Annotated in this window: 111 protein-coding genes, 2 tRNA genes, 1 rRNA gene, 1 other RNA gene and 5 pseudogenes (1 of these 120 only partly in view); 49 read left to right on the top strand and 71 right to left on the bottom strand. The window is 32.9% G+C overall.

Features of this window, described 5'->3' with window-relative positions; genetic code table 11:
- Positions 1 to 793 precede the first annotated feature (793 nt).
- The 12 genes from rplL to AAGD26_RS07105 form a co-directional block, all read right to left on the bottom strand.
- Positions 794 to 1162: a 50S ribosomal protein L7/L12 gene (rplL, locus tag AAGD26_RS07160; RefSeq protein ID WP_341751674.1), complete on the bottom strand. Its 369-nt coding sequence runs from the start codon at positions 1160 to 1162 to the stop codon at positions 794 to 796.
- Between the two features lie 32 nt (positions 1163 to 1194).
- Positions 1195 to 1704 carry a 50S ribosomal protein L10 gene (rplJ, locus tag AAGD26_RS07155; RefSeq protein WP_341751673.1) on the bottom strand — a complete coding sequence of 170 codons (510 nt, stop codon included), beginning with the start codon at positions 1702 to 1704 and terminating at the stop codon, positions 1195 to 1197.
- 21 nt (positions 1705 to 1725) lie between these two features.
- Entirely contained in the window at positions 1726 to 2433 is a 708-nt protein-coding gene (gene rplA / locus AAGD26_RS07150) for a 50S ribosomal protein L1 (protein WP_341751672.1), read from the bottom strand.
- A 3-nt stretch (positions 2434 to 2436) separates the two neighbouring features.
- Entirely contained in the window at positions 2437 to 2871 is a 435-nt protein-coding gene (gene rplK, locus AAGD26_RS07145; protein ID WP_341751671.1) for a 50S ribosomal protein L11, read from the bottom strand.
- Positions 2872 to 3578: 707 nt separating this feature from the next.
- Positions 3579 to 4112, bottom strand: coding sequence for a transcription termination/antitermination protein NusG (gene nusG / locus AAGD26_RS07140; RefSeq protein ID WP_341748452.1), 534 nt, complete (start codon positions 4110 to 4112; stop codon positions 3579 to 3581).
- Between the two features lie 19 nt (positions 4113 to 4131).
- Entirely contained in the window at positions 4132 to 4332 is a 201-nt protein-coding gene (secE, locus tag AAGD26_RS07135) for a preprotein translocase subunit SecE (protein ID WP_341751670.1), read from the bottom strand.
- 21 nt (positions 4333 to 4353) lie between these two features.
- Positions 4354 to 4429 (bottom strand) — tRNA-Trp (locus AAGD26_RS07130).
- Positions 4430 to 4591: 162 nt separating this feature from the next.
- The gene (gene fusA / locus AAGD26_RS07125) at positions 4592 to 6667 is read right to left on the bottom strand and encodes an elongation factor G (RefSeq protein ID WP_375331905.1); all 2076 of its coding nucleotides are present in this window, start codon (positions 6665 to 6667) and stop codon (positions 4592 to 4594) included.
- 9 nt (positions 6668 to 6676) lie between these two features.
- Positions 6677 to 7165 (bottom strand): 30S ribosomal protein S7, encoded by a 489-nt coding sequence (gene rpsG / locus AAGD26_RS07120; RefSeq protein ID WP_341747240.1) that lies wholly within the window; start codon positions 7163 to 7165, stop codon positions 6677 to 6679.
- A gap of 19 nt (positions 7166 to 7184) precedes the next feature.
- Positions 7185 to 7568, bottom strand: a complete 384-nt coding sequence (gene rpsL, locus AAGD26_RS07115) for a 30S ribosomal protein S12 (RefSeq protein ID WP_341747241.1) — start codon at positions 7566 to 7568, stop codon at positions 7185 to 7187.
- A gap of 167 nt (positions 7569 to 7735) precedes the next feature.
- The gene (locus AAGD26_RS07110; protein ID WP_341751669.1) at positions 7736 to 8425 is read right to left on the bottom strand and encodes an RNA methyltransferase; all 690 of its coding nucleotides are present in this window, start codon (positions 8423 to 8425) and stop codon (positions 7736 to 7738) included.
- Positions 8426 to 8564: 139 nt separating this feature from the next.
- Positions 8565 to 8939 (bottom strand): helix-turn-helix transcriptional regulator, encoded by a 375-nt coding sequence (locus AAGD26_RS07105; RefSeq protein ID WP_341751668.1) that lies wholly within the window; start codon positions 8937 to 8939, stop codon positions 8565 to 8567.
- 529 nt (positions 8940 to 9468) lie between these two features.
- Between AAGD26_RS07105 and AAGD26_RS07100 the strand changes: the two genes are divergently transcribed.
- Positions 9469 to 10287 (top strand): YihY/virulence factor BrkB family protein, encoded by an 819-nt coding sequence (locus tag AAGD26_RS07100; protein ID WP_341747244.1) that lies wholly within the window; start codon positions 9469 to 9471, stop codon positions 10285 to 10287.
- A gap of 368 nt (positions 10288 to 10655) precedes the next feature.
- Here AAGD26_RS07100 and fabG read toward each other — a convergent pair whose 3' ends face one another.
- The 3 genes from fabG to AAGD26_RS07085 all read right to left on the bottom strand — a co-directional run bounded on the left by fabG (position 10656) and on the right by AAGD26_RS07085 (position 14800).
- Positions 10656 to 11381 (bottom strand): 3-oxoacyl-ACP reductase FabG, encoded by a 726-nt coding sequence (fabG, locus tag AAGD26_RS07095; RefSeq protein WP_341747245.1) that lies wholly within the window; start codon positions 11379 to 11381, stop codon positions 10656 to 10658.
- A gap of 2 nt (positions 11382 to 11383) precedes the next feature.
- The gene (gene recA / locus AAGD26_RS07090; RefSeq protein ID WP_341751667.1) at positions 11384 to 12424 is read right to left on the bottom strand and encodes a recombinase RecA; all 1041 of its coding nucleotides are present in this window, start codon (positions 12422 to 12424) and stop codon (positions 11384 to 11386) included.
- 168 nt (positions 12425 to 12592) lie between these two features.
- The gene (locus tag AAGD26_RS07085) at positions 12593 to 14800 is read right to left on the bottom strand and encodes a tetratricopeptide repeat protein (protein WP_341751666.1); all 2208 of its coding nucleotides are present in this window, start codon (positions 14798 to 14800) and stop codon (positions 12593 to 12595) included.
- Between the two features lie 148 nt (positions 14801 to 14948).
- On the opposite strand from AAGD26_RS07085, the gene AAGD26_RS07080 reads away from it, so the two are divergent.
- The gene (locus AAGD26_RS07080) at positions 14949 to 15785 is read left to right on the top strand and encodes a DUF2608 domain-containing protein (protein WP_341751665.1); all 837 of its coding nucleotides are present in this window, start codon (positions 14949 to 14951) and stop codon (positions 15783 to 15785) included.
- Between the two features lie 191 nt (positions 15786 to 15976).
- Here AAGD26_RS07080 and AAGD26_RS07075 read toward each other — a convergent pair whose 3' ends face one another.
- The 3 genes from AAGD26_RS07075 to AAGD26_RS07065 all read right to left on the bottom strand — a co-directional run bounded on the left by AAGD26_RS07075 (position 15977) and on the right by AAGD26_RS07065 (position 20979).
- Positions 15977 to 16993: a DUF2608 domain-containing protein gene (locus tag AAGD26_RS07075; protein WP_341751664.1), complete on the bottom strand. Its 1017-nt coding sequence runs from the start codon at positions 16991 to 16993 to the stop codon at positions 15977 to 15979.
- A gap of 133 nt (positions 16994 to 17126) precedes the next feature.
- A complete protein-coding gene (gyrB, locus tag AAGD26_RS07070) occupies positions 17127 to 19556 on the bottom strand; it encodes a DNA topoisomerase (ATP-hydrolyzing) subunit B (RefSeq protein WP_341751663.1) in 2430 nt (809 codons plus the stop codon).
- Between the two features lie 169 nt (positions 19557 to 19725).
- Positions 19726 to 20979, bottom strand: coding sequence for a hypothetical protein (locus tag AAGD26_RS07065; RefSeq protein WP_341751662.1), 1254 nt, complete (start codon positions 20977 to 20979; stop codon positions 19726 to 19728).
- 317 nt (positions 20980 to 21296) lie between these two features.
- Between AAGD26_RS07065 and AAGD26_RS07060 the strand changes: the two genes are divergently transcribed.
- The 3 genes from AAGD26_RS07060 to AAGD26_RS07050 all read left to right on the top strand — a co-directional run bounded on the left by AAGD26_RS07060 (position 21297) and on the right by AAGD26_RS07050 (position 24963).
- Positions 21297 to 22646 (top strand): TolC family protein, encoded by a 1350-nt coding sequence (locus tag AAGD26_RS07060; RefSeq protein WP_341751661.1) that lies wholly within the window; start codon positions 21297 to 21299, stop codon positions 22644 to 22646.
- Positions 22646 to 23176, top strand: a complete 531-nt coding sequence (locus AAGD26_RS07055; RefSeq protein ID WP_341751660.1) for a DUF2497 domain-containing protein — start codon at positions 22646 to 22648, stop codon at positions 23174 to 23176. Before AAGD26_RS07060 ends, AAGD26_RS07055 begins: the two co-directional genes overlap by 1 nt.
- A gap of 353 nt (positions 23177 to 23529) precedes the next feature.
- On the top strand, positions 23530 to 24963 hold the full coding sequence (locus tag AAGD26_RS07050) for an ankyrin repeat domain-containing protein (RefSeq protein WP_341751659.1): 1434 nt from the start codon (positions 23530 to 23532) through the stop codon (positions 24961 to 24963).
- A gap of 60 nt (positions 24964 to 25023) precedes the next feature.
- On the opposite strand, the gene rpiB is transcribed toward AAGD26_RS07050, so the two are convergent.
- A complete protein-coding gene (rpiB, locus tag AAGD26_RS07045; RefSeq protein ID WP_341747329.1) occupies positions 25024 to 25458 on the bottom strand; it encodes a ribose 5-phosphate isomerase B in 435 nt (144 codons plus the stop codon).
- A 90-nt stretch (positions 25459 to 25548) separates the two neighbouring features.
- Here rpiB and AAGD26_RS07040 point away from each other — a divergent pair, with 90 nt between their 5' ends.
- Positions 25549 to 26478 (top strand): LysM peptidoglycan-binding domain-containing M23 family metallopeptidase, encoded by a 930-nt coding sequence (locus tag AAGD26_RS07040; protein WP_341751658.1) that lies wholly within the window; start codon positions 25549 to 25551, stop codon positions 26476 to 26478.
- A gap of 100 nt (positions 26479 to 26578) precedes the next feature.
- Here the strand turns inward: AAGD26_RS07040 and AAGD26_RS07035 are convergent, their stop codons facing one another.
- Positions 26579 to 28276: an ABC transporter ATP-binding protein gene (locus AAGD26_RS07035; protein ID WP_341751657.1), complete on the bottom strand. Its 1698-nt coding sequence runs from the start codon at positions 28274 to 28276 to the stop codon at positions 26579 to 26581.
- A gap of 232 nt (positions 28277 to 28508) precedes the next feature.
- Between AAGD26_RS07035 and AAGD26_RS07030 the strand changes: the two genes are divergently transcribed.
- The 6 genes from AAGD26_RS07030 to AAGD26_RS07005 all read left to right on the top strand — a co-directional run bounded on the left by AAGD26_RS07030 (position 28509) and on the right by AAGD26_RS07005 (position 38672).
- Complete coding sequence (locus AAGD26_RS07030) at positions 28509 to 30908, top strand: AsmA family protein (protein ID WP_341751656.1); 2400 nt, start codon at positions 28509 to 28511, stop codon at positions 30906 to 30908.
- 169 nt (positions 30909 to 31077) lie between these two features.
- Complete coding sequence (locus AAGD26_RS07025) at positions 31078 to 33777, top strand: ankyrin repeat domain-containing protein (protein ID WP_341751655.1); 2700 nt, start codon at positions 31078 to 31080, stop codon at positions 33775 to 33777.
- A 139-nt stretch (positions 33778 to 33916) separates the two neighbouring features.
- Positions 33917 to 34465, top strand: a complete 549-nt coding sequence (gene pgsA, locus AAGD26_RS07020; RefSeq protein WP_341751654.1) for a CDP-diacylglycerol--glycerol-3-phosphate 3-phosphatidyltransferase — start codon at positions 33917 to 33919, stop codon at positions 34463 to 34465.
- Between the two features lie 682 nt (positions 34466 to 35147).
- Entirely contained in the window at positions 35148 to 36452 is a 1305-nt protein-coding gene (locus AAGD26_RS07015) for a hypothetical protein (protein WP_341751653.1), read from the top strand.
- On the top strand, positions 36445 to 37434 hold the full coding sequence (locus AAGD26_RS07010) for a hypothetical protein (protein ID WP_341751652.1): 990 nt from the start codon (positions 36445 to 36447) through the stop codon (positions 37432 to 37434). Before AAGD26_RS07015 ends, AAGD26_RS07010 begins: the two co-directional genes overlap by 8 nt.
- A gap of 35 nt (positions 37435 to 37469) precedes the next feature.
- A complete protein-coding gene (locus AAGD26_RS07005; RefSeq protein ID WP_341751651.1) occupies positions 37470 to 38672 on the top strand; it encodes a hypothetical protein in 1203 nt (400 codons plus the stop codon).
- Here the strand turns inward: AAGD26_RS07005 and AAGD26_RS07000 are convergent.
- Positions 38669 to 39082 carry a helix-turn-helix domain-containing protein gene (locus AAGD26_RS07000; RefSeq protein WP_341751650.1) on the bottom strand — a complete coding sequence of 138 codons (414 nt, stop codon included), beginning with the start codon at positions 39080 to 39082 and terminating at the stop codon, positions 38669 to 38671. The genes AAGD26_RS07005 and AAGD26_RS07000 overlap by 4 nt on opposite strands.
- A 217-nt stretch (positions 39083 to 39299) precedes the next feature.
- Between AAGD26_RS07000 and AAGD26_RS06995 the strand changes: the two genes are divergently transcribed.
- A tRNA-Ser gene (locus tag AAGD26_RS06995) sits at positions 39300 to 39389 on the top strand.
- 196 nt (positions 39390 to 39585) lie between these two features.
- On the opposite strand, the pseudogene AAGD26_RS06990 reads toward AAGD26_RS06995, so the two are convergent.
- The 5 genes and pseudogenes from AAGD26_RS06990 to AAGD26_RS06970 all read right to left on the bottom strand — a co-directional run.
- A pseudogene (locus AAGD26_RS06990) lies at positions 39586 to 39807 on the bottom strand (helix-turn-helix domain-containing protein); the annotation flags it as partial.
- A gap of 37 nt (positions 39808 to 39844) precedes the next feature.
- Positions 39845 to 40708 carry an IS256 family transposase gene (locus tag AAGD26_RS06985; protein WP_341751649.1) on the bottom strand — a complete coding sequence of 288 codons (864 nt, stop codon included), beginning with the start codon at positions 40706 to 40708 and terminating at the stop codon, positions 39845 to 39847.
- Between the two features lie 201 nt (positions 40709 to 40909).
- Complete coding sequence (locus AAGD26_RS06980) at positions 40910 to 41602, bottom strand: AraC family transcriptional regulator (RefSeq protein WP_341751648.1); 693 nt, start codon at positions 41600 to 41602, stop codon at positions 40910 to 40912.
- Between the two features lie 105 nt (positions 41603 to 41707).
- Positions 41708 to 42067, bottom strand: a complete 360-nt coding sequence (locus AAGD26_RS06975; RefSeq protein WP_341751647.1) for a transposase — start codon at positions 42065 to 42067, stop codon at positions 41708 to 41710.
- Positions 42068 to 42138: 71 nt separating this feature from the next.
- Positions 42139 to 42321: pseudogene (locus tag AAGD26_RS06970) on the bottom strand (IS5/IS1182 family transposase); the annotation flags it as partial.
- A gap of 89 nt (positions 42322 to 42410) precedes the next feature.
- Between AAGD26_RS06970 and AAGD26_RS07325 the strand changes: the two are divergent.
- From AAGD26_RS07325 to AAGD26_RS06955, 3 genes and pseudogenes are all read left to right on the top strand, one after another.
- Positions 42411 to 42662, top strand: coding sequence for a PH domain-containing protein (locus tag AAGD26_RS07325; protein ID WP_410520616.1), 252 nt, complete (start codon positions 42411 to 42413; stop codon positions 42660 to 42662).
- Between the two features lie 83 nt (positions 42663 to 42745).
- Positions 42746 to 43138: pseudogene (locus AAGD26_RS07320) on the top strand (DUF1016 N-terminal domain-containing protein); the annotation flags it as partial.
- Positions 43130 to 43801 (top strand): PDDEXK nuclease domain-containing protein, encoded by a 672-nt coding sequence (locus tag AAGD26_RS06955; RefSeq protein WP_341752343.1) that lies wholly within the window; start codon positions 43130 to 43132, stop codon positions 43799 to 43801. The pseudogene AAGD26_RS07320 and the gene AAGD26_RS06955, both read left to right, overlap by 9 nt.
- 20 nt (positions 43802 to 43821) lie before the next feature.
- Here AAGD26_RS06955 and AAGD26_RS06950 read toward each other — a convergent pair whose 3' ends face one another.
- The 5 genes and pseudogenes from AAGD26_RS06950 to AAGD26_RS06930 form a co-directional block, all read right to left on the bottom strand.
- Positions 43822 to 44064, bottom strand: coding sequence for a palindromic element RPE1 domain-containing protein (locus AAGD26_RS06950; RefSeq protein WP_341751645.1), 243 nt, complete (start codon positions 44062 to 44064; stop codon positions 43822 to 43824).
- Entirely contained in the window at positions 44057 to 44863 is an 807-nt protein-coding gene (locus AAGD26_RS06945; RefSeq protein ID WP_341751644.1) for a radical SAM protein, read from the bottom strand. Before AAGD26_RS06945 ends, AAGD26_RS06950 begins: the two co-directional genes overlap by 8 nt.
- Positions 44864 to 45040: 177 nt before the next feature.
- On the bottom strand, positions 45041 to 45877 hold the full coding sequence (gene mreC / locus AAGD26_RS06940) for a rod shape-determining protein MreC (RefSeq protein WP_341751643.1): 837 nt from the start codon (positions 45875 to 45877) through the stop codon (positions 45041 to 45043).
- A gap of 3 nt (positions 45878 to 45880) precedes the next feature.
- Entirely contained in the window at positions 45881 to 46921 is a 1041-nt protein-coding gene (locus AAGD26_RS06935; RefSeq protein ID WP_341751642.1) for a rod shape-determining protein, read from the bottom strand.
- Between the two features lie 34 nt (positions 46922 to 46955).
- Positions 46956 to 48045, bottom strand: a pseudogene (locus AAGD26_RS06930) (LptF/LptG family permease).
- 233 nt (positions 48046 to 48278) lie between these two features.
- Between AAGD26_RS06930 and pheS the strand changes: the two are divergent.
- Positions 48279 to 49328 (top strand): phenylalanine--tRNA ligase subunit alpha, encoded by a 1050-nt coding sequence (gene pheS, locus AAGD26_RS06925; protein ID WP_341751641.1) that lies wholly within the window; start codon positions 48279 to 48281, stop codon positions 49326 to 49328.
- Positions 49325 to 51706 (top strand): phenylalanine--tRNA ligase subunit beta, encoded by a 2382-nt coding sequence (gene pheT, locus AAGD26_RS06920; RefSeq protein WP_341751640.1) that lies wholly within the window; start codon positions 49325 to 49327, stop codon positions 51704 to 51706. Before pheS ends, pheT begins: the two co-directional genes overlap by 4 nt.
- 873 nt (positions 51707 to 52579) lie before the next feature.
- Here pheT and AAGD26_RS06915 read toward each other — a convergent pair.
- The 4 genes from AAGD26_RS06915 to AAGD26_RS06900 all read right to left on the bottom strand — a co-directional run bounded on the left by AAGD26_RS06915 (position 52580) and on the right by AAGD26_RS06900 (position 60801).
- Entirely contained in the window at positions 52580 to 57334 is a 4755-nt protein-coding gene (locus AAGD26_RS06915; RefSeq protein ID WP_341751639.1) for an autotransporter outer membrane beta-barrel domain-containing protein, read from the bottom strand.
- A 548-nt stretch (positions 57335 to 57882) separates the two neighbouring features.
- Positions 57883 to 59745: a hypothetical protein gene (locus tag AAGD26_RS06910; protein WP_341751638.1), complete on the bottom strand. Its 1863-nt coding sequence runs from the start codon at positions 59743 to 59745 to the stop codon at positions 57883 to 57885.
- A gap of 248 nt (positions 59746 to 59993) precedes the next feature.
- Positions 59994 to 60116, bottom strand: a complete 123-nt coding sequence (locus AAGD26_RS06905) for a hypothetical protein (protein WP_341751637.1) — start codon at positions 60114 to 60116, stop codon at positions 59994 to 59996.
- A complete protein-coding gene (locus AAGD26_RS06900; protein ID WP_341751636.1) occupies positions 60109 to 60801 on the bottom strand; it encodes a CvpA family protein in 693 nt (230 codons plus the stop codon). The genes AAGD26_RS06905 and AAGD26_RS06900 overlap by 8 nt, the downstream gene beginning before the upstream one ends.
- 181 nt (positions 60802 to 60982) lie before the next feature.
- Here AAGD26_RS06900 and AAGD26_RS06895 point away from each other — a divergent pair, with 181 nt between their 5' ends.
- The 4 genes from AAGD26_RS06895 to fabF all read left to right on the top strand — a co-directional run bounded on the left by AAGD26_RS06895 (position 60983) and on the right by fabF (position 64258).
- On the top strand, positions 60983 to 61555 hold the full coding sequence (locus AAGD26_RS06895) for a YqgE/AlgH family protein (protein WP_341751635.1): 573 nt from the start codon (positions 60983 to 60985) through the stop codon (positions 61553 to 61555).
- 62 nt (positions 61556 to 61617) lie between these two features.
- Entirely contained in the window at positions 61618 to 62520 is a 903-nt protein-coding gene (locus AAGD26_RS06890) for a TerC/Alx family metal homeostasis membrane protein (RefSeq protein WP_341751634.1), read from the top strand.
- Between the two features lie 211 nt (positions 62521 to 62731).
- Entirely contained in the window at positions 62732 to 62989 is a 258-nt protein-coding gene (gene acpP / locus AAGD26_RS06885; RefSeq protein ID WP_341747960.1) for an acyl carrier protein, read from the top strand.
- Between the two features lie 9 nt (positions 62990 to 62998).
- On the top strand, positions 62999 to 64258 hold the full coding sequence (gene fabF, locus AAGD26_RS06880) for a beta-ketoacyl-ACP synthase II (protein WP_341751633.1): 1260 nt from the start codon (positions 62999 to 63001) through the stop codon (positions 64256 to 64258).
- Between the two features lie 88 nt (positions 64259 to 64346).
- Here fabF and AAGD26_RS06875 read toward each other — a convergent pair whose 3' ends face one another.
- From AAGD26_RS06875 to rpmI, 4 genes are all read right to left on the bottom strand, one after another.
- Entirely contained in the window at positions 64347 to 64529 is a 183-nt protein-coding gene (locus AAGD26_RS06875) for a hypothetical protein (RefSeq protein ID WP_341751632.1), read from the bottom strand.
- A 24-nt stretch (positions 64530 to 64553) separates the two neighbouring features.
- Complete coding sequence (locus tag AAGD26_RS06870) at positions 64554 to 64736, bottom strand: hypothetical protein (protein ID WP_341751631.1); 183 nt, start codon at positions 64734 to 64736, stop codon at positions 64554 to 64556.
- Between the two features lie 269 nt (positions 64737 to 65005).
- A complete protein-coding gene (gene rplT / locus AAGD26_RS06865; RefSeq protein WP_341747957.1) occupies positions 65006 to 65362 on the bottom strand; it encodes a 50S ribosomal protein L20 in 357 nt (118 codons plus the stop codon).
- A gap of 27 nt (positions 65363 to 65389) precedes the next feature.
- Positions 65390 to 65593 carry a 50S ribosomal protein L35 gene (rpmI, locus tag AAGD26_RS06860; RefSeq protein ID WP_341747956.1) on the bottom strand — a complete coding sequence of 68 codons (204 nt, stop codon included), beginning with the start codon at positions 65591 to 65593 and terminating at the stop codon, positions 65390 to 65392.
- Positions 65594 to 66036: 443 nt separating this feature from the next.
- On the opposite strand from rpmI, the gene AAGD26_RS06855 reads away from it, so the two are divergent.
- The 5 genes from AAGD26_RS06855 (at position 66037) to AAGD26_RS06835 (ending at position 71350) form a co-directional block, all read left to right on the top strand.
- Positions 66037 to 67278 (top strand): MFS transporter, encoded by a 1242-nt coding sequence (locus AAGD26_RS06855; RefSeq protein ID WP_341752342.1) that lies wholly within the window; start codon positions 66037 to 66039, stop codon positions 67276 to 67278.
- A gap of 344 nt (positions 67279 to 67622) precedes the next feature.
- Positions 67623 to 68123: a Fe-S protein assembly co-chaperone HscB gene (gene hscB, locus AAGD26_RS06850; protein ID WP_341751630.1), complete on the top strand. Its 501-nt coding sequence runs from the start codon at positions 67623 to 67625 to the stop codon at positions 68121 to 68123.
- The gene (hscA, locus tag AAGD26_RS06845; protein ID WP_341751629.1) at positions 68114 to 69934 is read left to right on the top strand and encodes a Fe-S protein assembly chaperone HscA; all 1821 of its coding nucleotides are present in this window, start codon (positions 68114 to 68116) and stop codon (positions 69932 to 69934) included. Before hscB ends, hscA begins: the two co-directional genes overlap by 10 nt.
- Positions 69934 to 70266, top strand: a complete 333-nt coding sequence (locus AAGD26_RS06840; protein WP_341751628.1) for a ferredoxin family 2Fe-2S iron-sulfur cluster binding protein — start codon at positions 69934 to 69936, stop codon at positions 70264 to 70266. The genes hscA and AAGD26_RS06840 overlap by 1 nt, the downstream gene beginning before the upstream one ends.
- Positions 70267 to 70279: 13 nt before the next feature.
- Entirely contained in the window at positions 70280 to 71350 is a 1071-nt protein-coding gene (locus tag AAGD26_RS06835) for a hypothetical protein (protein ID WP_341751627.1), read from the top strand.
- A 56-nt stretch (positions 71351 to 71406) separates the two neighbouring features.
- On the opposite strand, the gene AAGD26_RS06830 is transcribed toward AAGD26_RS06835, so the two are convergent.
- On the bottom strand, positions 71407 to 71709 hold the full coding sequence (locus tag AAGD26_RS06830; RefSeq protein WP_341751626.1) for a hypothetical protein: 303 nt from the start codon (positions 71707 to 71709) through the stop codon (positions 71407 to 71409).
- Positions 71710 to 72222: 513 nt separating this feature from the next.
- On the opposite strand from AAGD26_RS06830, the gene AAGD26_RS06825 reads away from it, so the two are divergent.
- Both AAGD26_RS06825 and AAGD26_RS06820 read left to right on the top strand, forming a co-directional pair.
- On the top strand, positions 72223 to 72777 hold the full coding sequence (locus tag AAGD26_RS06825) for a hypothetical protein (RefSeq protein ID WP_341751625.1): 555 nt from the start codon (positions 72223 to 72225) through the stop codon (positions 72775 to 72777).
- A gap of 469 nt (positions 72778 to 73246) precedes the next feature.
- On the top strand, positions 73247 to 73543 hold the full coding sequence (locus AAGD26_RS06820; protein WP_341751624.1) for a hypothetical protein: 297 nt from the start codon (positions 73247 to 73249) through the stop codon (positions 73541 to 73543).
- A 5-nt stretch (positions 73544 to 73548) separates the two neighbouring features.
- On the opposite strand, the gene AAGD26_RS06815 is transcribed toward AAGD26_RS06820, so the two are convergent.
- Positions 73549 to 74613 carry a hypothetical protein gene (locus tag AAGD26_RS06815; RefSeq protein WP_341751623.1) on the bottom strand — a complete coding sequence of 355 codons (1065 nt, stop codon included), beginning with the start codon at positions 74611 to 74613 and terminating at the stop codon, positions 73549 to 73551.
- Between the two features lie 51 nt (positions 74614 to 74664).
- The gene (gene ffh / locus AAGD26_RS06810; RefSeq protein ID WP_341751622.1) at positions 74665 to 76017 is read right to left on the bottom strand and encodes a signal recognition particle protein; all 1353 of its coding nucleotides are present in this window, start codon (positions 76015 to 76017) and stop codon (positions 74665 to 74667) included.
- Positions 76018 to 76259: 242 nt separating this feature from the next.
- Between ffh and AAGD26_RS06805 the strand changes: the two genes are divergently transcribed.
- Entirely contained in the window at positions 76260 to 77066 is an 807-nt protein-coding gene (locus tag AAGD26_RS06805; protein ID WP_341751621.1) for a class I SAM-dependent methyltransferase, read from the top strand.
- 468 nt (positions 77067 to 77534) lie between these two features.
- On the opposite strand, the gene kdsA is transcribed toward AAGD26_RS06805, so the two are convergent.
- Genes kdsA through AAGD26_RS06790 form a run of 3 tightly spaced genes read right to left on the bottom strand, consistent with a single transcriptional unit; the run spans position 77535 to position 79428 of the window.
- Complete coding sequence (gene kdsA / locus AAGD26_RS06800; RefSeq protein WP_341751620.1) at positions 77535 to 78368, bottom strand: 3-deoxy-8-phosphooctulonate synthase; 834 nt, start codon at positions 78366 to 78368, stop codon at positions 77535 to 77537.
- Positions 78369 to 78385: 17 nt separating this feature from the next.
- Positions 78386 to 78691 carry a preprotein translocase subunit SecG gene (secG, locus tag AAGD26_RS06795; RefSeq protein WP_341751619.1) on the bottom strand — a complete coding sequence of 102 codons (306 nt, stop codon included), beginning with the start codon at positions 78689 to 78691 and terminating at the stop codon, positions 78386 to 78388.
- Positions 78688 to 79428 (bottom strand): triose-phosphate isomerase family protein, encoded by a 741-nt coding sequence (locus tag AAGD26_RS06790; RefSeq protein ID WP_341751618.1) that lies wholly within the window; start codon positions 79426 to 79428, stop codon positions 78688 to 78690. The genes secG and AAGD26_RS06790 overlap by 4 nt, the downstream gene beginning before the upstream one ends.
- A 76-nt stretch (positions 79429 to 79504) precedes the next feature.
- Between AAGD26_RS06790 and AAGD26_RS06785 the strand changes: the two genes are divergently transcribed.
- Together AAGD26_RS06785 and AAGD26_RS06780 are read left to right on the top strand one after the other, a co-directional pair.
- Positions 79505 to 81193 (top strand): peptidylprolyl isomerase, encoded by a 1689-nt coding sequence (locus tag AAGD26_RS06785; RefSeq protein WP_341751617.1) that lies wholly within the window; start codon positions 79505 to 79507, stop codon positions 81191 to 81193.
- Positions 81194 to 81316: 123 nt separating this feature from the next.
- Positions 81317 to 82162 (top strand): hypothetical protein, encoded by an 846-nt coding sequence (locus AAGD26_RS06780; protein WP_341751616.1) that lies wholly within the window; start codon positions 81317 to 81319, stop codon positions 82160 to 82162.
- Between the two features lie 56 nt (positions 82163 to 82218).
- On the opposite strand, the gene AAGD26_RS06775 is transcribed toward AAGD26_RS06780, so the two are convergent.
- Positions 82219 to 82662, bottom strand: coding sequence for a hypothetical protein (locus AAGD26_RS06775; RefSeq protein WP_341751615.1), 444 nt, complete (start codon positions 82660 to 82662; stop codon positions 82219 to 82221).
- Between the two features lie 456 nt (positions 82663 to 83118).
- On the opposite strand from AAGD26_RS06775, the gene AAGD26_RS06770 reads away from it, so the two are divergent.
- Complete coding sequence (locus AAGD26_RS06770; RefSeq protein WP_341751614.1) at positions 83119 to 83406, top strand: co-chaperone GroES; 288 nt, start codon at positions 83119 to 83121, stop codon at positions 83404 to 83406.
- A 217-nt stretch (positions 83407 to 83623) separates the two neighbouring features.
- Positions 83624 to 85279: a chaperonin GroEL gene (gene groL, locus AAGD26_RS06765; protein ID WP_341751613.1), complete on the top strand. Its 1656-nt coding sequence runs from the start codon at positions 83624 to 83626 to the stop codon at positions 85277 to 85279.
- 568 nt (positions 85280 to 85847) lie between these two features.
- On the opposite strand, the gene AAGD26_RS06760 is transcribed toward groL, so the two are convergent.
- The 4 genes from AAGD26_RS06760 to AAGD26_RS06745 form a co-directional block, all read right to left on the bottom strand.
- On the bottom strand, positions 85848 to 86267 hold the full coding sequence (locus tag AAGD26_RS06760) for a type II toxin-antitoxin system VapC family toxin (protein WP_341747932.1): 420 nt from the start codon (positions 86265 to 86267) through the stop codon (positions 85848 to 85850).
- Positions 86251 to 86493 (bottom strand): AbrB/MazE/SpoVT family DNA-binding domain-containing protein, encoded by a 243-nt coding sequence (locus AAGD26_RS06755; protein ID WP_341751612.1) that lies wholly within the window; start codon positions 86491 to 86493, stop codon positions 86251 to 86253. Before AAGD26_RS06755 ends, AAGD26_RS06760 begins: the two co-directional genes overlap by 17 nt.
- Positions 86494 to 86773: 280 nt before the next feature.
- A complete protein-coding gene (locus AAGD26_RS06750) occupies positions 86774 to 87379 on the bottom strand; it encodes a carbonic anhydrase (protein ID WP_341751611.1) in 606 nt (201 codons plus the stop codon).
- A 210-nt stretch (positions 87380 to 87589) separates the two neighbouring features.
- A complete protein-coding gene (locus AAGD26_RS06745; protein ID WP_341751610.1) occupies positions 87590 to 88177 on the bottom strand; it encodes a UbiX family flavin prenyltransferase in 588 nt (195 codons plus the stop codon).
- A 95-nt stretch (positions 88178 to 88272) separates the two neighbouring features.
- On the opposite strand from AAGD26_RS06745, the gene AAGD26_RS07315 reads away from it, so the two are divergent.
- Together AAGD26_RS07315 and gmk are read left to right on the top strand one after the other, a co-directional pair.
- Complete coding sequence (locus tag AAGD26_RS07315) at positions 88273 to 88467, top strand: DUF465 domain-containing protein (protein ID WP_410520615.1); 195 nt, start codon at positions 88273 to 88275, stop codon at positions 88465 to 88467.
- Positions 88445 to 89074 carry a guanylate kinase gene (gene gmk / locus AAGD26_RS06740; RefSeq protein WP_341751609.1) on the top strand — a complete coding sequence of 210 codons (630 nt, stop codon included), beginning with the start codon at positions 88445 to 88447 and terminating at the stop codon, positions 89072 to 89074. The genes AAGD26_RS07315 and gmk overlap by 23 nt, the downstream gene beginning before the upstream one ends.
- Positions 89075 to 89342: 268 nt before the next feature.
- On the opposite strand, the gene AAGD26_RS06735 is transcribed toward gmk, so the two are convergent.
- The gene (locus AAGD26_RS06735) at positions 89343 to 90008 is read right to left on the bottom strand and encodes a bifunctional (p)ppGpp synthetase/guanosine-3',5'-bis(diphosphate) 3'-pyrophosphohydrolase (protein ID WP_341751608.1); all 666 of its coding nucleotides are present in this window, start codon (positions 90006 to 90008) and stop codon (positions 89343 to 89345) included.
- 446 nt (positions 90009 to 90454) lie between these two features.
- Here AAGD26_RS06735 and xth point away from each other — a divergent pair, with 446 nt between their 5' ends.
- The 8 genes from xth (at position 90455) to lptB (ending at position 96277) form a co-directional block, all read left to right on the top strand.
- Positions 90455 to 91234 (top strand): exodeoxyribonuclease III, encoded by a 780-nt coding sequence (gene xth / locus AAGD26_RS06730; RefSeq protein ID WP_341751607.1) that lies wholly within the window; start codon positions 90455 to 90457, stop codon positions 91232 to 91234.
- Positions 91235 to 91295: 61 nt separating this feature from the next.
- Positions 91296 to 91601 (top strand): RNHCP domain-containing protein, encoded by a 306-nt coding sequence (locus tag AAGD26_RS06725; RefSeq protein ID WP_341751606.1) that lies wholly within the window; start codon positions 91296 to 91298, stop codon positions 91599 to 91601.
- A gap of 334 nt (positions 91602 to 91935) precedes the next feature.
- A complete protein-coding gene (locus tag AAGD26_RS06720; RefSeq protein ID WP_341751605.1) occupies positions 91936 to 92619 on the top strand; it encodes an outer membrane protein in 684 nt (227 codons plus the stop codon).
- Positions 92620 to 92769: 150 nt separating this feature from the next.
- Positions 92770 to 93378, top strand: coding sequence for an outer membrane protein (locus AAGD26_RS06715; protein ID WP_341751604.1), 609 nt, complete (start codon positions 92770 to 92772; stop codon positions 93376 to 93378).
- 66 nt (positions 93379 to 93444) lie between these two features.
- Positions 93445 to 94401 carry a KpsF/GutQ family sugar-phosphate isomerase gene (locus AAGD26_RS06710; protein WP_341751603.1) on the top strand — a complete coding sequence of 319 codons (957 nt, stop codon included), beginning with the start codon at positions 93445 to 93447 and terminating at the stop codon, positions 94399 to 94401.
- The gene (gene lptC / locus AAGD26_RS06705; protein ID WP_341751602.1) at positions 94401 to 95063 is read left to right on the top strand and encodes an LPS export ABC transporter periplasmic protein LptC; all 663 of its coding nucleotides are present in this window, start codon (positions 94401 to 94403) and stop codon (positions 95061 to 95063) included. The genes AAGD26_RS06710 and lptC overlap by 1 nt, the downstream gene beginning before the upstream one ends.
- An 82-nt stretch (positions 95064 to 95145) precedes the next feature.
- A complete protein-coding gene (locus tag AAGD26_RS06700; protein WP_341751601.1) occupies positions 95146 to 95517 on the top strand; it encodes an LptA/OstA family protein in 372 nt (123 codons plus the stop codon).
- Positions 95518 to 95539: 22 nt separating this feature from the next.
- Positions 95540 to 96277: an LPS export ABC transporter ATP-binding protein gene (gene lptB, locus AAGD26_RS06695; protein WP_375331938.1), complete on the top strand. Its 738-nt coding sequence runs from the start codon at positions 95540 to 95542 to the stop codon at positions 96275 to 96277.
- 126 nt (positions 96278 to 96403) lie between these two features.
- Here lptB and tyrS read toward each other — a convergent pair whose 3' ends face one another.
- The 7 genes from tyrS to AAGD26_RS06660 all read right to left on the bottom strand — a co-directional run bounded on the left by tyrS (position 96404) and on the right by AAGD26_RS06660 (position 102352).
- A complete protein-coding gene (tyrS, locus tag AAGD26_RS06690) occupies positions 96404 to 97639 on the bottom strand; it encodes a tyrosine--tRNA ligase (RefSeq protein WP_341751600.1) in 1236 nt (411 codons plus the stop codon).
- Positions 97640 to 97894: 255 nt separating this feature from the next.
- Entirely contained in the window at positions 97895 to 98800 is a 906-nt protein-coding gene (gene secF / locus AAGD26_RS06685) for a protein translocase subunit SecF (RefSeq protein WP_341751599.1), read from the bottom strand.
- 16 nt (positions 98801 to 98816) lie between these two features.
- A complete protein-coding gene (locus AAGD26_RS06680) occupies positions 98817 to 99053 on the bottom strand; it encodes a DUF2312 domain-containing protein (RefSeq protein ID WP_341751598.1) in 237 nt (78 codons plus the stop codon).
- A gap of 389 nt (positions 99054 to 99442) precedes the next feature.
- On the bottom strand, positions 99443 to 100693 hold the full coding sequence (locus AAGD26_RS06675) for an MFS transporter (RefSeq protein ID WP_341751597.1): 1251 nt from the start codon (positions 100691 to 100693) through the stop codon (positions 99443 to 99445).
- Positions 100694 to 100755: 62 nt separating this feature from the next.
- Positions 100756 to 101016 carry a Txe/YoeB family addiction module toxin gene (locus AAGD26_RS06670; protein WP_341751596.1) on the bottom strand — a complete coding sequence of 87 codons (261 nt, stop codon included), beginning with the start codon at positions 101014 to 101016 and terminating at the stop codon, positions 100756 to 100758.
- Positions 101016 to 101261, bottom strand: coding sequence for a type II toxin-antitoxin system prevent-host-death family antitoxin (locus AAGD26_RS06665; protein ID WP_341751595.1), 246 nt, complete (start codon positions 101259 to 101261; stop codon positions 101016 to 101018). Before AAGD26_RS06665 ends, AAGD26_RS06670 begins: the two co-directional genes overlap by 1 nt.
- A 203-nt stretch (positions 101262 to 101464) precedes the next feature.
- Positions 101465 to 102352 (bottom strand): DMT family transporter, encoded by an 888-nt coding sequence (locus AAGD26_RS06660; protein ID WP_341751594.1) that lies wholly within the window; start codon positions 102350 to 102352, stop codon positions 101465 to 101467.
- Positions 102353 to 102530: 178 nt separating this feature from the next.
- Between AAGD26_RS06660 and AAGD26_RS06655 the strand changes: the two genes are divergently transcribed.
- Positions 102531 to 103247 carry an OmpW family outer membrane protein gene (locus tag AAGD26_RS06655; RefSeq protein ID WP_341751593.1) on the top strand — a complete coding sequence of 239 codons (717 nt, stop codon included), beginning with the start codon at positions 102531 to 102533 and terminating at the stop codon, positions 103245 to 103247.
- Between the two features lie 121 nt (positions 103248 to 103368).
- A complete protein-coding gene (locus tag AAGD26_RS06650; RefSeq protein WP_341751592.1) occupies positions 103369 to 103935 on the top strand; it encodes a cell cycle transcriptional regulator TrcR in 567 nt (188 codons plus the stop codon).
- 145 nt (positions 103936 to 104080) lie between these two features.
- Here AAGD26_RS06650 and AAGD26_RS06645 read toward each other — a convergent pair whose 3' ends face one another.
- The 6 genes from AAGD26_RS06645 to AAGD26_RS06615 form a co-directional block, all read right to left on the bottom strand.
- Positions 104081 to 104404: a YbaB/EbfC family nucleoid-associated protein gene (locus tag AAGD26_RS06645; protein WP_341751591.1), complete on the bottom strand. Its 324-nt coding sequence runs from the start codon at positions 104402 to 104404 to the stop codon at positions 104081 to 104083.
- 12 nt (positions 104405 to 104416) lie between these two features.
- Positions 104417 to 105943 (bottom strand): DNA polymerase III subunit gamma/tau, encoded by a 1527-nt coding sequence (gene dnaX / locus AAGD26_RS06640; RefSeq protein WP_341752340.1) that lies wholly within the window; start codon positions 105941 to 105943, stop codon positions 104417 to 104419.
- Positions 105944 to 106002: 59 nt separating this feature from the next.
- An RNA gene (gene ffs / locus AAGD26_RS06635) (signal recognition particle sRNA small type) lies at positions 106003 to 106098 on the bottom strand.
- A 36-nt stretch (positions 106099 to 106134) separates the two neighbouring features.
- The gene (locus AAGD26_RS06630; protein WP_410520614.1) at positions 106135 to 106938 is read right to left on the bottom strand and encodes an outer-membrane lipoprotein carrier protein LolA; all 804 of its coding nucleotides are present in this window, start codon (positions 106936 to 106938) and stop codon (positions 106135 to 106137) included.
- Positions 106935 to 107819, bottom strand: coding sequence for a bifunctional 5,10-methylenetetrahydrofolate dehydrogenase/5,10-methenyltetrahydrofolate cyclohydrolase (locus AAGD26_RS06620; protein ID WP_341751590.1), 885 nt, complete (start codon positions 107817 to 107819; stop codon positions 106935 to 106937). The genes AAGD26_RS06630 and AAGD26_RS06620 overlap by 4 nt, the downstream gene beginning before the upstream one ends.
- Positions 107819 to 108820, bottom strand: a complete 1002-nt coding sequence (locus AAGD26_RS06615) for an NAD(P)/FAD-dependent oxidoreductase (protein WP_341751589.1) — start codon at positions 108818 to 108820, stop codon at positions 107819 to 107821. Before AAGD26_RS06615 ends, AAGD26_RS06620 begins: the two co-directional genes overlap by 1 nt.
- A gap of 108 nt (positions 108821 to 108928) precedes the next feature.
- Here AAGD26_RS06615 and AAGD26_RS06610 point away from each other — a divergent pair, with 108 nt between their 5' ends.
- From AAGD26_RS06610 to AAGD26_RS06600, 3 genes are all read left to right on the top strand, one after another.
- Positions 108929 to 109189, top strand: coding sequence for a monovalent cation/H+ antiporter complex subunit F (locus AAGD26_RS06610; protein ID WP_341748154.1), 261 nt, complete (start codon positions 108929 to 108931; stop codon positions 109187 to 109189).
- Positions 109189 to 110352: an FAD-dependent monooxygenase gene (locus AAGD26_RS06605; RefSeq protein WP_341751588.1), complete on the top strand. Its 1164-nt coding sequence runs from the start codon at positions 109189 to 109191 to the stop codon at positions 110350 to 110352. The genes AAGD26_RS06610 and AAGD26_RS06605 overlap by 1 nt, the downstream gene beginning before the upstream one ends.
- A 208-nt stretch (positions 110353 to 110560) precedes the next feature.
- Positions 110561 to 112065: ribosomal RNA gene (locus AAGD26_RS06600) — 16S ribosomal RNA — on the top strand.
- Positions 112066 to 112504: 439 nt separating this feature from the next.
- Here the strand turns inward: AAGD26_RS06600 and AAGD26_RS06595 are convergent.
- The 7 genes and pseudogenes from AAGD26_RS06595 to rpsF all read right to left on the bottom strand — a co-directional run.
- A complete protein-coding gene (locus tag AAGD26_RS06595) occupies positions 112505 to 112633 on the bottom strand; it encodes a hypothetical protein (RefSeq protein ID WP_341751587.1) in 129 nt (42 codons plus the stop codon).
- Between the two features lie 143 nt (positions 112634 to 112776).
- The gene (locus tag AAGD26_RS06590; RefSeq protein WP_341751586.1) at positions 112777 to 113709 is read right to left on the bottom strand and encodes an MFS transporter; all 933 of its coding nucleotides are present in this window, start codon (positions 113707 to 113709) and stop codon (positions 112777 to 112779) included.
- Between the two features lie 7 nt (positions 113710 to 113716).
- Positions 113717 to 113887, bottom strand: a complete 171-nt coding sequence (locus tag AAGD26_RS07310; RefSeq protein ID WP_410520613.1) for an MFS transporter — start codon at positions 113885 to 113887, stop codon at positions 113717 to 113719.
- Positions 113888 to 114050: 163 nt separating this feature from the next.
- A pseudogene (locus tag AAGD26_RS07305) lies at positions 114051 to 114167 on the bottom strand (ISAs1 family transposase); the annotation flags it as partial.
- 175 nt (positions 114168 to 114342) lie between these two features.
- Positions 114343 to 114897, bottom strand: a complete 555-nt coding sequence (rplI, locus tag AAGD26_RS06585; RefSeq protein WP_341751585.1) for a 50S ribosomal protein L9 — start codon at positions 114895 to 114897, stop codon at positions 114343 to 114345.
- 13 nt (positions 114898 to 114910) lie between these two features.
- Positions 114911 to 115195 carry a 30S ribosomal protein S18 gene (gene rpsR / locus AAGD26_RS06580; protein WP_341748426.1) on the bottom strand — a complete coding sequence of 95 codons (285 nt, stop codon included), beginning with the start codon at positions 115193 to 115195 and terminating at the stop codon, positions 114911 to 114913.
- 27 nt (positions 115196 to 115222) lie between these two features.
- On the bottom strand, positions 115223 to 115343 hold the final stretch of the coding sequence (gene rpsF / locus AAGD26_RS06575; RefSeq protein ID WP_341751584.1) for a 30S ribosomal protein S6. The gene runs 248 nt beyond the window's last position; only the last 121 of its 369 coding nucleotides appear in the window; its start codon lies off the right edge, out of view; it ends in the stop codon at positions 115223 to 115225.

Genomic DNA, 115343 nt, shown 5'->3' with positions numbered 1-115343 from the left:
GGTATATACTTAGGTAGAACTTCAAGAATTGGCGTTCCTGCGACCAAAGATCGAAGCTGCCTAGTTTTACTCATGTACGCTACGCTGCTCGACTTTGCTACTGCCTAGCTCTTCTTGAAGTTATACTATCGTCTACCAACTCTTCATTTACGAGCAGTATACTCGAATGTGACTCTAAATTGAATTTGAAAATGAGGGGCGAGTCAATGGAGCGTACATAAGGTACGTGAGTACACGAGTCCCTGATATTTTCAAAAAATAATTCGGAGTCACATTCGAGTATACATATATTTATTATTGTTTTGCTTTATAAAGAAAGGCTATCACAAAACTACTACATGGGTATAACTTAAGCAGCCTAAGTATACTCTTCTGCTTTAAAAAATTGTTTTTTAAAATATCAGGGACTCGTGTACTCACGTACCTTATGTACGCTCCATTGACTCGCCCCTCATTTTCAAATCCAATTCTCCAAATCATTCGAGTATATCATCGCTGTGACGGTTAATGTCATTCCTGCCTACACGGGAATGACATCTTTTTTGTTAAAATACTGCTTAACAATAACAACCCTGTGCTTAAGTTAATACCCATAAATGGGGATTCTCATACTTACAAATGTACGCTTAATCTTTTACCCCTTTGTCCCTCTTTAATCACTATACTCTATAATTAACTTAGAAAGTTATCCTAACAACCTTCACAGAGCCTAATTAATATGAACTTACACAAACAAGTTTTTAATACACCCCTAAAATAAACTCTAGGTTTTCCCGCCCGATGGTATACTCAATTACTTTAATTCAATTTTTGCTCCAGCTGCTTCTAATTTTGCTTTAAAACTTTCAGCATCTTCTTTATTTACACCGGATTTAATAGTTTTTGGGGCAGCATCTACTAACTCTTTAGCCTCTTTTAAGCCAAGACCAGTAAGTTCTCTAGTTACCTTAATTACTTCTATTTTTTTATCACCACTACTGACTAAAACAACTTCAAACGCTGTCTTTTCAGCTACTGCTTCTGATGCTACAGGACCCGCCACCTGTGCTACAGGAGATGCAGCTGTTACACCCCATTTTTCTTCTAGCATTTTTGCAAGCTCTGCTGCTTGAATTACTGTAAGTGTTGACAATTGATCTACGATTTTTACTAGGTCTGTCATAATTTTCTTCCTTTTAAAACTTTTTTATTAAATTATTCTTTATTTGCATAAGCTTGAAAAACTCTAGCAAGCTTGGCTGCAGGAGCTTGCACCACACCAGCAATTTTAGTTGCAGGAGCTTGTACCATACCAATAATTTTGCCTCTAAGCTCATTTAATGAAGGCAATTTTGCAAGTTGCTGTACAGAATTCGCATCTAATACTTGATTATTTACTAAACCACCAACTATTTTCAAACATTCATTAGTTTTAGCAAATTCTACGACAACTTTTGCAGCTTCAACAGGGTCTTCAGAATATGCAAAGGCTGTCGGACCAACAAGCAAATGTACAATATCACCAATACCAGCCTTATTTGCTGCTATTTTTGACAAAGTATTTTTAACTACTTTGAACCCCGCATTTTTTGCTTTAAGAGACCTACGCAGTAGAGTTACTTGACTAACAGTAAGTCCATGATAATGAGTAATTATCACGGAATTTGACCGTTTATACACCTCTTCAAGTTCTACGACAAATTCATGTTTCTCTGATCTTAACACCTTAACTCTCCTTGTCGTATTTTACGATATACTTGCTAAATCTATTTTTACTGATGGACTCATAGTAGAAGATAGATATATTGCTTTTAAATAATTTCCTTTAGCACCAGAAGGCTTTGCTTTAACTACAGCAGATATTAAAGTTGATGCATTATCTAGCAAATCTTGTTTGGAAAATGATAATTTACCAATTCCAGCATGAATAATACCTGCCTTTTCAACCCTATACTCTACTTGACCACTTTTGGCATTTTTAATTGCCGTTACGATATCGGTAGTTACAGTCCCAAGTTTTGGATTTGGCATTAAGCCCTTTGGACCTAAAATTCTTGCCACTGCACCTATTGCTGGCATCATATTTGGTGTTGCAATACAAACGTCAAAATTAATTTTTCCTGCTTTAATATCATCGATAATTTCTGTAGAACCAGCAATATCTGCTCCAGCCGCTTTAGCTTCTTCTATCTGCTCATCCTTACAAATCACTGCAACTCTACTAACTTTACCGGTACCAGCGGGTAGTGCCACAACACCACGCACCATTTGATCCGAGTGCTTAGGATCTACCCCTAATTTCATCACCATTTCCAAAGTAGAGTCAAATTTAGTATAAGACACAGACTTGAGTAGCTCTATTCCTTCTGCTAAAGTGCGGTTGCCAACTAGAGCTACTTTTTTTCTTGCTTCTCTAATCTTTTTGCCACCAACTAATTTTTTATCAACTAACATACATTAATCTCCTACCACTTCAAGACCCATAGATTCAGCAGTACCACGAATAATTTTAGCGGCAGCTATTAAATTATCAGTATTAAGATCTACCATTTTAATTTTTGCAATTTCAATGCAATCTGACATGGTAACCTTACCAACAAATGCTTCTTTTTTAGTAGCACTGGAACCTTTAGGAATTTTAGCAAATTGTTTTAAGTAATACGATGCTGGAGAAGTCTTAGTTACAAAAGTAAAACTATTATCTTCATAAGCAGTAATCACGACTGGGATAGGAGTCCCTGGTTCAATAGCTATCGTCGCAGCGTTAAACGCCTTACAAAACTCCATAATATTAAGTTTCTTCTGACCAAGTGCAGGACCAATAGGTGGGGATGGATTAGCCTTACCTGCTGGCACAGTTAACTTAATATAAGAGGTTATTTTTTTTGCCATTATAATCTTATCCTTACTTATTTAATTAATAGCTTTATTCAAGTGAGCCTTGTCAATACACTCTCGTTCCTAGCTAAAAGCATTGCCCGCATGAATCATTAGTATGTCATTCCCGCTTCGGTAAGGAATCCATAATATCTAATAGCCTTTGCAGGCTATTTTTTGGATTCCCGCTTTTAGCTAGGAATGATATCGTTTTTGACCTTGTAAGTACCATACTAACGTTACCGTTTTTGATCCACGCTAGCAAAGCATTCCCACGTAGGCAAGAATCTAAAAAAGCAGCCTAAAAGACTATTAGACCCCAGCTTACGTTAGGATTACATCACACGGTAATATTATATCGAATTCAGCTTAACCTCAGTTCGATAACAAATTAATACTAGGCTTAGTATCATCACTATTAGTGCTAATGTCACCCCGCGTAGGCAGAGGTCTAAAAAAGTCTAAACAACCTAGAAGGCTCTTTTTAGATACCAGCTTACGCTGGGATGACATAGAGTTTGCTTAAGTTGACACTCATGCACCTTTAGCTAGGATGCTAGAGACAATAAACTGCATACTCTTCTGCTCCTACGAATTGTTTTTTGAAAATATCATGGATTCGCATGCGTAACTATACTAGATGTACGCTACGCCTGCTCACCATTCATTTTCAAATCCAATTCGTAGGATCATTTGAACACACACCCTACCCTAAACAAACCCTAATTATTTTTCTTAACCTGCGTAAAATTTAGTTCTATAGGAGTTGCTTTACCAAAAATAGATATAGACACACGCAATCTATTTTTGTCATAATCAATTTCTTCTATAACCCCTGTAAAAGTCTCAAATGGACCGTCAGTAACAATTACTGCCTCACCAATTTCATATAATTTCGAAACCCTAGCATCTTTGGTTTCAGCTTCCAGTTTACTAAAAATATTTTGTATTTCTTTTTCGCTAAGGGCTTGTGGTGTACTTTTACCACCTAAAAAACCTGTAACCTTAGTTACACTTTTTACCAAATGCCAAGAATCATCTGTCATATTCATTTTAATCAGAATATAACCAGGCATAAATTTCTTTTCTGTCTTAACGTTTTTACCACGTTTAACTTCAGGTACTTCAATAACCGGAACAACGATATCCTCAAAAAACTCCGACATACCCTGTTTAGCAATTTGATCGAGAATCATTTGCTTTACACGCTTTTCTGAGCCTGATAATGTATGAATAACGTACCACTGCACCACAATTTTTCCCTAAACCTATTCTTTACTTCCCAATATTAAGTAAAACTTGCATTATGCTATGTATACCGTAGTCTAACACCAAACAAATTATACTAAAAATAAATACAGCCACCACTACTATAAGAGTTGAAGTTATCAACTCTTTCTTACCAAGCCAAACAATTTTATAAACTTCTTGCTTTACTTGCTCGTAAAATTTGTAGACTCTACTTTCCTTTAACATATTATACGAACTCATTATAGTTGGCAGGAGCGACAGGAATCGAACCCGCAACCTTCGGTTTTGGAGACCGACGCTCTACCAATTGAGCTACACTCCTATCATATTTTTATCAAAAAGTCAAGTGTTTTAATTTCAATAAAATTCTTACTTATTCGAATGATGCCATTAGCCAAGGCAATTTAAAAGTCACTTCTCATTTTTGATGTCATATATAATATCATATTATACATGATACACTAAGCTATCTTAATAATTTTTTTTATTTCTTAGCTTTAATAGTTTCGGCCACCTGTAATGGTACTTGCTCATAATGAGAAAAAACCATACTATATTGAGATCTACCTTGTGATAAAGATCTCAAAGTACTAACATACCCAAACATCTCGGCCAATGGCACATTTGCAGTTATAACTTGTGCATTACCTCTTGGATCCATACTTTGCATTTGCCCTCTACGACTGTTTAGATCACCAATAATATCCCCCATATACTCATTAGGAGTAATTACTTCAACTTTCATAATTGGTTCAAGTAATTTTGGATTACCTTTTGGCATACCTTCTCTAAAAGCAGCTTTTGCAGCAATCTCAAATGCAAGTACACTTGAATCTACATCGTGGAACGCTCCATCTATCAAGGTTGCTTTAAAATCAATCATTGGATAGCCGGCAACTACACCTGTATCTTTTATATTATTTAGACCCTTTTCAACACCAGGAATAAATTCTTTGGGTATAGATCCTCCAACAATTTTGCTTTCAAAAGCAAATCCTGTTCCAGCTTCTTGAGGTTCAAATATTATTTTAACCCGTGCAAATTGCCCAGCTCCACCAGATTGCTTTTTATGAGTATAATCAATTTCACAAGGCTTGGTAATTGTTTCTCGATAGGCTACTTGTGGTGCTCCAATGTTAGCCTCAACTTTAAACTCACGTTTCATACGATCAACCATAATCTCTAGATGCAGTTCACCCATACCTTTAATAACAGTTTGACCGCTTTCCTGATCAGTTGATACTCTAAAAGATGGATCTTCAGCAGCTAACCTAGACAATGCCATTCCCATTTTTTCTTGATCGGCAGTTGATTTTGGCTCTACAGCTAATTCAATAACCGGTTCAGGAAATTCCATTCTCTCCAAAATAACCTGCTTATCCGGATCACACAAAGTATCACCAGTAGTGGTATTTTTAAGACCAGCTAGAGCAACAATATCTCCTGCAAAAGCTTCTTTAATATCTTCTCTTTCATTAGCATGCATAAGAAGCATCCTACCTACTCGTTCTTTTTGGTCTTTTACCGTATTAATGACAGTAGCACCTGAACTAATCTTACCAGAGTAAATCCTGATAAATGTAAGAGATCCCACAAATGGATCGGTCATTACCTTAAAAGCTAAAGCAGAGAAAGGTTCAGATGCTGATATTTTAAAATCTTTTTCTTCTCCAAAATTAATATCTATTCCCTTGACTATTCCAATATCGATTGGTGAAGGTAAATAGTCAACAACCGCATCTAGCAAAGGTTGCACACCTTTATTTTTAAAGGCACTACCACATAACACAGGAAAAAAGACTCGGTCAATCGTTCCTTTCCTTATTACTACTTGAATTTCTTCCTCAGTAAATTCTTCACCTGATAAATATTTCTCCATCAAATGATCATCAGCCTCAGCAACCATTTCAATTAGCAAAGCACGATATTCTTCAGCCTTTTCTAACATATCAGCAGGGATTTCTTGGTACGAATATTCAGCTCCAAGAGATTCATCCTTCCAAATTATTGCCTGCATCTTGATTAAATCAATAACTCCTTTGAAATTCTCTTCAATACCAACTGGCAACTGAATTACTAGAGGTTTTGCACCAAGACGATCTTTAATCATTTCTACACATTTGTAGAAATTAGCACCCATTCTGTCCATTTTATTGACAAAGCACATTCTAGGTACTTTATATTTATCAGCTTGTCTCCAAACTATTTCTGACTGAGGTTCAACACCGGCCACACCATCAAATACCGCCACCGCTCCATCTAAAACACGTAAAGACCTTTCTACTTCTATAGTAAAATCTACGTGACCTGGAGTATCAATAATGTTAATCCTTATATTTTTCCAGTAACAGGTAGTAGCAGCAGAAGTAATGGTGATACCACGTTCCTGCTCTTGTGCCATCCAATCCATAGTGGCACCACCTTCATGAACTTCACCAATTTTATGTGATTTTCCTGTATAAAAGAGAATACGCTCGGTTGTAGTAGTTTTACCAGCGTCAATATGAGCACAAATACCTATATTACGAGTATTAGCAAGAGAAAATTCTGTAATCGCCATATGATTTAATTACCTTGGTTGCGATTTTTTGGGACTAAAATGAGCGAAAGCTTTGTTAGCTTCAGCCATTTTATGAGTGTCCTCTCTTTTTTTAATAGCAACCCCTCTATTATTTGATGCTTCAAATAATTCCTCCGCCAACTTATCAATCATCATTTTTTCAGAACGCTTATTTGCTGCATTGATAATCCAACGTGACGCAAGTGCATACCCTCTTCTTTCATCAACAGGGGAAGGGACCTGATAATTTGCACCTCCCACACGCACTGAGGTAACCTCAAGATATGGCTTTACATTATTCATAGCATTATTGAAAGTTTCATAAGGATCTACCCTATGTTTTTTTTCTATTTTACTAAAAGCAGAATATACTATCTTTTCGGCTAGAGCTTTTTTCCCTTCCTTCATGATATTATTAATAAACCTAGCAAGCAGAGGACTATTATATTTCATATCAGGCAAGATAACCCTTTTCTCTGCGGCATGACGACGTGACATCTTATCTCTCTATTTCAAATTATTTTTTTACAGCTTGCTTCGCTGATGTACCATAACGTGAGCGTCCTTGCTTACGATTTTTTACACCCTGAGTATCATAAGCACCACGTACTATATGGTACTTAACACCTGGAAGATCAGGAACCCTTCCGCCTCTTACCAACACCGTAGAGTGTTCTTGTAAATTATGCCCTTCACCAGGTATGTAAGCATTCACGTACTGCCCATTACTTAAGCGAACACGTGCCATTTTACGAAGAGCAGAATTAGGTTTCTTAGGAGTAACAGTTTTCACTATTACACAAACACCTTTCAAAAATGGATTAGATTCCAAAGCTGGGGATTTTGTCCTACGAATCTTCGACTGTCTTCCAAAACGTACTAACTGATTGTTTGTTGGCATTCAATACTCCAAATTTTTCCTTTTGATATTTATCTATCAACCCTTAAAGCTATAGGGAAAACTATATACTATACCACTTTCACTATTAAGCGGCAACAAGTGGAACTATAGCTATTTTTTTTATAAAAGCAACGAGTTTTTAACAACATTGACTAGATTAGTTACTTTTATGAACTTAAGGTTGTAATTATCCCCCTTAAAGTTTGTAGTTCTGTACTAGATAATTTATCTATACGAGTAAAAATATTCATAATATTTTGAGTCATGTGTAATTTTTTCTCAGGCACTTTAAAGAAATTCTTTTTGTTTAATTCAGTAAACAAATGTTCAAAGAAATATCCTAATTCTCCTTTTGATGCTACGTCCTGTTCATTATTAACATTTATTCTCAGCTGTTTATTACGAAATAGCTCATAACATATAATAATTACTGACTGTGCAATGTTAAGAGAACTAAAACCCCCTGTATTAATGTTAATAATTTTATGGGCATAAGTAATTTCTCTATTTCGCAAACCACAATTTTCACGACCAAACATGATAGCGACTTTAAGACCTGTAGGATAATCCTGACTTAAATTCTCTGATAGAACATAGTTTTTATTGATATTACGTGTTGCTGAACTTGTTGCATATAAATAATCAATATCCTCTATACTTGCTTCCAAACTATCATAAATCTTAGCATTATCTATGATATTTACTGCTGATACCGCCATACTACGTGCCTGTTCATTCGGCCAACCATCTCTAGGTGAAACGATTCTCAACTCTGAAACATCAAAATTTTTCATTGCTCTAGCAGTAGCACCAATATTCTCACCCATTTGAGGTGCTACTAAAATAATAATTGGCATAAACATCTTTGATTAATATGTAATTATTTTCTTTTAAATAGCTACTTAATTCCTATTAACTACTCGTATCCAATTACTATACTCTTTTATCTCTGTCAACTATTAGTTTCATAACGAACCAATGATTTTTTCATTTTACCTAATCTTCTTTAATCAAAGAACGTATCAATGCATTAACTGCTTGCTGATGTTCTGAGTTACGAATTTTCATAAAATTCCTTGATACTTCTATACACATACGCTGATGTTGAGTAAGCACAGGCTCGACATTGTCAGCATCTTCTAAACCTTGATAGAAATAATCGATATTTTTATCTAATGCTTTAGCAATAAGAACCAACCTACCTATTGATATTCTATTAATACCCTTCTCATATTTTTGTAACTGCTGATGTGTTACCTCTATTACCTCTGCAAGTTGTTGACGTGACAAGCCTTTGGCAAGCCTTAAAGAATAGATTTTCCTACCTATAAATTGATCAACTTTTTGTATGTAGTCATTTCTTCGTACCATAATTAACTCCTTGTATGCATGAACTATTAAATTTTAAGAATATAATAGATTATTAACAAATAAAAAGATTACTGTCATATATTATATAACCTAGAAAGCCAACAATTCACATAGGAATACCCACATGTAAACTGTCTACTATCAGTAAATATTGATTATATTTTTTGTTTATGTACAAGTAGTACTTAATATTTTTTAACTATTATATAATTATACTGATCTTATAGATACTTAGCAATCTTGTAAATTATAATTTCATTTTTATCGTATTTTTTTAACCTTTTTTTACTATTCTAGATAGAATAAGACTAAAAAATTAAAGTCATAGAATTAACTATGATTTTTAAAGAATTATTGCAGAATGTTAAAACTTCAGCTTTGTATTAAAATTAAAAATTTTAATACAAAACTGGCTAGAATAATTTAGGTTCTATTGAGGTTTAAAAAATATACTTAATATAAATAAGTGATAATGTTGAATTTTATATATATACTTGAATGATTATATAAAACAAAAGAAAGTTACTTGATGCAAAGAATTATAAAATGCCTATATCAGGCAGCCTTTAGAACAATTGAACACGATGGTGTTGAACATTCAGGGTATATGTCATTTATGGTACTCCTAACGATCTTTCCTTTTTTAGTTTTTTTGTTAGCACTAACAAGTTTTGTTGGAGCATCAGAACTTGGAAAGAATTTTATCACTATTCTTCTTGAAAGTATGCCAGAACTGGCTACTGACTCAATAAAAACTAGGATAAATGAACTTGGGAAAACTCCTCCTCAGAGCCTAATGACCTTAGCAATAATGGGAAGTATTTGGACTGCTTCATCTTTTGTTGAATGTTTAAGAACAATTTTAAATAGGGTATATGAGATAAAATCTCCTCCCACCTATATAAGGCGAAGATTACTTAGCATAGCACAGTTTTTAGTAATCAGTATATTCATTACCTTTGCCATGCTTATTCTTATTATAGTACCAATAATATTAACAAAACTACCAATAATTTTACAAATGATAGAAGAACATAAGCACACTTTAACCCTTTTTCGATATGTTATCATTTTCTGCTCATTATTTATTACCTCCTCATCACTATATTATATAATCCCTAATGCAAAATTAAATTTTACAGACGTAGTTCCTGGAGCTTTATTAACGGTAATTTTATGGGTGATAAGTGGATATTTATTATCTACCTATATAATATATTATAACCAATTAAGTATAATATATGGTTCACTTGGTAGTATAATAGTGACTTTAATATTTTTTTATATTATTAACATGATTTTTATATATGGTGCAGAATTTAATTACCTACTAAGAGAATATCCTTGAAAGCAGAAGAGTATACTCTTCCGCTTTCAAGAAAAGCTATCGCAAAACTTTGAGGTGTGCATGCACGAACAATAATTTACTACTATAACACTGAATTCGATGTAACAAGTTACATCGAATTCAGTGTTATATATAGAAACAATCAGGTTTGAAGCGGCTGCCCACCTGATTGTTAAAATGCACTTGCGTCAGCCGCTTCAAGAGTGCATTTTTCCTTATAACAAAGCAAGTATCGATATAAGAATTAATAATTCTTATATCGAACTGAGGTTGAGGTTACTATAGTCAACTGATGAGAAGTAGGTAGCATCGTCTTCGCTCGCCTATTACAATAGGCGTCGCTCCATTTAATAATTTCACTTCTTCAATTATATCATCAACATTCCACCATTAACATGGATAGTTTGACCGGTGATGTAGGAAGCTTTGTCGCTTGCTAGGAAAGCTACTACGTTTGCAACATCTTCGGCTTCTCCGAAAGTTCTAAGAGGAATTTTTTGCATTATAGCCTCTTTTTGAGCTTCGTTTAATTTATCGGTCATGTTTGATTTAATAAAACCAGGAGAAACTGCATTAATTGTGATACCCCTACTTGCTACCTCAATTGCTAGAGACTTTGTCATACCGATCAAACCAGCTTTGGAAGCACAATAATTTGCCTGTCCTGGATTGCCGGAAACTGCAACCACAGATGATATGTTAATTATTCTACCATAACGAGTTTTCATCATTTTCTTTATCGCTTCACGATTTAGAATAAAGCTAGCTTTTAAGTTTATATCTATAACTTGATCAAACATTTCATTGGACATTTTTATTGCCAGCATATCTTTAGTGATTCCGGCATTACAAACTAAAATGTCGATTTGCTCAAGACTAGACACCAAGTTAGTACATTCATCAATATTTGCTAGATTACATGGTACTATCGTATAATTATCTTTTAAGTTATTTGCAAGTTCTTGTAGTTTCTCTTGGTTACTACCACTAATTATCACATGACTACCAAGAGAGTGGAATAGCTTAGCAATGCTACCACCAATTGTCCCAGATGCTCCAGTAATTAGAGATTTTTTAGCAGTTAAATCTATCATTTCTATTCTTCCTCTTCTATAGTTATCGTTTTGCTATCAAAAGTAACACTAGTATTATGAGAAGATTTTTGACGAATTAGTTGTTCTATTTCAGAGCAGATAGCAGGGTGTTCTCTTAGGTAATGTTTAACATTTTCTCTACCTTGACCTATACGAGTGTCATTATATGAAAACCAAGACCCCGATTTTTCTATTATTTCAAATTTAACACCAAGATCAATTATCTCGCTTTCTCTAGAAATACCACTACCATACGTTATATCAAATTCTGCCGTTTTAAACGGTGGAGAGACTTTGTTTTTAACAACTTTAATCTTAGTTTGGCTTCCTACTATATCTTCTTTATCCTTGATTGTTGAAACTCTTCTAATATCTAGCCTTACTGAGGCATAAAATTTTAAAGCATTACCACCTGTGGTAGTTTCTGGACTACCAAACATGACACCTATTTTCATTCTAATTTGGTTAATAAAAATAATTATACAATTAGTTCTTGAAATTGATGCAGTGAGTTTTCTAAGTGCTTGGCTCATTAATCTAGCTTGTAACCCCATATGAGAGTCACCCATTTCCCCTTCAATCTCTGCTTTAGGCACAAGAGCAGCGACACTATCTATAACAACCATATCAATAGCTCCAGAACGTACTAGAGTATCAGTTATTTCAAGTGCCTGCTCTCCAGTATCTGGTTGAGAAATAATAAGCTCGTCAATATTTATGCCAAGTTTTCTGGCATATGCTGGGTCTAAAGCATGTTCTGCATCAATAAAAGCACAAGTACCACCTTTCTTCTGTGCTTCAGCAATCATATGTAGAGTTAAAGTGGTCTTTCCCGAACTTTCCGGTCCAAAAATTTCAATAATTCTTCCCTTGGGTAACCCACCTATACCGAGTGCCAAGTCAAGCCCTAGCGATCCTGTTGGTATTGCCTCAACATCTACAGCAGGACGTTGACCGAGTTTCATGACAGAACCTTTGCCGTAACTTTTTTCAATTTGGCTAACTGCAGCAAGCAATGCTCTTTCTTTGTCTATAACGTTCATTTCTAGAATCAGCTTAATAAAATCAAATTAAATTTATAAAGTAACATACGAGGAAAATCCAGTAAAATAATTACAAATATTAATATCATAGTGATTTAAAAATTACAACTAAAAATTAAAAATCTATTCTTTAACCTAAAGATGATCTGTCAACAGCAACCTTAATGTTTAATTGTTCTTGCTCCACAAATCCATGTTATATTGTTTGCAATATTCAAACATATCAACTGTATTAGGGTGATGTATGCCAAATTCTTTAACTTGCGGTTTACCAAAGAATTTATAATTATATAAATCACTTACTTGATCAATATTTTTACTTCTATCTCTATATAAATAATGGTATATAATAAATGCTTTTTTATAAGATTCTATAGCCTGCTTTAGCTTATTTTGGGTAAATAGAATATCCCCTTGTACTATATAACTAGATGCCAAGCTGAAATTATTAGAATAATTTGTTTGCTTCGAATTGCTATTTTCACTTGCTAAAAATATGGAAATAGCTTTTTTAATATATTCATAAGCTTGATCTACTTTATTTAAACCTAATATACTTCTCGCCATTTCTGTATAAATATTTGCAAATATTTCATTATCTTCATTCTTTATGGGCTTATGTATATAATATAACTGTTGAGCTTGAGCATAAGCTTCTTGATATCTACCAAGGGAATTCAATATCTTTGCTCTAGGTATGTAAACCCCAGTAAAGTATGGGTCATTAATATGCGATCCATTTTTTATAAACAGCTCAATAATTTTATCTACATATTCTAAAGCCTCATGATATTTTCCTTGCATATTAAATAATGTACTTTTTAAAGAATATATTATAGATACATCAGCTTCTTGTATTATTCTTTGTTTTACTAATTTTTCTATCTTTTTAAGAAATTCTTCAGCAAGTTTTATCTCTCCTAAAAACATATAAGATCCAGATATATGAGATATACAATTAAATTTGAGAGAATAAATAGATTCATCATCATCAAGTTTACCTAAAATCTTTAATGATTTAGTAAAATAAGAAATCGCTGTTTCAAAATTTCTTAATATTATTTTATTATACACTCCTATTGCTCCCAAATATCTAGCGTAATAAAATTTTTGATATTCAGACATTTGCCACAATTTAAATTTTTTGTTTTTATCTTTCCAATTAAACCAATTAACCATTTGTTGTGCTTTATTATTATAAACGTTTATATATAGAGACAATAATTCACTTCTTAAGGTAAGCATTGCATATATGTTAACATTATATTTCTCAGAATTTATAAGAATAATTTCTAGGTTTTCTAATACAGTTTGAGCACTCCTCCACAAATATCCTGAGTGAGTTCCTTTCGGCTTAGGTATCTTAGCAATAATATTTTCTAAATATATTTTATTATTATCACCATTTAGTTCCATTATTTTATTACTAACTATATCATGCATTTCAAAAATAGGGTTATCTTCGCTAGAACTAATATTACTGATTAGCATAAATTTAGATAATTGATATATATCATCATCTAAAGTATCTTTATGATCAGTAATAGTGCTAAGAAGCTGCTTCGAAAAGCTTTGGTTATTTAGCAAAGCTATTTTATTAAGTAACTTTACTGCACTAGGATTTAATTGTTGAATAGCCATGCTAATATTTGTTGCTATTTTATCAGTCGATTGATAAATTCTCTTTTTATATTCCTCTTTATCCAAACCTTTAACTCTGTTAAGTAATTGAGCTCCTTGCACTATCAACATTGGATAACCACTAAAAGATTGCGTTAAAAATTCGATACTATTATTATCCTTATTGTTCAATAAGTTATTAGCTAAAGCTATAATAGTAGGCTTATCAAATATGGGCATTGCTATAATATTAGGTAACTTTTCATTATCTTGCGAACAAAACACCACATTACCATTATGTTCCCATTCAACTAAATCTTGTACTTTTTTATTTTCATTAACTTTTAAATTATCAAACAATAATAACCATTTATTAGTAGAAGTTAAATATGACATTACTTCTTTTTTTGCTAAAGCAACTTCTTCAGATATATTAGTTTGTTTAACCTTATTAAGTTGTTTGGCTAATTTAACAAATTGTTCATCAAAATCAAGGTTACAATCAAAAAACCAAATTAGATCATAATTATTTTTTTTCTCATAACTATACATCCTAATCAGTTGAGTTTTACCTATACCACTAGTACCAACTATACTTGCTTGTCTATATTTACTTAAATATTCATCAAGGATTTTAAGTTGTTGCTCATGATTGACAAAATAACTAACTGGGGTGATTAAATTAGATACTTGTTCTTGAGCAAAAGTTCTAGTATTAATGATTAATAATATGATTGATAGTAGAAAATTTTTCATATAATGAAACTGTTAAAAAATAAATTATGCCCTAACGGTACGTATAAAACATATTATACGCATAACTATAAAGTATAAGCAAAAATAACTCAACTTAAGTGTGAATATTAATAATAATCATCATTAAAAATATGAATAGAGAATTTTTATGAGAAAAACTTTAATAATTCTAATTTTGCAATTTATCGTAATAGAAGCATTTGCAAGTATTGAAAGAATAAAACTACATTCTTTTGATAATTTAGTTGATCAAATTAAAAATGACCCAATAAAAGGTAAAGATACGCTAATTGTATTTGATATTGATGGAGTTATTCTTTGTCCTAAGGACAGCTATTTAAGCCATAATAATCGTGAAGTACGTCATAAATTTCTTGATGACATTGAAAAATCACAAGGTATAGCTCAGAGAAAAAATATATATGCACTTATAGCTGCTCAGATGGAATATAAGCTAATTGAACCAAGCTTAATGAAACACTTTTGGTTTCTAAAGTTCAATGGTTACGACGTTATTGCCTTAACATCAATGGGACCAAATAATCCATATTTTGATCAGGAACAAGATCGTGTTGATATGCTTAAAGATAAAGGATTATTGTTTGATAAAAGATATCACGGTCAAATAAAAATTGATAAACAAAAAAGACCCCAGCCAAAAGCCATTGAGGGAGTTATTTTTGCAAGAGGATATGAAAAGGGATTAGTTCTCAAGGCATACCTTGATCAACAACATACTGCCTATAGCAAGATAGTGGTGATAGACGATAAACCTCAAAATTTAGATTCTATTGAAAAACACCTAGAAAATCAGATTGGTAAAATAGTGCTAGTAGAATATAGCTATGATAAATTTGTAGAACAAAAATTTACAAACAATATTTCTACTTTGCAGCAAAATTTTCTTAAAACTCAATCTATTTGGTTAAGTGATAAACAAGCCTCAGTTTTATTACAAATGAGGAATAAAGCCAAAGTTGAATAATGTAAAGAAAAATTAGGTTAAATGTGAATTATAAAATTAGCCTTTGTGAACATTTCTAAGTAGGAGCAAAAAATCGGAAGATGTGATAGTGTAATTTTCGGACAAAAAATCACTATCAGAGAACATAGATATTGTACAAAATGCCTTGAGTAAGAGAGAGGTGGTTAACTAGAATTGAAATTTGATCCCTTTTAATCAGAATTTCGGATGGACCTCATCTTCAGTCGAGCTTGTGCCTCATCGTCACTCAGCCATATATGATCTTGGGATAATACTTGAAACTGTTTATCTGCTATATCCTGATTTAATACCTCATTTTTATCTTTGAGTTCAGTATAATGAATACCTAGATAATTAATTTGAGGATATTTATCTTTAAGTACATTTTGCACTGAAATTAGATTTTTCAAGTGGTCATCGACAAAAATGATATTTTTGTAATTTTTATTTAATTGCTCCAAGAAACCTAAAAGCACTTTCCCTTTATCTATTTTGTTCGTGAATATAACACGAGAGATACATTTAGGAAAGTCCTCCTTTAATAAATCACCATTATCTTTAAAATGATATCCAAGAGACTTTAAGCTTGATAAATGAAGTTGTGCTTCATTCTGAACGATACCATAGTTCCCACTGCTGTTGGCCGTAAACCCAACAATAGTCATTTTTTGAGCATCAAGTTCGTTAACAAAATTTGGCATGTCTAGAGAAAGCAATTCAACCTTAATAGAAGACAAAATCTGACTAGTTAAATACTCAGCCATCGGTACTTTACGCCCATTAAGTGCAATCTCTTTTCCTTGGAAATCTTTAAAGATGGCTTTGAGGTGTTTTGAGCGATAATTGTCTTTTTCGCCCGCATATCTCAACACGCTATCCCGTGGTACAAACAGCACATAATCGAGGTCAAATAAAATAAGAGTGTTTTCGCCATCAAATTGAGAAGCATATGTTTTAATCTCGTTAACCGAAGATGCTTGTACAATTTGAGCATTTGCTTCAAAAGCGAAAAAACCCATGAACACCATGAATACAATCTTAATATACTCAAATGATTTGGAGAATTGGAGCGTAAAACAAGGGGTGAGAGGACTAGGCGTAGTAAACCGTTGCTCGTATGCGAATTCTCCGCAAGTATTTGCAAAAGCCAATTCTTTAAAGCAGAAGAGTATACCCAATTTAATCTGGTTCAAGTAATTTTTCATCATTATACAACCTATCTTGATGATATCTATTTTTAGTCGCCATTTGGATGAATGGTATCCCAATACACTTCTACTTTTTGCTATAACAACTTAGTTAACGGTAGCGCCACTTAGTTAACGGTAGCACCTATGAGTTTTAAACATCTAGATTAATTACATTCAAGGCATTTGCTTGAATAAATTGTCTTCTAGGTTCAACAACATCTCCCATTAATGTTGAAAAAATTACTTCGGCACTATCTTGTTCATGTACTTTAACTTGTAGTAAAGTCCTTCTTTTAGGATCTAATGTTGTCTCTCCTAACTGCTCAGAATTCATTTCTCCAAGACCTTTAAAACGTTGAATAGCTATACCTTTCTTGCCGCTTTCTAATATATAATTTAGCAACATACTAGGCAGTGTAATAATATATTCTTGGTTTTTAATTAGTAACTTTGTTGGCTCAATAAATAAATCTACAAGAGGAGTAAATGATTTAGCAAGTTGAGTAAATTCAAAAGATTCAAGTTGTTCTGTTGATAAAACTTTACTTTCTTTTTGCCCACGAACAAAACGGAAAAATTCTATTTTATTTGTACTCACTACAAATTGCCAATCTGTTTTATCAGGTGATATATCTCCAAGATTTAAAATATTCAAAGCCTGATTTATTTCATTTGTTTTATCTTGATCAAATATTCGATTACCTAATAAACCTTTGATAGCTAAACATTCTGCAATTTGCCGGTTAAACTTTTTGCTAACTTGATCAAGTAATGCAACAAACCGGATAGTCTTTTTGATCGTATCCTCAAGATCATGACCACTGATCTCTCGTCCATTATACAACATAATTGTTGCATCACTAATAGTAGATTTGACTAAATAATCTTGCAGAGCTTGTTCATTTTTTAAGTAAAGCTCGTTATTACCTTTTTTTACTTTATATAAAGGCGGCTGAGCTATATATAGATATCCTTTATCAATTAATTGACGCATATGCCGGTAAAAGAAAGTAAGTAATAAGGTTCTGATGTGCGAACCATCAACATCAGCATCAGTCATAATAATTATTTTATGATATCTTAACTTATCCAAAGAAAAGTCTTCATTACCAATAGCAGTGCCAAGAGCTGTTATTAGAGTCCCTACTTGCTCAGAATTTAACATTTTATCAAATCTAGCTCTTTCAACGTTTAAGATTTTACCTCGCAGTGGCAAAATTGCTTGAAATTTCCTATCTCTACCCTGCTTTGCTGTACCACCGGCAGAGTCTCCTTCCACAATAAATAACTCTGAAAGAGCAGGGTCTTTCTCTTGACAATCGGCAAGTTTCCCAGGTAAGTTAGAAATTTCAAGAGCCGATTTCCGACGAGTTAATTCCCTTGCTCTTTTTGCTGCTTCTCTAGCAGTTGCAGCTTCAATAATTTTATTAATAATTATTTTTGCGTCACTAGGATGTTCTTCAAACCATTCTAAAATCTTAGTATATACGGCACCTTCTACGATAGGTCGAACCTCAGAACTAACTAATTTATCTTTAGTTTGTGAAGAAAACTTAGGGTCTGGTACTTTTACTGATAAAATACATGAGAGACCTTCTCTCGTATCATCACCAGTGAAATTTACTTTATTTTTTTTGTTAAGCTGAGTATTCTCGGTATAAGTGGTAATAACTCTAGTAAGAGCAGCTTTAAAGGCAATAAGGTGCGTACCGCCATCACGTTGTCTTATATTATTAGTAAAACACAAAATATTCTCATGATATGAATCATTCCAATTCATTGCCAATTCAAAAGTAATCCCTGTTGCCTGATTATTAGTATTAAGTGATATACATTTATGTAATGAAGTTTTAGCTTTATCTATATATTTGACATAAGCTTCTACACCACCAGTAAAACAAAACTCTACTTCTTGTTGTTCAGCAAAACGATGATCCTTTAATAATATCCTTACACCAGAATTCAAAAAGGCTAGTTCTCTAAGCCTATGCTCTACAGTAGCAAGATTAAATTCAATTGAGCTAAAAGTGGTAATAGATGGAAGGAAAGTAATCTCAGTGCCTTTTTTTTCTACGGACTCTCCTTTTAGTACAAGTGGCGTTTCAGCCGCCCCATCTCTAAATTTTATAAAATATTCCTTATTATCCCGCCAAATTCTAAGTTCTAACCATTCTGACAGAGCATTTACCACAGATACACCAACACCATGCAATCCACCAGATATTTTATAAGAATTTTGATCAAACTTACCACCAGCATGTAATTGGGTCATAATAACTTCAGCTGCTGATATACCTTCTTCTTCGTGAATATCAACAGGTATCCCACGTCCATTATCACGTACTGTTACAGATCCGTTAGCATTTAGGATTACTTTAATTAGGTCACAGTGACCAGCTAAAGCTTCATCTATGGCGTTATCAACGACTTCGTAAATCATATGATGTAATCCTGAACCATCGTCAGTATCACCAATATACATACCAGGCCTTTTCTTAACTGCCTCAAGACCTTTTAAAACTTTGATGGAGTCAGCTCCATATTCTACTTCTGCTATTGATTGCTGTTGATTAGTTGACATATTTATACATAAAATGAAAGATAAAGAATAACTATACACCAAAATTACAGCAAGTGTATAGTTTTCAAGTAGTTTACTAAAATTATAGTCCATTTAGGAGAAGTGGTTAGTAGGAGCGACGAGTGACGACGTCACCAAATTCTTATCAATTGACTATATATACTAAATATTACCTTTTTCGTACTACACCTTGGGTTTTACTACTATTATTTTCAAGGACTACTTTCATAGCATTTCCTATTTGTAGTAATTCAGGCAACGATTTTAACGGGGTGCTTAACGATGTAAGGTTTTTTAAAAAATAAGCTGGCAGAATATTTTTTGTCTTATCCTTAACTAAATTTATAAAAGATTTGGTGATTTTTTCCCTGTCAGGTATTAATTTGACTGTTTCTTGTATTTTTGATTCAATAATCAATATATTTTTGGCTGCTTTTTGGCAATATCCTAACTTCTCAAGAATGCTTTTATTGGGATCTAATGCAGCAATGAGGTTTTCTTTTATGTGAGATAATTCGGTTTCAATTAATTTTTTTAGATCTTTTCCTTGATTAGGTATATTTCCAAGGATTTTAGCCATACCTTTACGTAGAAGGTCAACACCTCCCATTATACCATCTTTAGTATGAGGGATTTCTTCAGATAAGTCAATAAGTTTTTTAAAAGATTTTTTTTCTTTTGGATCTTGTACAACCAATTTATTAACTTTCTTCAAAGAGTCAATATCTAACCCTAATTCTGCTACAGCTACAGGTGATACTCCTGCTATTTCTGCGATTTCAACAATCTGCGTAGCTTTGGAATATTTTTCTTTAAGGTTTGTACTTTTTTCTATTTCGGCTTGTTTTTCTCTAACTATTTCTAGTTTTTCTTGCCAATTCTCTACTGTCTTCGTTAAATTTTCAGTACTGAGAAAAGATTTTACTGATTCTAATAAGCCACTTCCCTTGAGTATTAAACCAACTACAGGCATTTGTACAGCTATTATACCAACTAATAAATTACCTAAATAATCAACTATATCTTTTGACGCTCCAGGATACAAGTTATCTAGTCTATTTTGAAATTCCAAAATACTTTCAAGAACTTTTATTATTAGCTCAATAAAAGCATCTTCAAAGAATAATATCTCTTCCTTTACCTGTTGCTGTTCATCAATGTACTTTTCTAATTCATCTAAGGAATTACCTACTGTTTCTCTGAATGATTCAGATATTTCTCGCTCCCTTTGTTGATCTTCTGAATCTAGAAATATGTTATATATATAGTCAACTCTTTTTTTAATAGCTCTTAAGTTCCTAGGAAACGTTTTGAGTGTTTTCATAGAATCAAACTTTAACTGTTCTATAGCACTAGCAATAGAAGCATTTGATAAGATAGTGGGTAAAGCGACTTTTGAAAGGAAAGAGTATATATTAGACATAATAGATAATTGAATTATATTAAAATTTTTAAATTATTACTCAAATAATACAAATAAAAACTACACTTTAAAACTGTTATATTGCTCTGACAGTTAGTTTTTGATATGTTATAGCTACTTACGCGAATTTGGGATAAGAATTAGTTAATTCTTATCCCAAATTGTGGCTACTTGATTTGATCTGATTAAATATTTTGTGGTTAGCTATACGTGCTAGCTTTATCACAACAAATCAAGTTTTAGATCAAGAATACCTTTAACTTCTTGCATAAGCTAGCAAAATTTTTTAACATAAACATATTTTTAGAAAACCAATTATGCATAAATTCATATACTTCGCCGCTATCATTTTATTAAACTATTCAGTTTATGCTATTAACTTGTCTGATGCTCTAACTAGTGCGTATAATAATAATGGTGAGTTACAAATCAATAGGCAGACTTTTTTAAATGAAATTGAACAGTTCTCTGCAGCTTTTTCAGGTTTTATGCCCAGTGCGTCTTATAATATTGATTCTGCTATTAATACGAATAAACCAAATAGTCAATATGCTCCTTCTAATAAAAAAGAGCTGAAATCACAACAGGGAGCTTTAGTAATAGAGCAGCCTCTATTCAGTGGTGGGAGTAGTGTTGCAAATTTGAAAGCCGCCCAATCAGCTTTTAGGGCATCACGTGCTAAATATTATGCAGAAGAACAAAAAATTCTTCTTAACCTAATAAAAACTTATCTCGATTGTTATGAAACAAAAGAAAAATATGAGATTTCTGAAACTAGTGTAAAAGCTAACAAACAGCAATTAGAAACCATTGAAGAAAAACTAGAATTAGGTGAGGCAACATCAATAGATTTAGCTAGTGCCAAGGCTGGTCTTGCAAAAGCTGAAACTGAGAAGTTAACCGCATATGCTAATTATCAAGCAACAAAAGCAAGCTTCATTCGAATGTTCGGTATAGAAGCAAATGATATTGATATGCCTCCTATACCTGATAATTTACCTACTTCATTAGAGGATTTAATGCAAAGAGCGATAAATGTTAATCCTAACATAGATAGTACAAGACATAGTGTTAAAAGTTATAAAGCTAGTGAACTGGCAGCAAAAGCTGAACTTTTACCTAAGGTAAGCTTTAAAGTTCAATCTGGTAAAACCCATTACACTCCAGAAAGTCCATATAATACCAACAATAGAAGTACTACATCTACATTATCAATTAATATACCTATTTATTCTAACGGGGGTAGCGAATATTCAAGAATTAGGAAAGCTAAAAATAGTACTAGGAGTGCAGCTATTCAACTTGATGATACAATAAAACAAATTCGAGCAAGTGCTATTGGTAGTTGGGAAGGATTTGAAGCAGCAAAGTCTAAAATTATTGCCACATCACAAGGTGTAGAAGCCGCTCAAATAGCTTATAATGGCACAATACAGGAAGAAATTGTTGGTTCTAAAACAATCTTAGACGTTTTAACTGCTGAAGAAAAATTACATAGTGCTAGGGTGTCAAAAGTTGATGCACACAGAGACTCTATTTTAGCAGCTTACCAAATGAAATCTTTAATTGGGGAATTGACAGCAAAAAGCTTAAATTTGAAAGTTAAATATTTTACTCCTGAAGATGAGTTTAAAGGACTTAAAAAGAAACTTATTATAGGTTTTTAATGAGTAAAGATCATAGAAAAAACCAAGACATGTCAGTTGAAGAGATATTGAAATCAATTAAAGGAGTGATTGATAGTCGTACTACAATCAATGCAGGAGGATTGGATAATAGGAGCGATGGAGCGACACCGCCTACATATAAAGATGACTCTACTGACTTCTCCTCAATTAACTATAGTAATAGCCAATCTAACGATGATGAAATACTAGAATTGACAAATATAGTAGAGGATGAAGAAAATAAGTTAGAAAATAATAGGCATAGTAAACTAGAAGAGGAACTATTGCAGACATCCTTGGTATCCGATAAATCTGCAGCAGAAGCTACTAAGATTTTTCAGCATTTCTCTAAAACAGCTCAGGAGATTAGTGCAAATGCTTCGAACCCTACGGTCAAAACATTAGAGGATATAATTATTGAAATGTTACGACCACAATTGAGTCAATGGTTAAATACAAACTTGCCTTTATTAGTAAAACAATTGGTAGAAAAAGAAATTCAAAAATTAATACCAAATGATAAAAAATGACTTAGTGGAGGATATCATTTGTGTTAGTCTTATTTTAACAACCTCAGTTTTAGATTAAAATTAAAAATTTTAATCCAAAATTGAGGTTAACAGGGTAATTTAAAAGTCTAGCTATAAGCTTTGATAAATAAGTTGTATATACTCCGGTAGAACTTCAAGGATTGGCGTTGTCGTGTCTAAAGATCGAAGCTGCTCCGTTACTCATGTACGCTACGCTGCTCGACTTTGCTACTGCCTAGCTCTTCTTGAAGTTATACTATCGTCTACCAACTCTTCATTTACGAGCAGTATACTGCTATGATTTTAAGAGTTGGGTAAATTTAACGTGAGAATAATTATAAATGTACTTTAACATGGAAAGTAAGAAGATTATCTTAGGTAACAAATTTTTTATAGTCCTAATAACTATCTTTTTGTTTATGGATAAGGCTGATGCTGCTCCACCACCTCTTCCCCCAGCATTGCCACAATTAGAAAGTGATAAAGTACATCAACAGAAAGAAGAGGCAGATTCTTTGCTGGAAAAAATACAGCAATTTATGCATTCTAAGAAAATTGATAATGAAGTATCAGGATCAAGCAAACCAGCATCCACACCGCAAGATACTAATAATGAAGAAGGTGAGACAGATTCTTTTATTGACTTAGGAAATAATAAATTACCAACCTTAGAAAATACAAAAGAATTGGATCAATTATATAAACATCCGTACCAAAAAATTGATTTAGATCCACCTAGTAAGAATGACAGTAATACCAACAAAGATTCTCCTACTCTTCCAGCAACTGAGGTTAAAGATGCTGTACCTATTAAGCCACTTGATTCATCTGCCCAGTCTGAACCTCAAATAGATATTCCGAGTAGTAATAAGTCTGAGCCACAAGCTATTACTCCTATCGTACCTTCTGTAACTATACCTGATAAAGAGAAAGATCCAGTAATATTACAACAGCCAAGTAATGCAGATAATAAAGAAGTTGTTGCTCCTAATCTAGATATATTGCCTTCTTCGCAAGAAAAAAAACCTACTGAACCACAAGTAACTGCTCCTATCGTACCGATAGTATCACCTAAGGAAAATACTGAATCTAAAATGACTAAGCCTCAAACTCCTATACCAGTATTTGTAAAAAAGGATAAGCAACTAGATGACTCTAATAAAACTGTCCTAGAGAAAGATAGTAATGTAACCAAAGAAGTGCAAGAAGTAAATAAGCATCAACCTAATCAATCTACAATTACAAGAGATAAAGCTAGCACCATCAAAGAAACATCTCCTAAAATAACTGAATTTGTACAAGATGAAGCACAAATGTTACTTTTACCAAATGATGATGTCGTATTGGGAGAGCTTACAGAAGAGGCAAGATTAGAGCAAATGGATATGTATTCATTTATTCAAATGTTTAAGAAAATTTATGATAGTGACAATAGAAAACAGCAAAGAAAGATGATAGATAATTTTATTGATAATTATGATAGTGATTTCCATACTACTATAGTAAGTGATGCAACGGATAGAGCATTTGAGGCAGTTAGAAAAAATAATTTATTTGTTCTTAGGGTTCTTTTGGATAATTATCCAATCATCCAAAGAAGGGGGAATGATAATTATACTCTTTTACATGAAGCTGCAGAAACTAATAATTACTATATAGCAAAATTGTTAATTATGCGTGGTATAAACATTAAGGCTACTAATTATCATTGTAGAACGGCATTGGACATCTCTGATGAACAAAATAATAATGTGGGCTGTTTGATAATGAAAGCAACAGCAAATTAGTTTGGAAATGCTCTAATATCACTTGTTATAATTCAGGTAAATAATGGATTCAAAAAAAAATTAGTTTATTTTTGCTAATCTAGCACTATGCCTTCCACCTTCAAATTTAGTCGTTAAAAATTTATCGATCATTTTACAAGCTAGTTCCTCATTAGGTATTTTAGCTCCTAACACTATTATATTAGCATCATTATGAGCCCTTGATCTTTCTGCCATAAATAAGTCAAAACATAAAGCTGCCCTTATTTCAGACGTACGATTTGCGGCAATTGACATACCTATGCCAGTTCCACAAATTAAAATTCCCAAAGGAGCTACATTTTCTAAAATCCCATCAACAACTTTTTTAGAGTAATCTGGATAATCCACTATTTCTTGATTGTAAGTACCACAATCAAGAATAGATATATTTTTATCGTGTAAATAACTGATAATTTTGCTCTTGAGTAGAAATCCAGAGTGATCACTGGCTATTATAAGATCGTAAGTTTTCATAATTACTTAATTCTGATAAAAAAATACTAGACTTGATTCTATATTAAAGTTAGTTTATTGCATAATAAAATTGTAAATTTTTTGTAAGTTATGAAGAGTAATATAGTTTTTGTCTATTTTATAGTCTTTTTGATTTCTGGATGTAGCACACAACCTCCAGCCCCTATTGAGTATAATCATGGAAAGGATTTTACCAAAAAGTCTACAACCATCAATTCACCAACTACAGCATATTCCGAGAATAAGAACATATTAGAAAGCGATGAAGATGAAATAATAAGTAGAGAAATTGATGAGAAAGAAAAAGATTTTGATGCTCCAACTGGTTTCTTAAAAGATCGTAATGCCATAGAAACTGAAAATCGAGACGATGTAATAATAGTCCCAAAAGTAAAGCTAGATGATAATAAGATAATCTACCGTGAGGTGCAACCAGGGGAAACGTTAGAATCGATAGCCAATGAGTATGGTCAAACGGCGGAACAATTAGCTGAGCTAAATAACATGTCTGAACCATATCATCTTAACAAATCTCAAATTATCATGATAAAAGTTAGTACTGAGCTATTAAATAAAAAAAACCAAGAAATATCCATAAGAAAAAGTGCTATAAGAGAAGCAGAAAATGCTGTACCAATTAATACCCCCAAATTTATCAAACCAATCGATGGTAAAATTACTATCAAATTTGGTGAGCAAACATCTAAGGGAAAAAGCAAAGGAATTAATATTGCTGCAGACGAAGGAACTGCTGTAGAATCTATTGCAACAGGTCAAGTAGTGTTTGCAGGTAATGATACAAAGTTTGGTAATTTATTAATAATAAAGTTAGATAATAGCGACCTTTATGTTGCTTATGCTCATTTGCAAGACCTACTTATTCAAAAAGGAGCAACAATTTCACAAGGCAAGATAATAGGACATGTAGGGAGTACTGGAGATGCTAAATATCCTCAGCTACATTTTGCTATTCGCGAGGGAAAGATAGCTGTTGATCCGCTGAAATATGTAAATTATTAAAGTTAGGTACAACTTTAAACTTCAATAGCATCAAGTTTTACTCTATATTTTCATGCTTTCTTATTTTTATCATCTAACGCAAATTAGGGATAAGAATTTGTCAATTCTTATCCCTAATTGGGGTATTTGGCAAAAATCCTCTATATTGTGCATCCCAAAGAGTTTTATATAGCCCTCCTTTAGCGATTAATATAGCATGAGTACCGTCTTCCACAATTTTGCCACGCTTGAATACTAAAATACGATCCATATGCAGCAATGTTGATAAACGGTGAGCAACGACTATAGTTGTAGCATTACTGGTCTCCAAAACTTCATCGATAGATTTTTGAATTAGAGCCTCGGTTGGTGAATCAAGTGCCGATGTTGCTTCATCTAAAATAAGGATTGGTGCATTTTTTAAAATAGCCCTAGCGATTGCAATTCGTTGCCGTTGTCCGCCACTTACTTTTACCCCTCGTTCACCAACTATTGAATGGTAACTATTGGGCATTCGTAGAATATCATCATGTATTCTAGCTTTTTTACATGCTTCTTCAATCTCTGGTAAAGTAGCATCATATTTAGCTAGCTGTAAATTTTCTAGAATAGAACGATGAAACATCGTAATATCTTGCGGGATTACTGAAATATTGCTTCTTAGCGACTCTTCCGTTACCTGTGAGATATCATATCCATCAACTAAAATAGCTCCGCTTTGCAAATTGAAATATCGGAGTAAACATTTGATCAAGGTAGTTTTTCCAGCCCCTGATGTACCAACTATTCCGATCCTTTCTCCAGCTTTGATATGCAATGTAAGATTGTCAAATATATTATCTCCACCACTACCATAGTTGAAGGTGACATCTTGATATTTAATATCCCCTTTGATAGGAGGAAGCAGCTTAGCATTTTCTGCATCAGTAACATCTGAGATAGTATTAATAAAGTTATATGAAGATTTGATGGCAGCAATTTTGGGGTTGATGGAAAATATTATATTGTCTAATAACTGATCAATCGCCCATTCAATGTTAAAAGTAACCGCTATAGTAACTGCAAATTCACCAGCGGTGATTTGTTCGGTTTGGTATAAATATGCCAGTACCCATATTTGGGCTGCTGCTAGTATAGTAAGTAATATGGAATCGGTCAGATCTACATAATAAGCATCATACACCCGAGTTTTTCGATCCCAACCTTTCCACTTATCAATTGCAGGTAGGAGCTTTAATTTCATCTCTGTCCAAACATTGCCAATAATTTTAATACCAAAAATGTTGGCAATAGAGTCGTTGATAATGCCTACTGCTTCTTGTCGTGCCTTAACATATTCTTCTTGCAGCTGCCCTTGTTTCTTTAATAAAACTGACATTATTGGTACATATACAACAAGAAAAGCAATTACAACCCCTGCTATTTTATAATTCATCATGAACAAAAATATTATGCCACTTACCATAGTTGTAAGCTGTACCAAAGAACGATTGAGAACAGTAATTATGGTTATAATACCATCTTGAAAATCAGTGATTTTACTGGCAATTTCTCCTGATAAATGGGAATCAAACCAATGTAAAGAATGTTTCATAGTCTTGCTGTAAGTGCTTTTGACGATTTCTGCAAGCATCGCTGGCTTGTATTTAATATCAAAGAGCCTAACGATAAAAAACGTACCGTGATTCATCATTTTATATAATGCAAACAACCAAAGAAGTAGAGTAACATCTATTTTTGGATCTTTGGCAATAGTATCAATAATTTCTTTAATTTGATAGTTAACGAATAAAGTAAATAGTGAAGCACCAATGGACATAAGCGTAAGGCTAGCTAGGTATATGCGGTATTTGTAAGCCAAGCAGTATAAATACGATTTTAGTTGGTAGTTTGAGCCCATAAAAATATTTCTTCTAGATTATGCAAAAATGCACTTTATTATAGCAGGTTACAATATCTCCACTAAGTACTATCTTTAATATTTTTTTTAATTAGTGGAAAAGTTATAACCTGCTATAATGAATTCTTTACATAATTAAAAGAGAATTGTAGTGCAAAAATTTCTAAAATATTCAGTAGCGTTACTCATTTTAATAATTGTTATACTGCTAATAACGCCTCTATTTATTTCCTTAGAATCATATAAAAGACTAGCTTCTGATAAAGTCAAAGAAATAACTGGTCGGGAGTTACAAATTAATGGAGATATCACCATCTCTTTGCTGCCCACTCCAACTATTACCATTAAGGATGTAACTCTTACTTCTCTACCTAATGCCCATTACCCTTCTTTACTGGAAGTTAAGGAAGTATCTGCTTCTCTTTCTATATTATCCTTACTTAAAGGAAAGATAGACATTTCAACGATTGAAATTAACAAACCAGTAATTAATTTAGAACGGATGCGTAATGGTGCGGCTTCTTGGGAATTTGCCAAAATACCAGGCAATGTTAGTAAAACTTCAACGGGTGAAATGAATGATAACAAGGCGCCGTTTTCTTTATATATCAACTTAATTAAAATCGTTGACGCTAAGTTAAATTATGTTGATTTTGCTGATAAGACTAAGGGTAATAATGCTATCCCAACAACAATAGATATTGATAGATTAGAAATCAAAGAGCTGCACGGTCCATCTGATTTAGCTTGTCAGTTTTATTCTTCCGGTAAGAATTATGATGTCAAAGGTAATATACAAGACAAGCAAGGTGTCATAGCTTTAACCGTAGATTTAAATGCCCTACAAGAAAAGGTTAATTTCTCAGGTGACTTTGCTTACGACAATATGACTTTTGCTGGACAGTTAAAATTGGAAGGAGCTGCTAAGAATCTGCAAAGTATTTTTCCTGATATACCTATCCTACATGATTTAGATCATAAACTAACTTTTAATATTAATAGTGATAAGAAATTATTAAAAATTAGTGACATTGATTTTACTGCAGGTAAGATATTAGCTAAGGGTAACGCTAATTTCCATTTTGCAGATAATAAGGTAGATTTAAGAGTTAAATTATTAGATAAGACATTTTCTCTAGCAACAAGCTTTGCCTATTTAGATCAAAATTTATCTCTAAATGACATTAATTTTACTGCAGATAAAGCTAATTTAACGGGCAATGTTGGGGTTAAGGATTGGGATAAAGAGCTAGTGGTTTCTTATAATGTAAAAATTAGTGAGATACCCACCATTGCCAGTTTATTTGGCAAGACTCTACCGACTAGTCTTGGAGATATGTGGCTAAAGGGTGAGACTATTAAACAACAAGAATTTTTTAAAACTAATATAAATAAATTTACTCTTGAGTTTAACAAGAAGCCTATAAACTTCAGTGGAGCAGTAACTATCAATTTAGCGTCTGCTAAACCAAAAATTTTATCAGATATAATGATAGCTTCCCTAAATTTAGATGATTTCACTGATGTGCCATCTAATAGCTTATCTACTAGTTCTGGGCAAAGTGTAAATAATTCTGTGCCTTGGTCTAAAGACATTATAGATTTATCATTTTTAAATAAGCTTGATGGAGACTTAACTTTAACTATACAAAAGATCATTAAAGGAAGCCTGATCTTTGATAATGTCAAAACTACTATGTTACTTGCAGGTGGTGTGCTGGATATTAAATCTTTAAATGGTAATTTATTTGGGGGAAGTTTAACCGCTACTGGACAAATTTCTTCACAAGTTAATCAACCTGTTAGTTTTAAAGCTAGTCTTAAAGATGCTAAGCTAAAAAATATAGTTTCACAGGGCAATAAAATTAAAGTTACGCAAGGGACGGTTAATCTAATAACAGATATCAAAACAAAAGGTCAAAGCCAATCTCAATATGTAGGTAACTTATTCGGTAAAGCAACATTAACAGCATCTGACGGTATAGTTAGTGGATTTGATCTGCAAAAACTATTAGATAGCCTTAGAAATATTAAAAATCTGGCAACTATTTTAAAAATGCTAGATGCTTCTTTGGCAAGTGGTGAAACAAAGTTCCAAAAACTAGTAGTAGATAGTGAAATAACAGAAGGTATAATTAACATAACAAACGGTAAGTTAGATGCTGCCTCGTCAGAGATAATAGTTACTGGAAATGTTAACCTGCCTAAATATACACTTGATATAGATAGTGTTATTAATGTAAATATAAATTCGATACCATCATTGAAAGTTCGCCTGTATGGCAATCTAAATAATCCACAGCATAAACTTGATACTAACGCATTAAAGGAATATCTTACGAAAAATTTAGTAAATAGTGTGGTTGATGGCGTTAAGAAAGGTACAAAGCCTGAAGATATATTAAAAAATATTATTGGAGGAAGAAAAAATAAGCCATCTGAAGGAGAAGGAGTGCAAAACGATCAACATGCAGAACCTTCTGCTAATAAAAATCCTGTCGACAAAGTAAAATCTACCATTGAGAAAGGGTTGAAAGGGTTATTTAAATAGTCATCCTGAACCGTCATATATGGACGCCAATAAAAACACAAGTAAAAAACAAAAAATGTAGCTATGGGTTAGTATACTCAAATAATTTTCTAAAAAAATATCTTTTGTTATTAGTGGCACTAAATTTTATGCTATATTATCCATGTGATTAATATTAAAGAGTTTTTTTATGGGAAGAGTTATAATAACAGAAGAAGAATTAGATTTTTGCAAATCAAATAAAGTTTTTCTAAATCAGGCTTTTATAGCCTCTGTTAGAGCTCAGGACGTTGCGACACTTGAATTATTATTTAAGTCAACTAACTTAAAGTCTTGTCTTGATATAAAACAAGAAGACTTATTTAGTGAGTTAATTGCATTAGTCATAGATGATAAAAATGCAGGTATATTAAAATTAATAGTTGATGAATTGAAATTGCAAGTTGAGTTAAAACAACAAAAAATTCCAGAAACTCAAGAGACTTTACTTGATATAGCTGCTTGGTATGGAGCCAAAGACATTGTTACTTTTCTCCTTACAGTAGGACTTGATCCTAATAATAAAGACAATAACGGACAAACTCCATTACATAAGGCAGTAATGGCTAATAGTGAATATATTATTTCTCTACTCATTAGTGGGGGGGCAGCAGTAAATATTCAAGATAGGACGGATGGCAATACTCCACTTCACTTAGCAGCTTTATTAAAGCTACCCAGAGTGGTAGCGCAATTAAAATTCCATGAAGCACAGGAACATATAAAGAATAAAAAAGGATGCAATTATTCTACTCTTCATAAATTAGTGGCAACAGGAAAGGTAAAACTTGATATAAAAGCACCACCATCACCTGAGATAGACAAAGATTTAGGATTTCATAAAGGAATAACAAATTTTTATAAAGCTGTTTTATCAGAGGAAAATAAAGAAAACTATTTTGTAAGTGCTATCAATGATATAAAAAGCTTCATTGACCCGTTACCACACCCTTCTGAAAAAATAGAATATATCAATAGGAGCTTAGAATTTTTAGTTAAATTATATCAGTACTATAAATATGAAGATAGTGCTGAATTGCAAAAATATATCATAGATAAAGCTGTAGCCCATGAGTTACCTACTATCTCAATAGTATTATACAATGTAATGTGTGTAGAGCATTTAAGAGCAGCAGATTACCATAATGCTATTAAATATGCTGAATATGCCCATAATTCTTTGCTTAATAGTTCCGAAAAATTACAAACTGAGACCTATAAGGGATCGTTATATGAAATCTTATTTAATCTAGGGTTAGCGTGGAAACATCTTGATACAACAAAGTCTTTAGACTATTTTGCCCAAGCAGAAAGAATAAAGCAAGGTGATCAGGAAGCGATAATAGAGCAATTAAAACATTATCTTATTCTTGCTGATGTTGACAATGCTTCAGAGCAAATAAAGAAAATTAAAGATGGTGATCTTAGAGATTTATATGAAATAATGCTTAATATTGTTAAATTTACTCCAGATGCCCTCAGTGTAGCATCATTAACAAATCATGCACAGAAGGTAACAAATTCAACACTTAAAGATTTATCTAATATAATGCGTGAATTTGCATCTAAACCAGATGCTTCCCTTTCGCAATTATTAAGTACGTTCTTCCAAAAGAATACACTTAAAGGTCTTGAATCTTATCTAGAGATTTATAAAGAAATATTGATAAAACTCTTTTTACAAAAGAAGGAATTTAATAAAGCCATTGAGTGTTGCGATGAAATCAATATTTGTATGGAGGAACATAATGTACCAACTCGGCTATTTAAAATATTGGAAATTTGTAAAAAAGCTGGGCTTTGGGATAAAGGGTTAAAATTTATTGAAGAGAAGTACCAACAATATCCTGAAATTTTACAACATCATGGTTTCCTTCCTCTTAAATATCTAGAATTTATATTTTATAAACAAAATAACTTGGAAGAAAAATCTGAAGCCTGCTTAAATTTTTTAAAAACTAATGCTAATTTAGGTGACAAGTCAGCTCTATTACTATCTTATGCTAATGAGTTTGCTTTTTACATAAATGTAGAAAAAGGAAATTTTGACAAAGCATTAGAGTATTTATATTCAGTTTCATTAAATAACAAAATAAACAAGTCAATATATTTATTAAACAAACTTAAACAATATCTTGAAAATGATCTTATAAATCTAGCCCCGCTCACTGAACTAGAAGAGGAAAAAGAAAAAAGTAACATTGTTTCAATCGATTTGATAGAAGATCATGCAAAGTTAGATGATTTTGATCAAAAGGCAATTCATGCTTTCTTTCAGAAAGAGAAACAAGATTTAGTTGCAAGATCAGTAGACACTACTATTAAAAAACAACCATCTATTATTTGGTGTATTGGTGAAGATACTTATGCTTCTAATCAACAGGATGTTTATCCTATAGAAGATAAACCAAATTTTTATGCGACGATCGATCGAAAGCTAGCGGGTAAATTGGATCATCAACTACTCAAGAAATTTGAGGATGCCCTAGCAAGAGGGTTAATTAGTCAAGAGTGTAAGGGTAAAGGGATAAAAATTATACCTAAAAAATTGATGGAAGTTAAAATTCCTGGAGACGATTATCGATTATATACAGGTGAGGTAAATGAAAATCCTCAAGGCGAATACTTAATTGTTTTTGACCATCTCGGTAATCATAAGGAGACAAAGAAGGCGGCAAGAGAAAGCAAATTAAAAATTATTTACGTAGATGGTAAAACATCTTATTTAGCTTCTCTTCCTAAAGAGTCTGAGTGTAGTACTAGTACACAAGAGTTAGATTTAGACTTGATTTTAGCAATGAGTTTACAAGAACATGAGGAGATGAAAGTATTAGGCGTTAATGATGATTGATACTAGCATTTAAGTTACGGCAACCTAGGTTAGTTCTTTTAAGTTATTCTATAAAAATTTGTTCCTATTTTCTTGGATTTAGGTCATAATCCGTCGTTGTCATTTCCTCAAGAAATCAAGAAGTAAAAATATATAATAAATGAATATTGATAAAAATATACCAAATTATCTGACGATAGCTCGTATTGTGGTTATTCCAATTATTGTAATAACCTTTTATCTAGATGACTCCAAACTCGCTCATAGAATTGCAGCGTTATTATTTATTATAGCTAGTATTACTGATTTTTTTGACGGTTATCTTGCTAGAAAATTTGATTTAGTATCAGGGTTTGGTAAAATGTTTGATCCAATAGCTGATAAATTATTAGTAGGTTGTGTAATTATAATGTTGGTAAAAAAAGGAGCAGCGGGAGAGATACCGTGCTTATTAATTTTAGCTCGTGAATTTTTAGTGGCTGGACTACGTGAATTTCTAGCTTTAATTCAAGTAAGTATTCCTGTGTCTAGATTAGCTAAGATTAAAACATTTACCCAAATGTTTGCTTTGTCAGCGTTAATTCTTGGTTCTAAAGGTTCAGGTATAATTTATATGGATTTAATAGGCCAAATAGCTTTATGGATTGCTGCACTTTTAACTGTAGTAACCGGATATTCATATTTGAAGGCCTGTAGTAAATATTTTTGAGCAAATTAGTCCCTAAGCCAAAATATCACTATTGATTTAAATTGTACCATCTAAGAGCAATTATTTATTATAATAAAAAATAAAATTATTGATATAATAGTAACTTAGTGTAGCATAAAAAGTATGATATATAATTAAATAATAGGTATTAATCCTAAATGTTTTAGATATACTCGATGAAAATCAAGAATTGGCGTCGTCATTATCCAATAGACTTGCTGCATAAATCAAAGAAGCTTTCGGGATTCTTAGGAGAAACGAAGCCGGCTACCTTCGCGTACACAGACGTACGTGAGGAGCGGAGGCGAGTTTCGACGACAAAATCACCAACTAGATTGACTTATGCAGTAAGTCTAATATCTGCGGTGCTCACGTACTATATGTACGCCTAGCACCTCGACTTGGTAATTCCTGCTACTATCATGATTTTGATTCTATCGTCTATCAATTCTTCATTTACGAGCAGTATACATTACGCAACTATTATAAGCAGCCAACTTACGTTTCAAACAAAAGAATAGCTGTGAATCTCTAACTATTAGTTTATTGGGTTATGAAGGAGCAAAATTCACCATATTTAGATAAATTAAAGCAAAATTTATTCCAGATATTTATCTTAATTTTTATAGTTTATAGTACAATCATAGCTTCATTGTATAAATATTATAATGCTAAAGTTGAAATGGAAAAAACACAAATTCTACAAAACCAGTATAATAAAATACTAGCAGTAAGTATGAATAAAATCTCTTCTCTAGCGTATCATTTATCTAGCAATATTCAGGAAAAAAATGTTACAATCAATAGTAATGGTAGTGAACTTGAGATATGTAATGAGGCAGAAAAATGTATAAACTATAATCTTTTTAATTTTGGAGCATTATTGAATCAGCATATTCCGGAATTCATTTATTACAAAATAGAACTCAATAAAAAATTTCTTTATTCAAATATCAAAACTCAAAATTATCAAATAGATAAAATATATCCTATCAACGCTTCTAACCAACTTAATATTAGTTTGGCAATTAATAGTACATATTGGCATAAAGTAAAAGCAGATATTAAAAGACCATTTTGGATATTAACTGCATTTATTACTGCTAATCTTCTATTGTTATATTTTCTCTTTAAAAGCTTATTTAAGAGTTTCAATAAATCGTATGCATTACATTATCAAGACAAACATGCTACAGAATTAGAACAGCTTAAGTTTAATTATCAGCAGGAATTAAAAAATTGCAAGACCTCTTTAATGAGAAAAATTTGGAATAATGATTTCAATAAACAAAAAGATTTAGAAATTAATTGTTTATTTGCTCAGGAAGCTAATCAAATATCCTTGCTTGATAAGAGTTCTAACAATCAAGAAGATATGATCAAGGATTATAGGTTAAAAAACTTTGGTGATAAAGTACCTTGCTCTATACTTCTGTATCAAGAAAATAAAATAGAAGAAATTAATGCCAGTAAATTAGTTGACTTATTTACTGATAGATTTAATCAGGAAGACGAAAATATATCGGTTGAAATTTCAAGCAAAGCAAAAGTATTATATTTTGCTTCTAATGCAGCGTTGTACCAAATCATTTATAGTGTTATTAACTATCTATTTTTTTTGTTAAAAAAACAATCTTCTACTACCAAACACAATATTAGATTAACTATTGATGATATAAAACAAAAAATAGAGCTACGTTTTGAATATGACGGTTATCCTATAATGACAGCAGAAGAACTGCTCAAAACATCAAATCATTTTTTCAAAACGCATGCTAACCCTTTTTTACTTAATTTAAGTCAAGTATTTAATATATTAAGAGCTGATGGATTCAACTATAAAATAAGTTATAACCAAAGCAATATTATAGAAATCTATCCAAATGATTCAAGCATAAGACAGGAAAATAAAAGTAACCAACAACCAATAAAAACAGAAAATAATGTGATTATACTAGCTTCTTTAACGAGGAAGAAAAATGAATAAATATTTATTACCACTTATGGTATTATTTATAGTCAATAATTCATTTGCCCATACACAAATATCTAATTTGATCACTCCAGTTAGCTATTTTATTAATCATGAGCAACAAATTAAAATGCTTGAGAAACATTTAGGTAAATATAGACAAGCAAGTATAGTTGGTACAAGTGGTATAGGTAAAACTCAGTTAATTAGGATGTATACTTATGAGAATAAAAATAATTATGATCTAATCTGGTTGTTTGATTGTAACCTAGACCTGAATGAACAATTTGTTAAATTAGCCCAACAACTCAATATGGTCAAACAAACTAATATATCTGAGGCATTAACTCTAGCCAAAAAAGAAGTAATGTCATATTTAACTTCTACTAGTAAATGGTTATTGGTGTTTGATAATTTAAAAGTTAATGAAAATAAAAAAGTGCAAAACTTTATTGATTGTGAACATAATGGTCAGGTCGTGTTTTGTTCTCAAAATAACGAAAGATTACCTAATGTTATATTAATGACCTTATTTGATAAACCTACTATCGTAACTTTGGCTAATACTTTATTGGATAATAAAGATAAAAATAGTATCGAATTTTTAACGCAATCTTTTAGTGGTTATCCAATACTTATAGTTCAAGGAATCCAATTACTAAATAAAATTAAAGGTCTAGATAAAGAAGAATATAAAAAGAAAATTTATCAATCAACTGATAAAATAGCAACAAATATTAGTATGGCTATAAAGGAATTAAAGCCTAGTGCGGTAAAGTTACTTAATAAAATAGCTTTGATAAATAACCAAAGTTTCTCAAAACAATTACTTGCTATAATTACTGATAACAAGAATACTCTCGATGATGATATATACCAATTATCTAAGTTTATGTTGATTAGCAATATTGATTCTAATCAGGATAATCCTATTTTTGAAATGAATGATGTAGTTAGCAACAAAATAATGGGGATAAAAACAATAAAATATGTTTAGAGGATATTATTCTAAAATTACCTAAACTCAAAGGAGTGCATTCTGCCCATGTATGGAGAGCTACTAAGACTATATCCGAAAATTTAGAGATTATTTTTCAAAATGCTGAAAAATATAATATTAACATATATTTAATGCTTAACTTAAGATTGCAATTATTTGCCTCATATATGAATGCCTGGAATCTATACAAATCAAAGCCAATGGTTAACTGGTTTGAGCAAAAAGAACACGACGAACAGTTTAAATTTTGGCAAATGTCTACTTATCAAAAATTCTGTTACGCTAGATATTTAGTAGGAGTAGGGCTTTACAATAGAATAACATCGATAAATTATCAAAAAACTATTTCTTATTTAACTAAAGCACTTAAAGTTTTAGATACCCTAGGTGATGATTATGATTATATTTATTCTAAATTTAACTGTAGCTTAAACATTGCTCTAACTCATGTATATTTAGGTAATATAAAAACTGCTGAAGAAATTATTAACGAAATGGAGAAGCTATTTAAACATAGGATAGATGGAGGAGATATATTTATATTATATCATGTAAAAGCTAGAATATTTTTTATTCAAGGTAAATATAATGAAGCTTTAGAATACGTCAATAAAGGCATCGAGGTATGGAAGACGTTAGATCCTAATGATCTAGGTTTTACTAGAGATTATTTACTTAGGGCAGCAATATTAAGCTCTATTGGCAAATATCAAGAAGCTTATGTTCAAACTCAACAAGTATATAATATGCATAAATCTGTAAACCAAGAGGCATTAGGTTATATTTATACACAAATGGCAAAAAGTGAATTAGGATTAAATAAAATAGATATTGCTTTAGATCATATTAATAAAGCTATAACAATATTTTTAGCAGATGAACGTAGAAATCCTAAGAATATAGATCATTTGGAAGATCCAGATTTAGCAGCAGGTTATGTAGTACAAGGTGATATTTTACTTGCTCAAGGTAACATTAAAGGAAGTATAGAATCTTATAAAAAAGCTTATGCTATATACCACTATTTCTATGGGGATAAAAGTAAAAATGTTGTTCAAGTAAGTGAGTTATATAACAAAGGAGCAAAAGCAGCTTGTAAAAACAAAGATTTATATAATTATAAATTCTTTGGTAAACCACAAATTAAGGAATTTGGAATAAATCACCCTAATACTATTGCCATGTTTGAATATTGTAAACAATATGACATGGATTTATGGGTAAAGCAAGATTAAGGTTTGTGATATTTATCAATCATCCAATCTATAAATGTATTATCAACAGACTGTTTTTTCAGTGCATATTCATATACTTCTTTTATTAGAACTGTAAGATTTGTAAATGAAAAGTTTAAGTTTCTTTCAATTAACATATTAATTGTTGCACTAGTGGCTTTACTAAAAATTTTCATTTGATCAATAGTTAGCACTTCATGGCTTATTTCGTTATCAACAACAAGAGCTTCTAGGCTAATATCTAAGGCTTTTGCAATTAATTGTAAATTATTAGCACTAGGGTTTTTTGAACTACCATACAAAATGCTATAAACAGTATTTCTACTTAATCCAGTTTTTTTCTCTATCTCTACAGCATTTATATTTTTTTGCACCATTAATGAGCTAAGTTTGGTTTGTAAATTTGCCATAGATAAGATTCTATATATAAAATTAATATTTCTAGATAATAAGGTATAACCATCAAAAAGTAAATAACTAAAATAATTAATTATAATTAATTATTTTAGATCATGGGAGTTTGTAACACTAATTTTTAATGATCTACTAAAAAATTTAAATTACCCTGACCCCTCTTATAAACATTTATACTTGAATTTTTTTAATCTATCTGATATGTATTACCTTGGATAGGTGTCCGAGTGGTTTAAGGATCTAGTCTTGAAAACTAGCGTGCGGGCAACCGTACCGTGGGTTCGAATCCCACCCTATCCGCCACTGTGGTACAAGTCATCGTTTTTTTAAAAATATCGAAAGGGAAACGTAGAGAGGTCTCAAGTTTTTTGCTCCTGACGTTTAAGGTTCTGAAATACGAAATTTATCATTTTGCGTTTTTGAGGGCTTTCAGAACCCTTAAAAGTTTCATAGGCTTCAGATGCTAGAGTTATCAGCGTTGTAGCGGTATAATTTTTGTTTTTTTAGGTCTTTCTATAGGACTCTCAGTAGCATCAATCAAGACTACTTCATAATTCATATCACTCTTCATTAGAGCTTTACGACATGGAAGAGCAAAGTTTGGGTGTTTAACTAGGGTGTCTTCTACCCATTTAACAGCTTTATATGCTGAACTTTCACTAATCCCATAGTTCTGACCTATATGGAAATAAGTACGGTATTCTCTAAGATATTCTAGGCTCTGTCCAAAAAAGTGTGTAAATTTGAAAAATAGGTCACTAAATTTTGTTCAGTCTATCCTCAAATTTAATCATCAAATGAGCCATAGCTTCATTCCAATTTGGAATGGGCATAGTCCATTTTTTGGTCATATAGTCAATCGTTAAATATAAACTTTTAAAAACAGCATTATCGCTAGGAAAAACACGCTTATTATTTGTTACTTTACGTAATTGACTATTAACAGATTCAACTGAATTAGTGGTATAAATTACCTTTCTAATTGCCTCTAGATATCCTAGAAAAATCATTAAATTATCCCAATTATTATACCACGATTTGGCAATTTGTGGATATTGTTTATTCCATTTTTCTTCAAAAGATACTAAAGCTAAATGGGCTTGTTCTTCTGTTGCTGCCGTATATATCGGCTTTAAATCGCTAGCCACCTGCTTCTTATCTTTATACGACACATATTTTAAACTATTTCTAATCTGATGTACAATACATAATTGATGCTCTGTTTTTGGATAAACTGCTTCTATCGCCTCAGACATACCAGTAAGATTATCACTACAAGCAATTAATATATCTCTCAGCCCTCTATTCTTCATCTCCGTAAAATTACCAAGCCAAAATTTTGCTCCTTCATTTTCACTGATCCATAACCCTAATATATCTTTTCTGCCAGATAACTCAATCCCTAATGCAACATATATCGCCTTGTTGATTATCCTTTTGTCTTGCCTAACTTTTACTACTAAACAATCAAAAAATACTATCGGATATATCTCTTCTAATGGTCGGCTTTGCCAAGCTTTTACATCATCCATTACATCATCGGTGATCTGACTGATTAAGCTCTCACTTATTGCAACACTGTATAACTCCTGTAACTGCATCTTAATATCAGATACACTCATGCCTTTAGCATATAATGATTGTTTTCAACCAGTCTTTAATTGATCATCCGTACTTAAAGAGCTTGATTTTTCTTAAAGCAAAGGTACATAAATTGAAACATTTTGTTCTTGGAAATTATCAGGAAACTTATCCATCACCATAAAAGCTGGATTTTTATCATCAATTTTAATTGCCGATTTATTAAGCCATGCACCATAAATCTAGTGATATGCTACCCCCATGTTATTAAGTTTGCCAATATAATTAAATTTAGCATAAGTGCCTTTAGCAATAATAATTTCATTGCAACCTAGAACACCTTCCAAATGGACGATTCCAGCTGAAAAGCGTACTTGATCTTCTACAACTTCTCCATCGTGCGGGTTATCGTGTCCAACGGCTATAAAAGTACCTGTAAAATCATCCCCAAGCACTGCTTCATCTAAATGCTCTTTCAGAGTTTTCCATGCGAGTGGTGCGGCCTCAAAGTATAATCCTTGTTTTGTAACAGCTTGGATTTTGAATGCATTAATCTCGATAATTTCAGGCTCTTCTAGAGACACAGATTCAAGCTCATTCACTATATTCATTTTATTTCTTGCTAAACTCGGACTATAGCCAAAATTTTCTTTAAAACTTCTTGTAAAAGCTGAATGATCTTCAAAGCCACTACTCAGTGCAATTTCAAGTATAGACTCTTCTTTGTTTTGTAATGATCTGAATGCCCGCTCCATTCTAAGGCGTCTTATAAAATTTCCAGCAGAAGATCCTGTTGCATCAAGGAATAACCTTTTAAAAGTTGAAACAGACACGCCAATATTTTTGGCAATCAATTCAAGACTGATAGGTTCATCAATATTTTGATAGATAAATTTTATTGCCTTGATAAAGTTATTATTGTTAAGATAAGCCATAATTAATACCTCATTTGTTTACAATTAAGTTGAATATACCCTATTGGAAAGAGGCTTGCTGTGCAGAATAGTCCAAATCTGTAATGATACCCAAAAACTGGACTGCTAAAATTGTAAAATGATTAGTACTTTATCGTCAAAACCATCAAAACGTTTCTGGCGTTTGGGTAATATTGCTGGTTCAAAGGTATTATGCCTATCCCTTGGTACTTTTATCTCCACAGCCCCATGTTCGGAGAGCATTTTCTTGCTAGTTACACCATTACGATCATTATCATTGTCTGCACGACTGTATTTATCATAGCCTAGATGATTATTCATTTCTGACTGCAGTGCCTTCTCTATTAAGCGTTTGGTCAATTCTTTTAATAAACCTCCTTCTTTTAGTATCGTACTGACATCTGTATCATTATCTATTAATAAATCTACTGCTTGCTTTATTGATTCATTAGTTTTTTTATTCATGTAATTTCCCTTTTTGTTATATTTTTATATATAACCTATTCCAAAATTTACACACTTTTTTGGACAGAGCCATATTCTAAGACCATCAGCAACTGTTCCTCCAAATTGAGCTTATTTTTACGCCCTCCTTTTGATTTCTTAAGACCATCAGCTTGCCTCAAAATATCCACCATCTTTGAGAATGTTCTCTTCCTTACTCCTGTTAATCGACGAAATTTTTCATCCTCTAACTCTTTAATATGTTCGAATTTCATTATTACTTCAAATCAGATATTTATAACACCATTCTACACCATTGCCTAATTTCGAAAGAAGTCTATTTTTTGTTTTTTATAGTGTACTAGTGTTTTGTTTTATTTGCTCTCTTCGTTTTTCTTATTTATTTGATGAATTTATAATTGACAAAGATAAAATATCTTATATCAATAGTTTTATAAATTATAAACAAAAGAACATTAAATACGAAGATATTAAAGAAATCACTTTAAAGCAAAATTTTATTCAAAGGTGTTTTGAACTTGGAATAATTTCAATGACTACTAATGCCAGTATAGAGGGTGCAGGGATTGATTTTTTCAACTTAAAATCCCCATGAAGTTTACGAGTTGATTCAAGCAAGAATAGCTGAGCATAAGAAATCATAATTAAAATAACCATATGCAATAATAGGAAAAACAAATGAACCAAATAATAACGAATGACCATAATTCTTTGATAGAGGATATAAAACTTCTGATCACTCAAGCCAAGAACCGAGTAGCAAGAGTAGCAAACTCTGAGATGACTATGGTATATTGGCACGTAGGTAAGAGAATTAAGGAAGAAATCTTAAAAGATCAAAGAGCATAGTATGGAAAGCAAGTTGTCCAATTTTTAGCACAACATTTATCTCTAGAGTATGGTAAAAGTTTTTCTCGTATATCACTTGTAAGAATGATCCAATTTTATGATCATTTTTCGAATATAGAGATTAGTTCGACACTGTCGAACCAATTGAGCTGGAGTCATATAATAGAGTTATTGCCATTGAAAGAACAAAACCAAAGAGAATTTTACGCATATATGTGTATACAAGGTAATTGGAGTGTACGGCAACTTCGCACTAGCATCCATAAGATGACTTATGAAAGAAGCGAATTATCCAAGAAATCTGAAAAACATAGTGGACAAATCTTGTCGTTATTAAAATCAAATAATGAGTTAGTTCCAGAGTTAGTGTTAAAAGACCCATACATATTAGAATTTTTAAATTTGCCGGATGCACCTTATGAAAGTGATCTAGAAAGTGCTATTTTGCAGCAAATTGAACAATTTATTTTAGAGCTTGGTACAGGATTCTCATTTGTTGCACGTCAAAGGCGAATGACCATAGATAATGAGCATTTTTACTTAGATTTACTTATGTATAACCGGAAACTCAAAAGGTTAGTAGCGATTGAACTCAAAACTGGCAAATTTAAGGCAGAATATAAAGGGCAAATGGAGCTTTATATAAATTGGCTTAAGAAGTATGAGACCTTTGAAGGAGAAAACCCGCCAATTGGCATTATTCTCTGCACTGAAAAATCACATGCTCAAATTGAGCTTTTGGATGTATCAGCAAGTGGCATACATGTAGCAGAATATTGGACTGAATTGCCACCTATTAAGGTCTTTGAGAAAAAAATTCAGGAAATAGTCCTACAAGCAAAAAATCGATATGACCAAAAAGCAGTAGAAATAAAAAAGCATTAGTAAATTATGAATGTTATTAATCAAGAGGAAGCGGATATCAACTTTATGCCCATAAACTCCGCATGTTTGAACCTAACTATTCTACTTAGTTGGTTATCAGCTGTTATATTCTTGGCTGCTACTTCTGCTGGTAATTTATTCGTGCTACCGGTACTCTGCTCCTCACGTACATCATCGTCCGCTGCGGGTTGAGATTCCGTGGCTTCTTTAAATTCTTCAGCATAAGCGAGTTTGTCAAAGATATCTAATATATAATCACTCAATACCCAAAATCTTATGAGTTTGTAAGGAAAGGCGATGACCATACTTAATGGTCAAATCAATAGCTAACCGTTCATTTTCTTTATTTAGCAACAGATTATTTTGATCCATAGGCTGAATAAATACTGGTATATTATACTTGCTTTGTCCTACTTCTGGTATGTTAGAGTATTTGGGTATATTTTTAGCCACCAAAAATTTTAGGGCATTAATATGAGATAGTAAGTCATCTCTCAATAGTGCATAACCATTTTTCCCAGCTTTTGGTGAGCAAACTATATGGACTTTATCTGGAAGATCACGATATAATGTGCCATTAGTTTCAATTTGCACTATATAATCCAAATCTAATAATTTGTAGCACAATAATTCTATAGGTTGACGAAAAGGCTCACCACCAGTTATAACCACTAATTTGATATTAGATATCTTGCATAATTCTACTTTTGCTGGTAATTTGTGCGTGCTACCGGGACTCTGCCCCTCACGTAGATCTAAATACGCTGGGGATTGAGATTCCATGACTCCTGCAAATTCCCTAGCAGAAGCGAATTCTGCAAGAGGTCTATTAATTGCCAGTTTTTCAACTTCTTCGATAATATTGTTAATAGTTAATATATTAAAATCTTCAAAGTCGGTATCGCAGAAATTACAAGCAAGATTGCATCCGCCAAGCCTAATAAAAATAGCAGGCATACCTACAAAAGACCCTTCTCCCTGAATAGTCTTAAAAATACTTTTGATTTCTAGATTAGTTCCATCATTAAATATTGCTGGTCTTTTAGGATTTTGTCCAAACATAATATACTCAGGTAGAACTTCAAGAATTAAGGTCGTTGTGTCTAAAGATTTCAGCTGCCTAGTTACTCATGTACGCCTAGCTGCTCGACTTTGCTACTGCATAGCTCTTCTTGAAATTGACCTCTTCGTCTATATCAACTCTTGAAATCATAGCAGTATAAAAGCCAATTATTAGATTCATTGAGGAAGCAATATACTGACAAACTCAGTTTTTGATAAGTCAACTACAGGCTTTACAAGAACCTTTTCTGCATTTGCTTTTTTTACGTAACCTACCGTTATGCCGTAAGGGTAAATATTACCATAACCAGATGTTATAACTTTTTCACCTTTTTGGACAAGATGAGTTTTTGGTAAATAGAGTATTTTGCTACCATTACCATAACCACTCATGATACCTTTCTCTTTTGAAGATACGGTAGTGATCGGAATTCGAGAGTTTACGTCATTAACTAAAATTATTTTAGAGTAATTGTTGCTTACTTGTATTACTCGCCCAACTAATCCTTCACTGTTGGTAACTATCTGATCAACTTCCACACCATGTCTTACTCCAGCTGACACTAAAGCAGTTTTACTGAAGGGGTTTAATGAAACACTTAGTAATTTAGCACTGACATAGTTATATTGTTCTTCTTCTACAACTGATAGTAGTTTTTTTAGTTCTTTATTCTCAGATTGGATCAAATATATATTACTCTGTAACTTTCTTAGTCTTGCCACTTCTAATTGTAGTTCGATATTTTCTCTTGCTAAGTCTCGTAAATAAATAAAATTTTGGGTTATTAAATTAATTTGCTTAAATATGTTTTCATGAATTAGCAATCCACCAAAAATAACATGTCCAACGACTTCAAGAGAAATGGAAGAAAATCTTTTTGGAGCAGCAAGAAATAAGTAAAGTGAGGCGATAACAAAAAATAAAACGAAAACACGTCTCAAAGTAACAAGTATAAATCTAGCAAACTCTACCATTTTACTAGAACGCTTTATTCTGTTTGCAAGTAATGCCATTGGTTAATCTTGTTTAAATAACACATGCTTAAATTTTTGAAAATCTTCTAGTACTTTTCCCGTACCAAGAGCTACGCATGATAGTGCTTGATCAGCAATAATTACCGGCAGTTTAGTTGCTTCTTTTAGGACATGATCTAAGTTTCGGAGTAATGCCCCACCACCAGTCATAACAATTCCTGTATCTACAATATCGGATGAAAGCTCTGGAGGAGTGCATTCCAACGCCACTTTTACTGCTTCTACAATTTGACTAATTGGTTCAATTAGACTGTCAGCAATTTGTCTTTCGTTTAGTAGCATTTCTTTAGGGATACCATGGATTAAATCTCGTCCTTTAATTTCCATTACTCTTGGTTCTAAACTATCATCTACGTAAGCAGCTCCAATCTGCTTTTTGATTTTTTCTGCTGTAGCTTCGCCGATTAGTAAATTATAATGCCTTCTAATATAAGAAATAATAGACTCATCCATTTTATCGCCACCTACACGTACTGATCTAGCATACACAATACCACCTAATGATAGGACGGCTACTTCTGTTGTCCCTCCACCTACATCAACAATCATTGAACCAGTTGCTTCTGTTACTGGTAAGCCGGCACCAATTGCTGCTGCCATAGGTTCTTCTATAAGGTATACATCTCTACCTCCTGCACTCTCTGCTGCTTCTTGAATAGCCCTACGCTCAACTGGTGTAGAACCTGAGGGTACACAAATTATAATCATTGGACCAGTAAATGATCTACGATTATGTACTGTTCTGATGAAATATTTTATCATTTCTTCAGCTCCCTTAAAGTCGGCTATAACACCATCTTTTAGTGGTCTTTTTGCTTCAATGTCTGTTGGGGTACGTCCTAACATATTTTTTGCTTCCTGACCAAATGCGTATGGCTTAAATGCTCCGTCCACTTTAATCAATGCAACTACAGAAGGTTCGTTAAGTACGATTCCTTTGCCTTTGACATACACTAAAGTATTAGCCGTACCAAGATCTATGGCCATATCACATACAAATTTCCTGAAAAAGTTTGTTAGCATTTTTATTTCTCCAAAATCAAATCATTTTAACGCATCAGGTTTCTTGAGAATGCATAATAACAAAATTACTGAAAAATAATATACATATATTTGGCAATAAAATAGCTAAGAAAGGGGGGGGGGGCATTATATGCGAGTATTTTAAACAAAATCTCTAATAGGAAATAAATAATAAAACCTAGAAATAAGCCAATTACTAAGATTTTTTCTTGAGAATTATCACGTTGCTTGAGACTAAAAAAGCAGGCTGCTAAAATCACTGTGGTAGCCATAATTATAGGCTTAAATAATTGTTTATAGAAATAAATTTGATAGTTAGTTATTGGTAAACCAAATTCTACTAAATGTTTAATTGTATCTGGTAAATCCCAAATAGCAATCATCTCAGGATTTATAAAACTATTTAGTAAGTTACTTATTGATAAATTTGTTGGAACGGTAAAACGCTCATATTGTTTGACATTATAGTTATCCGAAATTTTTACAGAAGTTAGTTTTAAATTATTATCAACTAAAATAGCATATTCCCCATCAATTCTTTTTAAGAAATTATTTTTGTCATCTAAAAATAATATAATAATCTTATTTAACTTATTGTTCACTACATCAATAGACCCAGCCTGAATAATTCTTTTATTGCCTTGATAATTCTCAAAAAATAGTAAACCAAATTTTGATATTATCAAATTATTAGATGTCTTTTTACTCAATTTTGCTTCTAAAGATTCATATTTTTGTAAACCAAATGTACCAATAGGGTTGCATATAGTTATTAGTATTATACCAAAAATCACCGTTGCAAAAACTGGAACAGCAATAACCCTCCAAATATGGATACCATTGCATAAAATAGTTATTAGTTCGTTATGTTTAGTTAGTCTTTTTAGAAAAAATAACATCGCAATGAAGCTAAGAAGAGAAGCTACTTCATTAACTAAATAAGGTATTTTATATAATACAAGTTTCCAAAAAAAATGTGTTGGGATATATACAGCTTTAAATTTTTGCAAAAGGTCAAAGATATTTGAAAGAATTAAAACCCCGATAAGCAGAAGCAATATACCGATGAAATAGCTACAATATAGCCTGAGTAGGTAAATTGAAAGAGTTTTAAAATTAATCATTTTAAAATAAAAATTGGTGACCGTAGTGGATGATTTTACAACCAAAAGTGAAATAAAAACTATTATAAAACACTATTACTAATATAATAACTATATCAGTAATAATACTCGATAATCAAGTTTTTTTCTAAGTCATTGTCAATAACATGTTATTGACATTTGCTTCTAATTAATCTAGAGATATAATAAAATATAGTCTAATATTTATGGCTCGATATTATTATTAACTTGTTATGAATCATCTAAACCAAATATTAAAATCTGCACAAAGCAGAATAGAATCAACTCAAGCTCTATCAGAGTTGCAACAAATTAGGGTGGAGTTTCTTGGGAAACAAAGCTTACTTAACCAAGAAATGAGAAAGCTTGGTAGTCTTGAGCAAAATGATCGTAAAAAGTTAGGCGAGGCAGTTAATCTGCTTAAAGAACAGATTAGTAATTTGCTAGAAGCAAAACAAGCAGCCTTGGAGGAAATTGAATTAAATAAACGATTTGCTGAAGAAAAGACAGATTTAACAATTCCAGCTCGGCAGTATAAGAAGGGGAGCATACACCCCATTACCCAAGCTACTGAAGAATTAATTCAAGTATTTACAAAATTTGGGCTAACCATTAAGGATGGTCCAACTATTGAGAACGATTGGTATAATTTCACTGCCCTAAATTTTTATGAAGATCACCCAGCAAGGCAGATGCACGATACTTTCTATCTAAAGGCAAAAGAGGCAGAACACCACCTATTGTTACGTACTCATACTTCACCCATACAAATCAGGACGATGCAAAATGGTAAACCACCTTTTAGATTTATTGCTCCTGGTAGAACTTATAGGTCTGATTCCGATATGACACATACAGCAATGTTCCATCAGATTGAAGGTCTAGTACTCGATGAAAATATTAATATGGGACATTTAAAATACCTTATCACGGATTTTATTAAAGATTTTTTTGAACAAACAAATATTGAAGTGCGTTTTAGACCAAGTTTCTTCCCTTTTACCGAGCCATCGGCAGAAGTGGATATTAAGATGCAGGGTAGCAATAAATGGCTTGAGGTGCTTGGTTGTGGTATGGTTCATCCAAATGTTCTTAAAAATGTTAATATAAATAGTGATCTCTATCAAGGGTTTGCCTTTGGTCTAGGTGTTGAGCGTTTTGCTATGTTAAAATATGGTATCAAGGATCTCAGGCAATTTTTTGAAGGAGATATAAGATGGTTAAAACACTATAACTTCTCTGCTTTTGACTTGCCAACTCTAGCTGGAGGATTAACAAGATGAAATTTACTTTATCATGGTTAAAAGAATTCTTAGATACTGAGAGTACTGTTGCAGATATTGCTGACTGTTTGACCATGCTTGGTCTAGAAGTGGAAGAAATAATAGATAGAAGGACGGAGCTAAAAGATTTTGAAGTAGCTCACATATTATCTACTAAACCCCATCCATCGGCGGATAAACTTAAGATATGTCAAGTCCAAACTAATGAGGAAATTTTACAAATAGTTTGTGGAGCAAGTAATGCTAGGGAAAATATTAAAGTAGTACTGGCAAAAATTGGTTGTGAAATTCCAAATGGTAAATTTAAAATTAAAGAATCAGTAATTCGCGGAGAAAAAAGTTGCGGAATGTTATGTTCTGAAGAAGAACTATTAGTGGGCACTAATTCTGATGGTATAATAGAACTGATGCCCGATGCTAAGATAGGAGAGTCACTTATACAATATTATGGGTATGGTGATCCAATCTTTGATATTAACGTTACCCCAAATCGTGGTGATGCTCTTGGCGTCTATGGTATAGCTAGAGACCTAGCTAGCAAGGGTATTGGTACGCTTAAAGAATTAGAAGTGCCATCAATTGCTGGAGAATTTGAATCTACATTAACCTTGCAGGTAGAGAATAAAGAAGCATGCCCATTATTCTGCTTTCGAGAAATAAGAAATTTACAAAACAAGACAAGCCCTGATTGGTTAAAGCAATTATTGCAAAATATTGGGCTAAAACCGGTTTCAGCCCTAGTGGACGTCACTAACTATATATCGTATAGTTTCGGGCAACCAATGCATGCCTATGATAGAAGTAAATTATCAGATAAGCTGCAAATTACACTACTTAAAGAAAAAACTAAATTTCTAGCTTTAAATGGCAAAGAATATGATTTAGATGAAGAATCTTTGGTAATTCAAGATGATAGGCAAGTACTTACTCTTGCTGGTATTATAGGTGGAGATAACAGTAGTTGTGAACTTGGAACGCAAAATATTTTGCTAGAAGCGGCGTATTTCTCTCCTAAATATATTACTAAAACCGGCAGGCGTCTGCAGGTTGATACTGATTCGCGTTATCGTTTTGAACGTAATATTGATCAAAAATTTACCTTAAAAGCCTTAAATATTGCAAGTAAAATGATTTTAGCTATTTGTGGAGGTGAAATTTCTGATATAGTGTATAATGAAGGGTTTGCTTTTGTGCAAAAATCCTTGGACTTCCCTATAAATTGCCTAGCTAAAATAACCGGTCTAAACTTAAGCAAAACAGAGATTTGTAACATTTTAAAAAATCTTGGCTTTATTATAGTAGATATAGGCGATACTCTCAAACTTACCATACCATCTTGGCGACATGACATCACAATTAAAGAAGATATTGTTGAAGAAATTGTTCGTATTTACGGCTATGACAAATTAGAGCAGATTAAATTACCAGAAATGCAGCTAACAAGGATTATACCTAAGGAGCAACGAAGAATTTCTGATATTAAAAGAATTTTAGCCAGTTATGGGTATGATGAGGTAGTAACAAATTCATTCATGGATAGTGAAATAGCAAAATTATTTGCTCCAATAAAAGAGGAGTTATTTTTGCTAAATCCTATTAATGTTGATAATAATTATATGCGACCTAGCCTCATTGCAAATTTACTTAAATTAGTTCAAAAAAACTTAGCAAGATCAATTAGAGAAATTGCCTTGATGGAAATAGGCCCAATCTTTAACTCTTGTAAATCTGATGGTGAGTTAGTTTTTGTTTCTGCAGTAAGATGTGGACAATATAATGAAAAAGATTGTCATTCTGCAGCTCGCCCAGTAGATGTTTTTGATATTAAATCTGACTTAGAAAATGTTTTAAATTATGCAGGTCTACCGATTGATAAGTGTCAATTTGCTCCTATTGATTTACCTTATTACCATCCGACAAAATCAAGCCTTATAAAACTTGGTAAAAATGTTATAGCCTATTTTGGACAAATTCATCCCTCTATATTAAAACATTTTGATATTGACTGTCAGATATTTGCCTTTGAAATAGATATTGCCAATATACCATTTGCTAAAGCAAAATTTGCTAAAAGAGACGAGTTTATTGTTTCTGACTTCCAGCCAACCTTTAGAGACTATGCTTTTGTAGTTGATCTAGAGCAGCCGGTTAGCAAGATAATTGCTTATATCAAGAATTCTAATAAAAAAATGATAAAGTCTGTTGATCTATTTGATATTTATTCGGGAGATAAACTACCTTCCGGTAAAAAATCAGTGGCAATTAAGGTGCAATTTCAAGCAGATGATCGGACGTTAAATGAAGCAGACCTAAATTTATTAAGTCAAGAAATTGTTACAATTGTTCATGAGAAATTTCAAGGTAAGTTAAGAGAATAAACTCCTACTTTCAGACTAAATATATATCCAAAGAATGCTAAAGTAACCTAAGCATCGATATGAGATATGGATTTAACATTCTCGATGTTCCATGAAGGCACAACTGTTGGAAGCTAAAAAAATCGTCTAAACGCCGTTAAGCACCGTGGCAATCTTCATGATAGTCAAGACCTTCTTCACAAGATTGCCATGTCGCCGCTTGCAGCGACTCCTCGCAATGACGGTTTAAGCCTTACAACAGCACTTCGCTAATAGACGATTTTTTAACTTCCAACAGTTGTGATACTCACTCCACCGATCCTGCTACCCAATCCTCCTGAATTACGCGAATTCGGGATAAGAATTTGTCAATTCTTATCCCAAATTCGGTGAAATTATCGAAACAATCAGATTTGAGACTGCTCTGCATCTGATTGTTAAATTAATATTTTGCTAAAAACATGATTTTAATCTTTTAAAATCATGTTTTTAGCTTTAGAAAGGTTTAAAATGCATTTGCAAAACCGCTTTAAGAATGCATTTTTCCTTATATTAAAGCCAATTCGGGATAAGAATTGACAAATTCTTATCCCGAATTGGGGTAAATTGACTATATCTTAGTTTTTTGCTTCTGCACTAAAATTTCTACTTTGTTTCTTTGTCATTCGTTTATCCTAAGTATAATTTTTTATTCTATCTTATTACGAAACAAAACTACATGCTTTTTTGTCTAAATTTTTTAGCCCATTATATAAGAAGAAAAAACAAATTCTGACGACAAACTTATCAGGAAGAATCAATTCGTAAGCACTCTTATTAAACAAAAAGGGCTTTCTTTTTTAAAAGAAAACCCTTTTGTTTGAAGTAATAGATAAGTAAACTTAAAAGATTAGTTTAGAAGTTTACACGAACTTTTAAAGTACCTTGGTGACCAACATATTTACTAGCTAAATATGCATCGTAACCAGCTCCATACTCCATATTACCAGCTTTAGCAGTAACGCCTAAACCAAGGTTAAATAATGTTTTTGCCTCTTTGTCAGATCTAGTAGCAAACGAACTAGTCATACCATCTAATTTAGCACTAACTTTCCCTAAATTACCAAATAACTTTTGAGAAACAAAAGCATGGGCTTCAGGCATCACTGTAATACCACTAGTATCTACAGAAACTGCAAATCTAGTACCAAGCACAGCTTCAACTTTATTGTTAGTCTTCTTAGCAACGACCTTATTTACGTTGTCTGTACCAGTTTCTTTATAACCTTCATCGCTAGATCCTGTATAACGAATTCCAGCCATCGGTATTAATGACATTGTGTCAGACATTTTAGCATTGTAACCAAATAATACTTGACCACCGTAAGACAGAGAATCATAACTAGCTTTAGCAATTTGCTGACCACTAGCATTACGAGAAGTAGGCACTTTTCTAGGATCGCTATTCTTAATTTTATTTGAACCAAGAGAAACCAAACCTTGTACAAAGAAATTTTTATCAAGTTGTTGTGATCCATAAATAGAGAGCATCACAGTATTAATGTTTGTTTTCTCTCCAATTTTATAATCTTTGTATTTCATATCAGTTCTAACAATACTAACAGCAGCACCGATCATTAGATTTTCGTTTGCTAAAGCATCGAAACCAAGGATTCCACCAGCAGATTTCGTTTTATAGCCAACAACACTACCTTCACCCTTCTGAACAGCTTGATTATAGTATGGCATAGCCCATGCACCCATTGATTCACCAGCTACATCATCAGAACCACTACCTACAGGTTTTTGTTGTTCATCAACTTGAGCAAGTCTTGCTCCCACTAAACTAGCAATCCCAGCATTAGTATGTTCGACAGCATCAGTCACTAATGAATTCTCAGCGTTTACAATTCTTTTTAGTGCTTCACCACGTACTTTTGGGTCTTGTGATAACGTACCAATATCAGTCATAGCAGCTAATGCCTCACGACCAAGCAAAGCAGCATTTTCCTGATCTTTATCATCACCACCAGCATCTTTCATATCAGCTGGAGCTATAGTTGCAGCATCATTTGAACGCAACAAGTAAACATCTTTATCATCTTTAGTAGAAACAGTCCACTTTACATATGCTTGATTTGTTGATTTTGCTACTGTTAGAGGACCAAATCGTGCATCATTACCTAGAATTAGATATTTACCATTGCTAATCAACTTGTACTCTTGATCCGCCGCTAATTGAGCTTCATCCTTCACGACTATAAGATTAACTGGTACACTAGCAGCCACCTCTATAGGAGTATTAACTTCTATAGAACCAAGTTTTCCATCTGCAGTTAAGGTAGTTGCAATAGAAGTCTTAGGACCCCATGTAGAATTTACGTCATTTTTGTTATCTTGGAATATTAACTTACCAGAGTTCAAATTCATATTGGCATTAACATGTGAAGTACCACTAATTATGTTGTTATCAGTAATTACGATATTTTCAGTACCGAAGTTAACTACTTCTGCATACATAGCAGCATTCTTCAAGCCTACTTTTTTATTGCCATTAAATGTTATAGCCTTAAAACGATCATTCTCTGTACCAAGCTTAGTACTAATAATAGCAGCATTATCTGTGAAGTTAATCTTATTATCTGCTCCCTTACTGGTCATAGCAGCTGTCAAAACAACCTTATCTTTAAACTCAGCTACAGAACCACCATCAACACTACCAACTTGTAGTCCACCAGCTACTTTTCCACCAGCTGTGTACTTCAATTTGTCATTAATAATAGCATTACTGACATAAGTATCACCAAAGTTTTCGGTATTTACTTCAAAAGTTGCAGCTTTTAAGTTGAGCCCGCTAGAACCTAAACCATAAACCTTATCAGAACCAGCCTTAAAGTTAACAGTACCTTGATTATCAGTTGTAGTTGTTACACCAGCAAAGAAGTCTGTAGTAGTAACATTTAAGGTATTATCTCCAGCAAATTGTAGATTAACCAAATGTTCCTTATCACCAATATGGTTAGGTTTACTAATAGTGTGATCAATAGCTGATAATATAACTGTAGGTCTAGCACCTTTAGAACTCGCACTATCAAGAGTACTATCAACACTTATCCCATCAAGTCTCATATTTGAAGCTAAAGTTAAGCTTGCAGCAGTTGCAAACTTAATATTGCTAAATTTTAGACCGTTATCAGCCACTAATTCAACATTACCACCATGCAATTCTAAGGTAGATATACCGTTAATAGCACCAGCATTAGCAGCTGCTGTAGTAGTGAATTTTACACCAGTACCAACACCAGCATCATTAACAAATTTCAGTGTTCCCTTACCAACAACTGCTTTAGTAGTATAATCACCATCTACAACTAATGTAGATCCGTCATCTGCTAATTCTATATTTTCGCTGAAAAAGCCTTGACCCGATGTAATTGCCTTAACACCAGCATTTACTTTGAGACTTTTAAATTTCCTGGTTGATGTTCCTATGTCGCCTTTTAGAGCAGCATCACCAGCAAAAACTAGATCACTTCCACCAGAAGCAGTTATACTATTAGCAGTAATATCATTACCTTTATGAAGAGTAAGAGTCTTATCGTTTGCTGTAAACTTGATTTCCTTTACTCCCTCGTCCTTAGAGGTTGTTGTATTATATAAGTCAACATTCTCACTAATTGCAAATGTAGCTTCCCCTGCATTTGTCAAAGCTCCAAAGGCATATTTAGCATTATTAACCTCCATCTTAACTGTTGAAGTTCCACCACCAAAATCAACTCCAGCAATATTAACCCATTCATTGCCAGGTACCAAGTTAAAGGCAGGTTTTTGTCCGTTCAGTAATAATTTCTTTAAAGCCTTAGAATCATTACCAGCAGGATCCGTACCAATAATGCCAGTAATATTTAAAGTACTCTCCTTTTTCATTTCAGTTGCATCAATAGTACCACCACTATTATTAGCAATCATTTTAGATGTAATGGTTACATCACCTGCGTTATTAGTTAATTTCAATGTTCCACTATCAGCATTATCAAAGATACTAGCAGCATTAATCGTAGCACCACCAACTTTTACTGTGCTATCCTTAGGGATGATAATATTACCAATTGTTGGAACACCAGCAGCACAAATGTCACCAATGTCACCAGTAATTTCAGCATCACCCTCAAACGTTAAATTTGAAGCAGCATTAACATGAACCTTAGCAGCAGTGTGATTAATATTACCGATCAGTTTATAATCCTTAGCAAATTTAAAATGTGTATTAGCCACAGTTCCTCGTAGTTCAGTGACAGTATGCTGTCCTGACAATTCTAGAAGACCAGGTTGTGTATTTTCAATTGCAACTAATTTGTTTATTACATCAGCTTTTAATACACCATCACCTGTAAAAATTATCGTTCCAACTTGAGCTGCACTATTGTTTACGTCAGCATGAAAGTTTCCTTCAAGTTTTTTACCAGCTGCCACAGTAATTGTACTATCAGGTATATTATGGAAATCTGTTGTACCAAGATTACTATGTTCGCTTAGAGTTACATCTGACTTTGCTGTTATCATGTTTGTCTTACCCTGAACTCCTACATCAACTTCACCTTGTAAATTGATAATCCCACCGCGTAATTCAAGCTCTTTAGTATATACTCCTCCTGCAATTGTTGCAGCACGAGCATTAGTAGCAGTAACTATGAATTTTTTAGCTCTATTCTCCTTATTTATACCAACTACGGCACGACCTGCAGCATTAGGAATAAGAGATCCAGCTACCACAGTAGTATTGAAATGAATTATACCATCTCCATCTTTATTATTACCACCAAGAGATCCATGCATAACTTTAAAGTCAGTAGCAGGAACACCAGCAGCAGCACTAGAAGTAAGTAACAATGTACCATTACCATTATCACCAAAGTTGATTGTACTACCATTTCTTTGTTGCAACTGTAATATAACACCAGCACCACCACCAGTTCGAGTAGAATCGAATTCAACAGTGCTACCATCAGAGATGTTAATTGTGTGGGCTGTGGCAACTTCCGAGTGAACAAATTTTGTATTAGCACCAGCATTGTTAATATTCAATGTTGCATTTACACCGTTAAGAACTTTAAAATTCGTAAATACGATGTCAGTATGAGCAGTAGGACTAATATTCAAGGTAGCACCAGCAACTGCAAAATCGACCTGACCTAAAGCAGTATAAGTGTTAGCAGCAGCAGCAAAAGCATGACCATCAGCGACAACTGCTGATGTACCGGTTAAGGTAAGAGTATGACCAGCACCGAATGTAAAACTTACCGCCTTATTATTAGCACCAGTATCAACGATAGAACCAACAGTGAGATCTGCATTGATCGTTACAGCAGCATCAGTCTTGTTATTAACATTAATTGCTTGAATCCTCCGAATCTGATTAACATTAACTACATGATTATCAGCACCAAATTGAATTGATTGACCATTAACCGGACCGGCAGCAGCAGCACCACCACCACTAAGCCACTTATTATCAACAGCAACAGCATTAACAGGGGCATCAGCATCGTTAGTAATCCTAGTAAGAGCACCAGCAAATGCCGTATTACTTCCACCGACTATAACTGAAGCAATAGAAGCAGTCGCTAGCAAGTTTTTCAAAAAACTGCTTTTTTTACTTTTATTATTCATAATTTTTTCCTATTTAAGTTAATTCATTTTCTAAATACAGTTTCTTAGAGCAATTAGTTTCAAAAGTTATTTATGCTCGATGTCATTCCCGTGCAGGTAGAGAAATCTAAAAAAACAGCCTAGCAGACTATATTAAACTTTTCTAGACCCATACTTTCGCAAGGGTAACCATCGGAATGCACAGGGATGATCCTACGCAATCATAATACCTTAAAAACCTTTTTAGAAATATCTAAACACGCAGCTACTATATATGTAAAAATAATTAATTACAAGCTACTTGACTATTTTTTTGATAAATTTCTATCAACTGTGTTATATTTGAAACAGCTATAGAAATTTGTTATACATGATAGTTTGACTTACTTGACTCCCAAACTTTCTTCCAAGCACCAAACAAACCGCTGTGCATTTGTGATAACATAAACAAACTGTTGCGGTGATTTATCAATCTTAAGGCATAGGCTAAAATGAATCCTTCTTTAAACCATATAATACTGAATTCGATGTAACAAGTTACATCGAATTCAGGTTAAATTACCCTAGTTTTAGATATCCGCGTTATCGTCAACTATTACAACACCTGTTAAAGATGATGTCTCTTCATTATTGTCTAAACGATCGTCTGATTCTGCTAAGTCAGCTAATGCTAATGCGTTATGACCCAAACGGCTTACTCCACCACACAACTTCTTGATAGCATATATAGCAACACCTCCACCAACACCTATAATAGTTACAATAGAAGATATCAGACCTGAGATTTCTCCTATTGACATTGTGCTACTAGCAGGATTATTAGGATTTGATTCCTTAGGAGTATGCTTTTCTGTAATAGAATCAACAACTACATCAGCAGCGATTGGTTCTGGTTTCTCAGTAAGATTTTTCTTAGGAGTAGTAGTTTTTCCAGCAGAGAAAGCAGTAGACTTTGTCGTAGTAGTACTAGACTTCACGTTAGTAGTAGGCTCTGTCGTACTAGTACTCACGGTAGTAGGAGTAGTAGACTCTGTCGTACTAGTACTCACGGTAGTAGGAGTAGTAGACTCTGTCGTACTAGTACTCACGGTAGTAGGAGTAGTAGACTCTGTCGTACTAGTACTCACGGTAGTAGGAGTAGTAGACTCTGTCGTACTAGTACTAGACTTCTCTGTAGTAGGAACAGTAGTCTCTTTCTTAGCAGTAGTTGAAGTGGAGGAAATAGTAGACTCTGTCGTAGTAGTACTAGATACATCCGTAGTAAGAACAGTAGTCTCTTGCTTAGGAAGAGTCTCATCAGTAGTATGAATATCACGCTTCTCTCGCTTGTTGTTGGTAGTATGGTCTTCCTCAGTACTAGACTCTTTCTCAGTAGTACTAGACTTTATTGTAGAGGTGGACTCTTTATTAACTTGTCTATTTTCTTTTAGTACCTTTAAGAGTTTTTTTAATATCTTACGTTTTATACCTCTGTCTACGTCCATTTCAATAATCTGAGTACCTACAAGTTTTGGTATAATATCATTTACCCCTTCATCACTCATATTGTTAGATGATATATCTAGTGCTTTAACCTTAGTGCTGCCTTTTTTAAGTGATTCTATAAAACCTATTGCTTTTTCATCGCCTATTCCATTATATGCTAGATTTAATCTAGTAACTTCAGTACCTGTAAGCATTGTTCCAAAGTCTATTCCTTTTATACTACCATGTAGTATACTTAATACTTTAACATTACTACCTCTAAGAATTTTTCCAATCTCTTGTGCTTTTTGACGAACAGTCGGAACCTCCCATAGACATAATTCAGTAATATTACTATTTTCGAGTTGTTCTTTGAGTATGTCTATGTCTAGATGATGGCTGAAAGTTAACTTTTGACCATTATTACCTAGTATAATATTACCATCAGTATTATGTAGTATAAGACCATCACCTACTGCACGTTTTCCCCTACTAAGAGATGAGTCATCACTATGTTTTGTCAGCTTTTTTGATTGGGCATGGTTTTTGCTAGTTGCAGGAGTAGCATCAAAAAGAATAGGCATCTTCCCAATGGCACTTGTTACTCCACTCAATAAGCCATTTGGAGTACCTGTCGAGATAGCTTTTTGAAAGGGAACGGTAGTAGGAGAGACGCTAGAAAGGGCGGTAAGCGCGGTAAGAATAGGCAATAAAGCTCCAATAGGAGTATGTGGTATAGCTCCATTAATAGGCTCTATAATATTAATAGGGTCTATACTATTCTGCTCTAGAAGATTAAGTGCATAATTAGGTAAGTCATCTATGTTTGGTGTATTCTTTTCTTGTATGTTATTCCCATTTTTACTAAATAAGAGTGCTTCAATATCTTGTTCTTCTAGAAACTTCCCCTGACTCTTCCGATGCTGATTAACCCAATTTCCATTACTATGCTTATTAATACGTCCCATATTTTTTCTCTCCAGTTTATTACAGATTATTAAAAATTTATTTACTATAGGATACTATTAGAATAATATCTGTTAACTAATGTCAAGCAAATAATAACAATGTCTTTAATATTTAGGAACTTTTTTGTAAAATAACTTAGTCTAGATAGCATTCATGTAATCTGAGTTCGATGTAAGACATCGGTTTAATAGCCCCGATGTCACCTCTAACAGAGATAATACTGATAATTTGTTACATCGAACTTAGGTTAAATTACCTTATATTTGACAACAAATTTTTGCTCTTGAATAAACTCATGATTAGCTATATCTTGAATATATCTACCAATAATATAACTCTTTTTATTATAGTTATTTAATAGCCTAGTCATGATTCTCTACTTTTTTTGATAATACTTCATCAAGTTCTTGCATAAGATCTTCAGGGAGTTGTTTTACTTTATTGGGAGATTCTTGAGATTGTGATTTTTCTAACACATTTGTAGTACCAATAATCTTTGATTTTTTAGGTAATTTAATGAACTCCAAACTATCTTGTGGTAGAGTTCTTATAAGATTTTTACTTAAATTATCTAGATACGATGTAGTCACAGATTCCTTAAGCCATTTTGGATATTTATCAATAGTGGTATTTTGCATAACGTCTTTTAGGGTTTCTGCTTGTAAGTAACTGTCAGAAAAGAAAATTGTTAGGACTAGGAAGATACCTAAACAAATAATCATACCTCTAAGCATGCCGGCGACTAAGCCTAGAGATCTGTCAATGACCCCACCACTTATAACAGAGATCATCAAAAGAAATTTACGGGTTACAAAAGAGCATATGATTAGAGAGATAATATAGGAAATAATCCCAGAGGTAACTACCAATGCAATGTGGTTATTAAAATATCGAGTAATAATGGAAATAGTATATGGAGATAGGTAATAGGCAAAAAGAATTGAGACTATAAAGCCAAGTAAGCTAATAGTAAGCTTTATTATTCCTCCATATGCCCCGAGCATCGATGAAGTAGTAATAATTGCCAATATTATTATATCAAACCAAGTAAACATTAGACTTTTTAAAAAATTACTTTAAGTTTAGAACAGAAGTTGATTATATTTACTATCATGTTCAAAATTTTTTAAACCTCTCAGATGAAGTTTCAAAAGAGGTCTATTGAATAGCAGTAATTTAACATTATATGTATCTAAAAGCTAGTATGTTAATAAATTTTAAAATACAATAAACATTATGAGTGTAAACGATAAGATTTTTGATAATTTATCTGGTAAGGTTCTGATCGCTACTCCTTACATGCTTGATGGTATATTTAATAAATCACTTATTTATATGCTGTCTCATACAGCAGAAGGAGCAATGGGTTTAATTTTCAATAATTTGGTGAATCATATAGAGGTAAAATCGTTTTTTAAAATATCTGATGATCAAGTAGATAGTAATATTATGATGCCTATATATCTAGGAGGACCAGTTGAGCATGAACGCGGATTCTTCCTACATTCTGATGATTATGATGAAAATCTACTATTGAAGTTTCAGAATCATTTAGCAGTTAGCTCTAATCCTAAAATCCCTCATGATATTGCTTCTGGTCATGGTCCTAAAAATAGTTTATTTATTATTGGATACACTGCTTGGAAGGCAGGGCAGCTTGAAACAGAGATTAAGGAGAATTTGTGGATAATAACAAAATGTGATAAAGAATTTATTTTTTCTGATCATCCAGAGAATAAGTGGCACAATGCTTTACACAATCTCGGTATCAAAGAATCCCACTTTACTTCACGAATGGCTAATGCTTAACATCAGATCATAAACTTGAGAATTAATTCTTCAAGTTGTTATAGTAGTTTATGGAGGGAATCTTGACTTGGGTTGTTTTTTGTACAGTGATTGCAGGTTTACTAATCTACGATCTTGGTTTTGCAAACCAAGAAAATAAAGTGATGAGCTTCCGCCAAACTATTTATTTTAGCCTTTTTTATTTAATTATAGCATGCCTCTTCGGTATTTTCATTTTTTTTGATATGGGAGGAGAAAAAGCCCGGGAATACTACACTTGCTTTTTTATAGAGAAAGCTATGTCATTGGATAATATTTTTATTATATTGATGGTTTTTCAGTTTTTCTCTATTCCTTTAATATATCAGCATCGGATATTATTCTTGGGAATTCTAGGTGTCATTGTTTTTAGAGCCATAATTATATATCTAGGTGTCATTGTTATCTCGAAATTCTCTTGGTTATTATATATTTTTGCAGCTATTCTTATAGTTACAGGCATCAAAACTTTTTATATAGCAAAAAAAAGTTTTAAAGTAGAGGAATCGTATATTTATAGAATTCTACAAAAATACTTTAATCTTACTCCTAAAATTTCCGGTTATAAATTTTTTGTTAAAACTAATAATAGGTTAAGTATTACGCCTCTTCTTGCATCATTAATAATTATAGAAATCATGGATATTGTCTTTGCCATTGATAGTATACCAGCAATATTTGCTATCACTAAGGATCCTTACATAATTTATACTTCTAATATTTTTGCCATATTAGGTTTACGTGCCTTATTCTTATGTTTAGCTAATATTGTTGAGCAATTCAGTTATATAAAATATTCGCTAGCATTAATATTAATATTTATTGGCATAAAAATATTCGCTGAACATTTTATTGAGATTCCATCTTACGCTGCATTGGCTATGACTATTACTCTTCTGTTGTTTGGTATTATTGCTTCTATTATCAGGAAAAGGAGTGTATACTAAACTGTAAACCATTAGTAATATTTTAATTTAAGAACTAAAGAAATTTTACACTGGCATAAAATATTTTTTTATGCTAGAAGTTTGGAATTATTGTATCGTCTTATTCAAAGCTTACTTATGTATAGATTATGTTTATTCCATACAAGTCAATCATGAGTGGCTAGAGTTTGAATATTTTGCTAAAATTAAATTAAGTTATGAGGTTCTAATTATGGATGCAAGTGTTGCTCAGAATATCATCGAACAAGATGTTATTGAAATCGTTGCTAATACATTAAAAGTAAAGAAAGATTCAATCACCCTTGAGTCTAGATTTGTTGAGGATCTTAAAGCCGATAGTTTAGATACAGTTGAATTAATGATGGCAATAGAAGCAAAGTATAAATGTGATATACCAGATGAAGATGCCAGTAAAATTTTAACTGTCTCTGATGTTGTACAGTACATAAATAAAAAAATAACTAATTAATAAATAATCATGTCGACTAGAAGAGTTGTTATAACCGGTATTGGGCTTATCACACCACTAGGAGTTGGTGTAAAGCCCTCTTGGGAAGGTATTATAAAGAGCCGCAGTGGCATCAAGTCAATCACAAAATTTGACACTTCTAACCTTGCCTGTAAAATAGCGGGTACAGTGGATCACTCAACAGATAATGGTTTTAACCCGGAAAAATTTATTGACCCTCGCAATGTCCATAAGATGGATTTATTTATCCAATATGGTATAGGAGCAGCTACTGAGGCAATCGAGGATAGCGGGTGGAAAGTAAAAGATGAATTATCGGGAGATAGAACCGGCTTAATACTTGGTTCAGGAATAGGTGGACTTGGGATGATCGAAGAAACATCCGTAAAGTTTCATAAAGAAAATAATGGCAAAGTTAGTCCATTTTTTATCCCCTCCTCATTAATTAATCTCTTTGCAGGTCATGTTTCCATTAAATACGGATTCACCGGACCAAACCAAGCTGTCGTTACAGCTTGTTCCACTGGCTCTCATGCTATAGGGGATGCTATGCGTATGATTCAATATGGCAATGTAGATGTTATGGTTGCTGGTGGGGCCGAAGCACCGGTTACTCCGGTCGGGGTGGCTGGATTCGTTGCTGCAAGAGCATTATCTACTAAATATAATTCTACGCCTGAACTTGCATCAAGACCATGGGATCAAGATCGTGATGGATTTGTAATGGGAGAAGGGGCAGGTGTTGTAGTACTTGAAGAATATGAGCATGCTTGTGCTAGAAACGCTAAGATTTATGCTGAAATTATTGGATATGGTTCTACTGGCGATGCTTATCATATGACCTCACCTCATCCCGATGGAAGAGGTGCTTATAGAGCTATGTTTTATGCTCTTAAAGATGCAAAAATTGATGCAAGTCTTATTGATTATATCAATGCCCACGGCACTTCTACCCCAGTTGGTGATGCTATAGAGTTAACGGCTGTTCAAAAATTATTTTTGGATGCTAACCCGAATGTTCTTATGTCGTCAACCAAATCATCTATTGGTCATTTGCTTGGAGCAGCTGGTAGCGTAGAATTAATATATTCAATTCTTGCTATGCGAGACCAAGTTGCTCCACCAACTCTAAATTTGCATAAACCGATAGCAGAAGCAAAAATAGATTTAGTTGCTTTAGAAGCTAGAAATACAAAAATTAGTTATGTACTTTCTAATTCATTCGGATTTGGAGGAACTAATGCAAGCTTAATTATTAAGAAAGTATAGAATTTACTTTTGGTTTGTATCATTTTCAAAAGTTGCAGTAGGAAGCTGGTATTTATGTTGGATAATTGTTGTAAGCTCTAAGGGGGATTCAGTAATTGGTAAATGTTTGTAACATAAAGTATGTTAATATATTTTCTAGTTGTTTTGTTCCACAACACATGCTAATACTTATAAAATTTTTAAAAGTTTCTTCTATTATCTTCTTAATCTTTTCTAGAGATTTTATACTAACAGTTTCTAAATTGTGAATTCTGTCAAATATTTTAACCATTATGATATCATATATCTTGTGCTGCTATAATAATTCCATGATTTCTGCCGAGCTAATCTTTCTGTCGCACTTACCCCTAGTTAGTTTTTCTATCTGATCAGCAATTAGATCACTAAAGATATAGGCAATCTTGCTTTTGGTCAGTTTAGTATCCTCAATGGTATCATGCAGTATAGCGGTTACAGTTAAATCGGTTCTAGATGGCAACCAAATAGTGGTTGAAATTAATTAAAATAACCTGCGAATTCAGTATTATATATAGAAACAATCAGGTTTGAAGCAGCTGCCCACCTGATTGTTAAAATATAACACTCCATTCAGTAGACTTCTTTCGAAACTCGCTTATGCACAAGGGTGTGAAGGAGACGCTCCACCTCGAACCGCAGCGTACTCGAATGTACGTGAGAATTTGAGTCTAATCCCAACGCCCAAATTACCAGCAAAAGTAGAATGATCCAAGAGGTTTAATAATAAGTCTATTGCAGATGAGTCTTTACCTGCACTACTATATCTGCAAAACCTTGTGGGTTGTTGACTGCCAATTCAGCTAGCACCTTGCGATCAATATCTATGGCAGCTTTTTTCAGTCCACCCATAAACTGCGAATATACTAAATCATGCTCACGTACTGCTGCATTAATTCTTTGTATCCAAAGCCCTCTAAAATCACGCTTACGATTTCTACGATCTCTATAAGCATATTGTAGAGCTTTTTCAACTTTTTCAATTGCTACCCTAAAGCAATTATTCGATCTCCCCCTATAACCTTTAGCAAGTTTGAGAATTTTTTTATGACGATTTTTTGAAACTTTTCCTGATTTTACTCGTGACATATCTCACCTATTTCCTTATTTAAATTATTAAATTCCATATGGAAGAAAGAATTTTTTCAAGTTCTTTGCATCTTGATCACAGAGAATTGTTGTTCCTCTAAGGTTACGAAGCTGAGATTTTGTACGACGTCGCATGAAGTGCTTTTTTCCAGCTTGAGTGGCACAGACTTTGCCAGTAGCAGTAAGCTTAAAGCGCTTTTTTACCGCTGATTTTGTTTTTAATTTAGGCATTATAATTCCTTTATTTGGTATTTTAAGATCAGTCTAGCAAAAACTAGGCATACCAAAGCCACGTTGCTAATAGACGTAAGTATAATGTTTTTAAGTATTATTGCAAGTCAATTTTGTAAATATTTTGGCTAGGATCGTTTATATATGTTATTTTTTTCTTACATTTTACAGGAGGTTCATACATGAGGTTAGCATATTAACTATATGAAATTATTAAAAAAGCTGTATTACTAAATAAATATTTTGCTAAAAACATGATTTTAATCTTTTAAAATCATGTTTTTAGCTTTAGAAAGGTTTAAAATGCATTCGCGTTAGCCACTTTAAGAATGCATTTTTCCTTATATTAAAGCCAATTCAGGATAAGAATTAACTAATTATTATCCCGAATTGGAGTGTAATGTCTAGATAATTGTTTGAAAAGATGGATATCACTCCTGAATATGCTAACTAATCATACACGCTCTTATTTTATTTGTTTCTTCTTGCTTGGAATAGTTGCAGGGGTAAATTTTTCTTTAGTATCATTTACTATTCATTACCAATTATCACAGGCGGGATATTCAACTGATATTATTGGTGCAATGTTTCTAACATCTATTCCATATTGCTTAAAACCAATATGGGCACCATTTATTGATAAATATTCTATACCTGTTATATGTCAAAAATTTGGTCAACGCCGTGGATGGACATTAGTTACCCAAGCATGTTTATTAGTCACTACTAGCGGGTTTTTAATTATAGACCCCCCTGTTAACATAATTATTACCGCAATTTTAATTTTTATTATTTCCTGTTGTGCAGCAACTCAAGATGTTGTTTTAGATGCATACCGTATAGAACGGACTATAAAAAAAGAAGATCTCTCAATTGCTACAACTTTTAGCTCAACTGGTTTTCGCATAGGAATACTTATTAATAGTACAGGGGCATTATATTTATCTTGCCTATTTAATTGGTACTTTGTATATCTATATATCTTTCTTATAACAATGGCTGCACCTATAATAACCTTATATATGCAAGAACCTGTTACAAAAAAAACTCAACACATCTCTACTGATTTAATTTCACCTGCACAATATTTTCAAGTTATTGGTGATAGCTTACTATTGTTAAAACGAAATCATCCAAACTGGATGTTCATTATACTGTTTGTCTTTCTATATAAAGCAAGCGACTCAATTCCTATGGCAATGAGTTCGCCAGTATTTATTGACTTGTCTTTTACCTCTCAAGAAATTGCTTCTATTTCAAAAGCATATGGATTCATGCTAATGATCTCTGGAGGAGTCATTAGCGGTATTTTAACTGCAAAAATAGGAATATCCCGAAGCATCCTAATATGTGGTAGTCTACAATTACTGTCACCCTTAATGTTTGTGTTTTTATCTATGGTAGGCCATGATATGCTTATATTTACTATAACAATTACTGTACAGAATTTTTGTTGCGGGCTTGGTAATACAGCGATTCTTATTTATTTTTCTAGTTTATGTAGTAGCGAATTGATAGCCACACAATACTCAATTATATCTTCTTTTGCCTCCTTCGTACGGATTATTTTATCCTTTTTATCTGGCATTTGTGCAAATTATATGGACTGGTCTCAACTTTTTTTATTGACTACGTTATTTAGCATGTTATTTGTACCAGCCTTTTTAAGGATACGTAAGATTTAATAGATTTGATACTTTACTATGCTATCTATATACGCGAATTCGGGATAAGAATTTGTCAATTCTTATCCCAAATTCGGTGGAATTATCGAAACAATCAGATTTGAGACGCCTCTGCATCTGATTGTTAAATTAATATTTTGCTAAAAACATGATTTTAATCTTTTAAAATCATGTTTTTAGCTTTAGAAAGGTTTAAAATGCATTCGTGCCAGCCGCTTCAAGAATGCATTTTTCTGATATTCTAGCCAGTTCTAGATTAAAATTAAAAATTTTAATCCAAAACTGAGGTTTCTAGTATATAATCACAGGGGCATGGTTTGATAATTGATCTACTAGAAGTGATTATGAGCAGTTATTTTGAGTTATTAGGTGTAGAAAGAAAATATAATATTGACTTAAATATATTGGATCGTCAATATTTTGCTATGCAATCAAAATATCATCCAGATAGAGTTAAAACTAACAATGCGAGGCAAGAAAATTTGGCTCTCTCTATTGATATAAATAAAGCTTATTCAATTCTTAAAGATGATTTAGCACGAGCTGAGTATCTTCTACTTTTAAACAATATAGTCTTGGATGAAATAACGGTTAGGCAAGGTATTTCAAAGGAACAATTAAATATTGTGTGGAGTGAATTAGAGCTTGTTGAAACTACTCAACAATTAACTAAGTTAGAGCATATGCTAAATAACAAAATCCTTGAAAAAGAAAAACTTATTGAATCTCTAACTACTGCATTTCAAGATCAAAATATGCAAAACGCTCTTGATATTACCATAAAATTTAAATACCTTAAAAATTTAATTAATAATATTCAACTAAAAATCAAGTCATGCAAATAATAGAAATTAGCGAAGCTGGCTCTTCTAACCAGCATGAACATGATAAGGATATAGCAGTTGGTATTGATTTTGGTACAACTAACTCATTGATTGCTTTATCAAATAAACAAATAATACAAATTATCATAGATGATCATGGCCAAGAACTTATACCATCAATTATAGCATTCCATGGCAAAGACTTTATTGTTGGCAATGATAATATAATTGATAATTTTCGTTCTATTAAAAGACTTTTCGGTAAAAAATTATCTGATATACGCAACAACCCTGTGTTTTTTAGTTTAGTGAAAGATTATATTGATTTAGATAGCGAAATTTTACGAATAAGGTTTGCTGGAAAATTACTGACGATTCCAGAAATTGCCGGACAAATCTTTTTGCACTTAAAGAAACAGGCTACTCAAAAATTGAATTCGGAAGTCAAAAAAGCTGTAATAACCGTGCCAGCACATTTTAACGATGCTGCTAGAGGAGAAGTAATGCTGGCAGCAAAAATTGCTGGCTTTGAAGTACTAAGGTTAATTGCAGAGCCAACAGCAGCAGCTTATGCATATGGTTTAAATAAAGAAAGTAGTGGATATTATTTAGTGTATGACCTAGGAGGCGGGACTTTTGATGTATCAATTCTCAATATGCAAACCGGTGTGCTTCAGGTTATTGCCACTGGCGGAGATAATATTTTAGGTGGTGATGATATTGATCACTTAGTGATGAAGTATTTTTGTAATAAATATAAGTTAGTAGAATCTAATGAATTAATAAAATTAGCAAAAAAAACTAAAGAAACACTTAGTGTACAAAATAAATGTAGTATTATATATGAAGAGAAGATATTAGAATTAAATATAGAGGATTTTGAACGATTAATATCACCATTAGTAGAACGTACAATAGCTATTACTAAAGATACGCTAGAGCATGCAGGGAATCCTAATATTTCAGGTATCATCCTTGTTGGTGGTTCAACTCGCATACCGTTAATTAGTAGAAGTTTAGCAAAAACGTTTAATACTGTTATTTTCTCGGATATTAACCCAGATAAGGCGGTAGTATGGGGAGCAGCCCTGCAGGCAGAGAATCTAACTTCAGCAAATGTTAATTCCTTATTAATTGATGTAGTTCCTTTGTCACTTGGTATCGAACTAAATGGTGGAATTACTGAAAAAATTATTCTGCGTAATAGTCCTATACCGATATCGGTTACTAAGGAGTTTACCAATTATGTAGATAACCAAACCTCTATGAAGTTGCATGTGGTACAGGGAGAAAGAGAAATGGTAGAAGATTGTCGGTCACTCGCAAGATTTGAACTAAAATTGCCACTAATGAAAGCAGGTGGAGTGAGGATAGAAGTAACATTTTCTATTGATGCAGATGGCATCTTGTCAGTATCAGCTCTAGAAAAAAATAGTAATATATCACATAACATTGAAATAAAACCAAGTTATGGTTTAAATGAAAGTGAAATTACCGAGATTTTAGAAAATGCTTATCAAAATGCGGCTAGTGATCATAATAAGAAATTGTTGCAGGAAACAATTATTGATACAAAATCTTTGATTTATAATATAGAAAATGCTATTAGGGAGATGCCAAATCTTCTTGCAAAGAATGAAATGGAAAAAATTGATATGGCAATTAAAACTTTAGAAGAAGCAATAAACTCAAATGATCGTGATTACATTATAGAATGTAGCAAGAATTTTGAGAATATAACAGAGCATTTTCTTTCTGAAAGATTAAATAATTCTACTCTGAGCTTACTGAAAGGTAAGCATATTGATAAAATAAGAGGTAATGATAATTAATGCCTAAAGTAATTTTTATTATAGATAAAGATGGTACGGAAAAAATAGTGGATGCCCCTCTCGGATTGTCTATTTTGGAAATTGCTCATCAAAATGACATTGATCTTGAAGGTGCATGTGAAGGTTCACTAGCATGTGCCACTTGCCATGTTATTGTAGATGAGGAATTTTATCACAAATTAAAAAATCCTTCTGAGGCAGAAGAAGATATGCTTGACTTAGCGTTTGGTCTTACCCATACTTCAAGACTTGGTTGTCAGATTATTGTTAGTGAAGAACTTGACGGTATAAGGGTTCGCTTGCCATCTGCTACCCGTAATATTAACTTATAATTGAGTATATAGAGTGATACGTAAAATTTTGTTTTTTATTTGTTTAATTTACACCATAATATGGTTTGGCATTGCTTATACTATCAAAAGCAATATAGTAAATACTATAAAGAATTCAGAGACAGATAATACTAAAATATCTTATAACCAAATCAAAGTTTCTGGCTTTCCTATTCGCTTTCAAATTCATTTAGTCGAGCCAAAAATGAAATTTATCGATCATGTTAATTCCAAAGAAATATCTACTGAGGAAATGACATTTTTGTTTGATTTTAGTTTTAAAAAAGCTAGATTGATTTTAGGAAAACAAGGAATAAAACAACAAGAGAATTTTGATGGTAAATTAGTAGAGTATAGTGTTCAGTCCAAGGAATATATTACAGCACTAGTTAAATTTAATAAACCTATATATAAATTATCCCATGGAGATAGTTTAAAATCTATCGTAAAATTTCTGCAAGTTAACAATAAATTATTATCCTTCATTCAGGAAGATAAGGAAATTTTTAATATTGCTGATTTAGTTTTCCTAATCAATAAGGCAAAATCTCAGGACGGTGAAAATATAGCTCTACAATTACGTTTGTTATACTCTGCGGGGGAAGATTTTTTTAATTTCAAAACAGCACAGCTTGATTTAGCCACACTGATCAATATTGCTACTAACCAGGGTAAAGATACAAATTCTATCAGAAATTTAAATATCGATCGTTTAGTTTTTTCTTGTGATGATAATGCCCAAGTAGATTTGGTAGGGTTTTTACAATTTTTTGATAGTAAGTTACCAAAAGGTAAATTATCTTTTGAATTGACTAATTACCATGATATCATCGATAAATTGATTCCTAACAATTTGTTATTACCTAAAAAAATGGTCAAAACTATCATTGAGAAAGCTGTTGATTCTTCTTTATCTGGAGTAGTTAAGACAGATGATAATGAATTAGCAACTTATGAAAAGGTGAAATTTGATATTGAGTTTTCTGATAATGGTATACATATAGGTTCAATTAATTTGCTTGAGTTTAAACTAGAGGATAGTAAAGTAGATGAGGCTATAGAAGAGAACAACACTGAAAGTTAACATGAGTTCAATATAACTTACCCCACCCCAGCATCGGGATAAGAATTAACTAACTCTTATCCTGAATTCATACTGCTAAAATTCGATTCTACTTCATGTAAATTATGGTAAGCTTTATCAACCAATTCTTTACTCATCAGTTTAATTTCAATCTGTGTTTCAATCGTATAACAACCATCAAGAGCAAATAACTCTTTTTTCTTATCTTGATCAATTTCAACCACTATTTGGTTGCCGTCTAATTTTAGGTTGATAAATTTATCTATCCGCCATTCTTCAGCAATTTTTTGAATATTATTTAAACCAGTTTTTGGCTTTGCTTTCTTATGCGTTGATACATATATATTACGTTCTTCCACCTTGCTAACTAGTTTTTCAACTCGGTTATTCCTATCAAACTGAACTTTTCGGGCTATAGAACCATTTTTTCTTAAAATATATCATTTATCGCAGAATTCTTGTAAACCTTACTCTCCTGCCTCTTCAAGCACTTCTCCTTCTCAAAGATAAGTTGCGGGTTAAGGGGTTTCGGCTCTCCTACAAATTCTGCAGAAGAGGATTCTGTAAGAAGTCTATTGTTGCGTGCAATTTAGAAGTACAACTTAGAAGTAGTTTTGTCATCAAAATAATGATAGTGTTGCGAACGGATTCTTTGTGGTAATTTTGTCGTCAAAATTTGCTTCCGTTTCTCATATATATCTGCGTACTGCTTGCGGTATTCAGCTACATTTTTCCTAAAAATTCCTCAAAAATTATTCAGTTTAATTGGCAACTGGAGATAGTAATTTATTGCATGTATCTTTGTACATTTAGTATAATCTTACTTTTAATTCATTCTTAAATTTTATTAGCAATATAAAAATAATAATTTTATGATTAAAAAGCTTTTATATACTTTTTTGATTCTTATAATTGCTTCTACTCTTTCTAGTTGCGGTCGGAATCTTGCGGCAAATACATATACTAGTGATTCAACATTAAATATTGTATTGGAAGGAAAGCTTCTTGCCAAAAGGGATGTCAAAATCACGGAGGATGAAAGACTTAGTGATAATGCAATTGGTGGCCTAACTGGTGCTGTCGCTGGTGGGGCGGTTGCTGCTAGCGGAACTAATAACGCAGCTATAATTGTTGGTGGTGCTATTGTTGGAGGTGTTACTGGTGCAATAATACAATCTGCTTTGGGAACATCAAAAGGTACAGAATATATCGTACAGGTTAATAGATCGAATTTGAAAGACGATTATTACGAAGGTAGCAGACTTTTAAGAAATGCTATAGCAGCTGTACGTGCGACAGGTATTATCACCATTGTGCAGGCTAAAGAAGATAAAACCAATCCTGTGATAAATGAGGGGCAAGATGTTCTAGTTATTCTTTCTGAGAAGAGATCTAGACTCATTCCAGCTACATATAAAAATTACTAAAAATACATAGTTAATGGTCAGAATTTTCTTTATAATTTTACTGTTTTTTTCTACATCGGCTTGTACTAAGACGACTTTTGTTAGATCTGCACCTGATTATTCGCAATCACTAACTAAGTCCAAAATTGCTTTACTTTTACCATCAATAGTTGAAGTAAATCAAATTGATGCTTTTAACAAAAAAACGAGAGTTTATAGTTATGAGGATCGCCTTGAAGAAAATATTGTAGATACATTCATAACCAAAATGTAGGACAAAGGGTATAATATTAAACTTTTCTCTAGAACAGAAATTGGTACTAATAAACTGTCAAAATACGTCGTTGACATTAAGGATAATTTTGATGAGACTCTAAATATACTCTATGCTAGTGGAGCTTGGAAAGAGGATGCGGCATATTCTATTGATGAAAAGATTCCTTCTGCAGTTGATCTTGGTGGAAAAGCCGGAGCTGATTTACTAGTTGTAATGAATTTCTATGCAGAGAGTAAAACATCTGGTGCAATAACTAAGGATTTTTGTACAGAGATTTTGAAGGGATGTATAACTGGTAGAATCAATTTAGACCCATCAGAATTTTCGCGAGTTAGATTAGCTATTCTTGATGTACCAACTGGTAGGGTACTATGGACACACTCGGTAGGACTGTCTAGTGATATGATTGACACCACTATTGCTAGTTTTTCTGATAATGACAAAGTGGATAAGAAAAATCTTTCTGTATTGTTTAATTCAGCACTTGCAGATCTCCCTGACGCGAAATAGGTCTATTATACCTTCTTATATTCATCCACAGATGGCTGGTTGAATGGGTCGATTTTTAGGTGATTTGCAATTAGTATAGTACTCAACATTACGTGAATAATTTGATCTACAATTACCTGTTCATCGATATATACAAAATTCTCTAGCTTCACTGGTCGTTTAACTTGATCTAATGCATTATATATATTATTAGCATGAGCAGTTAGAGCTATTTCAATATCTGAGCTTGCTTTGTTAGTAATAACTTGATAAAATTTATCATCCGGACCTTCTAAATAAAGCTGCAATTGACTGTGTTGATCAAATGTTCCTTTTGCTATTATAGGAGTTATACCAAAACCATTCTTACCAAGCGACTCAGCTATAATCTGTTGTTGCCATCTACATAGACCATCTAATTGATAACAATAATTAAACATAACTAACATATGTCTATTTAAAGAATATTGATTAAGGTAATACTCCGCTATCTCACAAATATTAAATCCATCAAAAATAATATCTGATATTTTTTTTGAAGCAGCTAGTACGACTTTATGTACATCAACTCCTGCAACTGCGGTTGGGAGCAAAGATGCATTAGAAATTACGCCAAATCTTCCACTACGAATGTTATCATGTTCTAGACAATTTGTACCAAAAGACTCTGCTAAATTACGTAATAAATTATTACTAAACGGTACTATTACATAAATATTTTGAGGGGGAACGTGTAAAACTTCTAAAACATACTTAGTTAATAAATAGGTTTCATTTGTGTTCCCAGACTTACTCAATGAGAAAAAGACTGCTTTACTTAAATCAACTAATGCCAGTTTTTCATCAATTTCCAACTGATCTAAACTATCAAGATATATTAGCCTTTTAGTAGCTACTGCCTTTATACTTAATAATGCTCTAACATTTAAAGAAGACGCACCAAAACCTATAACTACCACAATATCATATTTTAAAGCAAGCTGAGCTGCGAGATCCTTTATTGCATCTTGCTTAATCAGATCAAACCTTAAAAAATCATATTTATTGGCTTTAATCTGTAAAATAAGATCGTTATATACCTTGCTAAGCATTTAATCTCCAGTTACGCGAATTTGGGATAAGAATTAAGGTAATTCAGGTTATCATAATTTAAATAAGTTGCCTATACCACTACGCATTAGGCTTTTGGGATTCATATTGCTTGCCTTTTTCATGAAACCACTTATTTGTTTAAATTGTTTCAATAGACTATTCACTTTTTGGACTGATGTTCCAGAGCCTTCAGCGATACGTTTTCGACGTGAGGCATTTAGCAAATCTGGGTTTTTTCGTTCTTTTTTGGTCATAGATAAAATTATTGCTTCTTGGTGGTCTATTAATTTGCCACTTAATTTCGATTGATCGACTTTATCAATAATTTTATTAATACCAGGCAACATACTCATCATACTACTGAATCCACCTAGTTTCTTTATACTCCTCATTTGCATTAGATAATCTTCCAAATCAAATTTACCTTTTTTAAGTTTAGCAGCCGCTCTTTCTGCCTCTTGATGGTCTATTATGCTTGCTGCTTTTTCAACGAAGGAGATGATATCTCCCATATCTAATATTCTTGAAGCTATGCGTTCTGAGTCAAACAATTCTAGATTTGTCAATTTCTCGCCAGTGCTTAAGAACTTAATAGGTTTCTTGGTAACATGTTTAATGCTTAGAGCCGCCCCACCTTTGGCATCGCCATCAATACGGGATAAAATTACGCCGGTAATCCCTAATTTTTGATCAAAATTGCTAGCTATAAGTACCGAATCTTGCCCCGTCATTGCGTCAACTACCAAAATTATCTCTTTTGGGTCTATTAAATTTTTTATATTTGATGCTTCTTTCATCATCTCATCATCGATTTGCAACCTACCTGCTGTATCATAAATAACGACGTCATAGGCAGATAATTTCGACTCGTGTAAAGCTCTTTTCGCAATATCTATAGGAGTATGGTTGGGGACAATAGTTAAACAATCTACCCCTATAGATTTACCAAGGATAGTTAATTGTTCCTGTGCAGCTGGTCGATAAATATCAAGAGAGACTAAAAGTACCTTTTTATTTTGATTTTTTAGCCTAAGTGCTAATTTGGCACTTGCTGTAGTTTTTCCACTACCTTGCAGACCAACCATTAAAATATTTACCGGCGGTTCAGATTTAAGCTGTAAACTACTTTCATCTAGAGACGAGGATAATATATTAATTAACTCATTATGGACAATCTTTACTATCATCTGCCCTGGAGCTACTGATTTTATGACTTCCTGTCCCGTAGCTTTTAATGTTACTTCAGCAATAAAATCCTTAACTACCGGTAGTGCAACATCTGCTTCAAGAAGGGCAATCCTAATATCACGCATAGTATCGTTTATTTGGGACTCCGATAAAGTACCACTTCTTTTGATACGATCAAAAATTTTCGTTAGATTTTGAGTTAATGTTTGAAACATAAAATGTAATAAATTACTTGAATTCACCGCATTGTAGCATATTTACTAATAATCACTAAGCATATTAGCAAAAAAAATAGTAATTAATTTGTGAAATAAAATTTTCGGATTCTATTGAGAACTAGTGATATTGTTACAATCAAGAATTTATTATTTCAATTTTCTATATTATTTTCTCTTGCTATCAATAAACCAAATCAGCAATATATTTACTAAAAAATAGATATATAAAATTAAATCAAATGGTAAAAAAGAATAGCTATATTTTGGCAACTGGCGATGAAACGGATTATAGGCTCAGTATTTTGAATAAAATATATGGCAAATATACTAATATTCTATTGGATAGGCTAGCACTTCGTCCAAATATGAAAGTGGCAATTATTGGTTGTGGATCGGGGGAGTCTATTGATGTAATATATCAGAAAATTGGACGAGATGGCAAACTATTATGCCTAGATATAAGCCAAAAACAGATAGAGCTTACTAAAAGTAAGTTAAGTAGTAAAAACATCGATATTGTTGAATACCAAGTTGCAGATATACAAGATTATCAGGGTAATGAGCAATATGACCTCGTATATTGTAGGTTTGTACTCATACATCTAACACATCCTCAAAAAGCCTTAAATAATATGTTAAGTTTATTAAAGCCGGGTGGAACTATTGCATGTGAAGAGCATGATTATACAGCTATATTTAATTATCCATATGCTCGTTCAATAGAACAATATAAAGAATTATTACACAAAATTGAAAAAAGACTTAGTGTAGATTATTCTTATGGTATAAAGCTATTTAATACTTTGTGTACTCTTCAATTAACAGATGTAAAATTTGATTTTCATCAACCAGTTTTTAATGGGGCTGAAGAAAAATTATTATTAAAATTATCTCTTTTAGAAGAAAAAGAACATTTTATTAAGCATAAGTTGATCGATAATTTAGAAATAGAAAAGATGCTAAAAGAAATGGATCAGATTATTCAGGATAAGACGGTTATACAAAGTGCAGGTGGGGTGTTTCAATCTTGGGGGAGAAAACTCTAATGAGTAGTATAATTTACTCCCTCATAAATATATATACTCAGGTAGAACTTCAAGAATTGGCGTTGTCGTATCTAAAGATCTCCGCTCCCGACTTCCGCATTTTTTAATAAGGCATAAGCTTGGAAGGCTCATAGTGCTGGGGTTTTTAAAATTTAGGCACAACATTATTTTGTTATTTTAAATATATTAAAGCATAATTCTTTAATTTTAGGTATTTGCTTAAGTCAGGAGATTCGTTGGAGATATATTCACGCCTTAGTTTATCGGATGCCCAAAAAAAATATAACGACGTTATTAATGATTTTCCCGTGTAATTTTGACCATTTTGTGTCAGGGTGAAAATTCCTTAACTAAAGGTCCTTTTGCGGCATAATCTCAGGTTATTTCTGCCTAGAAGATAAGTAGTTGCTGTAGCTACTTATCTTCTAGGCAGAAGAGTATATCTAATCTTATTTGTTGTTATCTAGGTTATATCTTAAATATTGCTTTAGTTAGCTCATCATAGCTCTTTAACCTAACCAATATAGGTTCTAAATCATCCAGCTTGATCATACAAGGTCCGTCACTTGGGGCATTATTTGGGTCTTGGTGAACTTCCATAAAAACACCTGCTACTCCGACGCTAACAGCTGCCCTTGCTAATATTTCAACATATTTTCTTTCGCCACCACTACTGTTGCCTATGCCACTTGGTTGCTGAACTGAATGGGTTGCGTCAAAAATTACAGGGGTCTTAGTTTCTGCCATAATTGGCAAACTACGCATATCTGATACTAGTGTGTTGTAACCAAAACATGCACCCCGTTCGGTAAGCATGATATTCTTTGCACCAAACGCTTCAAGTTTAGCATACACATTCTTCATATCCCAAGGGGCAAGAAACTGACCTTTTTTAACATTAACAACCTTATTAGTCATAGCTGCAGCATGCAGCAAATCTGTTTGTCTACATAAGAAGGCAGGGATTTGGATTATATCAACAATTTCAGCAACTTTAGCACACTGATTCTCTGTATGAACGTCAGTAAGAATAGGGCAGTTAAAGGCTGTTTTTACTTTAGACAAAATTTCCAGCCCTTTCTCAAGACCGCTACCCCGGATACCATTTATTGAAGTTCTATTAGCTTTATCGAATGACGATTTATAGATAAAGGGTATGTTAAGTTTAGCAGTAAGGGTCACAAGCTTGTCAGCCATAAATAATGCATGATCTAAACTTTCTATTTGGCAAGGTCCAGCAATAAACACAAATGGTAAGGTATTACCAATTTTGATATTATGTAAATCAATTATCTTTTGCATAACTTGCTCCTTAAATTTTACTTGGCAATTGGCAAGCTAGACTCTTCTTGTTTATAGTCAACTTGCTCAATTTTCTTAATTATCCCAAGGTTTTTCTTAGAAGACAGATTGGCAAGAATAATAGCATTAATTATAAACAAGGTGGCAAGCACTACCGTGGTTTTAGTCAAGAAATTAGCTACAGTTCTGCCTGTTACAACACCCATATTACCACTACCACCGCTCATACCACTTAACCCATCATTGCCAGTCTTTTGCATCAGAATTACGATAATTAGCAGTATTGCTATTACAATATGAACAAAAAGTAATATATTCATCATTTTTCAAAAAACCTATAATTTAATATTTGAACTAAAATTTGATAATCAAGTGAAGATTTGCCAATCATAACCCCATCAATATTCTGTACACTTAATATTTTTTCTATATTACCTAAATTTACAGATCCACCATACACTAAGCTAACATTATTTGCAACTTGGCTTTGCTGAAGAAAACAATTGAGGACATCAAATATCTCTATTAATTCTTCTTGGTTAGGAATAATCCCTGTTCCTATAGTCCAAATCGGCTCATAGGCTATTATTACATCTATCCCCTCCCCTATTTTATCATTTGGCAGGGATTCCACTAATTGTTTTAATAAAAAATTTTTATAATTATTATTTTTTCGTGTAGCTAGGTCTTCTCCGATACAAATAATAGGGCTAATCTTGGCATTTAAGCAATTCTCTGCTTTCTGTCTGATTAATTTATTGGATTCTTGAAAAAAGCTTCTACGTTCACTATGACCAACAATAGCGTAATTAATACCACTTAGTTTCAGTAATAGGCTTGAATATTCTCCAGTATAACTTCCTTGTTCTTCGAATTGACTGACATTTTGTCCACAAAACTCTATAGATTTGAATTTATCAGATAAATAAGCAAGATAGGGAGTAGGAGGAGCTATAATAAATTTGTTGTTATGTTGCTGCTCTATCAGTCTAGCACAAAATTTAAATGCATCATCTAAACTTATATGCATTTTCCAGTTAGCAATAATAAGTTTTTTCATAAAAATCGCTTGCAGATATTAGTGTACAGAACTATTGTAGTATACTACAAAAACTTGAAGAAGAAATTTATAATTTATGTTAAAGAATATTAGAAACGCTGCTGATAGTTTTGTAATGCGTGTTTTACTTGGAATGATTGCCTTTGCATTTGTTGGATGGGGAATTAAAGATGTATTACAGACTACCAATAATTTTGATTTGATTACATTTTCTGATGCAAAAACTATTAGTGAAGAAGATTTTCTAAAAGCAAAAGCCGAACAAATTCGTGTTATTCAAAAACAAACTGGAACACATCTTAGTGAAGAAGATATAAAGCAGTTGAATATTGATAATTTTATTATTAAAAAACTTATCAATAATCGCATTATGAATTATTTAGTACACTATTATAATCTAGATATAACTGATGATACTGTGATTCAGTTTATTAAAGAATCCGCTAATTTTAAGAATGAGCAAGGTCTATTTGACATAGCACTCTTTAAAGGTTTTTTAAAAAACTCTTATATTAATGAGGAGGACTATGTATTTGATGTTAAAGAACATACCTTAAAGAATACTCTAATTAGTATTTTTATAGAATCATTTCAAACACCAAAAATAATGGTCAAAAATATCGTAGACTATATGGCTGAAACAAGAGAGGTCGACCTTGTACAAATTGACCTAAAAGCTCAACCTAAAGGTGCGTTTATGACTTATGCAACTCCGGTCGAGTTAGAAGAGCTATACAAGGAGAATCAAGAGTTATTTGAAATACCGGAAAAACGTAGCTTGTCTTATGTAAAAATATCAAGTGAAGTGTTAGGTAAGCAAATTCATAATAGCGATGAAGAATTATTGAAGTTTTATCAGGATAACCAAGAAGAATTTGCTAATAAAAAATTTAGCGAGGTACGAAAACAGGTTAATGAATTATTGCAACAACAAAAAATAGAAGAGCTGAAGCTACTGTTAGCAAAAAATCTAGAAGATGATGTGGCAGCTGGTTCAAGTTTAACAGAAATTGCTAAAAAATATGAATTACCAATACAGAATTTAGATTCTGTAAGTTATAAGGATTTAACTAATAATATACAAGAGGAATTTCAAGAGTTGGCTAAGCCTGCGAGTGGCGAGCAGACTAGGCGTAGTCAAACCGTTGTTCCTACGCGAAGTCCCATCGTGCCACAACGCCAACACTTAAAAGGCGAATGGTATGTTGATCTTGGCAAAAATGCTGACAGTATTTTTGATCTTGCAGAAGGAGAATTATCATATCCAATGGAACTAACTGATACAGGAGCTTTTATATTGGTTGAGATTAAATCTATTCAGCCAAGTAAACTACAAGAATTCTCGGCAGTCAAGGATCAAGTATACGAACTATGGTATAAACAATATATTAGAAAGATAAATTTAGGAAACATAGAGAGTCTTGCTAAAGAATATAAACCTAGTAAAAGTAAAAAACCTCTAGACATTACTACCAACCAAGCTGCAACTTTTTCTAGGTATGAAGTTCATAATAATCAGCAATTACCAACAGAATTACTATCAGCCATTTTTAATGCTAACATTGATTCCAATACTCCAGTTTTTCAGTCAAAAGATAAGGCGTATTTTGCTTATGTAAAATCAAAAAGAATTGATAAGACGAAAAGGCAAGAAATTCAGAAAAAAAATGAAGTAGATATTGCAGTAGCCATAAGAAACAATGTTATGGATGAGCTGATTAGCTATGCCATCAAGAAAAATAAAATGAAACAAAATAGTATGTGATTATGATATAAATATGACAATTTAGATAACTAATTTTAACTATATTGTTACTAAACCTTGCATATTAATATATATTAAGATTATATTATGTCATATTAATATAATCTTAATTATGTGTTTATTATGTCAAAAGATCGTACGCTATTAGTAAGGCTTTCTACCGCAAAACAATTACTTGAAAATAAAATTGATAAGACAGAACGAGCTATAAAGTTGTTTGATACTGATAGTAGTGTTTATGAGATATTGAAGACTGCTAATTTGGAGAAATGTTGTAATTTTATAAAAACTACGGAAGATAGATCATCAGCTAGTCAGGAATTAAAAGCTAGTTTAAAAGGTCTGCATAGTCAACAATCTGTCTTATCAAAGTATAATACAGTTAATTGCAAAAAGTTTGAAGAACGTAGTGACCAAATACACACAATAATTCAAGCTAGAAAGTTACTTAAATGTATTGACCAACATGATTTTAAGGAAGCACTGAAGATTGCCGGGTTGAGCGATATAATTAAGAAGGGTGCACCAGGAATAACTAGAATATGGATAACAGAAAATACTTTTTTTAAAAAATTGAATGAATATTTAGCAGTTAAACAGGAAGAATATAAGATAATACTAGAAGCACATCAAGCTGAATGTGGAGCAAGTACTCCCGCACTACCCCTATCAACTCTTCTTGAAGGATCAAGTAACTGTAATAATACGCATGTTGCTAATAACAACCATCTAGCAGCAGATTCTGCACCACCTAGTGTAAATCAACCTTTATACCCGCAACTATCTCTAGATATTACAACTACATCCAATATAATGAACTATACGCCGAAACCTCGTAAACCCCCACCTCCTCCAATACCCACTGCTCCACCCCCTCCATATATTGCAGTAGTGGCTGATATTTCAAGATCAGCAGAATCTGATGAGAATAACCAAGACCTTTTAGGTGCTGTATATCATCATGATTAAGCTCAGCTTTGTGGTTAATTGGCAACTCGTGTTAGTTAGCATATTACTCATTTGTATTAAATATTTAATGGTTCATTAGCAAATTTATAATGGTTTTTACAATAAGTAGCAGCCACGTATAAAAAATAATCATCCTCTATATTTACTTTTTTCAAGAGTACTTTTTTATAGAATCTTTCGTAAGTAGTAACGGTAATTAGACCGGCAGATGACAAAGTACCAAGTACAGACCAAAGTAGAGTGTTAATTGTTGTATGCCGTATATCTTCGTTAATGAGGATGGTGACAGGCTTATTATTGCAGCTCATTACTCGGCGGATTAACTTACCAAAAGTACTGTGGTCATAAGGTCCTTTAGATTCGATAATTTCTACTACTGTTAGTCCTTCTTGTTGGCTGGTAGTAGTGACATCATCTCTAAGTTTTATATCCTTAGAATGGTCATAAGCTGGATCAAGAAAGATGATTGCTTCAGAAGGTAAAGTTGTTGTGTATGTCATAGCAGTATCCCCTTTATGATTAAACTTAAAGTTATCAAGTTTTAACCACCAAAGAATCTTAATAGATTACTTTGGCGATCGGGGAGTTAGTAAACTGTATAGCATAACAGCTACGCTAGCCTTTAGGTTTAAGGTTTACACCTTAAACCCTGAACATAGCTAACATCTCCCCGATCATAACAATCGAGGATTACACCTTTATTCGGCAGATGTGTTCCGATGCTATAAGAGGTTACTACACCCCAAAATAACTTTGCAGTTACTTCATTTTTAATTTTAAACTATACTCCTATAAAGTCAATAATAGAAAAACTTATGCGAGGATAAAAAAGGTATTATACACAATTTGCTCACAGCAATTATTCTTAAAAATTTTTCTTTTTACCCCTTGAACTGTTACAAAATCAAGCATATATAGAATACACATTATTAAGTATTAAATCTATGGAGGTAAGAATGTCTTTTAGACCATTGCACGATAGAATTGCGGTAAAACCAATTCAACAAGAAGAAAAAACAAGTGGAGGAATTATTATTCCTGATACAGCAAAGGAAAAACCAATACAAGGTGAAGTAGTAGCTGTAGGTAAGGGAACAAAAAGTGAGAATGGTACTGTCCATCCATTAGAAATTAAAGTAGGAGATAAAGTACTTTATGGCAAATGGGCTGGCACTGAAGTAAAAGTTGATGGTTTAGATTTGGTCATTATGAAAGAAAGTGATGTCATGGGCATAATTGCATAACTATTGAAAGTTAGTAAATACAGCTTCTTTATACGTCTATTAGCGAGAAGCCCGTAAGACCCGACGAAGCAATCCAGTAACATCATTTATCTATAGATTGTTTCCTGGATTGCTTCGCTTACGCTCGCAATGACGTTGTGGTATAGGTATTTGTAAACTTTTAACAGTTGTGGACATACTTGGTTAATAATTTATTTATTGTAAGGAGAACATAAATATGGCAACAAAATTAATAAGACACGGCTCAAATGCACGTGAACAAATGCTAAGAGGTATTGATATTTTAGCTGATACCGTAAAAGTAACATTAGGTCCAAAAGGTAGAAATGTTGCAATTGAACAGTCATTCGGTTCACCAAGACTAACCAAAGATGGTGTAACAGTGGCAAAAGCTATTGAACTAAAAGATAAGGCTCAGAATTTGGGAGCTCAATTGGTAAAATCTGTGGCAAGTAAAACATCTGATGTTGCTGGTGATGGAACAACTACCGCAACTGTTCTAACTCAAGCAATAGCAAGAGAAGGTAACAAAGCAGTAGCAGCTGGTTTTAACCCTATGGATATAAAACGAGGTATAGATTTAGCTGTTAACCTAGTAGTTGAAGAAATTAAGAAAGCTAGTAAAAAAATCAGCAGCCAAGAGGAAATTGCTCAAGTTGGTACTATTTCATCAAATGGTGACAAAGAAATTGGCGAAAAAATTGCCGTAGCGATGGAAAAAGTTGGTAAAGAAGGCGTAATTACCGTTGAAGAAGCTAAGAATTTTAGTTTTGAAGTAGATGTAGTTGAAGGCATGATGTTTGATAGAGGCTATCTATCACCATATTTTGTTACTAATTCCGAAAAGATGGTAGCAGAATTGGAAAATCCGTTTATCTTACTATTTGAAAAGAAATTATCAAATTTACAACAAATGTTACCAGTACTTGAAGCAGTAGTGCAATCAGGACGTCCTTTACTAGTAATCGCTGAAGATGTAGAAGGAGAAGCACTTGCTACTTTGGTAGTAAATAAATTACGTGGTGGGTTAAAAGTTGCTGCAGTTAAAGCTCCTGGCTTTGGCGATAGAAAAAAATTCATGATGGAAGATATCTCTATTTTAACAGGCGGTCAGCTCATCAGTGAAGATCTTGGTATGAAACTTGAAAATGTTAATATCAAAATGCTAGGTACTGCTAAAAAAGTTACTATTTCCAAAGAAAATACTGTCATAATTGATGGTGCTGGTAGTAAGGCAGACATTGCAGCTCGTTGCTCACAAATTCGTAAACAAATCGATGAATCTAGTTCAGATTACGATAAAGAAAAATTGCAAGAGCGTTTAGCTAAGCTTGCTGGTGGTGTGGCTGTCTTAAAAGTTGGTGGTGCTACTGAGGTTGAAGTAAAAGAAAGAAAAGATCGTGTCGAGGATGCATTGCATGCTACTAGAGCAGCAGTGGAAGAAGGCGTTGTTGCTGGTGGTGGTGTTACTCTTTTCTATGCAGCAAGATCCTTAGAGTCGTTAAAAAGTACTAATGAAGATCAGCAAGCTGGTATTAACATCGTTAAGAAAGCTCTACAAGCTCCAGTAAGGCAAATTGCAGAGAACGCTGGTATGGACGGAGCTATTGTAGTTGGAAAACTTACTGATAGTAAAGAGAAAAACTTTGGCTTCAATGCTCAAGATATGACTTATGTTGATATGATTAAGGCTGGTATTATCGATCCAACTAAGGTCGTGCGTACTGCTTTACAAGATGCAGCATCGGTTGCTTCTTTGATTATTACTACTGAAGCATTTATTATCGATGAACCAGCTGATAAAGATGAGCCTGCTATGCCACGTGGTGGTATGGGCGGCGGTATGGGTGGCATGGGCGGTATGGACTTCTAACGCTCATTTCTTCATACTAATAACACTTTACCCCAACTCTAGATAAGAATTAGTTAATTCTTATCTAGAGTTCGCGTACTTTGATGTCATCCCTCTGCTTTTTTGTAGGTATGACTTTTTATTAACAGACCTCTTTCGAAACTCGCTTATGCTGAGGAATTTGAAGGAAACGCTTCATCTCAAACCGCAGCGTATACTGCTCGTAAATGAAGAGTTGGTAGACGATAGTATAACTTCAAGAAGAGCTAGGCAGTAGCAAAGTCGAGCAGCGTAGCGTACATTAGACTTGCTGCATAAATCAAAGAAGCTTTCGGGATTTTTAGGAGAAACGAAGCCGGCTACCTTCGCGTACACAGACGTACGTGAGGAGCGGAGGCGAGTTTCGACGACAAAATCACCAACTAGATTGACTTATGCAGTAAGTCTATTAGTAACTAGGCAGCTTCGATCTTTGCTCGCGACAACGCCAATTCTTGAAGTTCTACCTGAGTATACTATAATTCCGTTACGGATTCGAGTACCGCATCATTGTCCAAATCACCAGCAGAAGTAGAGTTTCGAAGGAGGTCTAATGTACTAAAGTAATTTTTACCGGAAGCTTATCAGATAACTTTAACCAAATTTTATCAGTAGTATAAATTTCCATATTATAATAACTACCAGTTGCTATGCATGCTCTGTCACCTAAAGATAAACCATAATCTTTTGTTAAACTTATTAACTTGCCTGCTTTGATACTTATACTTTCAGAAAATGGTATGATGTCTGGAACTATATCTGTTATAATTGTATCAATTTCATTTTCTTTTATATTAGATCTAGTTAAGACAGAAACTAATTCACTTAAATTAACTGATGATAAGGCACTACTTGCAATAACATCCTCTAATATTTTATAACCTGATTCTTGTTTTAATAAGGCAATGATTGCAGATGTATCTAATAAAAATTTCTTAGTCTTGATTAGAGATTTAGAACTTGTTTGCATCTTCGTTCCTCATCAGTTTTAGCTCTTTTTGTAAATCAATATCCTCGTATTTACTTAAAATATTTCTAGCTTTTTCTATATTAGCATGATAAGTCGAAACTATTAATTCAGAATCTTTATATTTAATGGACACTTCATCACCAGCTTTAAGATGCAGTTTTCTTCTAATTTTAGCGGGGATAGCAAGTCTCCCATTACTGTCTATATAACTTTTTAATGCTGTCATAATATATACCGATAATGTTAAGATTAATATAAAGATACAACTATATACATAGTAACTAAAATTATAAAAATGGTCAATTTAATAAATACTAGATAAATACTAATTCTAATAATCCTGCTTTTTAGTCTAATTTTTTAATTTTAGATTTCTAATAAGCGAGTTTGCCAAAGATATCTATTAATAAAATTTACTTTGCTATAAGCCGGATACATGACTGCATTCGATTTTTAGGTCGCGGGAATCTTAATTCTTGAAGTTCTACCTGAATATGCTAAAGAACCTAAGCAAGGGGTAGATATGTTTGTTGCTTATCAGAATAAGTAAAAATTTGCCCAGTTTTTATATCAAAAAACCATAAATGAATAGTTAGCTCTTTCTTGGTCACTAGTTTATTAATCCATGGAAACGTCATACAATTTTGATGTGATTGTTTAAGTGCTAATTTTGTATAATCATCAGCATTATAATGTCTAAAATTAGGTGTTTTTATCAGAGCAACCCAGTTGGTTATAAAATCATTCTGCACTCTATCGTCACTATTTAATAATTCTTGAATTCCTCCACATTGGCTATGTCCTAATACAATTAAGTGTTCAACTTTCAAAAAGCATATTCCAAACTCTAAGGCAGCACTTGTGCCATGATGAGATCCATCTTTTTCGTAAGGAGGAACAATATTTGCTACATTACGTACAACAAATAAATCCCCTGGATCACATTGTAGTATTAATGCCGGATCTACTCGTGCATCACAACAAGCAACCACCATAATCTTTGGTTGTTGACCATCACGGGATAGACTCTGCATAATAGATTTATTACCATAAGCATATTTTTTTCTAAATAGCTGATAGCCTTTTAGTATTTTTTCAAAACTTTGTTGCATATATACTGCTCGTAAATGAAGAGTTGGTAGACGATAGTATAACTTCAAGAAGAGCTAGGCAGTAGCAAAGTCGAGCAGCGGAGCGTACATTAGTACGTGAGCAGCGGAGATCTTTAGACACGACCACGCCAATTCTTGAAGTTCACCGAGTATATGACCCTCAAGACGTCACTACAATTATAGCAGATATTTTTCAAGCACTAATAGATTTTAAATTTTTGTAGGCATACCATCCCAACGTTTTATTAAATCAGTATTAATATCAAAAATATCAAGAACCCGTGAAATTGAATAATTTATCATGTCATCCAAGGTTTTAGGTAAACTATAAAAAGCAGGTACTGGAGGTGCAATTATCCCACCATAATTCGTTACTTTTAACATATTTTCTAAATGACCTAGATGTAAAGGAGTCTCTCTTATCATCAACACCAGTTTTCTTCGTTCTTTTAGTGTAACCCCTGCTGCTCTACTGATTAAATTATTCTCAATACTGCCAGCAATTGATGCAAGAGTTCTCATGCTACATGGAGCTATTATCATGCCAAATATCCTAAAAGCACCGCAAGAAACCCTAGCACCAATATCAGAAAGATTGTAACAGTAATCTGCTAGATCTTTTACTTGTTCTATGGAATAATTCGTCTCATGTAATATGGTAAGATGAGCAGATTTTGAAATAATTAGATGACTCTCAATATTTATCTGCCTCAGAATCTCAAGTAACCTTATACCATATATTGCTCCAGAAGCTCCAGAGATTGCCACAAGCAATTTTTTTTTATTATCGCTAGTCATAGCTATATTTTTTCCTTTCAAAGTGTATTTGCTTATATTAAAATGATGCTTGGTTTACAAAAAACCAAGCTTTTAACTGATTATGGAGTTTGCAGATGAGTCTCATGAGCCACATACAAAGTTTACAAAAAAAACATAATGATTTAGAAAGACTAATAAATACCGGATTTTTGCATTTGCAAGATAATACTAAAGTCAAGCAGTTAAAGAAACAAAAATTAATATTAAAAGATAAAATTCTATTGCTATATAAAGGTTTCACCAAGAATGCTACTATCTCTCAGAAGTAAAGGATTAGCTATTATTTTGTCTTCGCCCTCGGCTACTGGTAAATCTAGCTTAGCTAAAGCAGTTTTAAAAATCGACAGTAATCTTAGATTATCCATTTCTGCAACTACTAGAAGACCAAGAACAGATGAAGTTGATGGAGTAAGTTACTATTTCAAGACCAAAGAGGAATTTAATAAATTAATTGAGCAAGATGCATTTCTTGAATATGCAAATATTTACAATAATTATTATGGAACACCTAAAAAAGTTGTAGAAGACTTACTAAGTCAAGGGTTAGATGTTTTGTTTGATATAGATTGGCAAGGTACAAAGCTAATAAAAAAAACCTTGCCAAATGTAATTACAATTTTTATTTTGCCACCGAGTCTTAGTATTTTGCAACAACGAATTAAAAATAGAGGGCAAGATAGTAAAGAATCAATAAAGTTGCGTGTGAAATTAGCTACTAAAGAAGTGTATTATGCCAAACAATATGATTACGTGGTTATTAACGATGATTTTGATACTACTCTTGAAACAATATATTCTATAATCACTGCTGAGCGATCGAAAAGAATAAGACTTGATTTAGGCAAGTTTTATAATGATTGGCATGACCAACTCTGATGTTATCCCACAACTGTTGAAAGTTTACAAATACCTATACCACAGCGTCTATTAGCGAGCGTAAGCGAAGCAATCTAGGAAACAACTTATAGATAAATGATGTTACTGGATTGCTTCGTCGGTCTTACAGCCCTCCTTGCTAATAGACGTATAGAGAAGATGTATTTATTTACTAACTTTCGACAGTTATGGACGTTATTCCAAACAGTAGAGTTTACTATTACCCACAAATATTTATAGGGTTAGCCAACCGCCAACCTTGTATTAGTTAGACAAAATTTCTCTCTAACGGTTCTACATTATTTATTTCTTTTATAAATTGCTCTTGTATTATTTGCAAGTTATCTTGAAAATTATCCCAAAAATTTTTAATTTCTTGTTCGTAAGCAACCAGTTCAGACATAGTCCAATTAAATTGTTCAAAAAGTTTATATAAATTATTTAGTCCGATGTGCAGAACAATTATATTAAGTAATTCTGGAGAAAATAATTTTTTTATCCTTGCTTCTTGTGCTTCTTTATATTCACCATGATTAGCGATGCCAAACTCTGCTATATCATGCATTTGACTAGTCCGTACTTGTATTTCCATATTACGTCTAGATGTACCAATAGTAGTCACAATATGCAAGGAACTATAGCCGTTATCTTTGGGATTAACAATATAGTCTTTATATTTTTCATGGTTACTAGGATATATATCATTAATAATATCTAGTACTTTATAACAGTCTTCTAGCGTATCAACTATAATTCTAAAAGCAATGAGGTCAGTTAATTGATAAAAACCAATACCTTTTCTTACCAATTTCTTTACGATCGAATAAGGGTCTTTTAATCTGCAAGATATCTTCGCTACTATAGAATTCTCTTGCAATTTAGTACTAATAATATCAGTGATATTGTGTAAATTATCAATATCCTCGTATAACATAAAATGCACACTGTTACTTTAATTATTGATTTAGATTATTATATATACTTTACTATCAAGAATTCACAAGTATTTACGAAGGCAATTCTTCAAAAGCATCGAATATACCTGTAATATTAATAAAAACTATTACCCTGTCAAGATCAAATTATTAATTTATAAATAAGAAAGATTTTCCAAATGATATAATTTGTTAAACAATTTTTATATCGAATTGAGATTAATGTACTTAGTGTTTAGTTATTTTATGTTATTATACTCGGTGAACTTCAAGAATTGGCGTTGTCGTGTCTAAAGATCTCCGCTGCTCACGTACTAATGTACGCTCCGCTGCTCGACTTTGACACTCCTAGCTCTTCTTGAAGTTGACCTTCGTCTACCAACTCTTCATTTACGAGCAGTATATAACCTCAGCCGATGTAAAATACGCGAATTTGGGATAAGAAATGAAAATAGCTACTTGGAATATTAATTCTATAAGAATAAGACTACAACATTTAAGGGACTTTTTAACAGAAGTAGATCCAGACATTGTTTTGTTACAAGAAATCAAGTGTGAGACTGATAAGTTTCCTTTTGATGAACTATCAGATCTAGCATATAATTTCTATGTGTATGGTCAGAAATCCTATAATGGTGTAGCTATCTTATCAAAGTTTCCAGCTGATGAAGTGGTAAAAGACTTTCCGGGTATTAATTGTACTAATCAAGCACGGTTTATAGAAATATCTCTACAAACTCCTATAGGTTTTTGTAGTATCACTTCATTATATGCACCTAACGGTTCATTGGTAGGTAGTGATAAATTTAAAATGAAATTAGAATTTTATGATAATTTAATTAATTACTTCGAATCCAAAAGAACTCTTGATACTAAGGTGATAGTTGGAGGAGATTTTAATATTGCTCCTTTTGATATTGACGTATACTCAGCAAAAAAGTTACAAAATACTACTTGTTTTACTAATGAAGAAAAACAACGATTGAGAATTATTTTAAATTCTAGTTTTGAGGATTTATATAGATTATCAAATCCTACTAAGCAAGAATTTTCTTGGTGGGATTATAGAGCAGGTTGCTTTGAACAAAATAAAGGTATGCGTATTGATATGATACTTGCATCAAGCAATGTTGCAGATTATCTAAATGATTGCTACATGCATTATAATCTACGAACTAAAATTAAGCCTTCTGATCATATACCCGTTGTTGCTATCATTAGTTAACCTCAAATATCGTCTACCAACTCTTCATTTACGAGCAGTATATTGCCAAAAAAGTTAAAAAATGGTTACAAAAAAGTTTTATAGAAATAAAGAAGATTTTATTTGTGATATATGTAGTGAATCGGTACAAGGAAATGGCTATACTAACCATTGTTCAGCATGTTTCTACAGCAAACATGTGGATATTAACCCTGGGGATAGAGCCTCTAGATGTAACGGACTAATGCAGCCAGTTTCCTATAAACTCGACAGTAAAAAGGGCATAATTCTAACTCATAAATGCCTTAAATGTGGAGAATATAAAAACAACAAGCTTGCAAGCACAGATAGCGTAGAGAATTTGCTAAATGCTTTCAGTTATGCCTGAATATACCCCCATTAGGGATAAGAATTAGTTAATTCTTATCCTGAATTCGCGTAATATCAGGGCAATGGCATAAATTCTATCACCATTACGATGGCTCAAACATTTTCGGGTTAGCTACAGATTCAGTCTATTGTGTTTTTATTGCCACAAAGTATCTCTATAACACTATTGATTAATGCTCATAATAGTTTTTAGTTTGTCCTAAAGAAAATATTATGCTATATATACCGAACCTAGGTAGCCTAAGTGGAATTTGGAGAGATTTGTGTTTCACGGGCATTATTTGAGAATCTAATAAGGGAATTCTTGTCTATATAATTTAAGGAGAAATATTATGAAAAAGTTGTTTTTAATCGCTGCTACAAGTACGGCTCTTTTAACTTCTGCTACATCTTTTGCAGATGTAGGGCAGTTTTATCTTAAAGCTGAAGGTGGTGCGACTAAGTTGAATAATACGAAAATGGAATTTGAAAATAAAAAAGAGAGCTTGAAATTTAAATCTAAAACTAATGCGATTTTGGGTCTTGGTGCTGGTTATTATGCCATGGATAATGTTAGAGCAGAATTGACACTTGATTTTCTAGTCAATCCAGAATTTACTAATTCTAGGTCTAAAACTGCAACTGACGCAGGTCATAAAACGACAGCTAAAGGACAAGTAATGTCATTGTTGCTCAGTGGTTATGTAGATTTGTATGATGCAGGTTTTGCTAAATTCTTTGCTGGAGCAGGTATTGGTATGGCTCAAGTAAAAGAAAAGCTAACTGCGGAATACACTGAAAATAAAAAAGTAACTACAATCTCTGCAACTAGGAAACCCGCTAATAATTTTGCTTATCAGTTAACTGTTGGTGCTTCTGCTAATGTGGCTGATGGTGTGAATGTTGAGCTTGCCTATAGCTGGAGAGATTATGGCAAAACAAATTCTAAAAATAAAGATAAGAAGGATACTGACAAAATATCTACAACCGCTTACAGAGGTCACAATTTAATGGCTGGCTTAAGATTTGATATTTAATAGTAAATAATTTATAGATTTATTATTTTTGTTCTACAAAAGAAGAGGGTTTTTGGTAACCCTCTGCTTTTGTTATTTGTAGGGTTATCTTGAAAATAAGCTAGCGAATTAGTTTAATTTATAGTAAAATGTAAATTAAAAAATATAACTATGAAAAATTTACTCTTAGTAACGATTATAACTATTTCACTTTTATTCTCTGTTTCCTCTTTGGCTATTGACAATCAATTTTATTTAAAAGCAGAGGTTGGAGCGAATAAAATGGCTAATATTAAGTTAAATGATAAAAAACTAAAGCAAAATACCGCTATGTTTCTTGGCGGAGGTTTGGGTTATTATATTCTAGATAATGTTAGAGCTGATCTCATGCTTGCTTGGATTGCTAATCATCAATCTAAGCATTCTTTTGCCGGTATAGACTCAAAAATTAAGCCTCAAATTGCTACTTTAATGCTTAATGGTTATGTGGATATTGTTGATATAAGTATTTGTGAATTTTTTGTTGGTGCTGGTGCTGGAGTTGGTCAACTAAAAAACCAAATTACTAAGAATAATGGTGTATCAGTTTCTAGTGCTAAAAAAAATAACCTAGTCTACCAGCTTACTCTTGGAGCTGCTACAAAGTTAGCCCCAGGAGTAAAAGTTGAAGCAGCTTACAGTTGGAAAGATTTTGGTAGCACAAAAGAAATAAAAAATCATATTAAGTCATTAGCATATAAAGGTCATAATGTATCACTCGGCGTCAGGCTTGATGTGTAATATGCTCAACTAATATTCTGTCATTCCTCTAGCTACGACAACATAATTGAACAATTCGGACACTATATGAAAATACCATACCATTGTGATGTTGCCAAAAGGGTTATATTAAAAGAATCTGCTGCATTAGTTGAATTATCTAATAATATTCCTAGTGATTTTAACAATATAGTAGATTATATAATTAACTGTAAAGGTAGGGTTATTTTAACCGGTATAGGAAAGAGTGGTTATATAGCTCATAAAATAGCAGCAAGTTTTGCTTCTACCGGTACGGCTGCTTTTTATCTGCACCCAGCTGAGGCTAGCCACGGTGATCTTGGTATGGTAACTGACAATGATGTAGTATTTATGTTGTCTAATTCAGGAGAGACCAAAGAATTATTTGATATAATGAAATATTGTAAGAGATTTTCTATAAAAATAATTGCCATGACTATGAATGTCAACTCTACTATAGCAATCAATAGTGATTTCCTATTATTAATACCAAGAATCAATGAAGCATCTTATATTGCCGCTCCAACAACTTCTTCACTAATGATGTTATCTCTTGGAGATGCACTTACCACTTCTGTACATGAAGCACGAGGCTTTTCTGAAGATGATTTTCGGCTGTATCATCCTGGAGGAAAGATTGGAGCGAATCTTATAAAGGTAGAGAGCTTAATGCGGGTGAAAGATCAGTTGCCTTTAGTATATGCTGATACCTCATTTACCGATACTATATTGGTTATGAATCAAAAGAGTCTTGGATGTGCTATAGTGGTAAATAAAGATTTGAGTTTGGTTGGTATTATAACAGATGGAGACTTGCGTAGACATATTAATGATAAAATAGATATGAAGTATGCATGCGATGTAATGACTTCTAATCCAAAACAAATTTCTCCTTTAAAATTAGCGGGAGAGGCTTTAGGTATAATGAATAGTAAATCGATTACTAGCATACCAGTAACTGAAAATAATATGGTGATTGGTATTGTTCATATCCATGATTTACTTAGGGCAGGAATTAGTTGATGAATGTTCATGATAATGTTGGCAATATTATGGTTAAGATTCCCTTCATAGATAAAAGTAGTAGTGCTATCATTTCATCCTATAGACGTTCAATTAGTCTATCAAAGATCTTATCTTGTTTAGGAATAATATTAACCTTATGTTTAATTTATATAAATTTAAATCCTATCAGTAATAATTCAAAATCAACGGAGGATAATAGTAGCAATAGTGCTTTTAATCCAAATGATAAAGATTATGAAATAAAAATTTCAAATTCAATTTTTAAGGGGTTCAATAAAAACTTAAATCCTTACCAAATTCAGACTGTGCAAGCAGTTAGGACTTTAGGTAATCAATATAAACTGGAAGAAATTAATGCTACATATAAAATAAATGACAACAAAGACTTAGTGATCAGTGCAAAAAATGGTATATTGAATGAGAGTAGTCACATATTAAAATTAGAAAATGATGTACAGTTTTTTTTAGGAGAAAGCACATTAAAAGCACAAGAAGCCCAACTGAATCTACTAAATAAAGAAACATATAGTAACACAGGAGTGGTATTATCTTATAAAAATTGTAAAATTACTTCTAATAATTTTAGTGCTACACATGATAATGATATTATAAATTTCAAAGGTAATGTATCGACGGTTATTGATGTATCGGATTTTTAGCATGATTTGCTATGTATTGTTTTTTCTAATCATCAGTTCATCCGTAGCCTATGGGAAACATCCGTACTCAAAGCATTCGAGTATGGATAGATTATATATTCATTCTGACAATTTAGTAATTGATCAAACTAAGAATCAAGCTTGTTTTACAGGAGAGGTGATTTTGTGGTTTGATGATATGATGGTAAAAACAACTAATTTAGAAATTTTTTATAAAACAGTTGATAATAAAAAAACTATTGATTACATCTCCATACCGTCAAGATTGATTGCTAAAAAGAATAATGGTCAAGAGTTACTAACTGCTACTTCTGCAAAATATTTTGTAGAAAGAAAAGAACTAGTACTGCTTGGTGATGTAATAGTACAGAATAAGGATGGTATTATAAAAACTGACAAACTAGTATATTATACGGAACTCAATAATATAGATTATAGCAAATCAAAAAATTAGTTATGTAAGAAATTTTTAAAGTATGCCGCATTTAATAATAGAGAAATTACAAGTAAGTAGTATTTCAAAATCTTATAATAAGAGAGTGATCCTAAACGACGTATCTCTTCAATTAAAAACAGGAGAAATAGTTGGTCTTTTTGGTCCAAACGGTGCAGGTAAAACTACCTGTTTTAGTATTATTATAGGACTTACCAAACCAGATAGTGGAGCATTATTTTATAATGATCATGATATTACTCATTTACCAATTTATTTAAGAGCTAGGTTTGGCTTTAGCTATCTTCCTCAAGAACCATCAATTTTTCGTGGGCTATCTGTAGGAGATAATATTAGATTAATGCTAGAGATTTTAGAAAATGACCAAGAAATTATCGAACAAAAAACATTAGATTTGCTTAAAGAATTTTCTATTCTTCATCTAAAAGACATGCCAGCAATAGGATTATCCGGCGGAGAAAGACGTAGGCTAGAAATCGCAAGAACAATAGCACTAGATCCCAAATTTATTATGCTTGACGAACCACTTGCAGGCATTGATCCGTTAGCAATTGAGGATCTTAAAAATTTAATTGTTCACTTACGTAACCGCAATATCGGCATCCTAATTACCGATCACAATGTTAGAGATACTCTTAATATAGTTGACAGAGCCTATGTTATTTACGAAGGAAAAGTCCTATTAGAAGGAACTCCACAAGAAATAGCCACAAGCTATCAAGTAAAGGAAGTATATCTAGGGCAATCTTTTTGTTTGTAATAATAGACCTCTTGGTACTCGAATCCGTAACGGAATTAGAGTACGCTGCGGTTCGAGGTGAAGCGTCTCCTTCAAATCCCTCAGCATAAGCGAGTTTGCCAAAGAGATATATTTTTTCGTTCACTATTATGTCAACCTGATCAATACATGTTTTTTCTTACCTGCGGATATCTTAATAACCTGCTTGTCCTGCATAAAAGTTAAATCAACAACCATATTTTCATCTTGGATTAGTTGATTATTGATTTTTGCTCCAGCCCCTCTAATCAACCGACGTCCTTCGGATTTTGATTTAGCAAGACCTGCTTCATAAAGTAATTCATATGCTGGAATACCTAGAGCTAACCTCCCCTGTTCTAGATAAATAGTTGGTAAATTGCAATCAATTTCTCCTTGTTCAAAAAGCTTGGTAGCTGTTTCTAAAGCTGTCATAGCTGCCTCTTTACCATGACAAAGTTTAGTTAAATTAAAGGCTAATTGCTTTTTGGCACTATTAATATCAGATGCACTAAGTAAGATAAACTCTTGCATGGCATCTTCTCCTAACTCACTATATAATTCTGCGAACTTGACCACATCTTGATCTTCACAATTCCGCCAATATTGATAATAATCGTACGGGCTTAACATATCCTCATTTAGCCACACAGCTCCACCAACAGACTTGCCCATTTTGTTGCCAGAAGCAGTTGTTAGTAAGGGCGTAGTTATACCAAAGACTTCATTACCTGTTAGTTTCCTTGTAAAATCAACACCCATTACTATATTACCCCACTGGTCGCTACCACCTATTTGTAAAGAACAACCATATAGTTTATTTAAATGATAAAAATCGTAGGCTTGTAGTAACATATAATTAAATTCCAAGAAACTCATATGTTGCTCTCTCTCTAAACGTAATTTTACAGAGTCCATAGATAACATACGATTCACAGAAAAAAAACTACCAAAATTGCGAAGAAATTCTAAGTAATTTAACGATTCTAGCCAATTTGAATTATCAACTAATATTGCATCATTTTCCCCAGTACCAAATTTAATAAATTTTGATAATGATTTTTTTATACCTTCAGCATTTTTGGCAATTTCTTCTTTTGTTAAAGATTTCCTTGCCTCATCTTTACCGGTAGGATCGCCAATTTTACTAGTTGCCCCTCCTAGGAGTACTATTGGTTTATGACCATATTGTTGCAATAAACGCAGTATCATAATTTGCATCAGACTACCTACATGTAAAGATTGTGCTGTACAATCAAAACCAATATAAGCAGATATTTTACTGTTTTTCATTAGCTCTGTTAGTTTTTCTAAATCAGTACATTGATATAGAAAACCTTTACTATCAAAATTTTTAATAAACATTTTTTAAACTAATTTTTTTAATATTTATTATTAGACTTCCTGCATAAGTCAAAAATAGTTGAGGAATTTTTAGGAGAAACGAAGCCGAGCGCCACAGCGTGCACAGGCGTACGTGAGGAACACAGGCGAGTTTCGACGACAAAATTACCAACTAGATTGACTTATGCAGGAAGTCTATTATTTTGTAGCAGAATTGAAGACCTCTACTTCGATTCTGCTACTCAACTTTTATCCAAAAACTTGAAAATTGATTTATCAATTCTTCAAGTTTTTGAAGTAGGTCAATATAGGAGCAGATATAAAAATAGATGAATATGTACCAACTATTATACCAAAAAACACTAATACACTAAAACTATAAATAGCTTCCCCACCAAATATTACCAAAGCTAGGTTTGCGAGTAAGGTTGTAACAACTGTTAGAATAGTCCTAGACAGAGTTTCATTAATACTCAGATTAATAATTTGTGGCATTACTTTCTTATGTGATTTGCGTAAATTTTCTCTGATTCTATCATAGATAACTACTGAATCATTCACAGAATAACCTATTATGGTAAGAATAGCAGCTATGGAGCTTAAATTGAAGTCTAGCCTCATTACACTCATAAAACCTAAGCTTAGTATGGTGTCATGTAACAAAGCTACAAGTATACCAAGCCCAAAATACCACTCAAATCTAACCCAAGTGTAAACCATTATGGCAAGAAACGAAAGAATTAGTGCTGTTATTCCTGATTTTATCAGTTGAGTACCAACTTGTGGACCGACAAAATCTACTTTACGATACTCAAATTTATAAGGAAATTGGTTTTTTAAAGTTGATTTGATAAGCTCAATATTTTGCATTAAAGTATCTTCACTATTGCTGCCAACTCGTATTGACAAATCATGCTGATTACCAAAATTTTGCAATACTATTTCACCAATCTTAAGGTTATTAAGCACTTCACGCATTTTGGTTAAATCAGGGTCTTGATCAAGCCGCACTTCTATAACAATCCCACCAGCAAAATCAATACCAAAATTAAATTTGTAAATCCCTATCCAAATAATACTTACAAGAGATAAAATAATGGATATCGTATAACTTACTTTTTTAAATCTGATAAAGTCAAAGTTGATTTTATCAGGTAAAAGCCTTAATGGATATAATTGCATTATTGAATTCTTTAATTTATATACCGAGAGCTTGTCTATACAATTCTAAGATCGCATCTTGTTCAGCTAGCTTATTTCTATCAAGTTTTTTTAGTTTTAACACCGACTTCATGGCCTTGGTATCAAAGCCACTAGAGCTGGCTGCATCAAATATATCTTTTATTGCTTCAGATAATTCAGCTTTTTCTTGTTCAAGCCCTTCTATTTGATTTATATATTGTTCTAATTGTTCTTTAGCTATCACTTCTGTCATAAAATTAAAGTTTATTGTTTATCAAAAATTGTAATATGGCTAGTATATATTATTTTTATCAAGCCACTAAGTAGTTTATAGATAATTTTGCTATAAATACTAGAAAAATTTTTAGATTAGTTACCCCAATTAGGGATAAGAATTAGTTAATTCTTATCCCTAATTGGCTTTAATATAAGGAAAAATGCATTCTTAAAGCGGTTTTGCAAATGCATTTTAAACCTTTCTAAAGCTAAAAACATGATTTTAAAAGATTAAAATCATGTTTTTAGCAAAATATTAATTTAACAATCAGATGCAGAGCCGTCTCAAATCTGATTGTTTCGATAATTTTACCGAATTTGGGATAAGAATTGACTAATTCTTATCCCAAATTCGCGTATTAGTTGTTACCCTCTTGAACGATCCTTATAAAAACAAAGAGCTATTAGGCTTGAAATAGCACAAGCAATTACATAATAAATAGATGAAGTAATAGTACCAGTTTTTTGTACAAGATATTCTAGTATTAAAGGTGTTGTACCACCAAAAATACTGGTTGCTGTATTATAAGACAATGATAAAGCAGTATTTCTGATATTGGTTGGATAGAATTCAGCTTGCAGTGCAGGTTCAGGACCAATATAACAAGCAGCTAAAATTGATAATACAATTTGAGATATAATTATAAAATAAAATTCTCCAGTTTCAATTACATTCATCAAAAAAGGAATAACTAAAATAATTACCAGTAAATTAATCACAAAAATTTTCTTTCGACCAATTACATCAGATAAATAGCCAGAACATAAAGTAACAATAGCCATGATTATATAACAATAATTAGCTAAATTGCTAACTTGGTCATCGGTAAAACCACGATTTATCCTCAAAAATGACATTAGATAAGTAGCTTGTAGATAGAATATTACTGAACCTGTAGAATTGATGAAGATTGATATTAACATATCAATCCAATATACAGAGATAACTTTTTTCAGAGGAGATTTTAAAATCCCACCATTTTCTTTTATACTTTGAAAACTAGGGGTTTCACTGGTATATTTTTTTATATAAAGTCCAGCAAATAAAATAAAGATTCCTAATAAAAATGGTATTCTCCACCCCCAATCATTAAATTGTTGTCCTGATAAAAGGCTTTGTATAAGCTGCGAAATGAGTGATCCAAATAATATACCAATACAAATACTGGACATTGGTATACTGCCAGTAAAGCCACGATGTACCTTACCTGTATGTTCAATAGCAAATGCAATTGAGCCAGTAAGTACTCCGCCCATTGATAAACCTTGCAGCATCCGAAGTAGAATCATTAATATAGTTGCGGTAACACCTATATTGTCATAAGTTGGTAATATGCCAATTAGTGCCGTTGGCAGAGACATACAAAATATAGATGTACTTAAAGCAGTTTTTCTACCAAAACGATCTCCCAGTATCCCAAAAAATACCCCACCTATTGGTCTCATTAAATAACCGATAGCAAATACCAAAAAAGCATGCAATAAAGACGAGCTAGGACTTGATCCAGGAAAGAACTTTGCTCCTATTATAGGAGCAAAGTAACCAAATAGTGCGTAATCATACCACTCAAATGCATTTGCTACACCGCTTGCAAAAACCAACTTACGTTTATTCATATTTTTTATTATTTCATTGGTGTCAAGGGTTAGAATGCTTGTTAGCAACATAATATGATGGCTTACTCATAATGCCCACTCAAGCTGATTATTAGTACAGTCTTTTCATCTTCAAAGATTTCGTATATCAGTCTATGTTTGATATTAATTCTTAGAGAATAGCAACCTTTTAAGTTGCCTACGAGTTTCTCACTGCTGATAGGTCTTGGATTATTTTTTAATTCAGTCCATAGTTTTCTAGCCTTATTATCAAGCTTTTCTGACTTTAACTTTTGGAAATCTTTAAATGATTTTTTAGTAAATTTCAAATTGTACAATGACATTAATTCATATCATCTTCATTTAAGCACTCATCCAAAGGTTCTTGCCGAGCTTTCAGTATTTCCTTAACTAATCCAGGTATAGAATATAATTCTAATGTCGCTTGCAAAGATTCGTAGTCTTCTCTAGATAATAGTACTGCGTCATAATGCTTACCTTTTAAATATACTGGCTTATGTGTTTCGTTTGTTTCTTGTACAAGGCTAAATAAATTAGCCCTTGCTACCGATATTGTTTGTACGTTCATAATTTATCTCCCTTATAAGTATACTCGCTTTGAAGGATTGTTTTTTGAAAATATCAAGGACTCGTGTACGCTCTGTTTGTCCCTTATTTGTAAATCCAATTTTCCAAATCATTTGAGTATATACACATAACTAGTACATGATATTGTACATCAATATCATGTCAACAAAATGTTTGAAGAAAACAAGCATTGCTAGTACTTCTTCATGCAGTAGCTTTATCATTTTGTGTTATATTTCCTTTCTCAGAATATATTATAAACAATGTTGCAGGTATTATTATCAATGCTCCGTATAAAGTACTGTTTTCAGGGATTTCATTAAACACAAGATATCCAGCTGATGCTGAAATTATTAACTCTAAATATCTATAAGGGGCTGTAGCTGTGGCATCAACTAGAGAGAAAGCCTTTAATAAGAAAAATAAGATTAAACTACCCCCAGCTCCTAAGGTAAATAGCAAAATAAATTCTGAACTGGTAGGTGTTTGCCAATACATTATTGATGGTGGTATTGATACTAAAGATGTTACTAAAGCAGAATAAAATAGCATACTAATCATTGATTCTTTTACTACAAATTTCTTATTGATAATATCTAACATTGCAAAAATTATAGCAGCTAATACAAAAATTAATATCTGTGGATTAAAATCGCTAGCATGAGGTTTCAAGGTAATAACAATGCCAATAAAACCAAATAAAGTTGCTGCCCATCTTTGCCAAATAATATTCTCATTTAAGAAAAAAACTGCTAGAACTAGAGTAAATAAAGGTGTAGCAAGACTAATAACTGTAGCAGTAGTCACTGGGGCAATACTGAGACCATAAATCCAACACGTCATAGCAAAAAACAATAAAACCCCTCTTGCAATATGTATAAAAGGACGATTAGTTTTCAGAGTCTGTTTCCCATAATATAAAATAAAAGGGACAAGAATTAAAGCACTAAAGAAAAAGCGAAAACAAGTCACCTCAAAACTATGTAGCCTAAGTCCAAGATATTTTGCTGTTATGTCATTAGTTGTACTACTTATCAAGCTTAATATAAACCAACCAATACCAACAAAATAAGTGTTTAATTTATTATTCATTGTATAGACCTTAATTCGTTATTTTTTTATATTTTTTGTATTAGTGTTTTCTATATTTAGTGTTATAGTGTCACTAATGTTAAACAAATTTAAAAATCTTATTATCAATTTGATTTCCAAATAAGAAAGAATATATATAATACAGCAATATATTTAAAGCAAGAAAAGGTTTATAGTTATGATAAAAGTCACAAAAAAATTTGGAATATTGCTATTGGTAAGTTGTGTAAGTATCTCTAGCTTTGCTAATTCTGATTTAACTAATAATGACTATGATGCCGATTATTATGAAAATGAAGGTAATCTTGTGTTTAAAATAAGAGGGGGGGGGATAAAATCTAGTGCAAAGCAAAAAGGCTTTCCTAAGGCTACCGCCGCAAGCCCAGTATCGATTGGTAATTTTGTTGAAAATGGTTACGGTTTTGATGCTTCTACATCAATATTCTTTGCTAGTAATGTTGCTGCAGAGTTATCTTTAGGTTTTAATGTATTACGTCCTAAAAATAATAGTTTAAAGAATGTGGCTTATAATTATGGTGGTAATCCAGCAGATGTTGGTAAGAGAAAAGATCTTTATATGATACCCCTGACTGTTACGGGACAATATCATATAGCTCCCTTTGGTGCTATTAGACCTTATGTTGGCGTTGGTTATCATGGAGCTTATATGTTCAGTAAATCTAAAGGATGTACAGTCAAAAATGGTCACGGTGCTGTATTACAGATCGGGGTTGACTTATATGCTAAGGATGATACATTGATTAACTTAGATGTAAGGCAGTATTTTCTTAAGACCAAAGTTGATTATAAAAATAGTTTAGTAAAACAACCTATATCATCTAAAGTAAGGTTTAATCCGTTAATGATTGCAGTAGGTATTGGTTTTAGGTTTTAGGCTTGCCTGACCTAATTAAACGAGAAATTGAAATAGTCTAAGATGTCTATTGTTGACTTATTAGTTAGAAGAGACTATATCTTTTCTAGACATATCAATATTATATTATTAGTTTTTTACTATGAGTTCACAACAAAAATTACCTATACTGCCTAAAGCAACTGCTATTTGGTTGATTGATAATACTGCTTTAACGTTTAAGCAGATAGCTGATTTTTGTGGGGTTCATGAGCTTGAAATTAAAGGTATTGCTGATGGTGAAGTGTCTCAAGGTATTATGGGGTTAGATCCTATTGCTGGAGGACAATTAACTCAAGAAGAAATAATGCGTTGCACGAAAGATCCAAGTAGTAGTTTAAGACTTTTTGTGAGTAGTGCCTATGATTTGGTAAGTACAAAGAAAAAACAACAATCTAGATATACTCCTATTGCTAGACGTCAGGATAAACCAGACGCGATATATTGGTTACTTAAAAATTGTCCAAAAATTTTAGATAATCAAATTATAAAACTCGTTGGTACTACTAAGTCAACCATAGAAGCTATCCGTGATCGTAGTCACTGGAACATGAAAAACATTCGCCCACGTGATCCAGTTTTACTTGGAATTTGTAGTCAAGTAGAATTAGACAAGAGTATTGAGCAAGCACAGCTTTTATCTAAGCAAGAAAAAACTGTTAAAGAGTAAGTCGTCAGGGCAATTTAAAAGCCGCGATCGGTAGTTGCTATAGACATGCCTGCAAAGGCTATGAGATATTATAGATTCCCGCCTATGCGGGAATGACCTACTCATGATCCATGTAACAAATCCTCTATGCGGAAGTTGGGAGGATTTAAAATGGCATCTTTAGTCCAGGTGGCAAACCAATATTACCTAAAGCATCAGACATAGAGTTTTGTGAATCTTCATCGACCTTGCTTTTAGCATCGTTGAAAGCAGCAACAATTAAATCTTCCAATAATTCCTTCTCTGTTTCTTTAAGCAAAGAGGAATCAATAGAGACCTTTTGAACCTCTCCACGACCACTAACGGTAATATTTACTAACCCACCACCTGCTTTTCCAAAATATTCAGCATTTGCCATTTTTTCTTGCATTGCTTGCATTTTTTTTTGCATTGACTGAGCTTGTTTTAAAAATTGATTAAAATTTGTCATACTATGTACCTTTTAATTTTCTAACAAAATATCTGAAATTGTAACATTTGGAAAGTGTTGTGTTAAAATTTTCCAATCTTGACTTGATTTTACTTTATTTAGCAATTGTTCTTTAAGAGTGATTATTTTTAACTGTTTTGTAATGATAACATTCCAAGTTTTTCCTGACCAAGCAAATAATAAATTAGCAATTTGTTCTTTTATTTTTGTGTTGAGATCGCTTCCAGCAATTTCTATAGTTTGAAGAACAAAAGATTTTAACTCCACTTGGTTTAGTAATCTGTAATAAACTTCCATCTCATTATGCAAATGTAAAAACTCAAGAAAACCGGTAATTTGATAGTTCTTAGTTGATTGTTGTAATACCGGTTGTTCTAGTTGCTCCCCATCATTATATTCCACTAATTCTTCTAGCGATGGTAACATCTGGGAGTAAATAGATTTTATCACCAGCATTTCAGCTTCTATCAATTGATTATGTGAAGTTTTCATCTCTATAATTCCTTTACTATATATTTGCCAAATAATAGATAATTGAGGAAGAGTAATTTTTGTTAGAATATTTGTAACATTATCATTAAAAGATACATATATAGGATTTTGATAATTAGGTAATATCTTTATTTTACTAAGATAGGCAGTAAAATCAGCAACTAATGCTACAAAAGTTTCTAAATTTGCTGAAGACATATAGAGATTGTTTACTAAATCAATAGATTTAGCAGCATCTTTTTGAATAATATATTCAAAAAACTTAACTATACTAGCTGTATCCACCAAACCAAGTATTTGATAAACGATTTCAGGAGTGATCAAGTCTCCTGCTGCCAAGCTCGTTGCTTGGTCTAGTACTGAAACTGCATCTCTAGCTGAACCATCAGATCTAGATGCAATTATTCTAAGCGCCTCTATCTCAACGTTTAACTGTTCTTTTTTAGCGATGGACTGAAGCAATTGAAAAATCTCATCAAATGTTAGCCTCCTTAAATCATATCGCTGACATCTAGAAATTACGGTTAATGGAATTTTTTGTGGTTCAGTAGTAGCAAATATAAATATTACATGTGCTGGTGGTTCTTCAAGGATTTTAAGTAGAGCGTTGAATGCACCTTTAGATAGCATATGAACTTCATCAATTATGAAGATACTGTACCTAGCGATTAGCGGCTTATATTCACTACTTTCTATTATTTTACGGATATCATCAACACTTGTCTTGCTAGCAGCATCAATTTCAATTATATCGGGATGGTTATTTTTATTAAAACTGCTACAATTCTGACAACTCTCACAAGGTTTAATACTATCACCTTCAACTATCAGATTGGCACAATTAATAGTTTTAGCGATAATACGTGCTGAAGTAGTTTTGCCAACACCCCTAATACCAGTAAGAAGATAACCTTGAGATATACGATTTTTTAGAATAGTATAGCTTAAAATTTTTGTTAAAACTTCTTGTCCGTATAGCTCAGAGAAATTAGTAGGGCGATATTTTCTAGCAAAATTAATATATTGGTCAGTTGTTTTTGTCACTATGGTATATTCACAAAAATATGATCTACTCAAATGATTTCAAATCCAATTCTTGAAAACAGAAGAGTATGCTAGTAATGACCCACTAGAGACTATTTTGGCTGCTTCCTTTCGAACCTGACCACCTGAACAGCACCAATGCCCACTACTAGCACATGATAAAATAGTTCTTTTATCATCTAGAGGCAAGTTATTTAAGTAGCTAAATTGTATTTTTTTTCTATATCGTTTTTTGTCAGTCTACTTGGTGTTCCGAATATGTCTGGATTCTTAAGCTTAAATAAATCATCATCAAATTTTTGTACTTTTGCAATATGATTAAATATTATCGTAATAACATTTTCATCTTCAAGTATTTCTAGCTTTTTTATTTGTTTAGTTTTTTTATCAAAGGTAATCTGACTACGCCGCTCTGATAAAGTATGATAAATAGTAATTTTAAACATATTATCTTGATCTATTACTGACTCAATTTTGAAATATTTATCAAAATCTATACTATCTTCTAATAAAAAATTAAATACATTCTCCTCTGCCTTAATACGACTTACATGTTTCATATCATAATCATACACGGAAACATAATTAGTATTACCAATAACTACCAAAGGGAATGGTGGGTAATAATTACATCGAAACTTAGAAGGCTTATTTATTAATAACTTACCTTCAGCTTTATTCCCTGCTGAATCCTCTTGGCTAAAGTCCACAGCCATGGATTTTATTTCACGTAAATATATTTTAAGTTGATCAATAGCTTTGTTATCAAAAGGTCTATTCTCTAATATTAGAGCTCTAGCAGAATTCGCTTCTACTAGGGAATTTGTAGGAGGATCGGAACGCAGAATCGTAGCGTACTCTAGTGTACGTGAGGATTCGAGTCTAGTCCCAACGCCCAAATTACCAGTAGAAGTAGAGTTATGCAAGAACTCTACTTCAGCATAGGCTATGGTTAGAAACCAATAAATGGCAATAATACCTTTACAAAGCCAGCTCATCTTTTATACCTAATATGTGTTATATTTTGTTTTGCTGCTTTAAGTGTATTCTTTAGCAAATAAGCGACAGTCATTGGTCCAACACCACCTGGAACTGGGGTTATATATCTCACTTTATCAACAACATTGGTAAAATCAACGTCTCCTACCATCTTGTCGCTATTAGGAAGTTTACTAATACCAACGTCAATCACTATAGATTGAGGGTTAAAATATTCTTCTGTTAATGTCAAAGGGGATCCGGTAGCTGATATTACTATGTCAGCACGGGAAGTTATAGAACTTAAATTTTGAGTTCTTGAATGGCATATCGTCACAGTACAATCTTCTCTAAGTAATAAAGCTGATAATGGTTTACCTACAATATTAGAACGCCCTATAACTACAGCATTTTTTCCAGCTAAATTTTTCTCAACGTGTTTAAGTAATTCAATGCAACCAAGAGCCGTGCAAGGTATAAAGCCATTGCCTGAGTTACTATGTAGATAACCAACATTTATAGGATGGAAACCATCGACATCTTTGCTAGGATCGATGGCAGATAAGATTAAATTTTTATTGATATGTTCAGGTAGAGGAAGTTGTACGATAATTCCAGAAATATTTGAATCATTGTTGAGCATGCTGATTTCATGCAGCATATGGTCAATATCAATTTCACTGGGCAAATTTATTTGCAAAGCGTTCATACCAATTGCTCCTGCTGCTTTGATCTTATTTCTTACATATATACTACTAGCTGGGTTATCACCCACTAGTATAATAGCAAGAGTTGGTACTAACTTGTGTTGCTCCTTGATTAAATTAATCTCTGCCCTTAACTTAGATAATATTTGTTCTGCAACATATTTACCATTGATTATATTACTACGTTCATTCACTATTTATGCACTCCTTTGGTAGTTGAATATTCGAAGTGTAAGGCCTTACCCTCAAATACCCTGCCATAGGCGTGATGTAAGCTGCTAGCTGCTTCGGCAAAACCAGTAAGAATTAATTTTAATTTTGCCGGATAACTAGCAATATCGCCAATTGCATAAATGCCTGAAATATTTGTTTCAAAATATGAAGGTTCTACAATTATATGATTAGTTTTGAGATTTAATCCCCAATTTTTTATCGGACCAAGTTCTTGGCTAAGTCCAAAAAATGGCAATAATATATTTGCTGGTAAGGTGCGAATATTCCCTTCAAAATCCTTTACTCCGATTGCTTCTAGGATACCATCTTTTCCTACTAAATGGTCTAGTTGATAATTAATTACCAACTCAATTTTGCCATTATCTGCTAATTCTTTCAGTTGTCTTATAGTTTCAGGAGCTGCCCGAAATCTCTCACGCCTATGCACTAAATATATTTTTTTAGCAATTTCAGATAGTGATATTGCCCAGTCTACAGCCGAATCGCCTCCACCAGCTATTACAATTTCTTTGTTGGCAAAACTATTGCGGTTATTGATAAAATAAAATACTGATTTTCCCTCAAATGCTTCTATATTAGGTAATGGAGGTCTATTAGGTCCAAAAGAACCGCATCCAGCAGCTATAATAATAACTTTAGCAGTAATTATGGTGTCTTTAGAAGTGGTAATTTGGAATTGCCCCTCTTCTTTTTCCAACTGCACTACTTGCTGATTTAGATGATAGACCGGATTAAACGGTTGTGCTTGCAATGCCAATTGTGCTATCAACTCTTCTGCCATAATTTTAGGATATGCTGGTATGTCATATATAGGTTTCTCTGGGTAAAGTTGGCTACATTGCCCTCCTATTATCTCCTGCGAGTCAACAACATGGCAACGCATACCAAGCATCCCAGCTTGGAAAATAGCAAATAGACCAACTGGACCTGCACCAATTATTATAATATCAGTGTTGTGCATAAAATAAAATTTTTATAAATAAAAAAATAGTCAAACTCTTAACGATACCGGGATTTTATGTTAGAATGGATAAATAATCAACTAATCAGTTTAAATTAATTTTGTATCATGATAAATTTTTATTTAGTTATCAATATTTTGTTTATTGGTTTAATGATCTATTTATTACTTAAAAATGTAAATATTTTTGTCAAACTCTTAGTGCTAAATAGTTTAACTAGTATAATAACCTTATTCATTTGTTTTCTTGGGTCATTTAAAATGAATAATTGTTATTTAGATATTGCTATAATTTATTTTCTCTTAAGTTTTATAGCAAGTGGAGCATATTTAAAGTATTTTATCAATCAATCTAATAATGTGATGTGATGGAAAAACAAATAATAATATTGGGTTGTGGTTTCAGTGGTATGCTTACGGCATTATCGTTTGCGAAAGAGGATATTAAGACTACCATCCTTGAGTATCAATCGATAAATTCTGATAATTTTTGTACTGATATCAGAACGACCGCCTTAACCCCTGCTTCTATGCAGTTTCTAAGAGGCCTTAATGTATGGTTTGAGATTGAGAAGATAGCTAGCAAAATGTTGGACGTCTATGTTGTTGATAATAAAGCACCAGAGATGCTATGTATGTCAAATATTAAGGGAAATGATGCATTAGGTTATATAGTAAAAAATAGTGAATTTAAAAAAATATTACTAGCAAATGTTAGAAAAAACCCTTTGATTAAGGTAATTGATCAGTGTGATTATAAAAAAGTTGATAGTAAACCTGAACATTCAACCATATATCTAGATGACAATAAGACTATGAATAGTGACTTATTGATTGTTTGTGATGGACATAATTCTAAAGTTCGTCAATATTATTTTTTTAATAAAATAGAGAAAACCTATAACCAAATCGCCTTAACGTTTGATATTAAGCATGAGAAAGATCACGAAAATTGTGCTATTGAACATTTTATGCCATCTGGTCCTTTTGCCATTTTACCTCTCAGAGACCAAAAGGCCTCATCTATAATATGGACTACTAGGCAAGAGCAGGCTGCATTATTGATGAGCTTACCAAAGAAAGAATTTGAGTATTTAGTAAGTAAAAATTGTGGGAATTCTTTAGGGTCTATTGCTTTAGATAGTACTATTAGCTCTTTTCCTTTAAAGGCTCGTATAGCTAGTAAATATTTTTATAATAAAATAGCAGTTGTGGCAGATAGTGCCCATACAATTCATCCTCTAGCTGGTCAGGCTTTGAATCAAGGAATAAAGGATATTGAAACTTTAACTCAATTAGTGGCTAGTAGTGGTATAAGTACAGGAATGCTAGAACGATATCAAAAATTAAGACAAAATGATAATTTTCATATGTATATGATTACTGAAAGCTTAAATAGTATTTTCTCAAACCATTCAAAACCCTTGTGGTATCTAAGACGTTTGGGGCTTAAAGCTATTGATAATATACAGCCTATTAAGAATTTGTTAGTAGAGTATGCCATGGGTCAAAGGTTTAATCTAAAAAATTAGAAGGTTATGCAAAAAAAATCAAAATAGCAGTTGACAGCATAATAGATTTTGCATATGATTACCCCTACGAAAAGACGATTGCTCGTTTAACTCGCAAGCTGTTTTTAAAAGTAAATAATCAGATATAGGTAGTGACAGCAAAATGTACTTATCACTAAAAGTGATAAATTAAACCTGTCAATTTTTTGAATAAAAAGTAGACAGAATCAAACTTGAGAGTTTGATCCTGGCTCAGAACGAACGCTTTCGGTATGCTTAACACATGCAAGTTGAACGGGTTAATTTAGGGCTTGCTCTGAATTAGTTAGTAGCAAACGGGTGAGTAACACGTGGGAATCTGCCCATCAGTACGGAATAACACTTAGAAATAAATGCTAATACCGTATATTCTCTTCGGAGGAAAGATTTATCGCTGATGGATGAGCCCGTGTCAGATTAGGTAGTTGGTAGGGTAATGGCCTACCAAGCCAACGATCTGTAGCTGGTCTGAGAGGATGATCAGCCACACTGGGACTGAGACACGGCCCAGACTCCTACGGGAGGCAGCAGTGGGGAATATTGGACAATGGGCGAAAGCCTGATCCAGCAATACCGAGTGGGTGACGAAGGCCTTAGGGTTGTAAAGCCCTTTTCAGCAGGGAAGATAATGACGGTACCTGACCAAGAAAGCCCCGGCTAACTCCGTGCCAGCAGCCGCGGTAAGACGGAGGGGGCTAGCGTTGTTCGGAATTACTGGGCGTAAAGAGTGCGTAGGCGGTTTAGTAAGTTGGAAGTGAAAGCCCGAGGCTTAACCTCGGAACTGCTTTCAAAACTACTAATCTAGAGTGTAGTAGGGGATGATGGAATTCCTAGTGTAGAGGTGAAATTCTTAGATATTAGGAGGAACACCGGTGGCGAAGGCGGTCATCTAGGCTACAACTGACGCTGATGCACGAAAGCGTGGGGAGCAAACAGGATTAGATACCCTGGTAGTCCACGCCGTAAACGATGAGTGCTAGATATCGGGAGAATTTCTTTCGGTTTCGTAGCTAACGCATTAAGCACTCCGCCTGGGGAGTACGGTCGCAAGATTAAAACTCAAAGGAATTGACGGGGGCTCGCACAAGCGGTGGAGCATGCGGTTTAATTCGATGTTACGCGAAAAACCTTACCAACCCTTGACATGGTGGTCGCGGGAAGCAGAGATGCATCCCTTCAGTTCGGCTGGACCACACACAGGTGTTGCATGGCTGTCGTCAGCTCGTGTCGTGAGATGTTGGGTTAAGTCCCGCAACGAGCGCAACCCTCATTCTTATTTGCCAGCGGGTAATGCCGGGAACTATAAGGAAACTGCCGGTGATAAGCCGGAGGAAGGTGGGGACGATGTCAAGTCATCATGGCCCTTATGGGTTGGGCTACACGCGTGCTACAATGGTATCCACAGAGGGAAGCAAGACGGTGACGTGGAGCAAATCCCTAAAAGATATCTCAGTTCGGATTGCTCTCTGCAACTCGAGAGCATGAAGTTGGAATCGCTAGTAATCGCGGATCAGCATGCCGCGGTGAATACGTTCTCGGGCCTTGTACACACTGCCCGTCACGCCATGGGAGTTGGTTTTACCTGAAGGTGGTGAGCTAACGTAAGAGGGGCAGCCAACCACGGTAAAATTAGCGACTGGGGTGAAGTCGTAACAAGGTAGCCGTAGGGGAACCTGCGGCTGGATTACCTCCTTTAAAGACTTAACATAGCAAATATTACTTTTGTAATATTTGCCTAAGTTCGACTTTCGCTGTCACTACCTTTAACTGATTGTTTATGAAGCTTTTAAAAACAGCTCTTTCTTTAAGTATTTTTTTATATTCACCAAGCCTAGCAAAATAAATATTTCCCAATATATATACTTGATGAATTTTAAGAGTTGGTTAGTTAGGCGTACGGGTGACGAGCGAACGAAACGTAGTCAAACCATTATTCCTACGTGACTTATCTTCGAGATAGATAGGATCAAAATTGTGCCATAAAACGAGGTTAGTATGCGGTGTATGGGATAGAAAATTAAATTTTCTTTACTGACTACATTTTATCATTTTGCAAATTTTGTCATTTGGGGCATTGTTAGATCAAATAAATTGAATAAATGTTGCTGAAGAGACGTTAATTTTGATAATCTTGCTACTTTACAACCTTTGATAGTGTAATATAAAAAACATTTTTTCCCAACTCTCTTAATGCTTCCTCAATGGTCACATTATATTTACCATCCTTAGTTACTCCACAACCCTGTTTCAACTTATTTTTCATATAGTGCCATATTTTTAATGCCAACATACAGACAAATACATGTCCCTTTGTTCTATTAGACTTCTTTTAGGTTTGAAGCAGCTGCCCACCTGAAGTATCGATATAAGAATTATTAATTCTTATATCGAACTGGGGGTAATCTATTAATTATTCTTCACCATTTGCTCCTTATTAATGGCAATATAAAATACTAACATCATACTAATTGAAATGATCATTATGAATAATGGTAATTGTACCAATGTTCCGTCATGCATATGTCCTATTAACACTGTAAAACCTGCAGCAATTACATAATACATAAAACCAAAGAGTGAGGCAGCAGTGCCAGCAAATTGACCATAATTTTCCAAAGCCTGACCGAAACAGTTAGGAGTTACCATCGTACTACCAATATTAACCATACTCATCCATAATAAAGTTTGTAATACCGATACTGTTACATCATCTTTATTAATTAGACTAAAATAACTAGATAAAAAGAATAACATAGCTCCTAAGCACATAAGCTTAATGCCTGCAAAAATAATATAGTCAGAGGTTCTCTGCATTTGGTGCATCTTTTTAGATATAAGCCCACCTAAAATTAAGGGAATACACGGAAATAATGCTATCATACCAAATGATGAAGTGGTAATATTTAGTCCTGAGATAAAATAAAAAGGTGCTTCAGCAAAATAGCCAAATGAAATGCCATTTACTGCTCCAACTAAAAATACAAAACCGAGAAATCTTAGATCTCTGATCATTTTATTAAAACATTCTTTATATAATCCAATAGCTAAGCGTTTAACCATTAGATTTTGGTTAGTTTCTGGAAGTTTAGCTGATATTAACACCATAATGAATATTGCTATTACGATTAGTACAAGAAATACGGCTGACCAATGATAAAATTTTATTACAAAACTACCTATAACTGGACCTATAGCAGGAGCAAAGGCCATAGCAATAGTTATAGTTGAGAATACCCTACCACGATCTTTTGGTGGTATTGCCTCTCTAGCTATGGCTGTCCCTAATACTGAACCAACACTAGCACCAAAAGCTTGCATAAATCTTGCAGCCAGTAACATATTTATATTATCTGCTAAATAACAAATGCAGCGATAAGGCGTAAACTAAAAATCCCGCAAGTAGACAAGGCTTACGTCCGTAATAATCAGATAAGTTACCCCATATTAACACGCCAACAGCAAAACCAAACAAATAAATAGTAAGTGTGTATTCAGATAAGTTAGCACTAATTGCCAAATCCTTGGCTAAGTTAGGAAGTGAGGGAGTGAGGGAGTATAAATGGTTTCACTTAATATAGGTATTGCAATAATTAATATAATAATGTATAATGGTATAATGAGGGTGTTTTTAATTCTATCTGGCTTCATAACCACGGCGACCTGATGAACAATTAGTTAAATTTTATTAAGGCATTATTTGCAGGAGCATTGCCTTGACGTATGCTGCTCGCATCTTCATTAAATACCACATCGAGTACCCAATGCATAGATTCAATTCCCCAATGAGATCTTATGCTTTTTAACATCGCTTCAGCGGATACGGATACTGACGTAATTAACATTACGTTGTCATTGCGAGAAAAGACTATAGGTCAACGAAACAATCCAATATAATATAATCATTTTTATGGGTTGTTTCGTCGCCACTAAAGTGACTCCTCACTAATCGACGTCTTTAACTATGGATAAATGTTATAACTGCTCCACATCGTTAGGAGTAGAGGTTTCTTGTTGTTCAGAACTTTCAAGAAGGTCAATAGTATCTTGCTTATTGTTCCTTGAGTAATCTTGTGCTTCAGATTCTGACCTTGCAACAATTACCGTTATATTTGTACTAAGCTCAGCGTGCAACCTAACCTCTACCACGAATACACCTGTTGATTTTATCGGGTTCTCAAGAATTATACTTAAATGTGATATTAAGTGCAAAGAAGCCTTAGACAAACTTTCAGCAATTTCTTTATTATTCACTGAACCAAACAACCGACCATCATCAGCAGACTGCTTAATAAATATTAATTCCTTACCACTTATAACATTATTAATATCTTCTGCCTCAGATCTTATTTTTAGCTCTTTCATTTCAAGATCATGTTTTTGGGCTTCTATGAACTGTTTATTAGGTTCTGTTGCCCTAATTGCTAATTTTTTGGGGATAAGATAATTACGAGCAAACCCCTTTTTTACCTTAAGAATCTCTGCAATCTTTCCAAGTTTTCTTACAGGTTTAATCAAAATAACTTCCATCTTATTCCTCTGCTCAAATTTGAAATACAAAAGGCAACAACGCTAGGATTCTAGCAATTTTTATAGCATTCTTCAGTTTTCTTTGCTTTTTGGCACATACATTGGTAATCCTACTAGGCAACATTCTACCACCTTCTGATACAAATTTTATTAACAAATCAGGGTTCTTGTAATCAATTACTGGAGCATTTGGAATAGAAAGAGGACATCCCTTACGTTTTCTAAAAAACACTCTTTTATTACTTCTATCAACCATTCTAGTCATTGACTGAGAGTCAACAGCATCATTCTCAAACATTTTAATCTTTTCCAATTTTATTACTATTTAGTCTTTATTAATTGTTACATCAACTGTTTCTTCATGATCTGAACCTTTACTTCTTAGAATCGGCGAAGGTTCAGCACTTATTGAATCAACATTGATATTAACAAACCTAATAATATTT

The organism is Candidatus Tisiphia endosymbiont of Piscicola geometra (assembly GCF_964026415.1).
In the GTDB taxonomy this organism is placed as follows: domain Bacteria; phylum Pseudomonadota; class Alphaproteobacteria; order Rickettsiales; family Rickettsiaceae; genus Tisiphia.
The sequence above is the reverse complement of the archived record's forward strand: the minus strand, read 5'-3'. Positions and strand labels throughout refer to the sequence as shown.

Excerpts from the sequence above, each read along its gene's own strand:
- rplL (WP_341751674.1), bottom strand. The coding sequence starts at position 1,162 with ATGACAGACCTAGTAAAAATCGTAGATCAATTGTCAACACTTACAGTA.
- rplA (WP_341751672.1), bottom strand. The coding sequence starts at position 2,433 with ATGTTAGTTGATAAAAAATTAGTTGGTGGCAAAAAGATTAGAGAAGCA.
- rplK (WP_341751671.1), bottom strand. The coding sequence starts at position 2,871 with ATGGCAAAAAAAATAACCTCTTATATTAAGTTAACTGTGCCAGCAGGT.
- secE (WP_341751670.1), bottom strand. The coding sequence starts at position 4,332 with ATGTTAAAGGAAAGTAGAGTCTACAAATTTTACGAGCAAGTAAAGCAA.
- fusA (WP_375331905.1), bottom strand. The coding sequence starts at position 6,667 with ATGGCGATTACAGAATTTTCTCTTGCTAATACTCGTAATATAGGTATT.
- rpsG (WP_341747240.1), bottom strand. The coding sequence starts at position 7,165 with ATGTCACGTCGTCATGCCGCAGAGAAAAGGGTTATCTTGCCTGATATG.
- rpsL (WP_341747241.1), bottom strand. The coding sequence starts at position 7,568 with ATGCCAACAAACAATCAGTTAGTACGTTTTGGAAGACAGTCGAAGATT.
- AAGD26_RS07110 (WP_341751669.1), bottom strand. The coding sequence starts at position 8,425 with ATGCCAATTATTATTTTAGTAGCACCTCAAATGGGTGAGAATATTGGT.
- AAGD26_RS07105 (WP_341751668.1), bottom strand. The coding sequence starts at position 8,939 with ATGGTACGAAGAAATGACTACATACAAAAAGTTGATCAATTTATAGGT.
- AAGD26_RS07100 (WP_341747244.1), top strand. The coding sequence starts at position 9,469 with ATGCAAAGAATTATAAAATGCCTATATCAGGCAGCCTTTAGAACAATT.
- fabG (WP_341747245.1), bottom strand. The coding sequence starts at position 11,381 with ATGATAGATTTAACTGCTAAAAAATCTCTAATTACTGGAGCATCTGGG.
- recA (WP_341751667.1), bottom strand. The coding sequence starts at position 12,424 with ATGAACGTTATAGACAAAGAAAGAGCATTGCTTGCTGCAGTTAGCCAA.
- AAGD26_RS07085 (WP_341751666.1), bottom strand. The coding sequence starts at position 14,800 with ATGAAAAATTTTCTACTATCAATCATATTATTAATCATTAATACTAGA.
- AAGD26_RS07080 (WP_341751665.1), top strand. The coding sequence starts at position 14,949 with ATGAGAAAAACTTTAATAATTCTAATTTTGCAATTTATCGTAATAGAA.
- AAGD26_RS07075 (WP_341751664.1), bottom strand. The coding sequence starts at position 16,993 with ATGATGAAAAATTACTTGAACCAGATTAAATTGGGTATACTCTTCTGC.
- gyrB (WP_341751663.1), bottom strand. The coding sequence starts at position 19,556 with ATGTCAACTAATCAACAGCAATCAATAGCAGAAGTAGAATATGGAGCT.
- AAGD26_RS07065 (WP_341751662.1), bottom strand. The coding sequence starts at position 20,979 with ATGTCTAATATATACTCTTTCCTTTCAAAAGTCGCTTTACCCACTATC.
- AAGD26_RS07060 (WP_341751661.1), top strand. The coding sequence starts at position 21,297 with ATGCATAAATTCATATACTTCGCCGCTATCATTTTATTAAACTATTCA.
- AAGD26_RS07055 (WP_341751660.1), top strand. The coding sequence starts at position 22,646 with ATGAGTAAAGATCATAGAAAAAACCAAGACATGTCAGTTGAAGAGATA.
- AAGD26_RS07050 (WP_341751659.1), top strand. The coding sequence starts at position 23,530 with ATGGAAAGTAAGAAGATTATCTTAGGTAACAAATTTTTTATAGTCCTA.
- rpiB (WP_341747329.1), bottom strand. The coding sequence starts at position 25,458 with ATGAAAACTTACGATCTTATAATAGCCAGTGATCACTCTGGATTTCTA.
- AAGD26_RS07040 (WP_341751658.1), top strand. The coding sequence starts at position 25,549 with ATGAAGAGTAATATAGTTTTTGTCTATTTTATAGTCTTTTTGATTTCT.
- AAGD26_RS07035 (WP_341751657.1), bottom strand. The coding sequence starts at position 28,276 with ATGTCCATTGGTGCTTCACTATTTACTTTATTCGTTAACTATCAAATT.
- AAGD26_RS07025 (WP_341751655.1), top strand. The coding sequence starts at position 31,078 with ATGGGAAGAGTTATAATAACAGAAGAAGAATTAGATTTTTGCAAATCA.
- pgsA (WP_341751654.1), top strand. The coding sequence starts at position 33,917 with ATGAATATTGATAAAAATATACCAAATTATCTGACGATAGCTCGTATT.
- AAGD26_RS07015 (WP_341751653.1), top strand. The coding sequence starts at position 35,148 with ATGGAAAAAACACAAATTCTACAAAACCAGTATAATAAAATACTAGCA.
- AAGD26_RS07010 (WP_341751652.1), top strand. The coding sequence starts at position 36,445 with ATGAATAAATATTTATTACCACTTATGGTATTATTTATAGTCAATAAT.
- AAGD26_RS07000 (WP_341751650.1), bottom strand. The coding sequence starts at position 39,082 with ATGGCAAATTTACAAACCAAACTTAGCTCATTAATGGTGCAAAAAAAT.
- AAGD26_RS06985 (WP_341751649.1), bottom strand. The coding sequence starts at position 40,708 with ATGAGTGTATCTGATATTAAGATGCAGTTACAGGAGTTATACAGTGTT.
- AAGD26_RS06980 (WP_341751648.1), bottom strand. The coding sequence starts at position 41,602 with ATGGCTTATCTTAACAATAATAACTTTATCAAGGCAATAAAATTTATC.
- AAGD26_RS06975 (WP_341751647.1), bottom strand. The coding sequence starts at position 42,067 with ATGAATAAAAAAACTAATGAATCAATAAAGCAAGCAGTAGATTTATTA.
- AAGD26_RS06955 (WP_341752343.1), top strand. The coding sequence starts at position 43,130 with ATGTGTATACAAGGTAATTGGAGTGTACGGCAACTTCGCACTAGCATC.
- AAGD26_RS06945 (WP_341751644.1), bottom strand. The coding sequence starts at position 44,863 with ATGTTTGGACAAAATCCTAAAAGACCAGCAATATTTAATGATGGAACT.
- mreC (WP_341751643.1), bottom strand. The coding sequence starts at position 45,877 with ATGGCATTACTTGCAAACAGAATAAAGCGTTCTAGTAAAATGGTAGAG.
- AAGD26_RS06935 (WP_341751642.1), bottom strand. The coding sequence starts at position 46,921 with ATGCTAACAAACTTTTTCAGGAAATTTGTATGTGATATGGCCATAGAT.
- pheS (WP_341751641.1), top strand. The coding sequence starts at position 48,279 with ATGAATCATCTAAACCAAATATTAAAATCTGCACAAAGCAGAATAGAA.
- pheT (WP_341751640.1), top strand. The coding sequence starts at position 49,325 with ATGAAATTTACTTTATCATGGTTAAAAGAATTCTTAGATACTGAGAGT.
- AAGD26_RS06915 (WP_341751639.1), bottom strand. The coding sequence starts at position 57,334 with ATGAATAATAAAAGTAAAAAAAGCAGTTTTTTGAAAAACTTGCTAGCG.
- AAGD26_RS06910 (WP_341751638.1), bottom strand. The coding sequence starts at position 59,745 with ATGGGACGTATTAATAAGCATAGTAATGGAAATTGGGTTAATCAGCAT.
- AAGD26_RS06905 (WP_341751637.1), bottom strand. The coding sequence starts at position 60,116 with ATGACTAGGCTATTAAATAACTATAATAAAAAGAGTTATATTATTGGT.
- AAGD26_RS06900 (WP_341751636.1), bottom strand. The coding sequence starts at position 60,801 with ATGTTTACTTGGTTTGATATAATAATATTGGCAATTATTACTACTTCA.
- AAGD26_RS06895 (WP_341751635.1), top strand. The coding sequence starts at position 60,983 with ATGAGTGTAAACGATAAGATTTTTGATAATTTATCTGGTAAGGTTCTG.
- acpP (WP_341747960.1), top strand. The coding sequence starts at position 62,732 with ATGGATGCAAGTGTTGCTCAGAATATCATCGAACAAGATGTTATTGAA.
- fabF (WP_341751633.1), top strand. The coding sequence starts at position 62,999 with ATGTCGACTAGAAGAGTTGTTATAACCGGTATTGGGCTTATCACACCA.
- AAGD26_RS06875 (WP_341751632.1), bottom strand. The coding sequence starts at position 64,529 with ATGGTTAAAATATTTGACAGAATTCACAATTTAGAAACTGTTAGTATA.
- rplT (WP_341747957.1), bottom strand. The coding sequence starts at position 65,362 with ATGTCACGAGTAAAATCAGGAAAAGTTTCAAAAAATCGTCATAAAAAA.
- rpmI (WP_341747956.1), bottom strand. The coding sequence starts at position 65,593 with ATGCCTAAATTAAAAACAAAATCAGCGGTAAAAAAGCGCTTTAAGCTT.
- AAGD26_RS06855 (WP_341752342.1), top strand. The coding sequence starts at position 66,037 with ATGCTAACTAATCATACACGCTCTTATTTTATTTGTTTCTTCTTGCTT.
- hscB (WP_341751630.1), top strand. The coding sequence starts at position 67,623 with ATGAGCAGTTATTTTGAGTTATTAGGTGTAGAAAGAAAATATAATATT.
- hscA (WP_341751629.1), top strand. The coding sequence starts at position 68,114 with ATGCAAATAATAGAAATTAGCGAAGCTGGCTCTTCTAACCAGCATGAA.
- AAGD26_RS06840 (WP_341751628.1), top strand. The coding sequence starts at position 69,934 with ATGCCTAAAGTAATTTTTATTATAGATAAAGATGGTACGGAAAAAATA.
- AAGD26_RS06825 (WP_341751625.1), top strand. The coding sequence starts at position 72,223 with ATGATTAAAAAGCTTTTATATACTTTTTTGATTCTTATAATTGCTTCT.
- AAGD26_RS06820 (WP_341751624.1), top strand. The coding sequence starts at position 73,247 with ATGAATTTCTATGCAGAGAGTAAAACATCTGGTGCAATAACTAAGGAT.
- AAGD26_RS06815 (WP_341751623.1), bottom strand. The coding sequence starts at position 74,613 with ATGCTTAGCAAGGTATATAACGATCTTATTTTACAGATTAAAGCCAAT.
- ffh (WP_341751622.1), bottom strand. The coding sequence starts at position 76,017 with ATGTTTCAAACATTAACTCAAAATCTAACGAAAATTTTTGATCGTATC.
- AAGD26_RS06805 (WP_341751621.1), top strand. The coding sequence starts at position 76,260 with ATGGTAAAAAAGAATAGCTATATTTTGGCAACTGGCGATGAAACGGAT.
- kdsA (WP_341751620.1), bottom strand. The coding sequence starts at position 78,368 with ATGCAAAAGATAATTGATTTACATAATATCAAAATTGGTAATACCTTA.
- secG (WP_341751619.1), bottom strand. The coding sequence starts at position 78,691 with ATGATGAATATATTACTTTTTGTTCATATTGTAATAGCAATACTGCTA.
- AAGD26_RS06790 (WP_341751618.1), bottom strand. The coding sequence starts at position 79,428 with ATGAAAAAACTTATTATTGCTAACTGGAAAATGCATATAAGTTTAGAT.
- AAGD26_RS06785 (WP_341751617.1), top strand. The coding sequence starts at position 79,505 with ATGTTAAAGAATATTAGAAACGCTGCTGATAGTTTTGTAATGCGTGTT.
- AAGD26_RS06780 (WP_341751616.1), top strand. The coding sequence starts at position 81,317 with ATGTCAAAAGATCGTACGCTATTAGTAAGGCTTTCTACCGCAAAACAA.
- AAGD26_RS06775 (WP_341751615.1), bottom strand. The coding sequence starts at position 82,662 with ATGACATACACAACAACTTTACCTTCTGAAGCAATCATCTTTCTTGAT.
- AAGD26_RS06770 (WP_341751614.1), top strand. The coding sequence starts at position 83,119 with ATGTCTTTTAGACCATTGCACGATAGAATTGCGGTAAAACCAATTCAA.
- groL (WP_341751613.1), top strand. The coding sequence starts at position 83,624 with ATGGCAACAAAATTAATAAGACACGGCTCAAATGCACGTGAACAAATG.
- AAGD26_RS06760 (WP_341747932.1), bottom strand. The coding sequence starts at position 86,267 with ATGCAAACAAGTTCTAAATCTCTAATCAAGACTAAGAAATTTTTATTA.
- AAGD26_RS06755 (WP_341751612.1), bottom strand. The coding sequence starts at position 86,493 with ATGACAGCATTAAAAAGTTATATAGACAGTAATGGGAGACTTGCTATC.
- AAGD26_RS06750 (WP_341751611.1), bottom strand. The coding sequence starts at position 87,379 with ATGCAACAAAGTTTTGAAAAAATACTAAAAGGCTATCAGCTATTTAGA.
- AAGD26_RS06745 (WP_341751610.1), bottom strand. The coding sequence starts at position 88,177 with ATGACTAGCGATAATAAAAAAAAATTGCTTGTGGCAATCTCTGGAGCT.
- AAGD26_RS07315 (WP_410520615.1), top strand. The coding sequence starts at position 88,273 with ATGAGTCTCATGAGCCACATACAAAGTTTACAAAAAAAACATAATGAT.
- gmk (WP_341751609.1), top strand. The coding sequence starts at position 88,445 with ATGCTACTATCTCTCAGAAGTAAAGGATTAGCTATTATTTTGTCTTCG.
- AAGD26_RS06735 (WP_341751608.1), bottom strand. The coding sequence starts at position 90,008 with ATGTTATACGAGGATATTGATAATTTACACAATATCACTGATATTATT.
- xth (WP_341751607.1), top strand. The coding sequence starts at position 90,455 with ATGAAAATAGCTACTTGGAATATTAATTCTATAAGAATAAGACTACAA.
- AAGD26_RS06725 (WP_341751606.1), top strand. The coding sequence starts at position 91,296 with ATGGTTACAAAAAAGTTTTATAGAAATAAAGAAGATTTTATTTGTGAT.
- AAGD26_RS06720 (WP_341751605.1), top strand. The coding sequence starts at position 91,936 with ATGAAAAAGTTGTTTTTAATCGCTGCTACAAGTACGGCTCTTTTAACT.
- AAGD26_RS06715 (WP_341751604.1), top strand. The coding sequence starts at position 92,770 with ATGAAAAATTTACTCTTAGTAACGATTATAACTATTTCACTTTTATTC.
- AAGD26_RS06710 (WP_341751603.1), top strand. The coding sequence starts at position 93,445 with ATGAAAATACCATACCATTGTGATGTTGCCAAAAGGGTTATATTAAAA.
- lptC (WP_341751602.1), top strand. The coding sequence starts at position 94,401 with ATGAATGTTCATGATAATGTTGGCAATATTATGGTTAAGATTCCCTTC.
- AAGD26_RS06700 (WP_341751601.1), top strand. The coding sequence starts at position 95,146 with ATGGATAGATTATATATTCATTCTGACAATTTAGTAATTGATCAAACT.
- lptB (WP_375331938.1), top strand. The coding sequence starts at position 95,540 with ATGCCGCATTTAATAATAGAGAAATTACAAGTAAGTAGTATTTCAAAA.
- tyrS (WP_341751600.1), bottom strand. The coding sequence starts at position 97,639 with ATGTTTATTAAAAATTTTGATAGTAAAGGTTTTCTATATCAATGTACT.
- secF (WP_341751599.1), bottom strand. The coding sequence starts at position 98,800 with ATGCAATTATATCCATTAAGGCTTTTACCTGATAAAATCAACTTTGAC.
- AAGD26_RS06680 (WP_341751598.1), bottom strand. The coding sequence starts at position 99,053 with ATGACAGAAGTGATAGCTAAAGAACAATTAGAACAATATATAAATCAA.
- AAGD26_RS06675 (WP_341751597.1), bottom strand. The coding sequence starts at position 100,693 with ATGAATAAACGTAAGTTGGTTTTTGCAAGCGGTGTAGCAAATGCATTT.
- AAGD26_RS06670 (WP_341751596.1), bottom strand. The coding sequence starts at position 101,016 with ATGTCATTGTACAATTTGAAATTTACTAAAAAATCATTTAAAGATTTC.
- AAGD26_RS06665 (WP_341751595.1), bottom strand. The coding sequence starts at position 101,261 with ATGAACGTACAAACAATATCGGTAGCAAGGGCTAATTTATTTAGCCTT.
- AAGD26_RS06660 (WP_341751594.1), bottom strand. The coding sequence starts at position 102,352 with ATGAATAATAAATTAAACACTTATTTTGTTGGTATTGGTTGGTTTATA.
- AAGD26_RS06655 (WP_341751593.1), top strand. The coding sequence starts at position 102,531 with ATGATAAAAGTCACAAAAAAATTTGGAATATTGCTATTGGTAAGTTGT.
- AAGD26_RS06650 (WP_341751592.1), top strand. The coding sequence starts at position 103,369 with ATGAGTTCACAACAAAAATTACCTATACTGCCTAAAGCAACTGCTATT.
- AAGD26_RS06645 (WP_341751591.1), bottom strand. The coding sequence starts at position 104,404 with ATGACAAATTTTAATCAATTTTTAAAACAAGCTCAGTCAATGCAAAAA.
- AAGD26_RS06630 (WP_410520614.1), bottom strand. The coding sequence starts at position 106,938 with ATGAGCTGGCTTTGTAAAGGTATTATTGCCATTTATTGGTTTCTAACC.
- AAGD26_RS06615 (WP_341751589.1), bottom strand. The coding sequence starts at position 108,820 with ATGCACAACACTGATATTATAATAATTGGTGCAGGTCCAGTTGGTCTA.
- AAGD26_RS06610 (WP_341748154.1), top strand. The coding sequence starts at position 108,929 with ATGATAAATTTTTATTTAGTTATCAATATTTTGTTTATTGGTTTAATG.
- AAGD26_RS06605 (WP_341751588.1), top strand. The coding sequence starts at position 109,189 with ATGGAAAAACAAATAATAATATTGGGTTGTGGTTTCAGTGGTATGCTT.
- AAGD26_RS06595 (WP_341751587.1), bottom strand. The coding sequence starts at position 112,633 with ATGAAAAATAAGTTGAAACAGGGTTGTGGAGTAACTAAGGATGGTAAA.
- AAGD26_RS06590 (WP_341751586.1), bottom strand. The coding sequence starts at position 113,709 with ATGTTACTGGCTGCAAGATTTATGCAAGCTTTTGGTGCTAGTGTTGGT.
- rplI (WP_341751585.1), bottom strand. The coding sequence starts at position 114,897 with ATGGAAGTTATTTTGATTAAACCTGTAAGAAAACTTGGAAAGATTGCA.
- rpsR (WP_341748426.1), bottom strand. The coding sequence starts at position 115,195 with ATGTTTGAGAATGATGCTGTTGACTCTCAGTCAATGACTAGAATGGTT.